Annotated in this window: 67 protein-coding genes and 1 tRNA gene; 44 read left to right on the plus strand and 24 right to left on the minus strand. The window is 63.6% G+C overall.

Features of this window, described 5'->3' with window-relative positions; all coding sequences use genetic code 11:
* The first annotated feature begins 145 nt into the window (after positions 1-145).
* Genes QM659_RS08565 through QM659_RS08575 form a run of 3 tightly spaced genes read left to right on the plus strand, consistent with a single transcriptional unit; the run spans position 146 to position 1706 of the window.
* Positions 146-874, plus strand: a complete 729-nt coding sequence (locus tag QM659_RS08565) for a hypothetical protein (protein ID WP_415188098.1) — start codon at positions 146-148, stop codon at positions 872-874.
* Complete coding sequence (locus tag QM659_RS08570) at positions 871-1341, plus strand: helix-turn-helix domain-containing protein (RefSeq protein ID WP_415188099.1); 471 nt, start codon at positions 871-873, stop codon at positions 1339-1341. Before QM659_RS08565 ends, QM659_RS08570 begins: the two co-directional genes overlap by 4 nt.
* A complete protein-coding gene (locus QM659_RS08575; RefSeq protein ID WP_415188100.1) occupies positions 1338-1706 on the plus strand; it encodes a hypothetical protein in 369 nt (122 codons plus the stop codon). The genes QM659_RS08570 and QM659_RS08575 overlap by 4 nt, the downstream gene beginning before the upstream one ends.
* A 34-nt stretch (positions 1707-1740) precedes the next feature.
* Here QM659_RS08575 and QM659_RS08580 read toward each other — a convergent pair.
* The 4 genes from QM659_RS08580 to QM659_RS08595 form a co-directional block, all read right to left on the minus strand.
* A tRNA-Arg gene (locus QM659_RS08580) sits at positions 1741-1817 on the minus strand.
* Between the two features lie 156 nt (positions 1818-1973).
* Positions 1974-3626, minus strand: coding sequence for an L-aspartate oxidase (locus tag QM659_RS08585; protein WP_415188101.1), 1653 nt, complete (start codon positions 3624-3626; stop codon positions 1974-1976).
* Between the two features lie 89 nt (positions 3627-3715).
* Positions 3716-4816 carry a quinolinate synthase NadA gene (gene nadA / locus QM659_RS08590; protein WP_415188102.1) on the minus strand — a complete coding sequence of 367 codons (1101 nt, stop codon included), beginning with the start codon at positions 4814-4816 and terminating at the stop codon, positions 3716-3718.
* Positions 4817-5238: 422 nt separating this feature from the next.
* Positions 5239-5508 (minus strand): hypothetical protein, encoded by a 270-nt coding sequence (locus tag QM659_RS08595; RefSeq protein ID WP_127076750.1) that lies wholly within the window; start codon positions 5506-5508, stop codon positions 5239-5241.
* Between the two features lie 541 nt (positions 5509-6049).
* On the opposite strand from QM659_RS08595, the gene QM659_RS08600 reads away from it, so the two are divergent.
* The gene (locus tag QM659_RS08600; RefSeq protein WP_415188103.1) at positions 6050-6514 is read left to right on the plus strand and encodes a hypothetical protein; all 465 of its coding nucleotides are present in this window, start codon (positions 6050-6052) and stop codon (positions 6512-6514) included.
* A 433-nt stretch (positions 6515-6947) separates the two neighbouring features.
* On the plus strand, positions 6948-7325 hold the full coding sequence (locus tag QM659_RS08605) for a hypothetical protein (RefSeq protein ID WP_415188104.1): 378 nt from the start codon (positions 6948-6950) through the stop codon (positions 7323-7325).
* A 282-nt stretch (positions 7326-7607) separates the two neighbouring features.
* Here QM659_RS08605 and QM659_RS08610 read toward each other — a convergent pair whose 3' ends face one another.
* A complete protein-coding gene (locus QM659_RS08610; RefSeq protein ID WP_415188105.1) occupies positions 7608-7964 on the minus strand; it encodes a hypothetical protein in 357 nt (118 codons plus the stop codon).
* 437 nt (positions 7965-8401) lie between these two features.
* Here QM659_RS08610 and QM659_RS08615 point away from each other — a divergent pair, with 437 nt between their 5' ends.
* The gene (locus tag QM659_RS08615) at positions 8402-9223 is read left to right on the plus strand and encodes a HesA/MoeB/ThiF family protein (protein WP_415188106.1); all 822 of its coding nucleotides are present in this window, start codon (positions 8402-8404) and stop codon (positions 9221-9223) included.
* Between the two features lie 179 nt (positions 9224-9402).
* On the plus strand, positions 9403-10608 hold the full coding sequence (locus QM659_RS08620; protein ID WP_415188107.1) for a lytic murein transglycosylase: 1206 nt from the start codon (positions 9403-9405) through the stop codon (positions 10606-10608).
* 464 nt (positions 10609-11072) lie between these two features.
* Here the strand turns inward: QM659_RS08620 and secA are convergent, their stop codons facing one another.
* From secA to QM659_RS08645, 5 genes are all read right to left on the minus strand, one after another.
* Positions 11073-13925 carry a preprotein translocase subunit SecA gene (gene secA / locus QM659_RS08625; protein ID WP_303487449.1) on the minus strand — a complete coding sequence of 951 codons (2853 nt, stop codon included), beginning with the start codon at positions 13923-13925 and terminating at the stop codon, positions 11073-11075.
* Between the two features lie 260 nt (positions 13926-14185).
* Positions 14186-14809: a LysE family translocator gene (locus QM659_RS08630; protein WP_415188108.1), complete on the minus strand. Its 624-nt coding sequence runs from the start codon at positions 14807-14809 to the stop codon at positions 14186-14188.
* Positions 14810-15021: 212 nt separating this feature from the next.
* Positions 15022-15459, minus strand: coding sequence for a (deoxy)nucleoside triphosphate pyrophosphohydrolase (locus QM659_RS08635; protein ID WP_415188109.1), 438 nt, complete (start codon positions 15457-15459; stop codon positions 15022-15024).
* Positions 15440-16690: a bifunctional glutamate N-acetyltransferase/amino-acid acetyltransferase ArgJ gene (gene argJ / locus QM659_RS08640; RefSeq protein WP_415188110.1), complete on the minus strand. Its 1251-nt coding sequence runs from the start codon at positions 16688-16690 to the stop codon at positions 15440-15442. The genes QM659_RS08635 and argJ overlap by 20 nt, the downstream gene beginning before the upstream one ends.
* A 24-nt stretch (positions 16691-16714) precedes the next feature.
* Positions 16715-17536: a peptidylprolyl isomerase gene (locus QM659_RS08645; RefSeq protein ID WP_303487458.1), complete on the minus strand. Its 822-nt coding sequence runs from the start codon at positions 17534-17536 to the stop codon at positions 16715-16717.
* A gap of 331 nt (positions 17537-17867) precedes the next feature.
* On the opposite strand from QM659_RS08645, the gene QM659_RS08650 reads away from it, so the two are divergent.
* Positions 17868-20072 (plus strand): catalase, encoded by a 2205-nt coding sequence (locus tag QM659_RS08650; RefSeq protein ID WP_415188111.1) that lies wholly within the window; start codon positions 17868-17870, stop codon positions 20070-20072.
* A gap of 47 nt (positions 20073-20119) precedes the next feature.
* On the opposite strand, the gene QM659_RS08655 is transcribed toward QM659_RS08650, so the two are convergent.
* A complete protein-coding gene (locus QM659_RS08655) occupies positions 20120-21055 on the minus strand; it encodes an alpha/beta fold hydrolase (protein ID WP_164729897.1) in 936 nt (311 codons plus the stop codon).
* Between the two features lie 277 nt (positions 21056-21332).
* Between QM659_RS08655 and bcsS the strand changes: the two genes are divergently transcribed.
* Positions 21333-22130: a cellulose biosynthesis protein BcsS gene (gene bcsS, locus QM659_RS08660; RefSeq protein WP_415188112.1), complete on the plus strand. Its 798-nt coding sequence runs from the start codon at positions 21333-21335 to the stop codon at positions 22128-22130.
* Between the two features lie 172 nt (positions 22131-22302).
* Here the strand turns inward: bcsS and QM659_RS08665 are convergent, their stop codons facing one another.
* Positions 22303-23982, minus strand: a complete 1680-nt coding sequence (locus QM659_RS08665; RefSeq protein WP_415188113.1) for a hypothetical protein — start codon at positions 23980-23982, stop codon at positions 22303-22305.
* Between the two features lie 189 nt (positions 23983-24171).
* On the opposite strand from QM659_RS08665, the gene QM659_RS08670 reads away from it, so the two are divergent.
* From QM659_RS08670 to QM659_RS08725, 12 genes are all read left to right on the plus strand, one after another.
* Positions 24172-26127: an acetoacetate--CoA ligase gene (locus QM659_RS08670; RefSeq protein ID WP_415188114.1), complete on the plus strand. Its 1956-nt coding sequence runs from the start codon at positions 24172-24174 to the stop codon at positions 26125-26127.
* A gap of 684 nt (positions 26128-26811) precedes the next feature.
* Complete coding sequence (locus QM659_RS08675) at positions 26812-27264, plus strand: division/cell wall cluster transcriptional repressor MraZ (RefSeq protein WP_127076765.1); 453 nt, start codon at positions 26812-26814, stop codon at positions 27262-27264.
* On the plus strand, positions 27264-28286 hold the full coding sequence (gene rsmH, locus QM659_RS08680; RefSeq protein WP_415188115.1) for a 16S rRNA (cytosine(1402)-N(4))-methyltransferase RsmH: 1023 nt from the start codon (positions 27264-27266) through the stop codon (positions 28284-28286). Before QM659_RS08675 ends, rsmH begins: the two co-directional genes overlap by 1 nt.
* A gap of 116 nt (positions 28287-28402) precedes the next feature.
* Positions 28403-29323: an alpha/beta hydrolase gene (locus tag QM659_RS08685; RefSeq protein WP_415188144.1), complete on the plus strand. Its 921-nt coding sequence runs from the start codon at positions 28403-28405 to the stop codon at positions 29321-29323.
* A 50-nt stretch (positions 29324-29373) separates the two neighbouring features.
* Entirely contained in the window at positions 29374-31773 is a 2400-nt protein-coding gene (locus QM659_RS08690) for a TIM-barrel domain-containing protein (protein ID WP_415188116.1), read from the plus strand.
* Positions 31774-31867: 94 nt separating this feature from the next.
* Positions 31868-32938, plus strand: a complete 1071-nt coding sequence (locus QM659_RS08695; RefSeq protein WP_415188117.1) for a sensor histidine kinase — start codon at positions 31868-31870, stop codon at positions 32936-32938.
* A gap of 63 nt (positions 32939-33001) precedes the next feature.
* A complete protein-coding gene (gene rquA, locus QM659_RS08700) occupies positions 33002-33853 on the plus strand; it encodes a rhodoquinone biosynthesis methyltransferase RquA (RefSeq protein ID WP_415188118.1) in 852 nt (283 codons plus the stop codon).
* A gap of 121 nt (positions 33854-33974) precedes the next feature.
* A complete protein-coding gene (gene mutS / locus QM659_RS08705; protein ID WP_415188119.1) occupies positions 33975-36806 on the plus strand; it encodes a DNA mismatch repair protein MutS in 2832 nt (943 codons plus the stop codon).
* A gap of 104 nt (positions 36807-36910) precedes the next feature.
* Positions 36911-38047 (plus strand): cupin domain-containing protein, encoded by a 1137-nt coding sequence (locus tag QM659_RS08710; protein WP_415188120.1) that lies wholly within the window; start codon positions 36911-36913, stop codon positions 38045-38047.
* A 127-nt stretch (positions 38048-38174) separates the two neighbouring features.
* The gene (locus QM659_RS08715; RefSeq protein WP_415188121.1) at positions 38175-39098 is read left to right on the plus strand and encodes an AEC family transporter; all 924 of its coding nucleotides are present in this window, start codon (positions 38175-38177) and stop codon (positions 39096-39098) included.
* 215 nt (positions 39099-39313) lie between these two features.
* Positions 39314-41398 (plus strand): carbon starvation CstA family protein, encoded by a 2085-nt coding sequence (locus QM659_RS08720; protein ID WP_415188122.1) that lies wholly within the window; start codon positions 39314-39316, stop codon positions 41396-41398.
* A gap of 20 nt (positions 41399-41418) precedes the next feature.
* Complete coding sequence (locus tag QM659_RS08725) at positions 41419-41613, plus strand: YbdD/YjiX family protein (protein ID WP_127076775.1); 195 nt, start codon at positions 41419-41421, stop codon at positions 41611-41613.
* Positions 41614-41645: 32 nt separating this feature from the next.
* Here QM659_RS08725 and QM659_RS08730 read toward each other — a convergent pair whose 3' ends face one another.
* Positions 41646-42554, minus strand: a complete 909-nt coding sequence (locus QM659_RS08730; RefSeq protein WP_415188123.1) for a DMT family transporter — start codon at positions 42552-42554, stop codon at positions 41646-41648.
* A 126-nt stretch (positions 42555-42680) separates the two neighbouring features.
* Between QM659_RS08730 and QM659_RS08735 the strand changes: the two genes are divergently transcribed.
* Positions 42681-43970, plus strand: a complete 1290-nt coding sequence (locus tag QM659_RS08735; RefSeq protein ID WP_127076777.1) for an adenylosuccinate synthase — start codon at positions 42681-42683, stop codon at positions 43968-43970.
* Between the two features lie 3 nt (positions 43971-43973).
* On the opposite strand, the gene QM659_RS08740 is transcribed toward QM659_RS08735, so the two are convergent.
* Together QM659_RS08740 and QM659_RS08745 are read right to left on the minus strand one after the other, a co-directional pair.
* Positions 43974-45092: a M20 family metallopeptidase gene (locus tag QM659_RS08740; protein WP_415188124.1), complete on the minus strand. Its 1119-nt coding sequence runs from the start codon at positions 45090-45092 to the stop codon at positions 43974-43976.
* Positions 45093-45235: 143 nt separating this feature from the next.
* The gene (locus QM659_RS08745; RefSeq protein WP_303487495.1) at positions 45236-46174 is read right to left on the minus strand and encodes a glycine--tRNA ligase subunit alpha; all 939 of its coding nucleotides are present in this window, start codon (positions 46172-46174) and stop codon (positions 45236-45238) included.
* Positions 46175-46380: 206 nt separating this feature from the next.
* Between QM659_RS08745 and QM659_RS08750 the strand changes: the two genes are divergently transcribed.
* The 6 genes from QM659_RS08750 (at position 46381) to sdhA (ending at position 51338) form a co-directional block, all read left to right on the plus strand.
* Positions 46381-46941: a CDP-alcohol phosphatidyltransferase family protein gene (locus QM659_RS08750; protein ID WP_415188125.1), complete on the plus strand. Its 561-nt coding sequence runs from the start codon at positions 46381-46383 to the stop codon at positions 46939-46941.
* A complete protein-coding gene (gene moaD / locus QM659_RS08755) occupies positions 46932-47189 on the plus strand; it encodes a molybdopterin converting factor subunit 1 (protein ID WP_415188126.1) in 258 nt (85 codons plus the stop codon). Before QM659_RS08750 ends, moaD begins: the two co-directional genes overlap by 10 nt.
* Positions 47190-47225: 36 nt before the next feature.
* Positions 47226-48275, plus strand: coding sequence for a MaoC family dehydratase (locus tag QM659_RS08760; RefSeq protein WP_415188127.1), 1050 nt, complete (start codon positions 47226-47228; stop codon positions 48273-48275).
* 384 nt (positions 48276-48659) lie between these two features.
* Positions 48660-49109 (plus strand): succinate dehydrogenase, cytochrome b556 subunit, encoded by a 450-nt coding sequence (sdhC, locus tag QM659_RS08765; RefSeq protein WP_245433970.1) that lies wholly within the window; start codon positions 48660-48662, stop codon positions 49107-49109.
* A complete protein-coding gene (gene sdhD / locus QM659_RS08770; protein WP_127076784.1) occupies positions 49109-49501 on the plus strand; it encodes a succinate dehydrogenase, hydrophobic membrane anchor protein in 393 nt (130 codons plus the stop codon). Before sdhC ends, sdhD begins: the two co-directional genes overlap by 1 nt.
* Before the next feature lie 4 nt (positions 49502-49505).
* Positions 49506-51338: a succinate dehydrogenase flavoprotein subunit gene (gene sdhA, locus QM659_RS08775; RefSeq protein ID WP_303487503.1), complete on the plus strand. Its 1833-nt coding sequence runs from the start codon at positions 49506-49508 to the stop codon at positions 51336-51338.
* A 100-nt stretch (positions 51339-51438) separates the two neighbouring features.
* On the opposite strand, the gene QM659_RS08780 is transcribed toward sdhA, so the two are convergent.
* Positions 51439-51987: a hypothetical protein gene (locus tag QM659_RS08780; protein WP_415188128.1), complete on the minus strand. Its 549-nt coding sequence runs from the start codon at positions 51985-51987 to the stop codon at positions 51439-51441.
* Between the two features lie 414 nt (positions 51988-52401).
* On the opposite strand from QM659_RS08780, the gene QM659_RS08785 reads away from it, so the two are divergent.
* Both QM659_RS08785 and QM659_RS08790 read left to right on the plus strand, forming a co-directional pair.
* On the plus strand, positions 52402-53490 hold the full coding sequence (locus QM659_RS08785; RefSeq protein ID WP_415188129.1) for an efflux RND transporter periplasmic adaptor subunit: 1089 nt from the start codon (positions 52402-52404) through the stop codon (positions 53488-53490).
* On the plus strand, positions 53487-56651 hold the full coding sequence (locus QM659_RS08790; RefSeq protein WP_415188130.1) for a multidrug efflux RND transporter permease subunit: 3165 nt from the start codon (positions 53487-53489) through the stop codon (positions 56649-56651). Before QM659_RS08785 ends, QM659_RS08790 begins: the two co-directional genes overlap by 4 nt.
* Before the next feature lie 131 nt (positions 56652-56782).
* Here QM659_RS08790 and QM659_RS08795 read toward each other — a convergent pair whose 3' ends face one another.
* Positions 56783-57265 (minus strand): Dps family protein, encoded by a 483-nt coding sequence (locus QM659_RS08795; protein WP_127076789.1) that lies wholly within the window; start codon positions 57263-57265, stop codon positions 56783-56785.
* A gap of 316 nt (positions 57266-57581) precedes the next feature.
* Complete coding sequence (locus tag QM659_RS08800) at positions 57582-58040, minus strand: NUDIX domain-containing protein (RefSeq protein WP_415188131.1); 459 nt, start codon at positions 58038-58040, stop codon at positions 57582-57584.
* Positions 58041-58322: 282 nt separating this feature from the next.
* On the opposite strand from QM659_RS08800, the gene QM659_RS08805 reads away from it, so the two are divergent.
* The 4 genes from QM659_RS08805 to QM659_RS08820 all read left to right on the plus strand — a co-directional run bounded on the left by QM659_RS08805 (position 58323) and on the right by QM659_RS08820 (position 61217).
* Complete coding sequence (locus QM659_RS08805; RefSeq protein ID WP_415188132.1) at positions 58323-59531, plus strand: MFS transporter; 1209 nt, start codon at positions 58323-58325, stop codon at positions 59529-59531.
* A gap of 8 nt (positions 59532-59539) precedes the next feature.
* Positions 59540-59671, plus strand: a complete 132-nt coding sequence (locus tag QM659_RS08810) for a hypothetical protein (RefSeq protein WP_303487516.1) — start codon at positions 59540-59542, stop codon at positions 59669-59671.
* Between the two features lie 107 nt (positions 59672-59778).
* On the plus strand, positions 59779-60393 hold the full coding sequence (locus QM659_RS08815) for a TIGR04282 family arsenosugar biosynthesis glycosyltransferase (RefSeq protein WP_415188133.1): 615 nt from the start codon (positions 59779-59781) through the stop codon (positions 60391-60393).
* Positions 60394-60623: 230 nt separating this feature from the next.
* Entirely contained in the window at positions 60624-61217 is a 594-nt protein-coding gene (locus QM659_RS08820; RefSeq protein ID WP_303487520.1) for a hypothetical protein, read from the plus strand.
* 168 nt (positions 61218-61385) lie between these two features.
* Here QM659_RS08820 and QM659_RS08825 read toward each other — a convergent pair whose 3' ends face one another.
* Positions 61386-62057, minus strand: a complete 672-nt coding sequence (locus QM659_RS08825; RefSeq protein WP_415188134.1) for a TIGR04283 family arsenosugar biosynthesis glycosyltransferase — start codon at positions 62055-62057, stop codon at positions 61386-61388.
* A gap of 85 nt (positions 62058-62142) precedes the next feature.
* Here QM659_RS08825 and QM659_RS08830 point away from each other — a divergent pair, with 85 nt between their 5' ends.
* The 4 genes from QM659_RS08830 to QM659_RS08845 all read left to right on the plus strand — a co-directional run bounded on the left by QM659_RS08830 (position 62143) and on the right by QM659_RS08845 (position 66621).
* On the plus strand, positions 62143-63240 hold the full coding sequence (locus tag QM659_RS08830; RefSeq protein ID WP_415188135.1) for a PA0069 family radical SAM protein: 1098 nt from the start codon (positions 62143-62145) through the stop codon (positions 63238-63240).
* A 17-nt stretch (positions 63241-63257) separates the two neighbouring features.
* The gene (locus QM659_RS08835) at positions 63258-63977 is read left to right on the plus strand and encodes a ribonuclease HII (protein WP_415188136.1); all 720 of its coding nucleotides are present in this window, start codon (positions 63258-63260) and stop codon (positions 63975-63977) included.
* Positions 63978-64180: 203 nt separating this feature from the next.
* The gene (locus QM659_RS08840) at positions 64181-66010 is read left to right on the plus strand and encodes a hypothetical protein (protein WP_415188137.1); all 1830 of its coding nucleotides are present in this window, start codon (positions 64181-64183) and stop codon (positions 66008-66010) included.
* Positions 66011-66264: 254 nt separating this feature from the next.
* On the plus strand, positions 66265-66621 hold the full coding sequence (locus tag QM659_RS08845; protein WP_415188138.1) for a YbjQ family protein: 357 nt from the start codon (positions 66265-66267) through the stop codon (positions 66619-66621).
* Between the two features lie 232 nt (positions 66622-66853).
* Here the strand turns inward: QM659_RS08845 and QM659_RS08850 are convergent, their stop codons facing one another.
* Together QM659_RS08850 and bcp are read right to left on the minus strand one after the other, a co-directional pair.
* Complete coding sequence (locus QM659_RS08850) at positions 66854-67225, minus strand: bactofilin family protein (RefSeq protein WP_081449544.1); 372 nt, start codon at positions 67223-67225, stop codon at positions 66854-66856.
* Positions 67226-67700: 475 nt separating this feature from the next.
* Complete coding sequence (gene bcp / locus QM659_RS08855) at positions 67701-68174, minus strand: thioredoxin-dependent thiol peroxidase (RefSeq protein WP_303487531.1); 474 nt, start codon at positions 68172-68174, stop codon at positions 67701-67703.
* Positions 68175-68582: 408 nt separating this feature from the next.
* Between bcp and QM659_RS08860 the strand changes: the two genes are divergently transcribed.
* Positions 68583-72116 carry an AsmA-like C-terminal region-containing protein gene (locus QM659_RS08860; protein WP_415188145.1) on the plus strand — a complete coding sequence of 1178 codons (3534 nt, stop codon included), beginning with the start codon at positions 68583-68585 and terminating at the stop codon, positions 72114-72116.
* Positions 72117-72321: 205 nt separating this feature from the next.
* Here QM659_RS08860 and tyrS read toward each other — a convergent pair whose 3' ends face one another.
* The gene (gene tyrS, locus QM659_RS08865; protein WP_415188139.1) at positions 72322-73584 is read right to left on the minus strand and encodes a tyrosine--tRNA ligase; all 1263 of its coding nucleotides are present in this window, start codon (positions 73582-73584) and stop codon (positions 72322-72324) included.
* 130 nt (positions 73585-73714) lie between these two features.
* Here tyrS and QM659_RS08870 point away from each other — a divergent pair, with 130 nt between their 5' ends.
* Complete coding sequence (locus QM659_RS08870) at positions 73715-74839, plus strand: anhydro-N-acetylmuramic acid kinase (protein ID WP_415188140.1); 1125 nt, start codon at positions 73715-73717, stop codon at positions 74837-74839.
* 104 nt (positions 74840-74943) lie between these two features.
* On the opposite strand, the gene QM659_RS08875 is transcribed toward QM659_RS08870, so the two are convergent.
* Entirely contained in the window at positions 74944-76320 is a 1377-nt protein-coding gene (locus QM659_RS08875) for a DUF1254 domain-containing protein (protein WP_415188141.1), read from the minus strand.
* 269 nt (positions 76321-76589) lie between these two features.
* Between QM659_RS08875 and rbfA the strand changes: the two genes are divergently transcribed.
* From rbfA to rpsO, 3 genes are read left to right on the plus strand one after another with little or no spacing between them, the layout of a single operon-like run.
* Positions 76590-76976: a 30S ribosome-binding factor RbfA gene (gene rbfA / locus QM659_RS08880; protein ID WP_127076804.1), complete on the plus strand. Its 387-nt coding sequence runs from the start codon at positions 76590-76592 to the stop codon at positions 76974-76976.
* 24 nt (positions 76977-77000) lie between these two features.
* Positions 77001-77927, plus strand: a complete 927-nt coding sequence (gene truB / locus QM659_RS08885; RefSeq protein WP_127076805.1) for a tRNA pseudouridine(55) synthase TruB — start codon at positions 77001-77003, stop codon at positions 77925-77927.
* Between the two features lie 36 nt (positions 77928-77963).
* The gene (rpsO, locus tag QM659_RS08890; protein ID WP_127076806.1) at positions 77964-78233 is read left to right on the plus strand and encodes a 30S ribosomal protein S15; all 270 of its coding nucleotides are present in this window, start codon (positions 77964-77966) and stop codon (positions 78231-78233) included.
* A gap of 79 nt (positions 78234-78312) precedes the next feature.
* Here rpsO and QM659_RS08895 read toward each other — a convergent pair whose 3' ends face one another.
* Complete coding sequence (locus QM659_RS08895; protein WP_415188142.1) at positions 78313-79089, minus strand: carbonic anhydrase; 777 nt, start codon at positions 79087-79089, stop codon at positions 78313-78315.
* A gap of 229 nt (positions 79090-79318) precedes the next feature.
* Between QM659_RS08895 and pnp the strand changes: the two genes are divergently transcribed.
* The coding region (pnp, locus tag QM659_RS08900; RefSeq protein ID WP_415188143.1) for a polyribonucleotide nucleotidyltransferase at positions 79319-81183 on the plus strand (1865 nt) is incomplete at its 3' end.

Below are 81183 nucleotides of genomic sequence, written 5' to 3' on the forward strand. Positions count from 1 at the left end.
TCGTGCCGGTCGCTCACGGCGGCCCGAACCATCTCTCGAACTGCTTCCTCGCCCACAGACGCTGCAACGCCGCAGCCGGCACCTTGTCGGCGGCCGAGAAGGTTCGGCTGCGCGATGCGATGCGGAAAGAGCGGAGGGTCAGCGCATGATCGACAGCACCGCACTTCGCGTCCTTGTCGCCTGCGAATTCACTGGGACGGTGAGGCGCGCGTTTGCGCGCCGCGGCTTCGATGCCTGGAGCGTCGACCTACTGCCGAGCGAGGATCGCTCAAACCACCACATCGTCGGCGACGCGCGCGATTACCTCAATGAAGGATGGGGATTGCTTATAGTCGCGCACCCGCCTTGCACGCGCCTTTGCAACAGCGGAGTTCGGTGGCTTAGCGAGCCGCCCTCCAAGTTGAACAAATGGGATTACCCGGCTGAAACCATAGCCGCCTATGCAGCGTGGAATCGCGAGCAGCGGCTCGCCTTCATGTGGCAGGAATTGCGCGATGGCGCCGAGCTATTCTCGGATTTCTGGACCGCTCCCATTGAAAGGGTCGCGGTTGAAAATCCGGTTATGAACCCGCACGCTAAGGGGCTGATCCGCGATTACCGGCAGTTCGCTCAATCGGTCCAGCCGTGGCAATTCGGAACCGATCCAGCCGGACCGGACAATGTGAAGAAGCGAACATGTCTATGGCTGCGCGGTCTGCCGACGCTCAAACCGACCGGGACGCTAGATGGCCGAACGGCGCGGGCTGACATCCACAAGGCAAGCCCCGGCCCTGATAGAAGGAAAAGGCGTTCGCGCTTCTATCCTGGGCTAGCCGACGCGATGGCGGATCAATGGGGCGGCTACGCTCTTGCCGAGTTGCGGAGGGCAGCATGACGGCCCCCGCAACCACCGAAATCAGTCTTACCAACCAGCGCCCGGCCATCGCGGCCTTGTTTGAGGCGCGTCGCCGGATAGGCATCCGAAACGACGAGCTTCGGGCGCGGTCGGGCGTTGCGATCAACTCCGCTCAATATTGGCTGGCGGGCAGGTCTGCCCCCACCATGGGAAACCTCGTCGCCTTCGCCCGCGTGTTAGGCTTCGAGGTGGTTCTTCGCCGCGAGCGCGCACCCGCTTGCGAGATGGCCTTCAACGAGCAGTCGGACGTGATGGCGATGCTTCTCGCTGAACGCAAGCGCCTCGGCATGAGCTTCCTGGACCTCGAGGCGCGCAGCGGGATCAGCGTCAACGCCATGTTCGCGTGGCGGGCGGGTGCGAGCCCTCAGCTTGCCAACCTGGTCGCCTTCGCCGGCGCGCTCGGCTTCGAGGTCGTGCTCCGTCCGATTTCGGAGGCGGCCCGATGATCCGCTATGCCTTCAGGGGATTTCCCGCCAAGGGCGAGGACGGTCGCAACGGCCTCTTCGACGGAATCGCCCGCCTCCAGCGCACAGGCCCCGACTACCGGGGCGAACGCTGGACCTGCACCGAAATCATCAGCGCAAAGCGACAACGCGACGGGGCTTCTATCGCGACCGATTTCGAGATCGAGATCGCAAAGTGGCTCGCGTCGAAGGCAGCCATAGCGCGGGACATCGAAGACACCCTGGCAGCACAAGAGAAGGCCCGCCCAGCTGGCCGGCACGATGCGAAACCGTGCAAAACCTGTCACTCTCTCCCCGCTGATGTGTGTATGCGGGAGTGTACACCGGAGCAAAATGCAGATTTTTGAGGAGGTTTTTAAGGCTGTAAGTTATTGATTTTATTGGCGTCCCCGACAGGATTCGAACCTGTGACCCCCAGATTAGGAATCTGGTGCTCTATCCTGCTGAGCTACGGGGACCGCAGGCTCATTAGAGCGCGGTTCGCTGAAAGGTCAATAGTCTTCGGGTGAGGCGGGCGAAGCCGTCTCGCGTTCCCCTGCAATATCTGGGACGCGGGCCCTTGAGCTTGAACCCGTCGCCGCTGGCGAACCGAAACCTTCGCCACGCAAAATCGCCTACCCGGCCAGATCCGCGGCCCTGACGCGGACTCCGCTTGCATCCACGGCATCGAAAGGCGTCTTGCCCGTCACGCGCGCGGCAATCCCCACCGCGTCGGAAAGCGTCATAAAAGTGTGTCGGCCTTTCTCGTTCGCCGAAGGAAAGTCGAGCCGGCAGTGCGCACCGCGGCTTTCCCTGCGCTCATGTGCGGCGGCGGCTATCAGGATCGCCGCAGTCGTCATGTTCGCAAGCGCCGGCGATGCGGGAATGCGTGAGATGTCCACCAGGGACGAGAGCGCCGTCTTCAGCGTTTCAGCGGTGCGTTCGACGCCGACATGCGCGGCCATCGCCTCGCGAAGGCGCTTCAGAAGGCGTGCTTCCTCGGCGGGCGCGACGACCGGAACGGCGATGGTTTCCGGCGCTTCGATCTCGCCCATGGCAGGCCAGTGCGGCGCATCCGCAGCGATATCGGCAGCGACGCGGGCGGCAAACACCACCGCTTCGAGAAGCGAATTCGACGCGAGCCTGTTCGCGCCGTGAAGCCCGGTACAAGCAACCTCTCCGCAAGCCCATAGCCCGGTGAGCGACGTGCGGCCACGCATGTCGGTTGAGACACCGCCCATGTGATAATGCGCTGCGGGCGCGATGGGGATCGGCTGTTTCGCGGGGTCGATGCCAGCTTCCGTGCACACGTCGTAGGCGGTCGGGAAATTGTGGGCGAGGTCGAGCGCACGCACATCAAGGAAAGCGCCGCGTCCGGCGGCGATTTCGCGATGTACGCCGCGCGCCACCACATCGCGGGGCGCAAGCTCGCCGCGCGGATCGATGGCCGGCATGAAACGCTCGCCGTCGCGGTTCACGAGGCGGCCGCCGTCGCCGCGAATGGCCTCGGATGCAAGCGGCGCGGGATCGCGGCTCACGTCGAATGCGGTCGGGTGAAACTGCACGAATTCGGGATCGGCGATGATGGCACCCGCCCGCGCCGCCATCGCAAGGCCGCCGCCCCGCGCTTCCGCCGGGTTGGTGGTGACACGGAAAAGGTGGCCGATGCCGCCGGTTGCGAGCACGACCGCGCGGCCGGCGAGAAACGAGGCGCGTCCGTGGCCGCCGCTTCGGGTGGCGTAAAGCCCGACGACGCGGCCGTCGCGCTTGACGAGTTCCACCGCTTCGACATTTTCGAGCACCGAGATCGACGGCGTCTTGGCAACTGTCGCGATCAGCGCGGCCATCACAGCCTTGCCGGCGCGGTCGCCATCGACGCGCACGATGCGGCGCGCGCTGTGGGCGGCCTCCTGCGAAAGGCGGAGCTTGCCGTCAAGCTCGCGGTCGAAGGGAACGCCATAGGAGAGAAGGTCGCGGATGCGATCGCCCGCTTCGCTCGTGACGACACGAGCCACCTCGGGATCGGTCAGACCAGCCCCGGCCGCGATGGTATCGGCCGCGTGTGCGTCCGCATGGTCGCCCGCGCCAATGGCCGCGGCGATGCCGCCCTGAGCCCAGGCCGAGGACGAACCCTCGCCAAGCGGCTTGGGCGTCAGCACCGTCACGGGAAGCGGCGCAAGCCGGAGCGCCGTGAACAGTCCTGCGAGGCCGCCTCCGACAACAAGAACACGATCAGGCCCCGTCCGCCGCCGGAAAGGCAGCAGATCATTCGCGCGAGTATGGTTCATTTCGGGATGCTCCCCACCTGACAAGTCGGCGCATCCTCACCGACGAGGTTGCCGAGGGCGCCAACGGCAGGGACCGTCGGCGCTCCGAGCTAAAGCGGCAGCTTCACCATGCGTTCGACCGCCGCTCTCGCACGGTCCGCAACTGCCGGATCGACGGTCACCTCTACCTTCTCGTGCAGCAGGCTGTCGAGAATCTTCGGCAGCGAAATGCGCTTCATGTGCGGGCACAGATTGCACGGCCGGGTAAATTCGGTCTTCGGCGCGGCATAGGCGACGTTGTCAGCCATCGAGCATTCGGTGACGAGCACGACGCGCTTCGGCTGGCGGTCCGTCACCCATTTGATCATGCCGGCGGTCGAGCCTGTGTAGTCGGCCTCCGCGATGACGTCCGGCGGGCATTCCGGGTGCGCGATGATCTTCACGCCCGGTTCCGCCTCGCGATAGCCGCGAAGCTCCGCGCCCGTGAAGCGCTCGTGCACCTCGCACGCGCCCTTCCAAGAGATGATCTCGACCTTCGTCTGCGTCGCGACGTAGCGAGCGAGGTACTGATCGGGAATCAGGAGCACGCGCGGGGCGCCGAGGCTTTCCACCACCTTCACCGCGTTCGCCGAGGTGCAGCAGATATCGCATTCGGCCTTCACCGCAGCGCTCGTGTTGACATAGGTGACGACCGGCACGCCCGGATAGGCAGCGCGAAGCGCGCGCACGTCCTCCGGCGTGATCGAGGACGCAAGCGAGCAGCCCGCCTTCGGATCGGGAATAAGCACCTTCTTTTCCGGGCACATCAGCTTCGATGTTTCGGCCATGAAGTGCACGCCGCACTGAACGATGATGTCGGCGTCGGTTTTCGCGGCTTCCTTCGCAAGCTGGAGGCTGTCGCCGAGGATGTCGCCCACGCCATGGAAGATTTCCGGCGTCATGTAGTTGTGAGCGAGAACGACGGCGTTCTTTTCGCGCTTCAGGTCGCGGATCGCCTTGATGTAGGGCGCGTGCGCGGCCCATTCGAAGGCCGGAATCACGCGTTCCACCTTGGCATAAACGGGCTTCAGTTCGCGGATCGCTTCGCGGACGAAGGCGGCGTCGAAATGATGGCGCGCGGGTTCGATGTCGACGTCCGCGTCGAGAGCGCAAACCGGGTCAGCGCCCCTATGCCGACGGAACGGCTCCACGCCGCTATCGAGAAATACCATGCCGAAAGTCCTCCACCCCACGTCCCGTCGCCGGGAGTAATGCTCCGTTTGAGCATAAGGAGGACAGGCAAAAAATTAACCCCCTCAGGTTTCTCGCCCAAGCCGATCACTCGACTCGACCTTATGCTCACTCGGACTATAAGATAAGGGGGGCGTTACGGCTTGCCAATCACTTTTTTGCGCACGAGCGCCGCAATTGCGGCCAAATGGCGTCAAAGCCTGCAAAGACGCTCGGCTTTGCGGCTCCGAATGCGGTGGTTTGACGCGAGCGAGCGCGAAAATAGCCGGGAAGATCCCGGCTATTTGCCGTCGATAATGGCGGATTGCGTTAGAACTTCACCTGATCGGGTGAACCCGCCTTTGAACTTCAAGAAGAGACCGTTTTTCCGATCGATGGCGATCCAGTCAGATCGGAACGGGTTCTAGAAGAAGAGGAAGCCGGCGCCGAACAATCCGCCGTTGCCGCCACAGCCACAGCCGCACCCACAGGGGTTCACGACCCTGACGTACGTCGTGGTCGTCGTGCAGCAGCTGGTAGTCGTGACAACGCGCTTCTTGTAGCAGCCAACCTTCACGATGGCGCTTGAAGCGGAGGCGTCGACGCCAGTGGTGGCAAGCGGGAGTGCAGAGGCACCGCTCGAAGCGAGAGTCGCGGCCGAAAGGGCGGCGATAGCAATGACGAGTTTTTTCATCTTATCCTCTACGGGATTACACGCACACGCAGCATCTAGGCTGCACATCATCCTATGACTTAGCGAATAACGGTTCCATTAAGCCGGATATTTCATTCGCGATTGCCTGTTTAATATATAATTTTTCTCACCTTGCTTCGTCGATAGCATCACATTCCAACAATTGCGAAACATGAGGAACGATAATTACCGCGTGTAAACGACGATTGTGACAATGGCTTCCCCCATAAGCTTACCTGAGGGGATTCGAGCTCAAGATATTTCCCGCTGCCCGGAAGGGCTCCGCGCGAGCAAAACGGGAACGGACCGATGCTCCGTGGTTTCGCCCGGCAGTCGTCCATGCGGCAACAAGAGGAGCGGGTTCGTCATGCGTATCAGAGGATCGATTATCACCGGTGTCGTTTTCGGTTTGGCAGCATTGGCCGCGCCGGCGGCATCAGTGTCTGCGCCAAGCTTGGGCGCCTCGGTCACGACACCACCCGTTGGCGTTGCGGACGCGGCTACCCTCGTCAGAGGCGGCGGCTTCGGCGGAGGCCCTGGCATGGCAGGCGGAGGCTTCCGCGGTGGTGGCGGGGGCGGCTTCGGCGGAGGCCCCGGCATGGGAGGCGGAGGCTTCCGCGGCGGAGGCGGGGGCTTCGGCGGAGGCCCCGGGTTTCGTGGAGGCGGAACGGGCGGCGGACCGGGTATCGCTGGCCCGCGATATGGAGGACCGGGACCGGCGGCCCGCAACCCCGGATTTGCGGGGCCGCGTTACGGCGCCCCTCCCCGCTTCGGATCGAAGGGCGCCATCGGTGGCGGTCCGCGTTGGGCCGATCCCGGTCCTCGCTATAGCCGTAATTACGGGAGGGGCGGCGGATATTGGCGGGGCGGCCGTTGGTATTGGTACGGTGCGCCGCTGGTCGGGCTCGGCATCTACGGCTATGGCAGCAGTTGCTACAACAACTGCCTCGCGGCGGGTTACGGACCGGCCTATTGCTCGACCTATTCGTCCGACTTCTGTTACTGATTTTGGACACCCTTGTTCTTCGGCGGGCTTGCGAAGAACTTCCCTCGACCGTGATCCGACAGATCTGAAGGAAAGGCTGCCGCACCGGCAGCTTTTTTTTTCGAGCGCACTGCAATTGCGGCGAGTTACAATTTTTGACGAAATTCTTTATAAGCTCTGCCATCGGCGATTATACTCTATCGTTCAGTAAGCCTGACGGCCATGCCGTTCGTGCGTCTGACGTCGCGCTTTTTGCCCGATGTCTGGGGCGCGGGGCATCTCCGGGACGGAAGAGGGACTTAAATGACCTTGAGAAGAACTGTTATCGCGGCGTTCGCTGCAGTTGGTCTGTGCGCGGGCGGCGCGGTTGCCTCCCCCATCGAAGGGGGCGCGCAAGCAGCGATCGCGAAAAGCGGAGCGAGCACGTTCACCTTGATCGGTGGACATCGCGGACATGGAGGAGGCGGGGGAGGCTTCGGCGGTGGCGGCGGATTTCGCGGCGGCCATTTCGGCGGAGGAGGAGGATTTCGCGGCGGACATTTCGGGGGTGGATTTCGTCCGCACGGCGGTCAACCGCCCGCGTTCAGGATCGCGCCGTCACATAGGCCATCAGGCGGATATCCCGGCTCTTTCAAGCCTCACAGACAGCACAATTTCTCCGGCATACCGCACAACAAGCCTTACCCCGGATTCCGCCCCCCTCTCGGGAAGCGGTATTATGGCGGGAAACCACCGTTTGCGGGCGGCAAGCATCCGCCTCACGCGGGAAATTGGCATCACCGTCGCCGGTATTGGCGCAACGGGCGCTGGTACTGGTACGGCGCACCCCTGATCGGGTATGGCGCCTACAGCGCCTATGACAGCTGCTACTGGAGCTGCATCAACGACGGTTACGGCCCGGCCTATTGCACGAACTACGCCACGAATTATTGCGATTGATGCCGAATTGAAGAGGGCCGCCATCGGTCGCCTTCACGCTGCTGACAAGGCTCCCGCCTCGGCGGGAGCCTTGTGATTCAGCGGGTCATCATCAACAAGCACTGCGCGGAAACGGTCGAGCGCCTCTTCGCCGACGCCAGGCAACCGATCCAGCGACCGACAAAGTCCGTTTTCCTCAATACTGACGCTCGAACGCGCGCAGATAGCCGGTGTTGAAGCGCGCAAGAATGTTGTCCTGAACGCTCGCGTCCGGATCCCAACGATAGCGGAACGGCAGATCCTCATCGTACGGATACTGGCTGTAATGATATCTGCCGAAGCAGCCGCCTTGCGCGCAGGGGCTGACGCGATAGCAGTTATAGGCGCACCAGTTCGAGAACAGGTCGCCGCGTCCGTGATGACGCCCGGTGTCCGACACGCGGATCGTCTGAGTGGCCGCGGCGGTCGGGGGGGTATCGAACGCTGGGAACGATTGGGCCTTGGCGGCGACAAACATCGAAGCAGCGACGCAAAACAAGATTGACGCTCTCATGGCTTTCGATCCTGGTTGACGGTATGGCTTGGCAGTATGATCTGCAAAAGTGGACGCCCCATTTACGTGGGACCGCGCTCCGGCAACCTAAGGTTAGGCGTCGAGGCGGCTGCCCGCCGAAGCGGGCGGGGAAGCATGCGCTTGGGGTAACATCACGCTCATGCCGAACCGGAAGAAGCGCCCGGCGCCTTCTCGCCCTGGCTTTACCGCCAGCGCAACGCCGTCGAGCCGCACCGTGGCAAAAACGACAAGCGGCGACAGTTTTCTCGCCTCAGTCAAGCTTGCGTCAGTCCGGATCTGGCTGCGAAGTTACGAATCGGTGACCCAGAATCATGGTGTTGCCGGTGGTCCTTTTGATCCCGACATGTGCTCGCAAGCAAACGGGTGCAAATGTCGGCATCGGACCACTCGATAAGGGCTTCCACCGGGCAAGGATCATGACCACGCTCTCACGCGAAGAAATCGATCGCTACAAGCGCCACCTGCTTGTCAAGGATATCGGTGGCCAAGGTCAGCAACGCCTCAAGGCTGCGCGCGTGCTGGTCGTCGGAGCGGGCGGTCTCGGCTCACCGCTCCTGATGTATCTCGCGGCGGCGGGTGTCGGCACGCTCGGCATCATCGACGACGACCGCGTTTCGCTCGACAATCTTCAACGGCAGGTCGCCTATCGCACCGAGGACGTCGGCAAGCCCAAGGTTGAGCGCGCCGCATCGCTTTTGCGTTCGCTCAACCCGCATGTCGAGGTCGAGGCCATGCCGTTTCGCCTCACCTCTGAAAACGCGCTTTCGGTTGTCTCGCGTTACGACATCGTGGCGGATGGCTCTGACAATTTCGCGACGCGCTATCTGGTGAACGACGCCTGTTATTTCGCGCGAAAGCCGCTCGTCTTCGCCGCACTCGGCCAAATGGAAGGGTATCTCTCGACCTTCCGCGCCTTCGAGACGGACGAGAGGGGGACGCCGCGCCCGAGCTATCGCGACCTCTTCCCCGAGCCGCCCGCACCGGGCGAAATACCGACTTGCGAGGAAGCGGGCGTGCTTGGCCCCGTGGCGGGCGTGATCGGCACCTTGCAGGCCGTGGAGGTGGCGAAGGTGATCCTCGGCCTCGAAGGCACGCTTGTGGGCAGGCTCCTCATCTATGACGCGCTCGCGTGCAGATTCCAAACCATCGCGTTGAAATGGGACGCGCATAATCCGCTGACCGGGCTCCGTCCAACCATCCGCGACCTGTCGGTTCACGCCGCCGGCGCTTCCGGTTAGGCGCGTGATCGCCTTTGTTTTGCCTCACTTTCGGACGGGATTCGCGCCATCACCCTTTCGGGCCGTCCGCCGTCTTCCCGCAAGGTCCGATGTTTATAGAACGGGTGACATTGCGGGTGGCGGCCTGAAAAGCACCGTTTCGGCCCATTTTCCGACCATGCTCGACTGGAGACTTTGCGATGAGACGCCTTTTATCCCGAACGATGATTGCGAGCCTCCTCGTCGCGGCGGGCGCGAGCAGCGCTTCGGCGGCTTCGTGCTCCACGTCGAGCGCGGGGTTCGACCGCTGGTTGTCGCAGTTCAAGGCAGAGGCGCGAAGCCAGGGCATTTCCCCGCGCGCGCTCTCGGCTCTCGATGGCGTGACCTTCGACCAGAGCGTCATCAACAAGGATCGCGGCCAGAGCGTGTTTTCGCAAACCTTCCTCGAATTTTCCGACCGGATGGCCGCGAAATACAGGATCGATAAGGCGCGCCAGCTCATCGGTGGCAAGTACAAGCGGGAGTTCGAGCGGGCGGAACGTGAGTTCGGCGTGCCAGGTGCGGTCATCAGCGCGTTCTGGGCGCTCGAAACCGATTTCGGCGCAAACAACGGAAACATGGAAACGGTGCGTTCGCTGGCAACGCTCGCTTATGACTGCCGTCGGCCCGAAAAGTTCCGCGAAGAGCTGATCGACGTGCTGAAGATCATCGACCGCGGAGACCTTACCCCGAGCGAAATGCGCGGGCCATGGGCGGGCGAGCTTGGCCAGACGCAGTTCGTTCCCTCGGTCTATCTCAAATACGGCATCGATTACGACGGCGACGGCCACTCGGACCTCATCCGCAGCGCGCCGGACGTGATCGGCTCCTCGGCGAACTATCTCAAGGCGCTCGGCTGGCGGCGCGGCGAGCCGTGGCTCAAGGAAGTGCGCGTGCCGGAAAGCATGGACTGGAGCCAGGCGGATCTCACCATCAAGCATCCGCTCAGCGAGTGGCAGCGCATGGGTGTGCAGCTTGCGGACGGCGAGCGCGTCTCCGGCGACCGCCCCGCTTCGTTGCTGCTCCCGATGGGACGCAACGGGCCTGCCTTCCTCGCCTTCGACAATTTCAAGGTATTCCTCGAATGGAACCAGTCGCTCATCTACTCGACGACGGTGGCCTATCTCGCGACCCGCATCGATGGCGCGCCGCCGGTATCGCGTGGGCGCGGCGTGGCGCCGTTCGGCTATGAGCAGACGAAGGAGTTGCAGACCCTGCTTCGCGCCAAGGGCTATGACGTCGGCGAAGTGGACGGCAAGCTCGGCCTTCTCACGCGCGCAAGCATCAAGAAGGTGCAGCAGAAGTTCGGCCTGCCCGCCGACTCGTACCCCAGTCCCGAGTTGGTTTCCCGGCTGCGCGGACGATAAAGACGGGTCTCACGGGCCGATGCCTATCAAGGCCGTTTTCGACAGGGGTCGAGGCGTCGAACACCGGATCGAACAGCTTCAGCCCCAAAACCATCGATAGGCGCGGTTGACCTCGATCTCGCGCACGAACCGGCACGGCGAATAGATAGCCGATGAATAGGCCTTGAACATTCAAGACCGGGTCGGGCGCGAGCCTCCAATCATCGGCGCATTGAAGCCCCCCTGATCGCGAACGAAGCGAGAAGGCGCCGCCACTTCGATCTTCCTCAAAAGCGGTCCTTCGGGACAAGCCTGTCGATACGCGCCATCTCAAGGCACGGCCTGTCGAGAAATCGGTTTTTCGGCGTGCCCCGCCGAATCACAAAGCTCCCGCCGAGGCGAGAGCTTTGTCAGCCGTCGAGCCGGGCACGCCCGGCTTTGCTATACCAATGACGGCGCCCACGGAGCGACGCCGTGCCGCCCGGCTACTCGGCAGCGGTGGCGGCAATCGCACCATGGCAATGCTTGTACTTCTTGCCCGATCCGCATGGGCAGAGCGCGTTGCGCGCCACCTTGCCCCAGGTCGCCGGGTTATTCGGATCGAGTGCAGGTGCCTTTCCGCCACCGCGAGGGGCCGACGCTTTTGCCGCCGCAGGCGCTGACGGCTTAGCCCCCTGCTTCGCGGCCGCGCGGCGTTCCTGCCTCGACTGCGGCGCGGCTTCGGCTTCGCTCTCGGATATGTCTTCGCCCGTGATCGGATCGGCGCGGAACATCTGAAGCTCGGGAAGCTCGTTCTGCGCATAGTCTTCCGGCTGCGCGAGCTGAACGTGCATGAGTTGGCCGGTCACATCGCGACGAAGGCGCGACAGCATGCTTTCGAAGATCTGGAAGGCTTCGCCCTTGTACTCGTGAAGCGGATCGCGCTGAGCGTAGCCGCGCAGGCCGACAGCCTGACGCAGATGCTCAAGGCTGACGATATGCTCGCGCCAGAGATGATCGAGCGTCTGCAAAAGGATCGCCTTCTCGATCTGCCGCATGGTCTCGGGGCCGACCTCCGACGCCTTGCGCGCAGCAGCCGCATCGGCCTTCGCGAGAAGCCGCTCCTCGATCTCCTGTTCCGCAATGCCTTCCTCGGCGGCCCACTCTTCGACCGGCACATCGATGCCGAAGACCGCGTTGAATTCCTCGCGCAGGCCTTTCACGTCCCACTGCTCGACGAAAGCCTTCGCCGGGATGTGCGTCGTCACGAGATCCTGAACGACTTCGCGGCGCATGTCGGCCACGGTCTCTTCGACCGTGTCTTCCTGCATCAGGTCGATGCGCTGCTCGAACACCACCTTGCGCTGGTCGTTCATCACGTCGTCGTATTTCAGAACGTTCTTGCGCATGTCGAAGTTGCGCGCTTCGACCTTCTGCTGCGCCTTTTCCAGCGCGCGGTTGATCCACGGATGCGCGATAGCTTCGTCTTCCTTGATGCCGAGCTTCCGCAGCATGAAATCCATGCGGTCAGTGCCGAAGATGCGCATCAGGTCGTCTTCGAGCGAGAGATAGAACCGCGAGGCGCCGGGATCGCCCTGGCGGCCCGAACGGCCGCGAAGCTGATTGTCGATGCGGCGGCTTTCATGGCGCTCGGTTCCGAGCACATAGAGGCCGCCGGCGGCGAGCGCCTGCTCTTTCTTCGTCTCGATGTCGGCGGCGATCCTGTCGCGCTCCACCTTGATTTCTTCCGGCGTCGGCTCGACCCCGGCCGCGCGCTTCTCCGCGATCCAGGCGGCGATCTGCATGTCGGCGTTGCCGCCGAGCTGGATATCCGTACCGCGGCCCGCCATGTTGGTCGCGATGGTCACCGCCCCCGGCATGCCCGCCTGCGCGATGATGAAAGCTTCCTGTTCGTGGTAACGGGCGTTCAACACCTGATGCGGCACGCCGAGCGGCTTCAGCATCTCGGACAGCGTTTCCGACTTCTCGATGGAGGTGGTGCCGACGAGGATCGGCTGACCGCGCTTCGCGCAGTCCTGGATCAACCGGATGATGGCGCGATATTTCTCCGCAGCGGTGCGGTACACTTCGTCGTCCGAATCGATGCGGCGCATGGCGCGGTTGGTCGGGATCTCGATCGTCTCCAGACCGTAGATGTCTAAAAACTCCGCCGCTTCCGTGATGGCTGTGCCGGTCATGCCCGCCAGCTTTTCATAGAGGCGGAAGTAATTCTGGAAGGTGATCGAGGCGAGCGTCTGGTTTTCCGGCTGGACGTCCACGCCTTCCTTGGCTTCGAGCGCCTGATGCAGACCTTCCGAATAGCGGCGGCCTTCCATCATGCGGCCCGTGAACTCGTCCACGATAACGACCTGCCCCTTGCGGACGATATAATCGCGGTCCTTGAGGAACAACTTGTGCGCCTTCAGCGCCTGGTTGACGTGATGGACGATCGTCACGTTCTCGGCGTCGTAGAAGGTGGAGTCCGGCTCGATGAAGCCGGCTTCCTGCAGAAGCTCCTCGATGCGCTGGTTGCCCTCTTCACTGAAGGTCACCGTGCGCTGCTTCTCGTCGAGTTCGTAATGCTCCTTGCCGAGCTTCGGAATGATCTTGTCGATGCTGATGTAAAGGTCCGACTTGTCCTCGATCGCGCCGGAAATGATGAGCGGCGTGCGCGCCTCGTCGATCAGGATCGAGTCCACTTCGTCGACGATGGCGAAGGCGTGCCCCTGAAGCTCCGGCGGACGGCCGCCGAACTGCACCATCTCGTCGATGGAGTACTTCATGTTGTCGCGGAGGTAATCGAAGCCGAACTCGTTGTTCGTGCCGTAGGTGATGTCGCAGGCATAGGCCGCGCGGCGTTCGGCATCGTCAAGCTCGTGGGTGATACAACCGACGGTCAGGCCGAGGAAGCGGTAGATCTGCCCCATCCAGTCGGAGTCGCGTTTGGCGAGATAATCGTTAACCGTGACGACATGCACGCCGCGTCCCGGCAGCGCGTTGAGATAGGCCGCGAGCGTGGCAACGAGCGTCTTGCCTTCGCCGGTCTTCATCTCGGCGATCTTGCCTGAGTGAAGCACCATGCCGCCGATGAGCTGAACGTCGAAGTGCCGCTGGCCGAGCGTGCGCTTTGCAGCTTCCCTCACCGTGGCGAAGGCTTCGGGCAGGAGCTTGTCGAGGTCTTCGCCGTTCGCGAGCCGCTCGCGGAATTCCACGGTTTTCGCGCGCAGTTCGTCATCCGAAAGCGCCTGGAACTTCGGTTCCAGCGCATTGACCGGCGCGACCCTCGATTGAAAACTCTTCAGGCGCCTGTCGTTGGAACTGCCGAAGATCTTGGTTGCGAGCGCTCCAAGAGAAACCATGTTGCCGAGCCTCACTGCCTCGCCAGGAAAATGCAGTCCGGAGATCAAGGACTGCTGCCAGAGCGCCTTTGCTTTTTGGCGGTAGCTTTCTTACGGGCTGTTTGCGAAATTGACCGGGAGAAGTGGCCCTTCTCCTCATGGCACGAGAAATAAGCAGACGCAGGCGTGCTGTCAACGCGCCGCGACGGCCTGTCCAAGGGTTGCGAGCGCGGTTCGCTTTGCCGTCAAGCCCGCCCCAGGCCCCACCGCGCCGATCCCGTTCAGGATGCGGGGCGCCGGGCGAAGGCGAGCGCGACGCCGAAGGCCACCATCATCGACCCGCTCACGCGGTTGATCCATCGCGACGCGCGTCCTCCCTGCGCGAGGCGCCCGATGCGCGAACCGAGCAGGGCATAGATCGCAATCGCCGGAACTTCGAGGATCAGGAAGACCACGCCGACGAAGAGGAAGCTTCGCCAATAATCGCTCTGGTCCACAAACTGCGGCAGGAAAGCCGTGAAGATGAGCATGGCCTTCGGATTGGTTGCCGCGACGAGAAATTCCTGCCTAAGGAAGCTGCCGGGAACTTGCGCCCTGCCGTTTGGCTCGGTGAGCGTGTCGAAACCCTTGGCGATGATGAGCCGCGCGCCGATCCAGACGAGATAGGCCGCACCGAGGAGCTTCACCGCCGTAAATGCCGCCTCCGACGCCATCAGGAGCGCGCCCATGCCAGCAGCCGTGATCGCGATCATGACGGCGAAGGCGACGAGCCTGCCCGGCGCGGCGGCGATCGCGGGCATCACGCCGTGGCGCGCGCCGATGGTGAGCGAAAGGAGGTTGTTCGGCCCGAACGCCATGTTGAGCGCGAAGCAGGCCGGGAGGAAAATGGCAAACGAAGTCGACATTGGAAATCCAGCGAGAGGGCGCGCCAAACGGAGCGTGCCTGTTAATCGGGCAACCTAAACCCGCCGCCAGGCATGCTCAAGACCGGTCTGCGCCACCGTCCCGTGGTTTTGTTTTTCGTGATCCTTGTCGCAAGCCAGCGGCCGATTTTTGCGGAAGGCGCGGCTTCGCCGTGGCCGTCGCCCGAAATCGCCGCCTCAAGCCTGCGCTTGGCCTAGAGCCAGTCCTGAAGGATGGGCACGAGCGGCAGGTCGGCGGCGGGCATGGGATAATCGCGCAGCTTGTCGCGCCGCACCCATGCGAGCGTCTGCCCTTCGAGCGGGCGAACCATGCCGTTCCAGTTCCGGCAGATATAGAGCGGCATGAGAAGATGGAACGTCTCGTAAGAGTGGCTCGCGAAGGTGAGCGGCGCGAGGCAGCGCTGCGGCACCTCGATGCCGAGTTCTTCCTTCAACTCGCGGATGAGCGCCGCCTCGGGAAGCTCTCCCGGCTCGATCTTGCCGCCGGGGAACTCCCAAAGCCCGCCCATCGGCTTGTGCGCTGGGCGCTGCGCGAGCAGCACGCGGTTGTCGGCGTCGATCAGCGCCACGGCCACGCACGTCACAAGCTTGAGCCCCGGCGCGGGGGCGGCGTCAGCTCCGGTAGTCGGCATTGATGCGGATGTAGTCATAGGTGAGGTCCGAAGCCCATACGGTTGCGCGCCCCTGCCCGCCGGCGCCGCAATCGACGCGGATCTCGATTTCGCCGCGCTTCATATAGGCCGAACCCTGCTCCTCTTTGTAATCGGGGTCGCGCAAGCCTTCCTTCGCCACCTGAATGTCGCCGAACCAGATCGACAGCCGGTCGCGGTCCGCCGCTTCGCCCGAACGGCCTACGGCGGCGACGATGCGGCCCCAGTTCGCGTCCTCGCCCGCAACCGCCGTCTTCACGAGCGGCGAATTGCCGATGGTCATGGCGATGCGATGCGCTGCCTCGTCGCTCTCGGCACCTTCGACGTGGATGGTCATCAGCTTGGAAATGCCCTCGCCATCCTTGACAACCTGAATGGCAAGATCGTGAAGGAGCGAGAGAAGCGCCGCCGAAAACGCCGCCGCTTCCGGGTCGTCCGGCCCCGCGATCTTCGGCGCGCCCTTGGCCGCCGCCTCACCCGTCGCGAAGATGAGAAGCGTGTCGCTTGTCGACGTGTCGCCGTCGACCGTCACGGCGTTGAACGTCGTCTTCACGTGGCGGCGCAGAAGCTCTGTCAGCACGTGGCCTTCGACGGCCGCATCGGTGACGATAAAGGACAGCATCGTCGCCATGTCGGGCTGAATCATGCCCGAGCCCTTGGCAATGCCGTTGAGCGTGACCGGCACATTGTCGACGAAGGCGCGGCGCGTGGCCACCTTCGGATAGGTGTCGGTGGTCATGATCGCGCGCGCGGCGTCGTGCCAGAGGTCTTCCTTCGCCTCGCCCGCCATCTTCGAAAGCACGTGGCTGAACTTCGTGGCGTCGAGCGGCTCGCCGATGACGCCCGTGGAGGCAATGAACACGCGCTCCGCCTCGAAGCCGCCTGCCTCGCCCGCGAACGCCGCCGTGGCTTCCACCGCATCGCGGCCGCGCTGCCCCGTGAACGCATTCGCGTTGCCGGAATTGACGACGAGAGCGCGGGCGCTTGCATGCTGAAGCTGCTCGCGGCACCAGTCGACCGCCGCCGAAGACGTCTTCGACCGCGTCAGCACACCGCCCACCTGCGTCCCTTCCGGGAACAGCATGAGCAACACGTCGGTGCGGTTCGCATATTTGATGCCCGCCTCCGCGACCGCGATCTTCACGCCCGCGATCGGCGGCAGGGGCACGAGTTCGCCGGGCGCGAACGGCGAAACCTTTGTGATACTCGCCATGAACCCGGCTCCTTTCGTTGGCTGCTACTTCTGCTGCGTCGGCGTTTCGATCGCGGCGGCCTTGGCGTCTTCGTCGATGGCCTTCTTCAGCTCCGGATCGACGATTTCCACCTTAGCGGATGAACGCAGTTTCTGCACTGTTTCGCGAAGCTGGTTCTGAACGAGCGAGGCGACGATCTGGTCCTTCACCTCGTCGAAGCTCGGCACGGGCCGGTTCCGCTTGTCCTCGACCTTGATCACGTGCCAGCCGAACTCGGACTGCACGGGCTCGGAAATCTGGCCGGGCTGAAGCGAGAACGCGGCGTCCTCGAACACCTTCACCATCTGGCCCTTGGAGAAATAACCGAGGTCGCCCCCGGTGTTCGCGCTGGGGCCATCGGCGCTTTTCTTGGCCAGTTCGTTGAAGTCCGCGCCGCCCTTGAGCTGCTTCACGAGATCTTCCGCTTCCTCCTTCGTCTTCACGAGGATGTGGCGAGCACGCACTTCGGGCTCGGGCTTCAGCTTGGCGATCTGCTCGTCGTAGGCGGCCTTGGCTTGCGCATCCGTGATCGCATCGCGGACCTTCTTCTCATAGAAGGTGTCGCGCAGCGCACGCAGCTTGTAATAAGCCGCCCGCTCCTCGAAATCCTTGGCGGCGTCGAGCTTGTCCTTCGTCGCCTCGTTGGCGAAAAGATGCGCCTCGACGAGATATTCGACCAGCACGCGACGGCGGCTTTCCGCCGGAAGCCCGGCGATTTCCGCCCCGACCTCGGCTTCCGCGAAGGCGATCTCGGCTTCCGTGATGTCCGTTCCGTTGACACGCGCGACCGGAGCCGCCTGCGCCATCTGCGCGCCGAATGCCAGCATCGCCGCACTCAGTAAAATCCTTGCATTCACGATGGAAACTCCTCGCCCTTAGGGAAACGTCGAACCGTTGTCTTTGCAGCGACTTATATTTTTCGCCGCTTTTAAGACCCGTCGCTCTCGATGGGAAGCACGATCTTGCGGTTATTAAGGCGTTTCAATCTTCCTGCAAGTCCGCCACCCCTCGTGCATCGCGCCTTAAACAGGCTAAGCCTACGGCGGAACAAGCTTTTTCCGGAATGGTTCTGCTTTCTGACTATCAGCACGGCTCCGCGCGACAAGCCATCCGAGATTTCCGACGCGCTTCCGATGCCCTTTCAGGAGGCACCGCCCAATGGCGAAGACGAAAACCAACGGCGATTACACGAGCATAGCCTACGGGCAGGAAAAGGTCCTGCGGGGCGAGGGAGGCGAAACCCATCAGGTTGCGGGCGGCGACGTACCCGTGCTGACGACGCAACAAGGCGTGCCCGTCGCGGACGACCAGAACTCGCTGAAGATCGGCGCGCGCGGCCCGACGGCGCTCGAAGATTTCCACTTCCGCGAAAAGATTTTTCATTTCGACCATGAGCGCATCCCGGAACGGGTGGTGCACGCGCGAGGTTACGGCGCCCACGGCTATTTCGAGACGACGGCTTCGCTCGCGGACGTGACGCGCGCCGACATCTTCCAGCGCGTCGGCGAAAAGACGCCCGCCTTCGTGCGCTTTTCCACCGTCGCGGGCGCGAAAGGCTCGTTCGACCTCGCCCGCGACGTGCGCGGCTTCGCGGTGAAGCTCTACACAAAGGAAGGCAACTGGGACATCGTCGGCAACAATATCCCGGTCTTCTTCATTCAGGACGCAATCAAGTTCCCCGACTTCGTGCATTCGGTGAAGGAAGCGCCGGACCGCGCCTTTCCGCAGGCGGCCTCCGCACATGACAATTTCTGGGACTTCATCTCGCTGAGCCCTGAAAGCATGCACATGATCATGTGGGTGATGAGCGATCGCGCAATCCCGCGTTCCTTCCGCTTCATGGAAGGCTTCGGCGTTCACACCTTCCGCTTCGTGAACGCGGAGGGCAAATCGACCTTCGTGAAGTTTCACTGGAAGCCGAAGCTTGGGCTGCAATCCGTGGTCTGGAACGAGGCCGTCAAGATCAACGGCGCCGATCCGGACTTCCACCGCCGCGACCTGTGGGACGCGATCGAGAGCGGCAACTTTCCCGAATGGGAACTCGGCGTGCAGCTTTTCGATGACGCTTTCGCCGACAAATTCGCCTTCGATGTGCTCGACGCAACGAAAATCATCCCGGAAGAGGAAGTGCCGATCCGCGTCGTGGGCCGTCTCGTGCTCGACCGCATGCCGGACAATTTCTTCGCGGAGACGGAGCAGGTTGCCTTCTGCACGCAGAACATCGTGCCGGGTGTGGACTTCACCAACGACCCGCTGCTTCAGGGCCGCAATTTCTCCTATCTCGATACGCAATTGAAGCGGCTCGGTTCGCCGAACTTCACTTTCCTGCCGATCAACGCGCCGAAATGCCCGTTTGCGACACTCCAGCAGGACGGCCACATGACGATGCGCAACCCGAGGGGCCGGGTGAATTACGAGCCGAACTCCTGGGGCGACGAGCAGGGCGGCCCACGCGAGTCGCCGGAAAAAGGCTTCAAGAGCTTTCCCGAAGAGGTGGCGGGACAGAAGCGCCGACTCCGCGCGGAGTCGTTCGCCGATCACTACAGTCAGGCGCGGCAGTTCTACATCAGCCAGACCGAGATCGAGAAACAGCACATCGCCGACGCGATCACGTTCGAACTGTCGAAGGTTGAGACGCCCGCAATCCGCAGCCGCGTCGTCTCGCACCTTCTCAACATCGACGACGAGCTTGCGAAAAAGGTGGCGACCGCGATCCGCCTGAAGGACTTGCCGAAAGCAGCCGACGCTGCCCGTCCCACGCGCACCGACCTGAAGGAGAGCCTCGCCCTGAGCATCGTGAAGAACGGCCCGAAGCGCTTCGAGGGACGCAAGCTCGGCATCCTCGTCACCGATGGCGTGGACGCGCATGCGCTCGCCGATCTGAAGAAGAGCTTCGCGGCGGAAAAGGCGCTCGTCGAGATCGTCGCGCCGGAGGTCGGAGGCGTAAGCGCCAGTGACGGCACATGGATCGAGGCGAAGCAGCGGCTCGACGGCGCGCCGTCGGTGCTTTACGACGCGGTCGCGATCCTCGCCTCTGCGGAAGGTGGCACGCAACTCGCGCATCACCCATCGGCGCGTGACTTCGTGGCGGACGCCTTCGCGCATCAGAAGTTCATCGGCTGGCACGGCAATGTCGCGCCGCTCTTTACGAAGGCGGGCATCGCCGACGAGCTTGACGGCGGCGTGGTGCAACTCAAGGGGCCGGACGATGCACGCGTGTTCGCCGAGCGCTGCGCGGGCTTGCGCTTCTGGCCGCGCGCCGAGAAGTTCAAGGCCGGTTCGAGCAAGCCCGCTGCCACGGGCACCGCGCCGAAGAAAAACGGCGGCAAAAAGAACGGGAACGGCGGAGGCAAACCGCAATAACGATAAAGAACGCGGCGGTGCCTCGCGGTGCTGAGCCGCTCTTCGAATCAGGGGTGCCGCGCGAGGAACGCCTCGATCGCGCGCGCTGTCTCCTCGGGCTTCTCTTCCTGGGGCATGTGCCCGCATTTCGAGAACATCACGAGTTCCGCAGTCGGAATATCGGCCTTCAGCCGCTGCCCGAAGACCGACGGCACGACCTTATCCTCATCGCACCACATCACGAGCGTAGGCACGCGGATCGTCTGATAGCTCAGCGCGATCTCATCGATGTTCGGCGGCATGATCTGCTCGACCGTTTTCACGAGCGCATGCTTGGCAGCCGGGGACCGAAGCGGGCTGGCATATTCTGTGATGGAGCGCTCCGTGATCTTTTCGTGGTCGTAATAGGCGAGCTTGAGCCCCTGCTCGGACTGCACCTCCGGGGGCACGAGCGCCATGCCGACTTCGGCCAGACCCGGCACCTGCAGCATCCTGAAAAAGATCGGCAGCGGCTGCTTGTAGGCTACGCTGTCGACGAGCACGATATTCCTGATGCGCGAGCGAAGCGCGCCCTTCGCACGAAGCGCGAGCGCCAGCGTCACGCCGCCTCCGAAAGAATGCCCGACGATCGTCAGGTCCTTCAGGTTCTCCTGCTCGATGAACGCCTGGATGACATCGGCCTGATCGAACACGGAATATTTGTCATCGAGCGGCTTGTCGGACGCGCCGAAGCCGCGCAGGTCCACCGCAATGACACGATGCTTGCGGGCCAGATCGGGCATCACGCCCTGCCACGTGTAGCTCGACGTGGCGAAGCCGTGCAGCAAAAGGATCGGCTTTCCGCGCCCGCTCTCGGTCACCGCGAGGCGCAAGGGGCCGCCTGGCGCGCGCACGGTCTTGTAGCTGACGGCCGCCGCCGTCCCCTGCTGCGCCACCATCACCGGCGCGCAGGCCGAAAGCGCCGCGCAGAGCACTAAGCCGAGCAGAAGAAACCTGCGTCGCATCGATCCCCGCTTGCCTTGTCCGAAAACGCTTCGGAAGAGGCATTGTCCATTGGAAAGCGCAGAAAAAAGGGAAATCGAGGCCATTTTCAGCCGCGCGGCGCTGGAAAACGGTCCCGGACGGTGATTTGCCTGCCAACGGGCGCGCTCGTCAAGACGGAAGCGGATGTGTGTCACCTTCGCACCTGGCGCAGGAATCATTAAATTATTTGTAAAAAATGAATCGTTTTTTCTGCTTTGCGGCAGTAGGGTCATGCGCGGGAAGCGTATGAGTTTCAATATGTTGGATGTTGTCTTGCGTTTCGCGCTGACGCTGGCGGGAGTTGCGGCGGCAGTCGTGTCGTGTGCTGCGGGCGAGGCCGCGCGCGGTCCCCGCTTCGAGACCTACGTTACCGTCGATTATGCGGGACGCTCGGCAGCGGTTGCGGATTCCACCGTCTGGAGCCTTTTCGGACCCATCGACCGGGAGGGGGTGCGCCTGAAGCTCGACGGCCTTGTCGGCGTCTCCGGCGAGACGGACGCCGGCGTGTTTTCCAACGAGTTTTATGCGCAGCGTCTCGGCTCGGGCGGAAGCTTGTCGGCGGGCTATCAGGCCAATCGCGGGCCGCTCTGGATCAAGGCTTATGCGGGCGTGGCCTACGCAACGAGGATGGACCGGCTGTTCGACGCCGGCCACGTCGCCTGGGACGTGGACAGGCTCGAACGCAACAGCCAATTCGGAATGATCGCCTCATTGGACGTATGGTGGCGCGTAGCGGACCGCATATGGACGTCCGCGAACGCATCCCATTCGCAGATCCGCAACACAACCTCGCTCTACGGGCGCGCCGCTTACGAAATTTACCGCGATGATGCGATCCGCCTGTCGCTCGGGGCGGAGGGCTCCTTTTCGAGCTATGCCGAGACTTTCAGCGAAGGCGATACGACGGGGAGGAACGAGACCTACGCCAAGGCGGGCGCGCTCCTCAATCTCAGGTATGGAGCAAACGACATCTCGCTTGCGGGCGGCGGAGTGTCGGCCAGCGAGGAAAAGGACTATCGCGCCTATGCAACCTTGAGCGTCGGCCGCAAGTTCTGATTTTCGGCGTAACGAGCGGAATATGTCGCGAAGCGCGGCCAGCACCTCAGGCAAGCAGCCGAGCGAAGCGCGGTTGTCATCATGGCATCGGCAGGAAATGACGGGCGGCATTCCGGGCTGGGACCACGGGCTCCGAACGCGCTTTCCCTGCGCGGATTCCCCTTCGGGGGCCTCAGTTGGAAAGGCTGTCCTGATGCGATGACAGGATCGGTGCCGCAGCGGTGCCCGAGAGCACGAGCTTCGACGAGAATGCGGACGCCAGACCGCCTTTCGAGACGGCGCCGCCAGCCGAAACGGGCGCTTCCTCGCGATGGGAAGACAGCGTGCCGCTCACAGCCGCATCGGGCAACGCGATCCTGAGCTTGCCCTCGATCTTCTGCCCGTCATGTTGCCCCTGGACATCGAGATCGACGGCCCCGCCTGTCAGCCTGCCGTCGATGCGTGCCGCTGCGAAAGGAAACCTCTGACGACCGGCCGCGAGGAGGTCCGCGCCCGTAACCGCCGCGTCGAGCGCGCGCCCCGCCACGCCGTCGAGCGATCCGCCGAGCGGGAACAGAAGCGCGAAGCTGCCCGATGCGGCGCCCGTTTCGGGCAGCGCGCCCTCGCCGCCGAGCGGCACGTTCAAGCCAAGACGCAGGGTGGCCGGTCCACGAACCGACAGCGGCAGTTGCAGCGCCGATGCAAGCGCGCCAGCGTCAAGCCGCTTCGCCGTGCCGGTCACCGACATCGCGCCCGGCCGCGCGGGGTCGATCTCCACGCGGGCGATTGCATTGCCGCCGAAAAGCGCCAACTCCGCCACGTCCACGGAAAGATGGCCGCTCCGCGCCGTCACAGCCAGTGCGACCGGGCCGGCTTCCAGGCCGCCGGCGCGCAGGCGATCGGCGGAGAGTCGTATGTCGAGGTCGACCGCGCGCCGTTCATTTGTTGCGGGGATAAAGACGCCGCCCGATGCCTCAGCCGGGTTGCTGCCCACCGCCCGCGCCGCCGTCCACATGGGCGTCACGTCCAGCGTATCGTAAGCGAGCGTGCCTTCGATCCGCGCCCGATTGTCCGAAACATAAAATGCGAGTGCCCCCCTCGCGGTTCGGTCGCCGAACGAAAAGGACGCCTCGTCGAGGGAGACCCGATCGCGCGACCATGTCAGATCGCCCTTAAGGGAAAAGGCGCTCGCGGTTTCCCAAGGCGTCAGCGCCGCGAGGAGATTGGCTGCGGGCGGGCACTCTCCTGTCGTCTTGAGCCTTAATTGGCCAGAGACGCTATCCCCGTTGCGCTCGCCCTTAAAGGCGAAGTCGAAACCGGGCTTGTACAGACCCAGCGCGAAAGATCCGGCTTCCGTCGGGTTCGGACGCTTCAACGCGATACGCTCGAAGCTGATCCGCCTGTAGGGACGAAAGTCGCGGTCGGCGACATAGAACACCGGATTGCGCAGTTCGATGTCCGGAAGACTGCTGCGGTCGACGAGGGTCAAGGCAAGCCTCGCCGCCGCGAATTCATCCGCCGCGCCGCCGCGTGACTGGCGTTTCAGGACGAATTGGGGCGATGACACGACGAACTTTCGATATTCGAGATCGCCGAGAAGGAGGGATCGCAAATTCACCAAGGCCGTGACGGTCTCGGCGCGACCGCGCAGCACCGGATCGAGCCCGGGCGCATCATGAAAGCGGACGCCGCTCGCCTCCAGGGAGAGCGAGGCAAAACTGGCGACACGAAGCTGGCCCGTCAGAGTGACCTTGCCGCCACTCCAGGCGGCGAGTGCCTTCACGAAGCTTTTACGCGCGATATCGCCGTCGAGAAACCGCGGAATCGATATTGCGAAAAGGATCAGCGCAACCGCAGCGCAGAGCCCGCACAACGCCAGACTCTTCAAAACATATCGAACTTTTTGCGCAATCTGATACATCTTGAAGCAGGTGAGGAAACCAATGAAGCTGACGTTTCATGCGCCACAGCGCACAGGCTTCACCCGCTCATCCAAACGGGTGAGCGTTAAGGTTTAAAAACACTTTGTGACGCTGGCGAGTCTTTGCATCGGAGACTGCACATGAAATTGCCGCCGCTTTGGTCCCCTTCGCAAAAGTCCGTGGAAAACTCGCGTCTGGCGCGTTTCATCGCGGAGGTGAACGAGGCGGATGGCCTCGATCTTCGCACCTACGCGGACATCCACGCTTACTCCGTGCGCGAGACGGAAGCCTTCTGGGCGCGAGCCTGGGACTTCATGGGGGTCGTCGGGGAGCGCGGCAACGGCCCGATTTTCGTGCAAGGCGACACATTCGAGACATCGCGCTTCTTCGAGGGCGCGCGGCTTAATTTCGCCGAAAACCTGCTCCGCAAGCATAGCGACACGCCCGCGCTGATCTTCCGGGGCGAGGACAAGGTCGCGCGCACCCTGTCGTGGGCCGAGCTTCACGCGGCGGTGTCGAGCGCGCAACAGGCCATGCGCGCCGCAGGCATCGGCGAAGGGGATCGCGTGGCGGCGCTGATCCCGAACATGCCGGAAGCCATCATCGCGCTGCTCGCCGCGTCCTCGCTCGGTGCGATCTGGTCGAGCGCCTCGCCCGATTTCGGGGTGCAGGGCGTGCTCGATCGCTTCGGGCAGATCGAGCCTAAGCTCTTCATCGCCTGCGACGGCTATTATTACGCGGGCAAGACGCTCTACACCGGGGACAAGGTGGCGGAGATCGTCGCCAAAATTCCGAGCATCGAACAGGCGTGGATCGTGCCCTATCTCGGCCGGACGGGCGACGTGGCGGCGGCGTGTCCGAAGGCGCGCGACTGGAACGAGGTGCTTGCCTCGCATCCCGCAACGGATGTCGAATTCACGCGGCTGCCCTTCTCGCACCCGCTCTACATCCTCTATTCCTCCGGCACGACCGGCACGCCGAAATGCATCGTGCATTCCGCGGGCGGCGTCCTCATGCAGCAGATGAAGGAGCATCAGCTTCACTGCGATCTGCGCGACGGCGACAAGCTCTTCTATTTCACCACCTGCGGCTGGATGATGTGGAACTGGCTCGTCGCGGGGCTCGCCACGGGCGCAACGCTCGTGCTCTATGACGGCTCGCCTTTCCATCCCGGCGGCAACGTGCTGTTCGACCTCGCGGACGAAGTCGGCATCGACATCTTTGGCACCTCGGCGAAATACATCGACTCGCTGAAGAAGGCGGGGCTTCGCCCGCGTGACACGCACAAGCTTTCGAGCGTGCGCGTGATCACCTCGACCGGCTCGCCGCTCGCGCCGGAAAGCTTCGACTACGTCTACGACGCCATAAAACCCGACGTGCATCTCGCCTCGATCTCGGGCGGGACGGATATCGGCGGCTGCTTTGTGCTCGGCAATCCGCTCTCGCCCGTCTGGCGCGGCGAAATCCAGGGGCCGGGCCTCGGCATGGCGGTCGATGTGTTCGACGACGAAGGGCGCCATCTCGATCATGGCAAGGGCGAACTCGTGTGCCTGAAGCCCTTCCCGTCGATCCCGGTCTATTTCTGGAACGACGCCGACGGCACGAAATACCACAACGCCTATTTCGACCGCTTCCCCGGCCTCTGGCACCATGGCGATTTCGCGGAATGGACCGAGAATGGCGGCATCGTCATTCATGGCCGTTCCGACGCCACGCTCAACCCCGGCGGCGTGCGCATCGGCACGGCGGAAATCTACCGGCAGGTGGAACAGCTTGAGGAGATCAAGGAAGCCATCGTCATCGGGCAGGATTGGGACAACGACGTGCGCGTCGTGCTGTTCGTGGTGCTGAACGCGGGCGCCGTGCTCGACGAAGGGTTGAAACAGAAGATCAAGGCGAAGATCCGCCACGGCGCGAGCCCGCGCCATGTGCCCGCCGTCATCGTGCAGGTGCCGGACATCCCGCGCACCAAGTCGGGCAAGATCACCGAAATCGCCGTGCGCGACATCGTGCATGGCCGCGCGGTCAAGAACACCGAAGCGCTCGCGAACCCCGACGCGCTGGACCATTATCGCGATATCGGGGATTTGCAGTAAGTGACGAGGCGCTCGCCCCGGCAGCCAACGCGAGGGTGAAAGCAGGGTTCGCGTGAAGAAACGAGTCTGATCGGCAGGCTTATGATGCTCCCTTGCCGTTTGCTATAAAAATATAGCTATATTTCAGTGACTTAGTCGACACTTTTATTGTGACCGTTGCGCCAGATCACTGCGCTCTGACGCGCATCGCGCCGCGCCAGCCGAGGCCCGCGCAGGGCGCACCCGCCATCAAGCCCACTCGCCAAACGCAAGCTCTGGTGCTCAAACGCCACCCCGCGCGCCACTCTTGCGTATCGCGCTCGCGGTTCACGTTTTCCTTACCTTTCTGCAACGCGCGATAGCCGTCTGTTGACGCCCACAATTACCCATGTTATCCCATAAATGCCCGTTCGGAAGGGGGCGATTCGGAGGGAGAGAAAACAGCTTTCGCCGGGCAAGGCCACAGCACGGCAAGGTTTCTCCCTCCGATCCATCCGCTTTCCGCACTGAATGGACGTTTACAGGATCATTTTTGAAATTTTACGTCGCAGACTGCCCGTTAAAGTCGATAGTTTGTGTCCCACTCTGGTTTTTTGTCGTCTGGGTATTTATGGGTAATAGCGGGTTTCGGTTAACGATTTGCCACGGCACAGGATGCGCGAGCCGTCGCAGTGTGCGTTTCGGACGGAGGCGTGGATTTGAGGGATGGATGAATTTGCTTCGCGCATCGACAGCAAGGTTGACCAACGCGGGCGCGTCGCTATTCCTGCGCCATTCCGCGCTATCCTTGCCCAGGAAGGCACGAGCGAAATTCACTGCTATCCGCATCTCGACTACGCTACGATCGAGGCTGGAGGCTCTCGGTTGGTCGAAGAAATCAAGGGAATTGTCGGGCGGCAGCCAACGGGCAGCGCCCTTCGCGAAGCGCTCGAACTCGTCTATTTCGGCGAGTGCGAAAAGCTCAAGATCGACCCGGACGGGCGAACCGTTCTGCCGAAGCGGCTGCGCGATCATGCCGGAATTACAGAGACGGCGGTTTTCGTCGGCCTTGGCAACAAGTTTCAGATCTGGGAACCAGAGGCTTACAGCAAGTTTCGTGAACGCGCGCGCGAACAGGCGCTTGCGCTTCGCAAAGAGCTCGGCGCGGGGAGCCGCTGATGAAGCGGCGCAGACGTGGGGGCAACAGGGATGTGGCGGATCGCGGGAGGCCGGTAGAGGGCCCGTCTCCCGACAGCGGACCGGTCCGTCACATTCCGGTGCTACTGAGGGAAGTGCTGGAAGCGTTGCATCCAGGGGTGGGGGAACGCTTCATTGACGGCACCTTTGGCGCGGGCGGCTATGCCCGCGCCATCCTTGAGGCCGCGCATTGCGACGTGCTCGGCCTCGACCGCGACCCGACCGCGATAGCGGCGGGTTGCGCTCTCGAAGCTGGCTTTGCGGGCCGGTTGAAACTCGCCGAAACGCCCTTTTCCGAGATGGAAGACGCTGCCCACGCCATCGGCTGGAAGAGCGTCGACGGCGTGGTGCTCGATCTCGGCGTCTCCTCCATGCAACTCGACGAGGCGGAGCGCGGCTTCTCCTTCATGCGCGACGGGCCGCTCGACATGCGCATGTCGGCGAGCGGCCTTTCCGCCGCCGATATCGTCAACACCTACGAGAAAGACGCCATCGCCGACATCCTTTATACGCTCGGCGAGGAGCGCCGCTCGCGGGCCATCGCAGCCGCCATCGTGAAGGATCGCGAGACGGCGCCCTTCGAGCGCACGGGTCAGCTCGCAGCGCTCATCGCGCGCGTGCTCGGTCACAAGCCGGGCGATCCGAAGCACCCGGCAACACGCAGCTTTCAGGCGCTGCGCCTTTATGTGAACGACGAACTCGGCGAGCTCACACGCGCGCTCGAAGCCGCCGAACGGCTGCTCAAACCCGGCGGGCGGCTCGTCGTGGTGAGCTTTCATTCCCTCGAAGATCGCATCGTGAAGCGCTTCCTCGCGGAGCGCTCGGGCAAGCGCGCCAAAGCATCGCGCTACATCCCTGACGCCGGGGACGTCAGCGCGCCGACCTTCGAGCTTCGCGACCGCCACGGCGTCGAGCCCTCCGAGGATGAAGTGGCCGCAAACCCCCGCGCGCGCTCGGCGCGCCTGCGCTGGGCCGTCCGCACCGCCGCACTGGCGCGAAGCTGAATGGCCGGGAACAACACGTTCCCGGCGGTCGCAGTTTGTGTCATATAGAAAGCACAAGGCGCCCCGCGTTACGCTTGGACGAAGGCTTGAACGAAGGCGAAAAGCGATTGGGGGGCATGGTGTTCAACCGCCGGACATTTCTTGCGACAGCGGCCGCAGCGCTTCTTACTGGAGGCCGCGCGCGTGGCGCTCTTCCCGACGCTATCATTCCGCTCTGGCCGGGCGAGCCTCCGGGCGGCGGCGGCCCGACCGGCCCGCTCGCCATGTCGCCGCGCGGATCAACGAGCGCAATCGCAGCACCGTCCGTTCAGGTGTTCGCGCCGCAGAGGCCGAACGGGTCAGCTATGATCGTCGCGCCGGGGGGCGGCTACAAGCGCATCTCTCTCCAGAACGAAGGCATTTCCCCGGCCCTTTGGCTCGCACAGCGGGGCATCACCACCTACGTGCTGAGCTATCGCCTGCCGCGCGAAGGCTGGCGCGCCGGTCGCCTCGCGCCGCTACAGGACGCGCAGCGCGCAATCTGCATTGTACGACGCGGCATCGGCGATTTCCGTCCGCAGCGCCTGGGTGTTCTCGGCTTCTCGGCCGGCGGTCATCTCATGGGGCTCGCCGCGATGCGCCACGACTTCGCGAGTTACCAGCCCGTCGACGGCGCGGACCGCGAGCCGGCGCGAACGGACGCAGCAGCGCTGATCTATCCGATCGTGACGCTGGAGCCTCCTTTCGACAGCACATCTTCGCGCGTCGAGATGATCGGGCAAAGCCCGCCTCTCCAACTCGCCGATGCCTGGTCTGTCGACACCTACGTCCGCGCCGGGTGCCCGCCGGTGTTTCTCGTCGATGCGAAGGACGACACCATCGCCAACCCGCAGCACTCGCGGATCCTCGCTGACGCATGTCGCAAGGCGGGCGTCCCGGTCGCCCTGCACGAGTTGCCCTCCGGCGGACACGGCTTCGGCATGGGCAAGTCAGGGACTCCGTCGCAGGCATGGCCAAACTGGTTCGAGGCATGGCTGCGGGAGGTCAACCTGCTGTGAGCCCCGGCTTTCGCCGCTGTTGAGCCATTTTCGCGTCCCAAGCTTGGCGCATGCGGGTGTTGACGGGTGGAACCCTTCTCTCGGCATCGGGAAACCGGGCCGAGATGGAACTTGAGCGCGGCTATCGGCTCACACTTTCCTTCCATGGAGCGAGGACGGCGCGGCTTCTGGTGACGCGGCCTCGCGGCCTTCGCTCGCCTCGGACATGGTCGCTCTCGCCCGAGCTTTCGAGCGACGACGCCATCGATGGCCGCGACCGGCTCGACGCGACGGGGCTTGACGTGGAGCCGATCCGCACAGCCGATGAGACACCCCGCACGATCGTCATCGAGACGGCGCTGATACACGCCGAAATCCGCCGCGCGCCGCTTGGCCTGACGTGGTCCTTCCGCGAGCGCGAAGACGAACCGTCCCGCGTGGCGCTCACGGATCGCCAGACGCAAGCCTATCTGTTCGACGAGCGAGGCAACCGCTTCGCGCATTTTCTCGCCAGCGATCCGGCGGCGGGCTATTACGGCTTCGGCGAAAAGACCGGCGACGCCAACAAGCGCGGCCGCCGCCTCCGTATGCGCACCACCGACGCGATGGGTTACGACGCGGAGACGTCGGACCCTCTCTACAAACACATCCCGTTCTTCCTGGTGTTGCACCCCGATGCGAGCGCACCGGCCGCCGGACTTTTCTATGACAATCTCAGCCATGCCGCCTTCGACATGGGGCAGGAAATCGACGCCTATCATGGCCCGTTCACGAGCTTCGAGGCCGAAGACGGCGACCTCGATCTGTGGCTGTTTTTCGGGAGCTCGGCGCGCGACATCACGCCCGCTTTCACTGCGCTGACAGGGCGCACCGCGATGCCGCCGCGCTGGTCGCTCTCCTATTCCGGCTCCACGATGCACTACACGGAAGCGCCGGATGCCGAGCGGCAACTCACGGGATTCCTCGCGCAGATCCACGAACACGCCCTGCCCTGCGGCTCGTTCCATCTCTCGTCCGGCTATACAAAGCGCGGCGAAGGGCGCTACGTCTTCTCATGGGACAGAACGCGCTTTCCCGACCCGGCGCGTGTCGCCGCCGCTTTCAACGCGAGCGGCGTCAGGCTCATCGCCAACGTGAAGCCCGCAATGCTGATGGATCATCCGCGTTTCGCCGATGTCGAGCGCTTCGGCGGTTTCGTTCGCGAGGCGGAGAGCGAGCGCCCCCATGCCGCGCAGTTCTGGTCTGGTAAAGCCGCTTATCTCGACTTCACCAATCCCGAGACGAGCGCCTGGTGGACGGCGCAGGTCAAGGAACAGCTTCTCAGCCACGGCATCGCGGCGACGTGGAACGACAACAATGAATTCGAGATATGGGACGGCGAGACGCGCGCGGACATGAACTGGCGCGGCGGCAAGATGGCCTGCCTGCGCCCCGTGCAGACGAACCTGATGCTTCGCGCGTCGGAGCGCGCGCAACGCGAACACGCGCCCCGCAAGCGCCCTTTCCTTGTGTCGCGATCGGGCGGCCCCGGCCTTCAGCGCTATGCGCAGACATGGACGGGCGACAACGCCACCTCGTGGAAAACGCTGCGCTATAACCTTCGCATGGGGCACGGGCTCAGCCTGTCGGGCCTCTATAATTTCGGCCACGACGTCGGCGGCTTCGCAGGCCCGAAGCCGGAACCGGAATTGTTCATGCGGTGGATCGAACAGGGCGTGTTCTGGCCGAGGTTCAGCATTCACTCGTGGAACGACGATGGCAGCGTCAACGAGCCATGGATGTACCCCGAGCTTCTGCCGCTCGTTCGCGAGGCGTTCGAGCTTCGTGAGCGGCTTGTCCCGCTGCTGTATACGCTACTCTGGCGTGCGCATGCATATCACGAGCCGATCCTGAGGCCGCTTTTCTACGATTTCCCCGACGAAGCTGAAGCTTATGTCGAACACGACGCTTTCATGCTAGGCGCGGGTTTGCTCGTGGCGCCCGTCGTGGAGGCGGGCGCGCGCGAACGGCGTGTCTGGCTGCCCGAGATATCGGGCGGCTGGCATGCGCTTCACGGCGGCGCGCATTTTGCGCCGGGCTGGCACACAGTGGACGCGCCGCTCGGCCGCGCACCCGCCTTCGTTCGCGCCGGAGCCGTGCTGTCGCTCGGCCCGTCGCCCTCCTGGCAAAGCGGCCCTCTGACCCTTCGCTTCTTTCCCGGCGGCGACGGCAAGCTGTCCCTTCCGGTCTTCGACGATGACGGCGAAAGCGTCTTCGATCCCACATCGCCGCCCTGCATCCTCACTATCCTGCGCGAGTGGCAGGCAAACCGCTGCTCGCTGCAAATCGAACGAGAGGGCAGCCGCCCGCCGCGTTGGCCTCATCTTTGCTTTGAGGATGAAACAGGCCAGTCCATCGCGATCCATGTTAACGGCAACGAAGATGTTCAGCAGTTGCAAACGTCGGAATTACCGTTTAAAGCGCCTGTGTGAGGGACGAACCCGCACCCTTTTTCTAACAGCTTGACCTGAACATTGGCGCGTTGTTCTGACGTGTTCCGCTAACGAGGGAGAACATTCGCGCATCATGCCGGATACGGACAAAACGCAGGTGGAAGAACTCCTCGACATGCCCGATCTTGCGGAAGCGCTTCATGACGATCGCTTCCAGCAATTCCTCGACAAGATGCCGATCGCGCTTCTCGTCGGCGCGACGGACGGGGACGAGCGCATCATTTATGCGAACCCCGCTTTCGAAAAGATCGCCGGGGTTCCGCTCTCTGCCGTGACCGGAAAAACCTGGGACGTGCTCGCCGAAGTTTCGGAAAACGGCGAACGCGACCTTTTGGCCGCCATCATGAACGAAAGCGCCGACCACGTCGGCGTTTTTGGCATTGCCCGGCCCGACGGGGAGACGGCGAAGGCCGATGTCTATTCGGCCGTCATCGTGGGCGACGATGGCGAGCCCGCGTTCCGGCTCGTCGCGCTGATCGACGTCACCGCCTATATCGCGGACGACAATCCCGAAATCGATTTCGGCAAATCGCTCGGCGACCAGGAACTTGCGCTGCTTGAACTTCAGCACCGCGTGAAAAACAACCTTCAGCTCATCACGGCGCTGATAAGGCTGGAGGCGCGCCACTGGCCCGAAGGGAAGGAACCGCTGAACCGGCTCGCCGGGCGTATCGAAGCGCTCGCCATCCTCTACAGCTTCCTGAACGCGAAGCCCGAAGGCGACGAGGTTGATCTCGGCGCGTACATCAGCCAGCTTGCAAGCGCTGTCATGCGCTCTCACGCGATCGAAGGCGTGCGCCTCGAACTCAAGGTCGATGTCTTTCCTGTTTCGGTCAACGTCGCGATGCCGGTCGGCCTTGTCGTTAACGAACTCCTGACCAACGCGCTGAAACACGCCTTCAAGGGCCGCGAAAGCGGCTCGATCACAATCGAATGTCTCGGCGGCGACGATGGCGGCCGCGTGGTGGTGGCCGACGACGGCGTGGGCCTTCCGCCCGAAACCAAATGGCCGGAAAAGGGCAACCTTGGCGCTCTCATCGTGCAGACGCTGAAGGAAAACGCGAAAGCGACGCTCGAACTCGAAACCTCTTCCGACGCGGGTACGCGCGTGACGCTGACGCTTCCTCCCGCTGTACGACTTTAGTTGCGGCATTTTCGACACTATGCGACACCTTCGCGAGGCGTTCACTTGCAGGAAACCCTACCGGTGTCTAAATTTTGGGCGATGCCAATCACCTCGACAACGAGCGCGGAAGCGCAAGCCATAACCTCGCGCGCTGTATCCGGCAGTGGGGTTTTTCACCCGAAAAATCAGGGCTTTGAGGTGGAGGGCGCTTACACTCCCCCGGCCTACCTGCAAAAGTACTACTGGTGGACCTATGTCCATCCGGCGGCAGTCCGCATATTTGAGCGGCAGTGGCTGATCGACCTCATCCTGTGGGGCAACTACCAGTCCCTGCGCGAGGCGGCGCTTGACGAATTCGGCGCGAAGCTTCCCGGCGCGACGCTTCAGATCGCCTGCGTCTATGGCGACCTTTCGGCGCGGATCGCGGAGCGCGCGAAGGCGGGCGACGGCACGCTCGACGTGGTGGACGCGCTTCCGGTGCAGTTGAAAAACCTCCGCGCGAAGCTGCCGGAGGATGCGCCTGTAAGCCTCACAGCCTCAAGCTCAGCCAGCCTCCCCTTCGCGGATGCAAGCTTCGACCGCGTGCTTCTGTTCTTCCTCCTGCACGAGATGCCGCGCGACGTGCGCGAGGCGACGCTCGCCCATGCGCTGCGCGTGCTGAAGCCCGGCGGCAAGCTCGTGATCGTGGATTACGCGAAGCCGCGCCTCTGGCATCCCGCGCGCTGGATCTGGTATCCGGTGATCGGCCGGCTCGAACCCTTCGCGAAGGAGCTTTGGAGCAGCGATCTGCGCATCTTCATGCCTAAGGCGTGGCGCAACGCGAAAATGCAGCGGTCATCTTATTTCGGGGGCCTCTATCAGAAGGTCGTTCTGGTGAAGGACGCGGCCCTCGCCCCTTCGCCAGCCATGCTCGACGAGGTCACAGCCGAATAACCGCAACCGAAATCGCGGCGAGAGGGCCGAGCGGGGATAACTCCGCGCGCGGGGTTTCTGCGGCTTGCCTCTTCGGTAAGCTTGCGGCTCGCGTGCGTGAGTCGCGGCGGCAGGGGCGGGAATGTCATCCATCAGGCAAAAAGGCGTTGCGAAAGCGAACCCCGGCGGCAACGCCGAGGAGCCCCGCGCGCGCACTGAGCAGGCGCGCCGGCGACCGGAAGCGCGCACTGCGACCGACACTGAAATGCGCACGCCCGACACCGTTTCCCCGGAAACGCGCGCCACGCCGATGATGGCGCAATATCTCGACGTCAAGGCGAAGAACCCGGATTTCCTGCTGTTCTATCGCATGGGCGACTTCTTCGAGCTGTTCTTCGACGATGCGGTGAAGGCCGCGAGCGCGCTCGGCATCCAGCTTACGAAGCGCGGCAAGCATGCCGGCGAGGACATTCCCATGTGCGGCGTGCCCGTCGCGCGCGCGGACGACTACATGCAGAAGCTCATCCTCAAGGGCTTCCGCGTGGCCGTGGCCGAGCAGCTCGAAGACCCGGAGCTTGCGAAGAAGCGCGGGCCGAAGGCCGTCGTGCGCCGCGACGTGGTGCGGCTTGTCACGCCCGGCACACTCACAGAGGACGCGTTGCTTGTCTCGGGCCGCAACAACTTCCTCGTAGCGCTCGCAAAGGCGGGCAAGGGCGCGGCCGCGCGCTACCACATCGCAGCTCTCGACATCTCGACGGGCGAATTCCTTCTGTCCGAGGCTTCCGCGCCGGACCTCGGCGGAGAACTGTTGCGCCTGCGTCCGGCCGAAATTCTCATCGCGGAAGACGAGCTTGGCGACGAAGCTTCGAAGGCCGCCGCCGAGGTTTCGGGGGCCGCGCTGTCGCCGCTGTCGCGGGCCTGCTTCGGTCGCGCCAAGGGCGAGCGAGCGCTGAGGGAAGCGTTCGAGGTGGCCGCACTCGACGGGCTCGGCGATTTCACGGATGGCGACCTCACCGCCATTGGCGCGCTCCTGCATTATGTTAACCTCACCCAGATGGGCGAACGCCCTGCCCTTCGCCCGCCGCGGAGAGACGAACCCGCCCGCCTCATGGCCATCGACGCGGCGACGCGCGCGAGCCTCGAACTCGTGCGCCCGAAGAACGAAGGCGCGCCGACGGTTTTCTCAGCCATCGACCGCACCGTGACGGCGGCGGGCGCGCGCGAACTCATGAGCCGCCTCGTCTCGCCCTCGGCCGACGCGAGCCTCGTCAACGAACGGCTCGACGCGGTGGCGGCGCTGATCGAGGACTGGGCCTTGCGCGAGCGCATCCGCCATATTCTCAAGACCGCGCCGGACATGAGCCGCGCGCTGTCGCGGCTGAAGCTCAAACGCGGCGGTCCGCGCGATCTCGGCGCGATCCGCGACGGTCTGCGCGCGGGCAGCGAAGTGGCCGCCCTGCTCGCGGCGTCTCCGGCACAGCCCGCGCATCTGAAGGAAGCGACGGCCGCGCTTGCCGCGTTCACAGGCGATGAGCTGGGGGGAAGGCTGGCCCGGGAGCTCGACCGCGCCCTCGTCAGCGTCGTGCCCCTCCTGACCAGGGACAGCGGCTATATCGCGGCCGGGTTCGACGCCGCGCTCGACGAGCTTCGCGAGCTTGCATCGAGCAGCAAGATCGTGCTCGCGAAGCTGCAAGCCGACTATGCCGCCCGGACCGGCGTCAAGACGCTGAAGATCCAGTATAACAACGTCTTCGGCTATTTCATCGAGGTGAGCCCCGGTCAGGCTTCCGCGCTCATGAGCGAGCCGCATTCCGCCTTGTTCCGGCACAAGCAGACGCTGGCAAGCGCCGTTCGCTTCACCACAGACGAACTCGCGGCGCTGGAAAGCCGCATCCTCACCGCGCAGGGCGACGCTCTGGCGCGCGAGCAGACGCTTTTCGCCGAGCTTTCCGATGCCGTGCTCGAACAGGAAGACGCCATTGCTTGCGCGGCGCAGGCGCTCGCCTGCCTCGACTGCGTCGGCGGCCTCGCCGAGATCGCGCAGGCGCAGAATTATGTGCGGCCACGTGTCGACACATCCCGCGCGTTCCTCGTCGAAGGCGGGCGTCATCCGGCGGTGGAACAGGCGCTTGTCCGCGAAGGCGGCGCGTTCATCGGCAATGACTGCCGCCTCGATGGGGCGGGCGAGCGCGCGCCGGGCTTCCTCGTCGTCACCGGCCCGAACATGGCCGGCAAATCCACCTATCTCCGCCAGAACGCGCTGATTGCCGTGCTCGCGCAGATGGGCTCCTATGTGCCCGCGACCTCGGCGCATATCGGCGTGGCGGATCGGCTCTTTGCGCGTATCGGCGCGGCGGACGACCTCGCGCGCGGGCGCTCGACGTTCATGGTCGAGATGACGGAGACCGCCGCGATACTCAACCGTGCAACCGAGCGGAGCCTCGTCATCCTAGACGAGATCGGGCGCGGCACGGCCACCTTCGACGGCCTTTCCATCGCCTGGGCCGTGCTCGAACATCTCCACGACGAAACGCGATGCCGGGGCCTCGTCGCGACGCACTATCACGAGCTGACACGGCTTGCCGACGACCTGCCGCGCGCGGGAAACGTCCGCATGGCGGTCACGGAATGGAAGGATACCATCGTTTTCCTGCACGCCGTGGAGTCCGGCCCGGCGAACCGCTCCTATGGCGTTCAGGCCGCGAAGCTTGCGGGCGTGCCGAAGCAGGTGGTGACACGCGCAAAGCAGATCCTCGCGCAACTCGAAGCGGGCGCGGGGCCGCACGGACCGCTGACACTGCCCACCGACATGCCGCTGTTTTCCGCTCCCGCCGCGCATCACGCGGCAGACGCGCAGCATCCCGTGCTTGAGCGCCTTGGCGCGCTCGACGTGGACAGTCTTTCTCCGCGGGAAGCTCTCGACCTTCTCTACGCGCTCAAGAAAGATCTCCAAGTGACGGATGCGACTGGTTAAGACGTCCTTTACCTGCGTTTACCTTTCGCGACCTGTTCCATAACGCGCGCTTTTATCCTGAAAATTACAATGTCCGCAACAGGCACCGATTCAGGAGAGCAAGCATGGATACCATTTCGACTCCGCAACCCATCAGAGGGGATAAGGGCGCAACCGATCCCGGTCCGCGCAACGTCGAACTGGACCTGCAAAATCCGGATATCTTCACGCCGCCGGAGACCGACCACGGCTCGCTTCCCAACCTCAAATTCTCGTTCTCGCTCGCGCATAACAGGCTCGAAGACGGCGGCTGGGCGCGCGAGATCACGGTGCGCGAGCTTCCCGTGGCGAAGTCGATGGCGGGCGTCAACATGCGGCTCGGGCCGGGGGTCGTGCGCGAGCTTCACTGGCACAAGGAAGCCGAATGGTCCTACATCACCGAAGGCAAGGCGCGCCTGACCGTCGTTGACGCCCAAAACAGCGTCTTCATCGACGACCTCTCGCCGGGCGACATGTGGCTCGTTCCCGCCGGTATCCCCCACTCGATCCAGGGCCTCGAAGAAGGCACGGAATTTCTGCTCGTCTTCGACGACGGCGCTTTCTCCGAAAACGAGACGCTTCTCGTCACCGAACTCCTTGCTCACACGCCGCGAAGCGTCATCGCGAAGAATTTCGGCGTCGGCGAGGAGCATTTCGCGAACATACCAAAATCCGAGAAGTACATCTTCCGCCTGCCGGTGCCCGCCCCGCTCGACGTCGTCCGCGCGCAGCTTCCCGACAGACCGCCGAAACGGCCCTACACCTATCACGCCTCGAACCTGAAGCCGGATCGCTTCCCCGGCGGCACGATCAAGACGATCGATGCGAGCATCTTTCCGGAAACGACGCTGTCGGCGCACGTCATCGAACTTGAGCCGGGCGGGCTCCGCGAGATCCATTGGCACACGGACGCCGACGAGTGGACCTATTACCTTTCGGGCCTGGCCCGCGTGACCGTGTTCGATGCGACCGACAAGGCCCGCACCTTCAACTATGGCGCGGGCGATGTCGGCTTCGTGCCGCGCACCATGGCGCACTATGTGGAGAACATCGGCAACACGCCGGTGCGGTTCGTCAACGTGTTCAACAGCCCGCACGACAGCGACATCTCGCTCAACCAGTGGCTGGCGCTGACGCCGCCGGACCTCGTCCGCGGCCATCTCAATGTCGACGACACGTTCATCAAAGCGCTCCGGCGCGAGCCGAGCCCCATCACCCGCTGACAAGCCTCATGGGCGGCGCGCTCGGCGCCGCTCTCCCTTTCTTCTGCCTCTGACATTTTCATCGCGCTCGAAGCAGCAGGCCGTCGCCTTCTGCGGAAGCGCTGAGTCGCGTGCTGGAGCGCCATTCATGTTTACCGAAATCTTTCAAGACGTTGCATCGATCTTCTTTGTTCTGTTCCTCGGCTACTGGGGCGGAAGAAGCCTCGCCTTCACGCCAGAGCAGACGGCGGGCTTCGGCAAGCTCGTGCTGAACTACGCGCTGCCAGCGACCCTTTTCGCCTCCATCGTCAAATCGACTCGCGACACGCTGCTGTCCGACCTGTCACTGCTTTACGCGAGCCTGATCGTGCTTCTCGGTTGGACGGCGATCTCCTTCGTCGTGGCGAAGGGCGTTTTCAAGCATGACCGGGGCGCGGGCGCGATCGCGAGCCTCAGCGCCAGTGCGCCGACTGTCGGCTTTCTCGGTATCGCGGTGCTCGCTCCGATCTTCGGGGCCGCTTCGGCCTTGAGCGTTGCGATCATGTCGCTCGTCGTCAACGTGCTTCAGGTTCCTTTCGGCATCTTCTGCGTCGCGCCCTCGGGCACGAAGCCCGCCGATGCGCTGGTCAAGGCCATCAAGCAGCCGGTGGTGCTCGCGCCGCTCCTCGCCGTGGTGCTCGTGCTGGTCGGGCTTCGCGTGCCGTCCGAAGCACAGCCGATGCTTGAACTTATCGGCCACGCAACATCGGGGGTGTCCTGCTTCGCGGCGGGGCTGACGCTCGCGCAACACAAGTTTCATTTCAATGTCGAGGTTGGCTGGAACACGCTCGTCAAGCTCGTGCTCATGCCCGCCACGATGCTCGGTGTCGGCCTCTGGTTCGGCATGTCCGGCGACAAGCTCCGCGAAGTCGTTCTGCTTGCCGCGCTGCCGTCCGCGATGAGCGGCGTCATTATTGCCATTCGCTTCCAGACCTACATGCAGGCTGCGGCTTCCACCCTCGTGATGACCTCGATCCTGTTCGCCGCCGCCGCGCCGATCTGGATGTATGTCACGGCTCGACTCGCGGGTTGACCGAGCTTCTCCCCCGCATCCGTTACGCGCCGTCGGATCTTGCTTCCGGGCATTTTCCACCGATCACGAAATTTTAGATCGCTGGAAACGCGCCTCGGATGCACAGTCGTCCGACTTTATCCTTTCTTGCGCAATGATGCGGCCGTTTGTCATATTCGCAAGAGCGGCAAAAGGGCAAAAGGAACCGCCTAATGATGCGGCACCGGGAGGAAAAAATGAGCACCGAAGCTGGCGCTTCCTTATCGATCAGACAGATCTTGTTGTGGCTTCTGGTGGCGATCGTCGGGGCGGGCTCGCTCGGCGTCGTGGCGCTTTCGCGCGGCGAACCCATCAGCGCCGCCTGGCTCGTGGTCGCCGCGCTCTGCGTTTATCTCATCGCCTATCGCTTCTACGCGCTGTTCATCGCGCGTCGTGTGCTTCGCGTCGATCCGAACCGGCCGACGCCCGCCTGGCGGCACAATGACGGCCTCGATTATGTGCCGACGAACCGCTACGTGCTGTTCGGCCATCACTTCGCGGCCATCGCGGGCGCGGGTCCCCTCGTCGGCCCCGTGCTCGCCGCCCAGATGGGCTACCTCCCCGGCACGCTATGGATCCTCGTAGGCGTCGTGTTCGCAGGCGCCGTGCAGGACATGATCATCCTGTTCTTCTCGACACGCCGCGACGGGCGCTCGCTCGGCGACATGGTGCGCTCGGAGATGGGGCCGGTCGCTGGCGGCATCGCGCTTATCGGCGTGCTGCTGATCATGATCATCCTGCTGGCCGTGCTGGCGCTCGTGGTGGTGAAGGCGCTTGTCGGCTCGCCCTGGGGCACGTTCACGGTGTTCGCCACGATACCGATCGCACTCTTCATGGGCGTTTATTCGCGGTTCCTGCGGGTCGGTCGCATCGGCGAAATGTCCCTCATCGGCATCGCGCTTCTGCTCGCGGCGCTCATGTATGGCAAGGTCGTCGCGGAAGATCCGGCGCTCGCGCATTACTTCACCCTCTCCGGCGAGCAACTGGCGCTCTGCATCATCGGCTACGGCTTCGTTGCGTCCGTTCTGCCGGTGTGGCTGCTGCTCGCGCCGCGCGACTACCTCTCCACCTTCCTCAAGATCGGCACAATGGGATTGCTCGCCATCGGCATCCTGATCGTGCGGCCCAATCTCGAAATGCCCGCCGTCACGCAATTTGTCGACGGCACGGGCCCCGTCTGGGCTGGCAGCCTCTTCCCGTTCCTGTTCATCACCATCGCCTGCGGCGCGGTGTCGGGCTTTCACTCCCTGATCTCATCCGGCACGACGCCGAAGATGATCGAGAACGAAAGCCAGATCCGCTTCATCGGCTACGGCGCGATGCTGGCTGAATCCTTCGTGGCCATCATGGCGATGATTGCCGCTACGGTCCTGCATCCCGGCGTGTATTTCGCCATGAACAGCCCCGCCGCGCTGATCGGCACCGACGCTGTGAGCGCCGCGCAGGTGATTTCGAACTGGGGCTTCGTCGTCACGCCCGATCACCTGACGCAGCTCGCCAAGGATGTCGGCGAAAACACGCTTCTGTCGCGCACGGGCGGCGCGCCGACGCTCGCCGTCGGCATGGCGCAGATCCTCGCCGGCTTCCTCGGCGGCCAGACCATGATGGGCATCTGGTATCACTTCGCGATCCTGTTCGAGGCCCTGTTCATCCTGACGACGGTGGATGCCGGTACGCGCGTCGCCCGTTTCATGATCCAGGACAGCATCGGCAGCGTCGTTCCGCGCTTCAAGAACACGGAAAGCTGGGCGAACAACGTCATCGGCTCCGCGCTCGCGGTTTCGGCCTGGGGATACTTCCTCTATCAGGGCGTGGTCGACCCGATGGGCGGCATCAACACGCTGTGGCCGCTGTTCGGCATCTCGAACCAGATGCTCGCCGCCATCGCGCTGATCCTGTGCACCGTCGTCCTGTTCAAGATGAAGCGCGAGCGTTACGCGTGGGTCACGCTGATCCCGACGACATGGCTGCTCGTCTGCACCATGACGGCGGGCCTCCAGAAGCTGTTCCACCCCGACCCGAAGATCGGCTTCCTCGCGCAGGCGGCCCGCTTCGAGACCGCGCTCGCGGAAGGCAAGATCCTCGCGCCTGCGAAGTCGGTCGGGCAGATGAACCAGATCATCTTCAACAACTACGTGGACGCGGTCATGTCGGGCCTGTTCGTGCTCGTCGTCGCATCGATGGTGGTCTTCGGTGTCGTCGCCATGTGGCGCGCGCTCGGCTCGCCGAAGCCGACCGCCATCGAGATCGGCGGTGGTCCGCTGCCGAGAGCGGCCGAGTAACGGGAGACAGGAAGTACGTCATGCAGCAGAAAGCCGGTTTCTGGAAAATGGCGGCCCAGACCGCCCGTCTCATGGTCGGCATCCCCGACTACGAGACCTATCTCGAACATCGGCGCGCCCGCCACCCGGGCGAGCCCGTCATGTCGTGGGAGGAGTTTTTCAAGGAACGGCAGGACGCCCGCTACAAGGGCAAGGGCCGCTTCCGCTGCTGCTGACGTGAAGTCGGCATCCAACCATTGAGAGGCCGTCACGCCTTTACGGCGACGGCCTCCCGCTTTTTCCGGGTGCCGAGCAACACGCCTGCCACGATGAGCGCGAAGCCCGCCGCGTGGAACAGGTGAAGCTGTTCGCCGAGCGCGAGAGTCGCCAGCAGCGCTCCTAACACCGGCACGAGGAACAGGAAAAGGCCCGTGTTCGCCGGGCCCATGAGTTCGACCGAGCGGTTATAAAAGACGTAGGCCAGAATGCTCGGAAAAATCGACACGTAGATGATGGCCGCCACCGCCGCTTCGTCCCAAACGGGCCGATAGCCCGCGCTCCATTCCCAAGCCATGAGAGGTGCATTGCCGACCGCCGCCACGGCGTAGGTTACGAAATTGAAGCTCTGCCAGCTGATGCTCGGCCGCAATCTCACGCAGGCCGTGTAGATCGCCCAGGACAGCATCGACGAAATGATGAACACGTCGCCGGGGTTGAAGCGAAACGACGCGAGCGAGGCGAGGTCGCCTTTCGCGATGACGATGAGCACGCCCGCGAAGCCCGACGCCAGCCCCACGATCTGCAACCGCCCGATGCGGTCGCCGAACAGCGCCCATGCGGAAAGCGCAATGAACATCGGCCCAGCCGCGTTGAGCACGAGCCCGTTGAGCGCCTCCGTCGAGGTCAGGCCGATATAGGACAGCGTGTTGTAGGCCCCCGCCCCGATCGCGCCCAGAAACAGAAGAATGGCCCAGTGCTCGCGGATCGCGGCACCATCGCGCTTGAGATGTGCCCACGCAAATGGCAGAAAGATCAGCGTCGCCAGCGTCCAGCGCAAACAGGCCAGCGTGATCGGCGGAACATGCCCCGCGATTGCGCGCCCGAGAACGAAGTTTCCCGCCCAGAAGATCGTAGTCAGCGTCATGAGAAGACGCGGCCGGTCGAAGAATGGCGTCAAGGCAAGTTCCTTCAGGTAGGGATCTGGACGAGCGACGATTTGGTTTCAAGCCCATGCGCGCCCGGCATGGCAATGTCTTGTGGCATGGGCTAGATTGGGCGCTTTGGAAGACATCCGGGGAACGAGATGGCAAATGTGGTCGTGGTCGGCTCGCAATGGGGCGACGAAGGTAAAGGCAAAATCGTCGATTGGCTATCCGAACGCGCGGACATCGTGGTGCGTTTTCAGGGCGGCCACAATGCCGGACATACGCTCGTCATCGACGACAAGACCTACAAGCTTTCGCTTCTGCCCTCCGGCGTCGTTCGCGGCAAGCTTTCTGTGATCGGCAATGGCGTCGTCGTCGATCCGTGGGCGCTGGAGCATGAAATAGCAGAGGTTGCGAAGCTCGGCGTTAACGTAACACGCGACAATCTCCGCATCGCGGAAAATGCAACGCTGATCCTTCCTCTCCACCGCGAGCTTGACGCGCTGCGCGAGAACGCGGCGGGCGCGGGTGCCATCGGCACGACGAAACGCGGCATCGGCCCCGCCTACGAGGACAAGGTCGGCCGCCGCGCGATCCACGCCGTCGACCTGCTCGACCTCAAGACTCTGCCCGCCAAGATCGACCGTGCGCTCGTGCATCACAACGCGCTGAGGCGCGGCCTTGGCCAGCCCGAGATCGACCGCGACGCGCTCCTTGCCGAACTCGTCGCCATCGCGCCCAAGATCGCACCCTATGTCGAGCCGGTCTGGCAGCTTCTCGACCGCTACAAGCGCGAAGGCAAGCGTATCCTGTTCGAGGGCGCGCAAGGCTCGCTGCTCGACGTCGATCACGGCACCTACCCTTACGTGACATCGTCCAACACGGTCGCGTCCAACGCGGCCACGGGGTCGGGGCTCGGCGCAAGCTCCATCAATTATGTGCTCGGCATCACGAAGGCCTACACGACGCGCGTCGGTCAGGGACCGTTCCCCACCGAACTCACCTGCGAGGCGGGTCAGCGGCTCGGCGAACGCGGCCACGAATTCGGCACCGTCACCGGGCGCGCGCGCCGCTGCGGCTGGTTCGACGCCACGCTCGTCCGCCAGACGATCAAGGTTTCCGGCATGAACGGCATCGCGCTGACGAAGCTCGACGTGCTCGATGGCTTCGACGAGATCAAGGTGGCTGTCGGTTATCGGCTCGGCCACGCCGAGATCGACCGTCTGCCGGCATCGCAGGAAGCGCAGGCGAGCGTGCAGCCGATTTATGAGGTCATGCCGGGCTGGCAGGAATCGACGCAAGGGGCGCGCTCATGGGCGGATCTGCCCGCGCAGGCCATCAAATATGTGAAGCGGCTGGAGGAACTGATCGAGGCGCCGGTGGCGCTTTTGTCGACGAGCCCCGAGCGCGCTGACACCATCCTCGTCCACGATCCCTTCCAGGATTGAAATCTATAGCCCGCACCAGCGCACGATGAGGTCGGTGTAGATCGCCTCGGCCTCCTCGATGCGCTGGACGGAGCACCATTCGTCGGTCTGGTGCGCCTGCTCCGGCTCACCGGGGCCGAGGATCACCACGGGCGGATTGCCCATGCCGGGCTTCAGCGCACCCGCATCGGTGAAATAGGGCGCGCCGCCGAATGTCGGTTCGGCGCCCGTCACCTCTCCCACCACATGAATGACGTCCGCCATCCACGGGTCGTTCGGGTCGGTCCATACCGGGTCAGCCGTGCTCGTGACGTGGAAGGACACGCACCCGCCTGCCGCGCGCGTGAAGCGCTCCACAAGCTCCTTGCGATCGAGGCCGGGCACGATGCGCACGTCGACGCCGATCCGCGCCTCGTCCGGCACCGAGTTCACGTTCATGCCGCCCTTGAGCCAGCCGACATTCGCGGTCGGGCGTCCGAGCACGGGGTGCGCGTCGCCCGAGAAGTCGAACTTTTCAAGCGCCAGGGCCGCGCGCGCCGCCTTGTAGACCGCGTTGACGCCCTGCTCAGGCATGGAGCCGTGCGCGGTCACGCCCTTCGCCACGCCTTCGAGCCAGAACACGCCCTTGTGCCCGGCAAGCGGGCGATTGGCCGTCGGCTCGCCGATGACGATCGCTCCGGCGGGCGGCAGAAGCCCGTGCTTCTTCATGTGGTTCGAGCCTTCGCAGCCGCGCTCCTCCCCCGCCGTGATGACGAGCACGAGGCCGGGCGTGCCTTCGAGACGCGGCGCGAGCTTCACCGCCGCCGCGACGAAAGCCGCGACGCCGCCTTTCATGTCGCTCGACCCGCGTCCATGGACACGGCCAAACGCCAGTTCGCCGCCGAACGGCTCGACCGTCCACGGCGCGGCACCCAGCGGCACGACATCGGTATGGCCGGAAAAGCAGATCGGGCGCTTCTCGGACGTGCCGCCGATGACGGCGATGAGGTTCTCGCGGTTCTCGCCGATGCACGGATGTTTGATCGAGAAGCCGGCCGCGTCGAGGATGCCGCCGAGATAGCGCGCGCACGGGGCTTCGTTACCCGGCGGGTTGACGGTGTCGAAGCGGATCAACTCTTGCGTGAGATGGATGGCGGAAATCATGCGGCTGCGCGCTCTTCTTGGCGGAAACGCACTACGCTACCGCATGTCGCCTTGCGCGGGAATAGCGGAAGCGGTTGCGCCGCTCATGCCGACCTGTGATCGCTCAATCTATCCATCTGCTTTGACGCCGCTATAACGCGAGCCTAAGCCGCGCCGCCGGCTTCCGTCTTGAGCCACGCCGCGCAGCACGCCTTCGCGAGGTCGCGCACGCGTAGGATATAGCTCTGCCGCTCGGTCACCGAGATCACGCCGCGCGCGTCGAGCAGGTTGAAGATGTGGCTCGCCTTGATGCACTGGTCGTAGGCGGGCAGAACCTGCAAATGGCGCGCGCCCTCTTCCTTCGGCTCGCCCGCCGCGAGCAGCGCCTTGCATTCCTTCTCGGCGTCGCGGAAGCGCTGGAGCAGGATCGCGGTGTCGGCGAACTCGAAATTGTGCCGCGAATATTCCTGCTCGGCCTGACGGAACACATCGCCGTAGAGCACGCGCTTGTCGTCGTCGCGGCCGTTGTAGTTCAGCTTGTAGACGCTATCGACATTCTGGATGTACATCGCGAGACGTTCGAGGCCGTAGGTGAGTTCGCCCGCCACGGGATCGCAGTCGAAGCCGCCCACCTGCTGGAAATAGGTGAACTGCGACACTTCCATGCCGTCGCACCACACTTCCCAGCCGAGCCCCCACGCGCCGAGCGTCGGGCTTTCCCAGTCGTCCTCGACGAAGCGGATGTCGTGCACGCGCGGGTCGATGCCGAGGCGGACGAGGCTTTCGAGGTAAAGCTCCTGAATGTTCTCGGGCGACGGCTTCAGGATCACCTGAAACTGGTAATAATGCTGGAGCCGGTTCGGGTTCTCTCCATAGCGCCCGTCCTTCGGCCGCCGCGACGGCTGAACGAAAGCCGCATGCCACGGCTTCGGCCCCAGCGCGCGCAGCGTCGTCGCCGGGTGGAACGTGCCCGCGCCCACTTCCATGTCGTAGGGCTGAAGAATGACGCAGCCCTGCTCCGCCCAGTAATGCTGGAGCGTGAGGATCAGATCCTGAAAGGAATGCGCGGGATCGAGCGTCGTCGTGGGCTTCACGTGTTTCATGGGGCTGAACCGATGGATGCGATTTGCGCGCACGGTAGCCGCGTTTTGGCGTCGGAACAACGCGTTTAGCGTTAGAAAACGCACTGCGAGCTTTGCAATAAACGTTTTTTGCGTTTTGAATGGATCCTCTCCGCATAGCGCAGCCGGTAGTCCAGTTTGCATTTGCCAACGCAGAGCTTATGTCAGCGGCGATGCAGCATATTACAATGCATATCGCGCCTGCGCTCACGCTCGCGAACCTCATCACGACGTCGCGCATCGCTGCCGCCGTGTTGCTCGCCCTTGCGGCGGTGAGCGGATGGCCAACGACGCTTGTCGCCGCGCTCGTCGCCTATGCCGCCGCTTCCGATGCGCTCGACGGCATGGCGGCGCGGGCACGCGGCGAGGTCACGGCCTTCGGCGCAATGTTCGACCAGTTCGCCGACAAGATCTTCATCGCGACCGCGCTCGCCCTCCTCATCGCGAACGGCGCGATCTCGGGCGCCGACGTGCTGGCCGCGCTTGCGATCCTCGCCCGCGAGGGCGCCGTTCTCGCCCTTCGCCATGAGGCACGGCGCAACGGCATGGCCGCTCCGGTGAGCGCGCTGGCCAAGGTCAAGACCGCCTCTCAATATCTCGCGGTGTTTCTCATTTTTGCCGCCGCCATCGAACCGCCGTCGCTTGTTCTCCTCGAAGCCGGCCTCGCCGCGCTGTGGATCGCGGCGGGTTTGAGCCTCTTCACCGCCGCCACGTATCGTCTTCGCATGCGGGAGCGCAAATGGACGTGACGATCAAATATTTCGCCTGGATGCGCGAGCGCGTCGGCGTGCCGGAAGAACGCGTCGCGCTGCCCGCGCATGTGGCGACTGTCGCGGACGTCGTCGCCTGGCTCGCGACGCGCGGCGAAAATTACGCCGCCGCCTTCGCGAAGCCGCACCTCGTCCGCGCCGCCGTCGATCAAATTCACGCCTCGCATGAGACTACTGTCTTAGGCGCGCGGGAAATCGCGTTCTTCCCACCCGTAACCGGTGGATGATATGACGTGCCCCAGCATCTTCGGACGGGGAAAACCATGAGCAAGGCACGTCAGGGCAACTATTTCGAGGATTTCAGGCTTGGGCAGGTGATAGCGCACGCCACGCCGCGCACGGTCACGGCGGGCGACGTCGCGCTCTACACCGCGCTTTACGGCCCGCGCTTCGCGGTGCAGTCGTCGGATGCCTTCGCGAAGGCCATCGGTTATCCGGCCGCACCCATCGACGACCTGCTCGTGTTCCACATCGTTTTCGGCAAGACGGTGCCGGATATCTCGCTGAACGCGGTGGCGAACCTCGGCTACGCGGAACTGCGCTTCCTGAAGCCGGTGTTCCCCGGCGACACGCTGTCGTCCACATCCGAGGTGATCGGCCTCAAGGAAAATTCCAACAAGCAGTCCGGCGTCGTTTACGTCCGCACCACGGGGCGCAACCAGTCAGGCGCGCCCGTGCTGGAATATGTTCGCTGGGTGATGGTGAAGAAGCGAGACGAAGCCGCGGAGGCGCCCGCGCCGCACGTGCCGAGCCTCAAGGCCGCCGTCGATCCGTCGGAACTCGGCGGTGCGCTTCCGCCACTCACGCTGGAAGGCTACGACACGAAGCTTTCCGGCAACGCGGCGCGCTGGGGAGATTACGAAATCGGCGAGAAGATCGATCACCTCGACGCCATGACGCTCGAAGAGGCCGAGCACCAGCTTGCGACGCGGCTCTACCAGAACACGGCGAAGGTGCACTTCAACCTGCACGAACAGGCCCAAGGCCGCTTCAAGCGCCGGCTCATCTATGGCGGCCACATCATCTCGCTCGCTCGGGCGCTTTCGTTCAACGGTCTTGAGAACGCGTTCCACGTCGCCGCGATCAATGCGGGGCGGCACGTCTCTCCGGCATTTGCGGGCGACACCGTCTATGCGTGGAGCGAGGTGCTCGACAAGCAGCCGCTGCCGGGGCGCGACGATGCGGGCGCGCTCAGGCTGCGCCTCATCGCGGCGAAGGACAAGCCCTGCGCCAGCTTCCCATACAAGGCTGGGGAGCAATACGACGCGTCCGTGCTGCTCGATCTCGACTACTGGGCCGCGCTCCCGCGCTGAGTCCGCAGCGGGTCCGGCGGCGCGAAACGGCTCGTCAAGGATGCCCGCCAGGCTGCGACCCGTCGCCGCCATGGCTGGCATACGCTTAGCGTGAACGTGACAGCGCAGCCCGCAAACCTTTGCTGCGCTTGCGGTTGAGCGCGATCACAAGACGGCGAGACGGCGGGAGCGCGGCAAATTGGATTTCCATTTCGCTGCCAGAGCCTGTATGGAAGTTGCAAATTCTTGGACTGGTTCTAGAACCTCGTCCGGATCACAGTCCCGCCCGGATCTTGTCGCCGAAAGCCTTAGCGGTTCCGCGCCGCCGTTTGTTGCTGCCCGTCGGCCTGAGCGATATAGTCCGGGGCGTTAAGAAAAACTGCATCGAGGGTTAAGAAGGATTGCATGATGGCGGAAGCCAAGCCTATCGCGGACACACGGCCGCTGGCGCCGAAACCGATGTCTCCCCATCTTTCGATCTACCGTTTCAAGATCAACATGATCCTTTCGATCATGCATCGCGTGACGGGGATCACGAACTATTTTGGCAGCCTCATCCTCGCGGTCTGGATCGCGTCGGCGGCGACAAGCGAACAGGCCTTCAATACGGTCAGTTCTTACCTCGCGACACCGCTCGGTCTCGTCATCCTCATCGGCTTCACCTGGTCCGTGATGCACCACATGCTCGGCGGCATCCGTCACTTCATCTGGGATGTGGGCTGGGGTTTCACCAAGCCCGCCGTCAAGTTCCTGTCCTGGGCGACGCTGTTCGGCTCGCTCACGCTGACGGCGATCATCTGGGGTTACGCACTTTCGCACTGGGGCCACGCCCTTTCGCTTGGGGGGGCCCGCTGATGCCTTCGACGACCTACAGAACGGAACTCAAGAAAGTCCGCGGCCTCGGCTCTGCCATCGGCGGCCCAGGCACGGACCACTTCTGGGCGCAGCGGCTCACGGCTGTCTCGAACCTCTTCGTGGTGGCGTTCCTCGTCTATACCGGGCTCACGCTCGCGGGCGCGCCGATTGGGGAAGTGAAGGCGTTCTTCGGCCACCCCTTCAACGCGATCGCGTCGATCCTCGTGGTGATCTCGACCGCCATCCATATGCGCCTCGGCATGCAGGTTCCGGTGGAGGAATACATGCCCCACGGCCTCAAGGTTCCGTTTCTCTTCCTGAACACCTTCTTCGTGATCGTGATCGCCGTCGTCGGCGTGCTGTCGATCCTGAAGCTTTTCCTTGGAAATTAGTCTCATGGCGGATGCAAAACTGAACGGCGTCGCCGCTCCCACGGTGAACGGGCGCGCGTACAAGATTCACGATCACACCTTCGACGTGGTCGTGGTCGGCGCTGGCGGCGCGGGCCTTCGCGCGACACTCGGCTGTGCACAGGCGGGCCTCAAGACGGCCTGCGTGACGAAGGTTTTCCCCACGCGCTCGCATACCGTTGCGGCCCAGGGCGGCATCGCGGCCGCGCTCGGCAACATGGGTCCGGACGACTGGCGCTGGCACATGTACGACACCGTGAAGGGGTCGGACTGGCTCGGCGATCAGGACGCAATCGAATATCTCTGCCGCAACGCGCCCGCCGCCGTGTACGAGCTTGAACATTACGGCATGCCCTTCAGCCGCACCGAGGCGGGCAAGATCTACCAGCGTCCGTTCGGCGGCATGACCACCGAATTCGGCGAAGGCCCGCCGGCACAGCGCACCTGCGCCGCCGCCGACCGCACCGGCCACGCCATGCTGCACACGCTCTACGGCCAGTCGCTTCGCTATTCGGCCGACTTCTTCGTGGAGCACTTCGCGCTCGACCTCATCATGGACGACGGCATCTGCCGGGGCGTGATGTCGCTCTCGCTCGAAGACGGCTCGATCCACCGCATTCGCGCGAAGAAGACGATCATCGCAACGGGCGGTTATGGCCGCACCTATTTCTCGGCCACGTCCGCGCATACCTGCACGGGCGACGGCAACGCCATGGTGCTGCGCGCGGGGCTTCCGCTGCAGGACATGGAGTTCGTGCAGTTCCACCCGACCGGCATCTACGGCGCGGGCGTGCTCATCACCGAGGGCGCACGCGGCGAGGGCGGCTACCTCACCAACTCGCAAGGCGAGCGCTTCATGGAGCGCTACGCGCCGCATGCGAAGGATCTGGCCAGCCGCGACGTGGTTTCGCGCTCGATGACCATCGAGATCCGCGAGGGGCGCGGCGTCGGCCCGAACAAGGACCACATCTATCTCCACCTCGACCATCTCGACCCGAAGATCCTCGCCGAGCGTCTGCCCGGTATCACCGAGAGCGCGCAGATCTTCGCGGGCGTGGACCTTCGCCGGCAGCCGATCCCGGTTATCCCGACCGTCCACTACAACATGGGCGGCATCCCGACGAACCACTTCGGCGAAGCGATCAACCCGCGCGCGGGCGACCCGGATGCGACGATCCCCGGCCTGATGGCCATCGGCGAAGCATCCTGCGCGAGCGTGCACGGCGCGAACCGCCTCGGCTCAAACTCGCTGATCGATCTCGTGGTGTTCGGCCGCGCTGCGGCGCTGCGCTGCGCCGAGACCATCGAGAAAGGTCAGCATCCGAACCTCGCGGCGAACGCAGGCGAGGAAGCCATCGCCCGCCTCGACCGCTTCCGCCACGCCAACGGCTCGACGCCCACCGCCGTGCTTCGCGGCAAGATGCAGCGCATCATGCAGAACAATTGCGCGGTGTTCCGGCAGGCGGACGTGCTCGAAGAGGGCGTGCGGCTCATCAAGGAGGTGTGGGATGGCATCGAGGACGTTCGCGTCACCGACCGCTCGCTCGTCTGGAACACGGACCTCACCGAGACGCTCGAATTCAACAACATGATCGGCCTGGCGCTTGCCACGGTGACGGGCGCGCGTGACCGGCAGGAAAGTCGCGGCGCGCATGCCCGCGAGGACTTCCCGAACCGGGACGATCAGAACTGGATGAAGCACACGCTCGCCTATGGCGACGACGAGAAGCGCACGGTGACGCTCGACTATCGCCCGGTGCATACGCACACGCTGACAAACGACGTGCAGTACATCCAGCCGAAGGCACGCGTTTACTGAACGCATTCGTCGGCTCAAGGCTTTCGCAAAGAAATCATGGCCGGGGCTTTTCCCCGGCCATTTTCGTTCCTGCGCTCGCTCCGGCGGCGTTCGCAATGACCTACGCGCGCCCGAACCAGAAGCCCGCAGCCGCCAGACACGCCAGGGCCGCTACGTTTACGTAATAGGTGACCGAAACCGCAAACCATGCCGGGCGGCCGAACTGCTTTTTTGCGAGCAACCAGAGCGCGACAGGCAGCGTCAGCAGCGGCAGAAGCGTCGGCGCGAACACCACAGCGCCCAGCGCGCAAAGTACCGTTGGTATCGCATCGTCGATAAGAGCGTCGTAGCGCGTTAAGACCGCGTCCGCCGGATAAGTGCCGTCTTCATTCGGCGCGATGGCCTTGCGCGCCTGCCCAATGAAGAACAGGAAAAAGAACACCCCCGAAATCGCGGCGGCATCGACGACCCAGCCGGGCGGCTTTGACGAGAACACCGCCGCCCCGAAGCCCACGAACGGCTCTGTCGCCGCCCGCCACGCCTTCAGGATCGGCATGGAAAGCTCGCCGAACGCAAGCCCGAACGTGCTCTCCAGGATCGACAGGACCGCCAGGCTTTCCACCAGCAAGGCGGCGCAGAACACGGCGTCGGCCGCGATTGCCCTCAGCATTTCGATCGCTTCCCCTTCGACCGCCCATGATTAAAAGACGGTAAGACTTGCCCGTTATCCTTACCGCTCTCTTTGAGCGCGAGGATTTCTCCTGCATACTCCGGACTGTCGAAAACGGAAATCCGGCTGTTGCAGAATACGATGGCGCCACGATTCCTTTTCGGCTTCGCGCCGACGAGATATCCTTTGTCACATGCGCAGGGTTTCATGCGCGCGAGTGTCAAACCGGTAGGGGTCGGAATGGCAAGCTTCGCCGCCGAAGCATCGCCATGAACGGCGGTTACGTCGTGCGGGCCCCAAACGCCGGCGCCATGGCGCTGGCGGTCAGCAGGACAAACCCAGGCGGGGATTTTGATGTTTCGTAAAGTGTTAGCGGGCCTTGTGCTTTTCGCCGTCGCAGCAGCGGTGGCGCTTATGGCCGAACCTTCGCCGAACCGTGCCCCTCAGGCCGCGCCCGCGCCGGCCGCCATCGCCGTCGCGACCGTGCCCGCGCGGATGCGCGACGTGCCGGTGCTCCTTTCCGGCATCGGCGCAGTCGAGGCGTTTCAGATCGTGCAGATACGCTCCCGCGTGGATGGAACGCTCGACAGGGTGAATTTCACCGAAGGCCAGCTCGTCAAGAAGGGCGACGTCCTCGCGATCATCGATCCGCGCCTCTACCGCGCCGCGCTCGACTCCGCCAGAGCGAAGCTCTCGCAGGACAAGGCGCAACTCGCATCCGACGAGAAAGACTTGAGCCGCAGCGTCCAGCTTTCGACGCAGCGCTTTGCCTCGCAGCAGACGGTGGACCAGCTTACCGCGAAAGTCGATATCGGCCGCGCGCTCGTGCAGGCCGATGAAGCCGCCATCCGCACCGCCGAAACCAACCTCAGCTACACGACGATTACCGCCCCCTTTGACGGCAGGATCGGCATTTCCTCGGTTCACGCCGGAAACATCGTCCGCGCGAACGACCAGACCTTCATCGCCGAACTCACGCAGGTCGATCCGATCTCCCTCGTCTTTACCCTGCCCGAAGCGAGGCTCCCCCTCGTCCGCGAGGCGCAGAAGGCCGGGCCGGTTTCGGTTATCGCTCTCGATCACGATGCGAAAGAGCCGGTGGCGAGGGGCAAGCTGAGCGTCATCGACAACAAGGTCGACCAGACCACCGGAACGATCCGCCTCAAGGCGACGTTCGACAACAGGAACGATGCGCTGTGGCCGGGCCAATATGCGCCCGTGCTCGTCGAGGCGGGGGTGCGAAGGAATGCGGTGACGGTGCCTACCGCTGCCGTCCAGCGCGGACCGAACGGCCTTTATGTGTGGATCGCAACCCCTGAGCGGCGTGCGCAGATGGTCGCCGTCGAAACCGGGCCGAGCCATGACGATGAAACGGTGATCGCGAAGGGCGCAACCGAAGGCGATCTCGTGATCGTCTCAAACCACTACCGCTTGCGCCCCGGCATCGAGATCGAGCCCAAGGCGAAGCCCGTGGCTGCCACCGACGCCGCGGGCCGCACATGAGCCTTTCAACGCCCTTCATTCTTCGCCCCGTCGCCACCACTCTCATGATGGCGGCCATTGTGCTTTCGGGAGTGGCAGCCTTCTTCTACCTGCCGGTTGCGCCGCTGCCGCAGGTCGACTTCCCGACGATCCAGGTTTCGGCGCAGCTTCCGGGCGCGTCCGCGCAAACCATGGCTTCCTCGGTCGCGACCCCGCTCGAACAGCAGTTCGGCCAGATCGCGGGCGTGACGCAACTCACCTCCACGAGCACGCTCGGCAATACGCAGATCAACATTCAGTTCGAACTGGACCGCAACATCGACGCGGCGGCCCAGGACGTGCAGGCCGCGATCACGGCCGCCGGGCGAAAGCTGCCCACCTCGCTCAGTTCGCCGCCGAGCTACCGCAAGTTCAATCCTGCCGATCCGCCGATCATCATCCTGTCGGTGACGGCGGACACGCTCCCAATAACCGAAGTCAGCGATCAGGCTGAAAACATCCTCGCCCAGCAGATCTCGCAAATCCGGGGCGTGGCCAATGTGAATATCGGCGGACAGCAGAAGCCGTCCGTGCGCGTGCAGGTCGACCCGGAGCGGCTGGCATCGCGCGGCCTGACCCTCGAAGACGTGCGCGCCATGCTCGGCACGATTACCGCCGATGCCGCCAAGGGCACCGTTCAGGGCGTGGAGCAAAGCTTCACCATCGCGGCGAACGATCAGATCGTGAAGCCCGAGGATTACGAAAAGGTCATCCTCGCCTATCGCAACGGCGCGCCGATCCGCGTCGCCGATGTGGGCCGCGCCGTGGCGGGGCCGGAGAATACGCTTTCGGGCGCATGGGCGAACGGCAACCGCGCGGTGCTGCTCGTCGTCTTCAAGCAGCCGGGCGCCAATGTCATCGAGACGGTCGACGCGATCAAGGCGGCGCTGCCGAAATTCGCAAGCGTGATCCCGGCTGGCGTCAAGGTCGACATCATGAACGACCGGACGGAAACAATCCGCGCGTCGGTGCACGAGGTCGAGTTCACGCTCGTGCTCACCATCGGGCTCGTGGTGCTGGTCGTTCTCCTGTTCCTGCGCAACGTCCGTGCCACGCTGATCGCGAGCGCCATTGTCCCGATCTCGCTCATCGGCACGTTCGCCGTCATGTATGTCGCGGGCTTCAGTCTCGACAATCTGTCGCTCATGGCGCTCGTCATCGCGGTCGGCTTCGTGGTGGATGACGCCATCGTGGTCGTCGAAAACATCGTCCGCCATGTCGAGGACGGCGAGCCGCCCTTCCGCGCGGCGCTGAAAGGCGCGAGCGAGATCGGCTTTACCGTGATGTCGATCAGCCTTTCGCTTGTCGCGGTGTTCATCCCGCTCCTGCTCATGGGCGGAATCATCGGGCGGCTGATGCATGAATTCGCGATGACCGTCACGGTCACCATCGCGGTTTCGGTCGTGGTCGCGCTGACGCTCACGCCCATGTTGTGCTCGCGCTTCCTGACGCCGCACGCCGAGGAACGGCCGGGTTTCCTCTCCCGCGCGGTCGGCAGCTTTTTGGAAACGCTTCAGGCGGGCTATGCGCGCACCCTCGACGTGGCGCTGCGCTTCCGGCTGTTTACGCTCATGGTGTTTTTCGCAACCCTTGGACTGACGGTTTATCTTTTCATTGTCATTCCCAAGGGCTTCTTCCCCGTGCAGGATACCGGCTCCATCGGGGCCATCACGGACGCGCCGCAGGACATCTCCTTCGACGAGATGGTGCGGCGTCAGCGGGCGCTGGCCGATATCATCGCCGAAGATCCCGACATAGCGACCGTGGCCTCCTACCTCGGATCGTCTCCCGGAGCCACGCTGAATTCCGGGCGTATCTTCATCCGGCTCAAGCCTTGGGGCGAACGCAAGGGTACCGCGCTCGATATCGTCAACCGTCTGCGCCCGAGGCTCGCCGAAGTACAGGGCGCGGCGGCATTTCTGTCACCCGCGCAGGACATCACCGTCGGCGCGCGGACGTCGCGCGCGCTCTACCAGTACACGCTTCAGGACGCGAGCCTCGAAGAACTGAACGAGTGGACGCCCCGGATCGTCGAGAAGCTCAAGACGGTGCCCGCGCTCGCCGACGTTTCGACGGATCTTCTGATCAACGCACCGCAGCTTTCAGTGAGGATAGACCGCGACCGCGCCTCGCTTTACGGCATCACGCCCCAACATATCGACGCAACGCTCAACAGCGCGCTCGGTCAGCGCCAGGTGGTTCAATACTACACGCAGCTTTCCACCTACAATGTGGTGCTCGAAATCCTGCCGGAGCTTCAGGCGCAGCCGGACGTATTGAACCGCATCTATGTGCGCTCGCCGAATACGGGGCAGATGCTGCCTCTGTCTACGCTCGTCACCTTCGACACGGATAAAACCGGCTACCTGTCCATCACTCACCAGAGCCAGTTTCCGTCCGCTACCGTGTTCTTCAACCTGAAGCCCGGCGTTGCGCTGGGCGAAGCTGTCACGGCGGTGAACGCGGCAATGGCGGAGATCGGCGCGCCAACGACGCTGGTCGGCAGCTTCCAGGGCAACGCGCAGGCCTTCCAGGATTCGCTGCGCACCACGCCGATCCTGATCGTGGCCGCGCTCGTCACCGTCTACATCATCCTCGGCATGCTCTACGAGAGCTTCATTCATCCGCTCACGATCCTGTCGACGCTGCCGTCGGCGGGGGTCGGAGCGCTGCTCATGCTGATGGCGTTCGGCTTCGACCTCTCGGTGATCGGCATCATCGGCATCATCCTGCTGATCGGCATCGTGAAGAAGAACGGCATCATGATGGTCGACTTCGCCATCACGGCGGAGCGGCAACGCGGGCTGTCGGCCGAGGCATCGATCCGCGAGGCGGCGCTGCTCCGCTTCCGCCCGATCCTGATGACGACGGCGGCGGCGCTGCTGGGCGGCGTGCCGCTGATGCTCGGAACGGGCTCCGGCTCGGAGCTGCGCCAGCCGCTCGGCTACGCCATGGTGGGCGGCCTCGCGCTGAGCCAGATCCTCACGCTTTACACGACGCCGGTGATTTATCTTTATCTCGACAAGCTGCAAAGTCGGCTTACGCGCGGGACGAAAGCGGCTCATGAGGCCACGCAGGAGGAGGCGCTTGAGCCCGAACTGGCCGACGCGCTCCCCGAGCCGTCGAGGAAGGCCGCGGAGTGACGCCCTCCCGTAATCGCTTCATTGCGATTTATCTCAAAACCCGGAGAGGACGCGTTTCCGGCCCGCCGATAATGCGGCCGATGAAATTCGGAGCGTGACGACCGGCCACGCTCCGAAGCATCGATCCGCGATCAGTCTTCCAGCAGCGAACGCAGCATCCACGCGGTCTTTTCGTGGACGTCGAGGCGCTGAGTCAGGAGGTCGGCGGTCGGCTGGTCGTTCGCCTCTTCGAGAAGCGGGAACAGATCGCGCGCGGTGCGGGCCGTCGCCTCCTGCGCGTCGACGAGATGGCGCACCATCTCCATCGCCTTCGGCACGCCCGTCACTTCCTTGATGGAGGTCAGCTTGCCGAACTCTGCATAGGTGCCGGGCGCCGGGAAGCCGAGCGCGCGGATGCGCTCCGCGATGAGGTCGAGCGCGTTCCACTGCTCGGTATATTGCTGCATGAACATCACGTGGAGCGTGTTGAACATCGGCCCGGTCACGTTCCAGTGGAAATTGTGCGTCATGAGGTAGAGGCTGTAGCTGTCCGCGAGAAGGTGCGACAACCCGTTTGCAATCTTCTCGCGCTGTTCTTCGGGGATACCGATGTTGATCTGAGGCGCGCGTTTCATATGCTGTCCTTTCGAGTGAACGAGATCAAAAAGGCGATTGCCCGCACCGGCTCATGCCGCAAAGCCGGGTTCGGGAAATCCACTCTCTGGAGCCGGACCCGATCAATGGATCGGCCTCGTCGGCGAACCCTCCGCTTTCCCAGCGAAGACGGCTTCACAGATGGGTCGACCGACCGGAACAGACCCAGGGCGAATATAATGCTCGCCGTCGCGCTTTGTGAGACATCGCGGTTCGTTTGCCAACGGAAACTTGGCCGCAAGGCAGTCAGGGGGCAAAGCGGCGCGCGGCGGATTCAAAAGCGCGCGGCTTGCGGCTTCACCACTTCGCGTCAATCTGTGCGCCGTCGAAGATTTCGGCAAGCCGCCGCCTGACGGGTTCTACCGTTCCTTGCGGAAGTTCGTCTCGCGCGAAGAACCGGCTTTCCACGATTTCGCGGTTCGGCTTCGGCACGTGCGGCCGCTCCCACTCCGGGACGATAAAAACCGCCACGTGATCGTTAGGCATGGTGGAAAAATTTGCGAACAGCCCATGCAGCCGCACGGGGCCCTTGAGGATGACGCCCGCCTCCTCGAACAACTCGCGCGTGAGCGCCGTCTCGGCGGTTTCACGCCACTCGATGCCGCCGCCGGGGAAGTGCCATCCCGGGCGATAGCCGTGGCGCACGAGAAGCACGCGGCCATCGCCGTCGGTCACGACTCCTTGCGCGCCGAGCGTTGCACCGCGCCTGTAGCGCCAGTACGTGGCAATGACGCGTATTGCTAATTTACCGGGCATGGCGTGCGGACTGATGGTTGAGCTTGACCGGACCATGCGGCGCGCCGCCGCGCATTGCAAGCGCCGTATCGGCAAGCGCCGTATCGGGATGAGCGTCGCCGGCTTTATCGTGTGTCGGTCAAGTCTCGCGCGCGAAATCGCTCGTCCACACACCGCGCGCCGCGCATCACACCCCGATGATTTGCTTTGCGCGGCGCGTGAGATACAAGTGTTGCTCGACTTACGACGGATCGAGCCAGCGCCTGCCCCCGGACAGCGGCGCGACCGATCCGGGAGATCCTCATGCGCCGCCTCCCCACCGTCAGCCTGCTCATCGCCTGCGCGGCCATCATGCTGGCCATCAACATGGGCATCAGGCAAACCTTCGGCCTCTACATGAAGCCGATCAGCCAGGATCTCGACCTGGACAGGCAGGTGTTTTCGTTCGCGATGGCGCTCATGAACCTCGTCTGGGGCGTGGCGGGGCCGTTTGCGGGCGCGGCGGCGGACAAGTTCGGCTCGCTGCGCGTGGTGCTCGGCGGCACCGCGTTCTACGCGGGTGGCCTCGCGTTGATGGCGACGGCCTCCAGCGGCACCCAACTTGCGCTTGCGGGAAGTCTCGTCGGCATCGGCATCGCGGGCACGGGCTTTTCAGCCGTGTTCGGTGCCGTCGCACGCGCGGCATCGCCCGAGCGGCGCGCCTCGGCGCTCGGTCTCGTGACGATGGGCAGCGCCATCGGCCAGTTCATGGCTTTGCCTTACGCGCATGTGATCCTCGAAGCGACGGACTGGTCGGCCACGCTCTGGATCATGGCGATCACCGCAGCGCTGATCGCTCCGCTCGGCTTTGCGCTGACGAGCGGCGACAGCAGTCCGCATCCCAGCGCGCATTCCGATCAACGTGTCGGCGCGGCGCTGTCGGAGGCGCTTCGCTATCCAAGCTTCCTGCTGCTGACGGCGGGTTTCTTCGTCTGCGGCTTTCACCTCGCGGGCGTCGGCGTACACCTGCCGGCCTTCCTCGCGGACAAGGGCTTCGGGCCGAGCCTCGGAGCGCTGGCCCTCACCATCATCGGCGCCGCGAACATTCTGGGCACATGGGCATTCGGCCGCATCGGCGACATCGCGCCGAAGCACCTGACGCTTGCGGCGCTGTATTTCGCCCGCGCGCTGATCTTCCTGGCCCTCATCTACCTGCCGCTGACCGAAACGGCGGTGCTGATCTACGCCTTCCTGATCGGCCTCCTCTGGCTCGGCACGATCCCGCTCACGAGCGGCCTCATCGTGACGTTTTTCGGCCCGCGCTGGCTGTCCATGCTATACGGCGTCGTGTTTTTCTCGCATCAGGTCGGCAGCTTCATGGGGGCGTGGCTCGGCGGCTGGTTTTATGATACCACCCATTCCTACGATCTTTTGTGGTGGTCGTCGGTCGCCGTCGGGATGCTCGCGGCGCTTTTGCATCTGCCCATACGCGAGGGGCCCTCGCCGAGGCTCGCCGCCGCGCCCGCAGAGTGATGGATGACATGCCGCAGGCCTTGAAATGGAGTTTCATCGCAGCCGTCGCACTCCTTGTCGCGGGAGCGGCATGGATCATGATCGAGCGCGGACCTGCGCTTCTCCTCGATCTCGGCGGCGCGATCGCTGGCTGCTTCTGACAAGCGCCGTAACGGCAACCGGCGTGACGCACATCCGAAAAGCGCGCGGGCGCATCGAGATCCGCACACGAAAACGCACCGAAGCAGGGCGGCCGTTGGTTGTCATCATGACCAGGGCGCCGATCTGCGGCGCGGTCAAAACGCGGCTTGCGCGTGAAATCGGGCCGGTGGCGGCGTCCGCGCTCACGCGCGCCCTGACGGCGAGGCTCCTTCGCGAGCTTGCGCGCGACGCGCGCTTTCGCTGCATGCTGGCGGTCTCGCCTCCAACCGCCACAATGGCGCGTTTTCCGGCGTGGCGCGCGGGCGGGCGCATTCAGCGAATGGCGCAAGTGCGCGGTGATCTCGGCGCGCGGATGCAGGGCTTGCTCGACCGCTGCGAAAAGGGGCCGGTCGTCGTCATCGGCACCGACATTCCGGGCATCGCGCGCGAAATCATCGCGGACGCCTTGCGCCTTTTGCGCCGCGCGGACGCTGTTTTCGGCCCGGCGGAAGATGGAGGTTACTGGCTCGTCGGGCTCAGGCGCCGTCCGAAAATCCTCAAGCCCTTCGCAAATGTCCGCTGGTCGTCGGAACACGCGCTTGCCGATACGCTCGCCAACCTTGAGGGGCGCCGCGTCGCCTTTGCGAAAACGCTGTTCGATATCGATACAGGAGCCGACTACCGGCGCTACCGCCAGCTTGAGAGCGCCGGAACCCGCATCATATTTGCGAAAAATTTATAGAAAATTTGCTATAAGAATGTGGCTTGCGTTCCATGCAAGCAAACCCTCTCGCAGCTGTGCCCGCCCGACACTGGCAAGGGTTGCGAATTCCGGCCGGCCAGGCTGTGCGCCTTGCCGGTCGGGACCGACGAGACCGGGAGGCTCCGAGCAGCGGACCTCCACGCGCACGATCCAGACTTGCCGCATAGACGCGGCAGGCCCGAACAGACCGGCAGAACAGGCGGAACACAGTGGCCGACGACGCAAAGCCCGAGGGTGCCGGAGCACCGAAACCGGAAGCGGGAGCGCCCGCAAATCCTCCGCCCGGCTATATCTTTACGCTCATGCCGGTGCCACCCTCTCCTCCTCAGCCCGATAAGGCAAAGGCCAAGGAAGAGGAAGCAAAACCCTCGCCACCGAAAGACGAAGCGATGGTTCCGCCTCGCCTGCTTTACCTTATCCTGGTCCCGATCGCGCTCTGGGACGTCTACACCACCTATCTCGGCGTTTCGTATTTCTTCGACCTGCCGACGAACCCGGACATCAATCCCGGCCAGTTCGTCTTCGGACTCGTGGTCACGCTGATCGTTTTTCTCTTCGTGGTTACGACGCAGTTCATCCACTCGCTGCCCGCGCATGGCGGCCCGATCCTGATCCTCAAAGGAGCGTGGGCGACTGCCGTGGCCATCGACCTTTACACCGCATGGGACGGGACGCGGCGTATCGTGTTCTACGGCGAGGAAGACGCCGCCAAGGGCGTCGGCGTCGCCATCGTCGCGGCGCTGATCGTGACATCGACGATTTTCCTGTCGCAGCTTCTGCTCGGGAGAAAAGCCAAGGCCTGAGGCGCGCATCTCTTTATGCCGACTTGTCCGGCCCCGTTCTGCCGCGTCGTCTCGACGGCCTTCGCAGTGGCCGAAGCTTCAGAGATCGCCGCAAACGGATGCTGCACGACGCGGTCTCCGCGTCATCGGTCCCGATCTCGCGCAGGCTGATCCAAATTGCGCGCTGATCTACCCGTATCGTTCCACCAGCTTCTCCGGCGGCACGCCGCGCAGGTAGAGCGACAGACACCATAAATTTCGCGCCGACCGCCGGATATAGCCCTGCTCGCGAAACCTCTCGGCGCTCGTGACCGCGTTCGTCTTCAGCATGGCAAGCCGCGTGCGGCCGAGCTTGCGGACGATTTCGACGTCCTCCATCAGCGGGATCGGTGCGAAACCGCCAACCTCGTCGTACAAGTCGCGCGAGATGAGAAGTCCCTGATCGCCGTAAGGGAGCCGGAACAGCGCGCAGCGCACCGCGACGAGGCGCTCCAGAAGACGCGGATTGAAGCCCTCGTCCGCGAGCCGGAATCTGAAGGCCGCCGCGCCCTTTCCCCGCTTCATGAAAGCGAGCGCCTCGTTCGTCCACCCCGCGTCCAGCGCCGTGTCGGCGTGGAGAAAAAGAAGCCATGGCTTGCGCGCCGCATTCGCGCCCGCTCTCAATTGCTGGCCGCGCCCGCGTTCGGCCACAATGAGGCGCGCGCCCGCTTCCTCCGCGATCTGCCGCGTTGCATCGGTGGAGCCGCCGTCACTGACGATCACCTCGCTGACGATGCCCTCGACGGCCGCGTCGAAGATCGAGAGAAAGGTCGCCGGGAGCGTGCGCCCCGCGTTCAGCGTTGGAATGACAACCGAGATCATGGCCGTTTTGTTAACCGATCGCGAGCGCTGTGGAAAGCGAAAAATGTTCTTTATTTGTTCCTCGTTGCGCGCTAGGGTTCAAAGCATGGTCTGGAAGGAAGCGAGATGCGCGACCGGGGAAGAACATGTCGCCGCCGAGCGCAGGCGCGGGCGCGGAGCGGTCTCCAACGCAACCGGGCGTTTCGAGCCCGAGCGGCGCGAGGCGCTGGACGACGGCTGGGATTGTCTCGACGATCTGCCGCATTTCAAGACGGAGGTGCGGGAGGAGCGCGTCAAGACCATCATCGCGCGGAACACTTCGCCCGATATCGGTTTCGATCGCTCGATAAATCCTTATCGAGGCTGCGAACATGGCTGCATTTATTGTTATGCGCGACCGTCCCATGCCTATTGGGGCTGGTCGGCTGGCCTCGATTTCGAAACGAAGCTCGTCGCGAAGGTGAATGCCGCCGAGGCTCTGGAAGCAGAACTCGCCCGGCCCGGTTACGAGCCCGCCACCATCATGATCGGGGCCAATACCGACGCCTATCAGCCCGTGGAACGCGAGCGGAAAATTACACGCGCGGTGCTGGAGGTTCTGGAGCGCAGTTCGCATCCGGTCGCGCTCGTGACCAAGTCGGCGCTCGTCCTTCGCGACATCGACATCCTCGCCCGTCTTGCGAAGCGCGCTCTGGTGCGTGTCGCCATTTCCATCACCACGCTCGACCATCGCCTCGCGCGCCGGATGGAGCCGCGCGCCTCGACGCCCCACCGGCGCCTGGAAGCAATCCGCAAACTCGCGGCGGAGAAAATCCCCGTGGCCGTCATGGCCGCGCCCTTGATCCCCGCCCTCACAGACCACGAACTCGAATCCATCCTGAAGGTGGCGGCGGAAGCCGGCGCTTCGGACGCAGGCTACGTGCTCCTTCGCCTGCCGCTCGAAGTAAGCCCTCTGTTTCAGGAGTGGCTGCGTTCCGAGTTTCCCCATCGCGCCGACCGCGTCATGTCCCTCGTCCGCCAGACGCGCGAGGGCAAGGATTACGTTTCGCGCTTCGGCGAGCGGCACAGTGGAACGGGCCACTACGCGGAACAGATCGCCACGCGGTTTCAGATTGCAACGCGCCGCCTCGATCTTCGCAAACGCGACCTGAGTTTACGCCGCGACCTGTTTCGGCGGCCGGGCGCTCAGCTCAGCCTTTTCTGACGGAGGACAAAGGCGTCATGGAAAGCGCAGCGACGGCAAAAAACGTGCGTATCGCGGTCTGGACGCTTGATTGCGCAAGCGTGGCAGTTCATGAACAGCCAATGCCGCCTCGCTCGACACAAAAGCCCACGCGCCGCCCGGATCTCGCTCTCCAGCGAAAATATGGAGGGCTCGTCGCCGGTGTCGATGAAGCAGGTCGCGGACCATGGGCCGGTCCTGTCGTCGCCGCCGCCGTGATCTTTCACGGCAAGCCTCCGGCGGGCATCAACGACTCGAAGAAGCTCGTTCCCGCGGAGCGCGAAGCGCTGTTTGCGAAGATTTTCGCTGCGGCGCATGTGGGAATCGGCATCGCGCCGGTCGAACTGATCGACGATATCAACATCTACCACGCCACCCATCGCGCCATGTGCGACGCAATTGAAGCGCTGGCGATAGCACCGGGCGCGGCACTCATCGACGGCAATCGCTGCCCGAAGCTCGACATTCCCGTCGAGGCGCTCGTCTCGGGCGATGCGCTCTCGATCTCCATAGCGGCTGCTTCGATCATCGCCAAGGTGACGCGAGACCGGATGATGACGGAACTCGCCTGCGCATTCCCGCCCTACCGCTGGGAGCGCAACAAGGGTTATGGCACCGCGGATCACGCATCGGCGCTCAAGGAGCATGGCGTTACGCCGCATCACAGAAAAAGCTTCCGCCCGGTATGGGAGCGTTTGATGATGGAGGCCGCCGCCTGAGGCTCGATGAAGCTGGCTTTTTGACCGAAAATCGGCTGGAGCGCGCTTCCGAGGTCATCGAACGCGATTGCGCCGACAGACAGGTTTCCAAGCTTCGACGCGCTTTTCATTCTGACTGTAATCGTTATGTTACCGTCTGGCTCTCTCCCGACACAAGGTGTACGGCATGGCGTGCGTGATCGTTTCTCTCGTCCGGGGTTTTCATGCGTAAACTCATCGCCTGGACCATGATTTGCGCCTTGGCGCTGGGGCTGCCGATCCCCGCGTTGCCGGTCGCTTTCGCGCAGACCCCGCGTATCGTCACAATCGACGAGTGCCGCAACCTCACCGACACCGAAGTGCGCGACCGTATCCGCGAACTCGCCACCACCAGCCTCAAGACGGAATTGACGGCGATCGATTACATGACGCTCGTCAATCAGTACTGGGCCAAGGCGGATGTCAACGCGCGTATAGACCGCGAGATCGACGCCGCCGTCGAGGCGGTCCGCGCCGACTCGAGCTGGGCCGACCGCGCGTATTCCACGATCAGCCAGTCCCGCGCCACGCTTTACGCAACAGCCGTCGCCGAGCGCGCCTACACCTCGCAAGCCTTCCGCGACGCGATCAACGAACTGGCGACGGGGGTGGCGAAAGAAGCCGCGTCGCGCATCGAGAAAGCGACGTCGCGAATCTCGAACCCGATCATCGCCTGTGTGCAGACCGCGCTTCAGTCGCGCTATGGGGGCGCTGTCGCGCAGGTCTTCGCACAGGAGAGCCAGCGCAATCTCGACGCCGCCGCCGCCGATCAATCGCCCGCGAAGATCGAGACGGGAGACCTCGTCGCGACGAACGCCGGCTCGATTTCCGGTCTCGTGCTCATCGTGACACGGCGCGTGATCGGAAAAATCGTGCAAAGCGTCGGCACGCGCGTCGCAGGAATGGTGGCGAGCCGGATCGTGTCTTCGGTCGCGGGGCTGGCGGGTCTCGCGCTCATCGCGAAGGATATTTACGACGCGGGCGACGGGGTATTTCCGATCATCGCGGAACGCATGAAGTCCGACGAAACGAAACTTCTCATCAAGGAAGAAATCGGCAAGTCGATCCAGACCGACATCGGCCAGCAGGTGGAAGTCATCGCCGACGAGACGGCGGAGCGCATCTATACTGTTTGGCTCGATTTCCGACAGCAGTACAATCGCCTGCTCGCGCTCAGCGAAAAATCGCCCGCGTTCGCCGATTTCCTCAAGAACAGGCGGCTCGACCAGATCGGACGCCTCGGCCAGATCGTCGACATCGTAAGCGGAACCGAAGGCGGCGAAGCAGCCGTGCTGGCGCGGGTAGCCAACGGTTCGCTCAATCGCGCCTTGCTCGACCTCTCCGATGCGGCGCTTGTGATCGCGGAAGAGCAGAAATCCATCGACAAGGCGCTGCGCTGGACACAGGTCGCCGGGCGCGAACTTCCGCGCGTGGTTGAACTCGGCGTCTATCGCTGGCTGCCGGTCGAGGGACTGACCACCGAGACACTCCAGAAGATTCTCGCGATCAACGACCGTATCGCCGTCGGGCGCATCGCCAATCTGTCGCCCGAGGCCCGCGATTTCATCCTGAGCCTCCCCGGCGATCAGGTGCGGGAATTCGCCCGCCGTCTCAACGACCGACAACTTGCGGCTTTCGCGGATTATGAGCGCAACTTGGAACCATCCGCCGCGAAGCGGCTCCTGCGAGCCGTCACCGACGATCCATCCGTCATGCGCGACCTCACCGCCGAGGGGATTCGCGAGGGGATTCTCGGAAGCCGCGACCAGCTTGCGGCGCTGGAAATGATGCTGCAGGAGGCGCCCAGCCTTTTCGGATATGGACGCATCCTCAAGGACGCAGCCCTCGTCAGCGGCGGCAACGTCGCATTTCGCGTGTTCTGGGAGCGCTACTGGCTTGCGGTGCTCGTCGGTTTCTTCCTCATTCTTGTCGTGCTGTCCTGGTTGCGCCGTTTGCTCTTCGGGCGTCCGCAGCAGATCGTAATCCGGGAGCAGGGAAAGTCGCGCACGCGCTGATGATTTCGAACGAATGTCGCGATGCTAGGATCTGGGCGTGCCGATTTATCCGGTGTGGCGACGCCTGTCAGGCTTGGAGCTTCTTCGCACTGCGTCGCGCTCACCAACAGCAGGGCGCTTTCGCATTCAGATCCGCCTGCACCAAGTCGGAGCCGATTTAGCGCAGAAGATCTGAACGACAACCGAGACTCGGAGCGTCGTGCCGCGCCCGATTTACTGCACGATGCTTAGAGCCGAGCACGCAGGGGGACCACATGCAGATTTATACGGTTGAAACTCTTGCCGGGGAACGCGTCAAGGAAGGCGAACTGCTGCACGCGAGCATCGTCCTCGCCGCGAACCTGTTGCGCGACGCGCGCGAGGCCGTCACCAACGCAGTAGGCGGCAAAATGCTTCGGTACGAGCGGCTGCTCGACCGCGCAACCACGGACGCGTTGGAGCTTCTCAAAGAGAAAGCCGCGGCGAAAGGGTATGACGGGGTGCTCGCCGTGCGCATCTCGAACCCGTTCATGGTTCAGGGCAGCGCCGCTGTTACCGCCTATGGAACCGGGTTCACCTTCGTTTCGAGGGGCGACACGGAGACCGGCATCCCCAGGCCCGAAGCCCAATAAAGCAGTCCGGGGAAAACGGAAACCGGTTTTCCTTCCAGAATTGCGTCAAGTCGAAGAGGTGTTGCGAGACGCCGATTCCCGGAAAGGTCGTCGACGGAGGCCAAGGCTGTCGCGTTTCGGAGAAAGCGAAAACGCTCAAGCGTCGAACCGTCAAGCTGCCGGCCATCAATTGCCAAAGGGCGCGGGGGACTAGCCCACGCGCCAGAAATCGCCAGAGAAAATAACGGGCCGATTACTCGGCGGCTTGCGAAGACGGCGAATTCATGCCTTCGAGGCGCGGAGCCGTCGCAATCGGATCTTCCGAGCGGCGCGACTTGCCTTCGAAGAACGCACCCTGCTCGATGGCGAGCGACTTGTGGAAAACATCGCCCTCGACGTGGCTCGAAGCCTGCAGCGTCACGCGGTTGCCGCGCACGGAGCCCATGACGCGACCGCGCACGATCACATCTTCCGCCACGATGCCGCCGGTAATTTGCGCCTTTTCGCCGACGATCAGCGACGAGCAATGAACGTCGCCCTGAATCTGGCCATCGACCTGAACCTCGCCACGCGAGAGCACATTGCCCGTGACGGTCAGATCTTCTCCGATGATGGATGGTGCCATGCGGTCTGGTCCCCTGAAGATCGGCGGCTTGGGTGCATAAACGGGCTGACCGGCGGAAACCTGGGGAGCCGGGCTTCCGAGCGGAGCCAATCCCTGCACGGGTTGACCGCCAATAGCTTTGCTCGTTGTTTTCGTTATCGGCTTTTGCGAATCGAAATTGCTCATATCGGTCTCTGGCTTTTTACTGAACATCAACGCGACTCCGAGGCGATGCGCGGCGGACGCTTAACCTTTTAGAGCGGCATCTTCGCCATTTCAACGCCGATCGTGGCTTCGGTGCACACGGCACCGACTTCGCGGCAAAATCGTGCCTTTTCGGGCGCTCATGCTCTGCCGCGCAGATTTGGTCCACAGTGTTGCATGTTCTCAATCAGACCCCTGCCTTTCAGGCGCGCGCCTGGTTGACTGGCCGCTTTTAACTTGCAAATCGAATAAATTACCCGGCGCTGTCGATACAGTTTTTGCAGCGTGCCTGTTAATGCTTGCCCGCAGCTTCCCGCACGGCATCCAGCACAGCCTCGGCGTGCCCCGGCACCTTGACCTTTCCCCAGCTTTTCAGAATTTTCCCGTCCGGGCCGATCAGAAATGTGGCACGTTCGACGCCCATATACGCACGCCCGTACATTTTCTTCTCGACCCATACGCCGAAAGCCTCGATCGCAGCCTTGTCCGGATCCGACAGAAGCGTGACGCGAAGCCCTTGCTTGTCGCGAAAATTCGCATGGCTTTTTACGCTATCGGGCGAGATGCCTATAATCTCCGCGCCCGCGGCGGCGAACGCATCCTTCAGGTCGGAGAAGCTCCGCGCCTCGGTTGTGCAGCCGCTCGTATTATCCTTCGGGTAGAAATAGACAATCTTGAAGGGAGTCTTCAGGCCGCTCAGCGTGACGGTCTTGCCTTCGGCATCGGGCAGCGCGAAATCGGGAGCCAAATCACCATTCTCAAGCATGGGTGGGCCTTCCTTTCGTCTCTTTTTCCGGTCTATAGAGGCGAATTGCCAGAAAGAAAAGTCCCGCCGCAACGTCGGCATTCGTCGGACACGCCGGGATCAGGCACGGTACGCGCGAGGCAAGGCTCGCGTTCTACGCTAACGGGGGAGAAGCGGGCATGCGTGCGGCTGAGGCCTTTCGCATGATCCAGTCGAAGCGCGATGGATGACCGTTTTTCATCGAAAAGCCCGCACCGAGAACTGGTTCCCGAAAGGCATGGCCGCAATTTGGCGAAACCTTCTCCTTCCAAAGCACAGGTCCAGCTTTCTCGTCTCTCGAAAAGCGGAAAGGTGCTCGCCGATGCCATACCGGGCCACGTCAAAACAGCCTCACGGCATTCCTTCCGTGTGGGATGGCGCTTGTCCGCCGTGCTCGCGGTTGTGTTTTCTCTCGCGGTCGGCGCGCTCTACGCGAGGCTTCTGACGGGGCCGATCTCGTTCGCCTTTCTCGTTCCCTCCGTGCAGGATAGGCTCAATGCGCAGTTCGACGGCTACTCGCTGCGTGTAGGCGGCGCAATCCTGCGGCTGTCTTCAAGCTGGGGTCTCGAATTCCGCCTCGCCGATGTCAGCGTCGTCGATGAGAACAATCAGGAAATAGCCAAGGCTCCCCTCGCCTCGGTCGATCTGAGTGAAACTTCGCTTTTCAAGCTCGCGCTGGCGCCGTCCAAGATCAAGCTGCTAGGCCCCAAGATCCTGATTTTCAACGTGCCCGGCAAAGGTCTGACGCTGACGCCCGAGCCGACGACCCCCGCCCCGAGCCAGGGCTGGGGCGCTAGTCAAGCCGGCCTCGGCGATGCATGGCAAACCGCCGAAGCGGCGCCGCAATCACCGGAGGTTGCCGGCGTGCATCAGCTTGCCCGGCAGGGATTGCATCTCAATGAGCCTGCCGCGCTCGGCTTCGATCCGGCGCCCATTCTTCGCCGCCTGTTTGCCGCCATCGGAAAGCGAGGAGCCGCCTCTCAGGCGTTGAAAAGCATCGGCCTTCAGGACGCGGTGGTGTATTTCGCCAATGAAAACAACGTATCGACGTGGCGGGTTGCGGATTTCCAACTCAACCTCGACGAACGCGGCGGCAAAAGTATCGTTGGAGGCCGGCTGACGCTCGAACGAAACAGCGCGGTGTGGCACGCGTCGTTTACCGCCGAAAATCGCCCGACCGAGAAACTTTACAGGGTGACGGCCTCTGTTCAGGACGTGGTGCCGAAGACAATCTGGGATAGCTGGCCGTCCATCGATGCGTTGAAGCTCGTCGAGCTTCCCGTCAGCGGGGAAGCCCATTTCGACATCGGATATGATGGAAGGCTCACAGGCGGCGATGCCGAAATCCGGCTCGGTGCGGGTCGTTTCTTCGCGCCGTTCGACCAGAAACATCCGGCCGTCGTCGATGGAGGCACCTTGCGCGTGTCCTACGACAAGGCAACCCAGGCGATCGTCGTCCGCCCGATGGAACTGCGCTGGGAGGAAAGCCTGCTCACCCTCTCAGGTCGTGTCGCACGAGAAACCGATCCGGCAACGGGTAAGTCCCTTTGGCGCGCCGGTTTCGACGGCCGGGGCACGCAGCTTTCCGCCCCGCAATACGCGGTGGCTCCGGTCGCGCTCGATGTATTCCGGATCGAAGGCGCGTATGACGAGGAAACGGACTCGGTCGCGCTGGACCGCTTTGAACTCGGCAGCCGCTCGTCGCGTCTGGCGTTTTCGGGGCAGGCATCGCGCGTCAGATCAGGCGGCGCGATATCGCTTGTAGGCGACATATCGCCGATGCCCTTCTCCTTCCTGAAAGCTATCTGGCCTGTTTTCGTCGCGAACGGCGCACGCGAGTGGGCTGGCACAAATCTACCCGTCGCGCAGGTCACGGGCGGCACCGTCGCCGTGAACCTGTCGGCCGACCAGATCGCCGCGCTCGACGACGGCGGGGACATCCCGGAAAGCGCTGTTTCAATGCGCATGGGGCTGTCCGGCGCCAAAATATATCATGTGAAGGGGCTGCCCCCCATCGAAACCCAGGATTCGCAACTGCGCATTCTGGGCCGCCGGTTCGTCTACGATATTCCGGGCGAAGCGCGCATCGAACTGCCGAGCGGCAAAATCGTCGCGTTCACGGACGGCCAGCTCCTCATCGACGATCTGCGTCCGGAGTTTCCCGACGCCGACATCCGCTTCAAGGGCGGCGGCGAGGTCGCGGCTGTGCTCGAACTCCTCGACCAGCCGCCGCTCGGCTACGTCAAGGCCGTCGGGTTCAAGCCATCGCTCGTGAACGGTCAGATGCACGCCTCGTTCGAGGTGAAATTCCCGCTCCTGATGAATCTCAAATTCGAACAGATGTCCATCACCGGGAAAAGCCGCGTCTCGGACATCCGCTCGGGTGCGATTCCGGGCGGTGTGTCCTTGAACGGCGGCAATGTCAATTTCGACATCTCGGAAAAGGCCATCGGCGCCAACGGCGACATCCGCGTGAATGGCGTGCCCGTCACGCTCGTCTGGCAGCGCATCTTCGACGCCCCGCCGGAGAAACAGCCGACGCTGCGCCTTGCATCCATCCTCAACGAGAAGGCCCGCGACGAGCTTGGCCTGAACGTCAATCACATGGTGAAGGGCGATCTTCCGGTGGCACTCGCCATCGCGATGCAGCGGGACGGGCCGCCGAGGATCATGATGGAGGCGAACCTAACCAACGCCGACCTGTTTCTCACGGCCATCGGCTGGCGCAAGCCGCCCGGCCAGAAGGCGACCCTCGCCTGCGATGTCGTCCGGCGCAATGACAACTCGATGCTGTTCGACAATTTCTCGATGACCGGCGACGGCATCGCCATCAACGGGCGCGCCGTCATGAACGACAAGCACCGGCTCGCATCGTTCAGCTTCCCCGAATTTTCCACCAACGCGCTCACCCATCTTTCCATCGCGGGCGAACTCACATCCCAGAATATCCTGAAGGTGCAGGCCAAGGGCGCATCGTTCGACGGGCGGCAATTCTTCAAGACGCTGCTCAGCGCCGGCAAGATCGCCGACAAGGAGCCGGCGCCGCTGAAGGACGAGCCGGGCCTCGACCTCAACGTCGAAATCGAGACCGTGTTCGGCTATTACGACACCAGCATCAAATCGGTCATCGTCGACGCGAAGCGCCGGGGTGGAAAATTCACCTATATCGAGGCGGCGGGCAGGATCAACGGCGAGTCGCCGGTCGCGGTGCATGTGGACCAGCGAGCCCGCGATGCTCGAATTCTGTCTTCGGATGCCACAGACGCCGGTTCCGCGTTCAGACTCGTCGGCTTCTACGGCGCGATGCGCGGCGGCACGATGAGCCTCCGCATGAACCTCGACGGCAGCGGCGGCGCGGACAAGAGCGGCACGCTCGAAGTGCGCCGCTTCGCCGTGGTCGGCGACCAGGTGGTGGGACGCGTGGTTTCGCAGGCCGAAAAGGAGGGCGCGCGCTACAAGCCGGACGCGAGGCAGCAGCATGCTTACGCAGGCGACGCCTTTCAGTTCGACCGTATGGTGGTGCCCTTCTCCATCGCGCAGAGCCAGTTCCAGCTCCACGACGCGGCCATCAACGGCCCTATGATCGGGGCGACAATCCGCGGACGCATCGACTTCGCGCGCGAAACGCTCGCGCTATCGGGCACCTACGTTCCGCTCTACGGCTTCAACGCGGTGCTCGGCGTCGTGCCGGTGCTCGGCGACCTCCTCAAGGGACGAGAGAACGAGGGCGTTTTCGGCATCACGTTCGCGGTGCAGGGGCGGACGTCGAACCCGGACGTGATCGTGAACCCGGTGTCGGTGCTCGCGCCCGGCTTCCTGCGCCAGATCTTCGAGTTTGAAAACGCGCCCGCGCAACAACCACAGCAGCCCCAGCAGGCGCCCCAGGCCCAGACGCAGGACCGCCCGGCCGCGAAGGTGCGGTAGGCATTCGGCGACACCGAGGATCGCGCATTATTTGCGCGGCGTAACGCGTGTTGATGAAACGCCAAAAGCTGTTTTCAGCGTAACGAGTACCCCGCGACCGCGTCTCACCGCTCCGGGTTTTGCTCAAGACACGTGAGCCAGGCGCCGCGCTCCTTGAAGCGCAGCCATTCGGACGCCGGCGAGAACAGCGGACCGCCGAGGCTGCCTACAGCGCGGGTTTCAGCAGCACGTGGCGCTTCTTGCCGAGCGACAGCTTGATGACGCCATCTCCATCGAGATCGGCAAGCGAAAGGCTCGCGCGGTCGTCCGTCACGGCGGCATCGTTCACCTTCAGCGCGCCGCCCTTGATCTGCCGCCGCGCCTCGCTGGTGGACGCTACGAGCCCGGCCTTCACCGCAGCGTTGAGGATGCCGACGCCGTCGGAGAGTTCGCCGCGCGGAATTTCCACCGTCGGAAGCCCCTCCGCCGCAGCGCCTTCCTCGAATGCGCGCCGCGCCGTGTCGGCGGCCGCCTCCGCCGCCTCGCGACCGTGGAGCAGCGCCGTCACCTCGGTTGCGAGGATCTTTTTCGCCTCGTTGATTTCCGCGCCTTGCAGCGCCTCAAGCCGCGCGATCTCATCGAGCGGCATTTCGGTGAACAGCTTCAGGAAGCGGCCCACATCGCCGTCTTCGGTGTTCCGCCAGTATTGCCAGTACTCGTAGGGGCTCAGCAGATCGGCGTTGAGCCAGACCGCGCCACCGGCCGACTTGCCCATCTTGGCGCCCGACGACGTGGTAAGAAGCGGCGTCGTCAGCGCGAACAGCTCGCGCCCGTCCACGCGGCGACCAAGCTCCATGCCGTTGACGATGTTGCCCCACTGATCCGACCCGCCCATCTGAAGCTCGCAGCCGTAGCGGCGCGACAATTCGAGGAAGTCGTAAGCCTGCAGCAGCATGTAGTTGAATTCGAGGAACGTCAGCGGCTGCTCGCGGTCGAGCCGTAGCTTCACCGAATCGAAGGTGAGCATTCGGTTGATGGTGAAGTGCCGCCCATAGTCGCGCAGAAACTCGATGTAGCGCAAGCTGGAGAGCCACTCGTCGTTGTCGGCCATGATGGCGTCGGCGGGGCCGTCGCCGAAGGTGAGGAAGCGCTCGTAAACGGTCTTGAGGCTCGCCTTGTTGAAGTCGATGTCGGCCTGCGAGAGGATCTTGCGCTGCTCGTCCTTGCCGGACGGATCACCGACCTTGGTCGTTCCGCCGCCAAGCAGCACGATGGGGCGATGGCCCCTCTTCTGCAGAATACGCAGCATCATGATCGAGATGAGATGGCCGACATGAAGGCTCGGCGCGGTGCAGTCGAAGCCGATATAGGCCGTGATGCGTCCTTCCGCTGCGCGCTTCCTCAGCCCCTCCTCGTCGGAAACCTGATGAAGATAGCCGCGCTCCTTCAGGATCTCTACGAAGTCCGTATGGGTTGCTGATGCGGCCATGGTCTCCTCCTTCGCGCCCGGCCCGCCTCGACAGGCGCTTTTCAGGCGTGCTACCAAGCGAGAACCATGTAAGGCATTCGCATTTGGCGTCAACATTCGCATTGAGCGTGGAAGAGCGGGGCGGTGGGAAATGAAGGCGATCGGGCTCATGAGCGGCACCTCGCTCGACGGCGTCGATGTCGCGCTGATCGAAACGGACGGCGAGACCATCGAGGCTTTCGGACCGGGCAAGGACTTTTCCTACGACACGGTGGAAGGCCAGCTTCTGCGCGAAGCACTCGCCTCGGCGGTCGGGATCGCCGACCGGAACGACCGCAGCGGCGTGCTGTCCGTCGCCGATACCATGGTCACGCAGAAGCATATCGCCTGCGTGAAGGCGTTCGCATCCCTTCGCGGGCTGAACCTCGGCGAGATCGACGTCATCGGCTTCCACGGCCAGACCGTGGTGCACAAGCCCGAAAAGGGCCTGACGATCCAGATTGGCGACGGCCGCGGCATGGCCGAATCGCTCGGCATTCCGGTGGTTTACGATTTTCGCGCGGCTGACGTCGAACAGGGCGGCCAGGGCGCGCCGTTCGTGCCGATCTATCACCGCGCGCTCGCACTCAGGGCGGGGCTGCCGCTACCCGCCGTCTTCGTGAACATCGGCGGCATATCCAACATCAGCTATATTCCCGAAGGCGGCGAAGAGGACATGGTCGCCTTCGACGCGGGGCCGGGAAACTGCCTCATCGACGACTGGACGCTCCGCCATACCGGCAAGCCCTATGACGAGGATGCGAAACTCGCTCTGTCTGGAAGGGTAAACGGCGACGTGCTGCAAAGGCTGCTGCAAGACCCGTTTCTCACGAAGCCGGTGCCGAAATCGCTCGACCGGCTTTCCTTCAAGCTCACAAAGGTTGAGGGGCTTTCGCCCGCCGACGGCGCGGCTACGCTTACGGCGTTCACGGTCGCCTGCATTGCCGCCTCGCAGCATTTCCTTCCCGAGCGCGCGAAGACCTGGATCATCTGCGGCGGCGGTGCGCATAACCCTTACATCATGGCGGGGCTGCGCCGGGTGCTGGGCGCAGGCGATCCGCCGCCCCTCGTGCAGACCGCCGACCAGGCCGGGTTCAGCACGAACTTCATGGAAGCGCAGGCCTTCGCCTTTCTCGCCGTGCGCCGCCTGAGGGGCCTCCCCGCGAGTTTTCCGAAGACGACAGGCGCGAGCGGGCCCGTCGTGGGCGGCGTTGTGGCCGACCCCACGCAGCGTTGAAATGATGAACAGCCGATCCGCTCAGGAAGGGCGCCGATCGCCCTTCCCTCTCGTTCGATGCCAGACTGTTCCGCCTCCGCCGGCCTGAACCGGGGACGGTCGCTTTACACAAGTTGCAGCGCGGGCACGAGATAAGCCCCGGACAGCAACGCGGGCGCCGGCAGGTAGCCGCGCAGGAACAGCGAGAACGGTCCCGTTTCCGGTGCGGGCAACCAGTTGGCGAGCTTCGACGGATCGCTCGGCTTGTCGCGCGAGATCCAGATGTCGAGCGAGCCGTCCGCGCCTTTGACGAGGCCCTTGGTGCGGTCGCCGATGGAATAGCGATCGATCGGGTTCTTGAAGAAGAAGAACTGGTTGTCTGGCGTCGCTTCGTAGATGCTGAGCGACCAGAAGGCCCCGACCGGCGGAAGCTGCCCAGCCGGAAAGCGCAGCAGCAGCGATTTGCCGGGTGCGAGTTCGGCTTGCTCCGGCGTCAGGCGCGGCTGAAGATAGATCGCCTCGCGCGGGGGCAACGCGGCAAGCCCCGCAACCGCCACCTGCGCCCGATAAAGATAGGCTTCGTGGTAATCTCCGAGGTCGTAGCGCGGATAGCGCCAACCCTGCGCGATGCGGCCTATATCCCGCGTGTTCGTAAGTTCGACGGAAGCGGCGAAGATGCCGGACTTGATTTCATCGACCTGAGCTTGCGAGAAGCGTCCCGGATCGAACCCGCCTTTCGGAGAAAGGCCGAGCGGGGCGATGGTTCGCAGGATGGCGTCGTCCGTCGCAGGCGGTGCATTGTCGCTCAGCAACGCCTGCACGGCTGAGAAATACTCGTTCCACTCCGCATTCCGTGTGACCGCGGGCGCTGTGCTGCCCGTAGCCGCCGGAGCGTCGAGACTGAAGCCGTCCTGCACGGCGTGCGCAGCGGCGAGATCGTCCGGGCCATCCACAAGCAGGCGAACGAGCAGCCACACCCAGCGCGTAGGCGCACGGATAGCGCGCGGATCGTCCGTTGCCGCTTCCGGCCCGACAATCGTGAAGGTACCGCTGTCGCGCCCGGTCGACTGCGTGCCGAGGATGGCGAAATTGTTGGTATAGAAGTCCAGCAGAGCAACTGAAACGTAGCGGCTTCCCGTCTGCGGGATCGTCAGTCTGGCCGGACCGTTCTTGAGATCGAGCCACGCGACCGAATAAAGCGTGTCGTTGTTCGGGGTGGTGATGAAACGGTCGTTATAGTCGCTCAGAACACGCTTGTGCGTCAGCGTGTTGACCGGCGATTTCGACAGCGCGCGGGCGCGTGCACGGGCGCTTTCGATGAGCGGCAGACCGTAGATGAACGCATTTTTCGAAGCCTCTGCGAGCGCCGTCCCGGCCTTCGCTTCACCGCGCGCGACGCCGGAGCCCGCCGCGGCAAGGGCGGGCGCGACGAGCGCGGCCGCTGCCAGCCCCAGGAGGTGACGCCTGTTAACCGCGAATGGCCCTGAATTCTCTATTGTCATTGCGCCCTCTGAACTTCTTCATCCCCACCAGTCGGAAAGGGTGCCCGTCGCCTGGCCGGGCGACCCTCGACTTGAAATATCATTTTATTTATAGAACTGGTCAACCTTACATATAGAATTATTTTTCGCCGTTTTTACCGAATCGTCCACGCAATCCGCGTCGCGAAAGACCGGCGTTCCGCGCGGAGTCGAAAAGGAGGCATCCTGCGTGCCGCGGCTTGTTTCCCGCCGAAACTCCGCTAACTTCCATGGTTTCGGAGACGCTCATCATGAAACCGACACACGATTCGAAAGGCCCGTCGCAGCGCCAGCTCCGCGCGGGCGAACTGCTGCGCCATGCGCTGGCCGAAATTTTCCGGCTCGAAGACATCGAGGATGCGGAGCTTCAGGGCCAGATCATCACCGTCGCCGAGGTGCGCGTAAGCCCCGACCTCAAGCACGCCACCGTTTTCACAAGCGCGCTGGGCGGCAAGCCAGGCGATGTCATCGCCAAGGCGCTCAATCGTCATGCGCGTTTTTTGCGTGGCGAGCTTGCAAGGCGCATCGAGTTGAAATATGTCCCGGAGCTTGTATTTCGGGCCGATCACGCACTCGATGCGGCGGAGCGCATCGACGAACTGCTGCGCTCTCCTGACGTCGCCCGCGATCTCAAATAAAACTTCAAGAGAAGCGACAAAGCGATGGCGCGCCGCAACAAGGGCAACGAAATCAATGGCTGGCTTATTCTCGACAAGCCGCAGGGGCTGACATCCAATCAGGCGCTCTCGCGCCTCAAACGCCTGTTCCACCCGAAGAAGGTCGGCCATGCCGGCACGCTCGATCCACTGGCGACCGGTGTGCTGCCCATCGCGTTCGGCGAAGCGACAAAGACGGTTGCCCATGTGGTCGATTGCGAGAAGTCCTACGACTTCACCATCCGCTGGGGCATCGAGACCGACACCGACGACGCCGAGGGCAAGCCTGTCCGCACGAGCGACGCGCGTCCGACCGTCGAGCAGGTGCAGGCCGCGCTCCCGCAATTCATCGGCGACATCATGCAGACGCCGCCGTGCTATTCCGCGATTAAGGTCGACGGCGAACGCGCCTACGACCTCGCGCGCGACGGCGAAGTGGTCGAGTTGCAGCCGCGACAGATCTCCGTCTATGAGCTTGAAATCGAGGAGACGGTTTCGCCGGACCTCACGCGCCTTTACTGCGACTGCGGCAAGGGCACCTATGTGCGCTCCATCGCGCGCGATCTTGGCCGCGCGCTCGGCTGCTTCGGCCACATCGCGGCGCTTCGGCGCACGAGCGTCGGGCCATTCCATGAAGAGAATGCGATTTCGCTGGAAACGCTCGAAAACCTGAGCAATAGTGCGGATGGCTTCGGTGCTCTTCTGGGCACGATCGCTCCTGTCGAGACGGCGCTGGACGGCATCCCGGCGCTCGCCGTGAACGGAGACGATGCGGCCAGGCTGAAGCGGGGGCAGTCCATCCTCATAAGAGGGGCGACCGCACCAATCCTGAAAGGCCCGATCTTTGCGACCTCTCGCGGGGTTCTTATCGCCATTGGCGAGGTGGAACGCGGCGAAATGCATCCGATCCGGGTTTTCAACATCCCCGCATAAGCCTTTTCAGGCACACAAAAACAACGGAGATAACCGATGTCGATTACCGCAGAGCGCAAATCCGCGCTGATCACCGAATACGCCACGAAGCCGGGCGACACCGGTTCGCCGGAAGTGCAGATCGCCGTTCTTTCCGAGCGGATTTCGAACCTCACCGAGCACTTCAAGACCCACAAGAAGGATAACCACTCGCGCCGCGGGCTTCTGAAGCTCGTCAGCCAGCGCCGCCGGTTGCTCGACTATGTGAAGGGCAAGGACGAAGCGCGTTATCGCGACATCATCGGCCGCCTCGGCATCCGCCGCTAGGCGCTCTTCACGCCGAACGCTGAACTAGAATGCCGGAGCGGCCCGCCGTTCCGGCATTTTTCGTTTGAGGAAGGGCCGCTTAAGTCGCTTCGATGAAAAGCTTGCGCCCGTTCAAAGGCTGAACCGGCCGCGCGTTGTTCGGAAACAGAGCCGCAAAGCGGGCAATCTGTTCAGCAGAGGCTGAAATCGGCTGTTTCAGTACCGCCCATTGCACGATTTCGGAACAGGGCGGCGTCGTGAGCGAGCCGGAATAGCGAAAAGCGGCAAACTCTCTCGGCAGAAGCGCCGTTGGATCGAAAGGCTCATTCGACGTCGCTTCGCCCACCCCAGACGGCATGATGGCGAAAATCCGCTCAAGGGCCGGGTTCGCGTCGCCGGCAGCGATCAACACGCCCAGCACCGCCAGCCCGCCGCCGGGTTCGACAGCCTGATGCACGAAGTGGCATTCCAGATCGAACGGCTTGCCCTCGATTGTATGTTCGCTCAGATGGTGGAAATGAAACTGGGCGAGAGAATAAACGGCGCCATCGACCTGGATGGTGCCGCCGCCCGCGCCTGCTACCTCGATCGTGTGCCCGTTGTTCGAAACCTTGAGCGGGACAGGCTTCCATGTCACTTGCGGATGCGGCAGCGCCTCCGCGACGGCATGCGAAAGATCGACGGGAGATTGGCCCTTGCCGATCGAGCACGCACCGTATTCCGGCGAGAGGCGCCCCCAGTCGGCTGGCCCGCCATGACCTTCGTAGGTCCAGTGAGGAGCGGCCTCGGAAGCGAAGGCCGAATGAGACGCAAGCCCTCCGCAGGCCCCGCAAAGACAGGCGGCTCCCGCCCGCAAAAGGAAAGAACGGCGATCCATGTTTCCTCCGATAAGCTTCTGATTTCGCGGAGGGTCAGGTCGGCGTCTTTTCCGGTCAACGAACGTTTCCGTGAGCCGAAAGCCCCGCGCAACCGGAAGCGATGCACATTTCTCCGCTAGGAGCCGGGCCAAATCTGCGGTAAGTGTGGCCTCGCGCAGAAACAAATGACGCAAATGAATATGAGCCGGGGGAAGGGCCTCCGGCTTGAGCTGTTGGAAAAGAATAAAGATGTTCGATATCTTCCGCGAAGAAGTGGAATGGGGCGGCCGCAAGCTGACGCTCGAAACGGGGCGCATTGCACGGCAGGCCGATGGCGCGGTGCTCGCGCATTATGGCGAGACGAGCGTGCTCGCAACCGTGGTCGGCGAAAAGGACGCGGACCCTTCGAAGGATTTCTTCCCCCTCACCGTCAACTATCAGGAAAAGGCCTACGCGGCCGGCAAGATTCCCGGCGGCTATTTCAAGCGCGAAGGCCGCCCGACCGAGCGCGAGACGCTCGTTTCCCGCCTCATCGACCGCCCGATCCGTCCGCTTTTCGCGAACGGCTTCAAGAACGAGACGCAGGTCATCGTCACCGTGCTCAGCCATGACATGGAGAACGATCCCGATATCCTCGCCATGGTCGCCGCTTCGGCCGCGCTGACGATTTCCGGCCTCCCCTTCCTCGGCCCGATCGGCGCTTCCCGCGTCGGCTATTCGAAGGGCGAGTATATCCTCAACCCGACCTCCGACCAGATCAAGGCGAGCGACCTCGACCTCGTCGTCGCCGGCACGAGCGACGCCGTGCTGATGGTCGAATCCGAAGCCAAGGAACTCTCCGAAGAAATCATGCTCGGCGCGGTGGTCTTCGGTCAGCAGGGCTATAAGCCGGTCATCGACGCCATCATTGGCCTCGCCGAACAGGCCGCGAAAGACCCGTGGACGGTGCCCGACGCGAAGAACGAGTTCGAGTCGAAAGTGAAGAAGCTCGTCGAGAAGGACCTGAAGAAGGCCTTCCAGATCGCGGCGAAGCAGGAACGTCAGACCAAGGTCGCCGAAGCGAAGGCAAAGGCCATCGCCGAACTCGTGACCGAGGAAACGACCGCCGCCGAAAAGAACAAGATCGCCGAAGCCTTCAAGGAAATCGAGAAGCACGTCGTTCGCTCGAACATCCTGAAGACCGGCAAGCGCATCGACGGCCGCGACCTCAGGACCGTCCGTCCGATCCTGAGCCAAGTCGGCGTGATCCCGCGCACCCACGGCTCGGCGCTGTTCACGCGCGGCGAGACGCAGGCGCTCGTCGTCGCCACGCTCGGCACCGGCGAGGACGAGCAGTGGATCGACTCGCTGGAAGGCACCTACAAGGAATCCTTCCTGCTGCATTACAACTTCCCGCCCTATTCGGTCGGCGAGACGGGCCGCATGGGTTCGCCCGGCCGCCGCGAAATCGGCCACGGCAAGCTCGCCTGGCGCGCGGTGCACCCGATGATGCCGGAAAGCGACAAGTTCCCCTACACGGTGCGCGTCGTGTCCGAGATCACCGAGTCGAACGGCTCGTCTTCCATGGCGAGCGTGTGCGGCGCGTCGCTGTCGCTGATGGACGCGGGCGTGCCGATCAAGGCGCCGGTCGCGGGCATCGCGATGGGCCTCATCAAGGAAGCCGACGGCGTGGCCGTTCTCTCCGACATCATCGGCGATGAAGACCACCTCGGCGACATGGACTTCAAGGTGGCCGGTTCCGCGAATGGCGTGACCGCGCTCCAGATGGACATCAAGATCACGGGCATCACGACCGAGATCATGAAGACCGCGCTGGAGCAGGCCAATGAAGGCCGTCTGCACATCCTCGGGGAGATGGCGAAGGCGCTCGGCAGCGCTCGCGGCGAGCTTGGCGAATTCGCCCCGCGCATCGAGACGATCACCATCCCGACCGACAAGATCCGCGAAGTGATCGGTTCGGGCGGCTCGGTCATCCGCTCCATCGTGGAAGAATCCGGCGCGAAGATCGACATCTCCGACGACGGCACGGTGAAGATCGCAGCCGCGAACCTCAGCTCGATTCAGGACGCGATCAACCGCATCAAGTCCATCGCGTCCGAGCCGGAAGTCGGCGC

This window comes from Rhodomicrobium sp. (assembly GCF_047605405.1).
Taxonomy (GTDB): domain Bacteria; phylum Pseudomonadota; class Alphaproteobacteria; order Rhizobiales; family Rhodomicrobiaceae; genus Rhodomicrobium; species Rhodomicrobium lacus.

Excerpts from the sequence above, each read along its gene's own strand:
- QM659_RS08565 (WP_415188098.1), top strand. The coding sequence starts at position 146 with ATGATCGACAGCACCGCACTTCGCGTCCTTGTCGCCTGCGAATTCACT.
- QM659_RS08570 (WP_415188099.1), top strand. The coding sequence starts at position 871 with ATGACGGCCCCCGCAACCACCGAAATCAGTCTTACCAACCAGCGCCCG.
- QM659_RS08575 (WP_415188100.1), top strand. The coding sequence starts at position 1,338 with ATGATCCGCTATGCCTTCAGGGGATTTCCCGCCAAGGGCGAGGACGGT.
- QM659_RS08585 (WP_415188101.1), bottom strand. The coding sequence starts at position 3,626 with ATGAACCATACTCGCGCGAATGATCTGCTGCCTTTCCGGCGGCGGACG.
- nadA (WP_415188102.1), bottom strand. The coding sequence starts at position 4,816 with ATGGTATTTCTCGATAGCGGCGTGGAGCCGTTCCGTCGGCATAGGGGC.
- QM659_RS08595 (WP_127076750.1), bottom strand. The coding sequence starts at position 5,508 with ATGAAAAAACTCGTCATTGCTATCGCCGCCCTTTCGGCCGCGACTCTC.
- QM659_RS08600 (WP_415188103.1), top strand. The coding sequence starts at position 6,050 with ATGGCAGGCGGAGGCTTCCGCGGTGGTGGCGGGGGCGGCTTCGGCGGA.
- QM659_RS08605 (WP_415188104.1), top strand. The coding sequence starts at position 6,948 with ATGGAGGAGGCGGGGGAGGCTTCGGCGGTGGCGGCGGATTTCGCGGCG.
- QM659_RS08610 (WP_415188105.1), bottom strand. The coding sequence starts at position 7,964 with ATGAGAGCGTCAATCTTGTTTTGCGTCGCTGCTTCGATGTTTGTCGCC.
- QM659_RS08615 (WP_415188106.1), top strand. The coding sequence starts at position 8,402 with ATGACCACGCTCTCACGCGAAGAAATCGATCGCTACAAGCGCCACCTG.
- QM659_RS08620 (WP_415188107.1), top strand. The coding sequence starts at position 9,403 with ATGAGACGCCTTTTATCCCGAACGATGATTGCGAGCCTCCTCGTCGCG.
- secA (WP_303487449.1), bottom strand. The coding sequence starts at position 13,925 with ATGGTTTCTCTTGGAGCGCTCGCAACCAAGATCTTCGGCAGTTCCAAC.
- QM659_RS08630 (WP_415188108.1), bottom strand. The coding sequence starts at position 14,809 with ATGTCGACTTCGTTTGCCATTTTCCTCCCGGCCTGCTTCGCGCTCAAC.
- QM659_RS08635 (WP_415188109.1), bottom strand. The coding sequence starts at position 15,459 with ATGCCGACTACCGGAGCTGACGCCGCCCCCGCGCCGGGGCTCAAGCTT.
- argJ (WP_415188110.1), bottom strand. The coding sequence starts at position 16,690 with ATGGCGAGTATCACAAAGGTTTCGCCGTTCGCGCCCGGCGAACTCGTG.
- QM659_RS08645 (WP_303487458.1), bottom strand. The coding sequence starts at position 17,536 with ATGCTGGCATTCGGCGCGCAGATGGCGCAGGCGGCTCCGGTCGCGCGT.
- QM659_RS08650 (WP_415188111.1), top strand. The coding sequence starts at position 17,868 with ATGGCGAAGACGAAAACCAACGGCGATTACACGAGCATAGCCTACGGG.
- QM659_RS08655 (WP_164729897.1), bottom strand. The coding sequence starts at position 21,055 with ATGCGACGCAGGTTTCTTCTGCTCGGCTTAGTGCTCTGCGCGGCGCTT.
- bcsS (WP_415188112.1), top strand. The coding sequence starts at position 21,333 with ATGTTGGATGTTGTCTTGCGTTTCGCGCTGACGCTGGCGGGAGTTGCG.
- QM659_RS08670 (WP_415188114.1), top strand. The coding sequence starts at position 24,172 with ATGAAATTGCCGCCGCTTTGGTCCCCTTCGCAAAAGTCCGTGGAAAAC.
- QM659_RS08675 (WP_127076765.1), top strand. The coding sequence starts at position 26,812 with ATGGATGAATTTGCTTCGCGCATCGACAGCAAGGTTGACCAACGCGGG.
- rsmH (WP_415188115.1), top strand. The coding sequence starts at position 27,264 with ATGAAGCGGCGCAGACGTGGGGGCAACAGGGATGTGGCGGATCGCGGG.
- QM659_RS08685 (WP_415188144.1), top strand. The coding sequence starts at position 28,403 with ATGGTGTTCAACCGCCGGACATTTCTTGCGACAGCGGCCGCAGCGCTT.
- QM659_RS08690 (WP_415188116.1), top strand. The coding sequence starts at position 29,374 with ATGCGGGTGTTGACGGGTGGAACCCTTCTCTCGGCATCGGGAAACCGG.
- QM659_RS08695 (WP_415188117.1), top strand. The coding sequence starts at position 31,868 with ATGCCGGATACGGACAAAACGCAGGTGGAAGAACTCCTCGACATGCCC.
- mutS (WP_415188119.1), top strand. The coding sequence starts at position 33,975 with ATGTCATCCATCAGGCAAAAAGGCGTTGCGAAAGCGAACCCCGGCGGC.
- QM659_RS08710 (WP_415188120.1), top strand. The coding sequence starts at position 36,911 with ATGGATACCATTTCGACTCCGCAACCCATCAGAGGGGATAAGGGCGCA.
- QM659_RS08715 (WP_415188121.1), top strand. The coding sequence starts at position 38,175 with ATGTTTACCGAAATCTTTCAAGACGTTGCATCGATCTTCTTTGTTCTG.
- QM659_RS08720 (WP_415188122.1), top strand. The coding sequence starts at position 39,314 with ATGAGCACCGAAGCTGGCGCTTCCTTATCGATCAGACAGATCTTGTTG.
- QM659_RS08725 (WP_127076775.1), top strand. The coding sequence starts at position 41,419 with ATGCAGCAGAAAGCCGGTTTCTGGAAAATGGCGGCCCAGACCGCCCGT.
- QM659_RS08735 (WP_127076777.1), top strand. The coding sequence starts at position 42,681 with ATGGCAAATGTGGTCGTGGTCGGCTCGCAATGGGGCGACGAAGGTAAA.
- QM659_RS08740 (WP_415188124.1), bottom strand. The coding sequence starts at position 45,092 with ATGATTTCCGCCATCCATCTCACGCAAGAGTTGATCCGCTTCGACACC.
- QM659_RS08745 (WP_303487495.1), bottom strand. The coding sequence starts at position 46,174 with ATGAAACACGTGAAGCCCACGACGACGCTCGATCCCGCGCATTCCTTT.
- QM659_RS08750 (WP_415188125.1), top strand. The coding sequence starts at position 46,381 with ATGCATATCGCGCCTGCGCTCACGCTCGCGAACCTCATCACGACGTCG.
- moaD (WP_415188126.1), top strand. The coding sequence starts at position 46,932 with ATGGACGTGACGATCAAATATTTCGCCTGGATGCGCGAGCGCGTCGGC.
- QM659_RS08760 (WP_415188127.1), top strand. The coding sequence starts at position 47,226 with ATGAGCAAGGCACGTCAGGGCAACTATTTCGAGGATTTCAGGCTTGGG.
- sdhC (WP_245433970.1), top strand. The coding sequence starts at position 48,660 with ATGATGGCGGAAGCCAAGCCTATCGCGGACACACGGCCGCTGGCGCCG.
- sdhD (WP_127076784.1), top strand. The coding sequence starts at position 49,109 with ATGCCTTCGACGACCTACAGAACGGAACTCAAGAAAGTCCGCGGCCTC.
- sdhA (WP_303487503.1), top strand. The coding sequence starts at position 49,506 with ATGGCGGATGCAAAACTGAACGGCGTCGCCGCTCCCACGGTGAACGGG.
- QM659_RS08780 (WP_415188128.1), bottom strand. The coding sequence starts at position 51,987 with ATGCTGAGGGCAATCGCGGCCGACGCCGTGTTCTGCGCCGCCTTGCTG.
- QM659_RS08785 (WP_415188129.1), top strand. The coding sequence starts at position 52,402 with ATGGCCGAACCTTCGCCGAACCGTGCCCCTCAGGCCGCGCCCGCGCCG.
- QM659_RS08790 (WP_415188130.1), top strand. The coding sequence starts at position 53,487 with ATGAGCCTTTCAACGCCCTTCATTCTTCGCCCCGTCGCCACCACTCTC.
- QM659_RS08795 (WP_127076789.1), bottom strand. The coding sequence starts at position 57,265 with ATGAAACGCGCGCCTCAGATCAACATCGGTATCCCCGAAGAACAGCGC.
- QM659_RS08800 (WP_415188131.1), bottom strand. The coding sequence starts at position 58,040 with ATGCCCGGTAAATTAGCAATACGCGTCATTGCCACGTACTGGCGCTAC.
- QM659_RS08805 (WP_415188132.1), top strand. The coding sequence starts at position 58,323 with ATGCGCCGCCTCCCCACCGTCAGCCTGCTCATCGCCTGCGCGGCCATC.
- QM659_RS08810 (WP_303487516.1), top strand. The coding sequence starts at position 59,540 with ATGCCGCAGGCCTTGAAATGGAGTTTCATCGCAGCCGTCGCACTCCTT.
- QM659_RS08815 (WP_415188133.1), top strand. The coding sequence starts at position 59,779 with ATGACCAGGGCGCCGATCTGCGGCGCGGTCAAAACGCGGCTTGCGCGT.
- QM659_RS08825 (WP_415188134.1), bottom strand. The coding sequence starts at position 62,057 with ATGATCTCGGTTGTCATTCCAACGCTGAACGCGGGGCGCACGCTCCCG.
- QM659_RS08830 (WP_415188135.1), top strand. The coding sequence starts at position 62,143 with ATGGTCTGGAAGGAAGCGAGATGCGCGACCGGGGAAGAACATGTCGCC.
- QM659_RS08835 (WP_415188136.1), top strand. The coding sequence starts at position 63,258 with ATGGAAAGCGCAGCGACGGCAAAAAACGTGCGTATCGCGGTCTGGACG.
- QM659_RS08840 (WP_415188137.1), top strand. The coding sequence starts at position 64,181 with ATGCGTAAACTCATCGCCTGGACCATGATTTGCGCCTTGGCGCTGGGG.
- QM659_RS08845 (WP_415188138.1), top strand. The coding sequence starts at position 66,265 with ATGCAGATTTATACGGTTGAAACTCTTGCCGGGGAACGCGTCAAGGAA.
- QM659_RS08850 (WP_081449544.1), bottom strand. The coding sequence starts at position 67,225 with ATGGCACCATCCATCATCGGAGAAGATCTGACCGTCACGGGCAATGTG.
- bcp (WP_303487531.1), bottom strand. The coding sequence starts at position 68,174 with ATGCTTGAGAATGGTGATTTGGCTCCCGATTTCGCGCTGCCCGATGCC.
- tyrS (WP_415188139.1), bottom strand. The coding sequence starts at position 73,584 with ATGGCCGCATCAGCAACCCATACGGACTTCGTAGAGATCCTGAAGGAG.
- QM659_RS08870 (WP_415188140.1), top strand. The coding sequence starts at position 73,715 with ATGAAGGCGATCGGGCTCATGAGCGGCACCTCGCTCGACGGCGTCGAT.
- QM659_RS08875 (WP_415188141.1), bottom strand. The coding sequence starts at position 76,320 with ATGACAATAGAGAATTCAGGGCCATTCGCGGTTAACAGGCGTCACCTC.
- rbfA (WP_127076804.1), top strand. The coding sequence starts at position 76,590 with ATGAAACCGACACACGATTCGAAAGGCCCGTCGCAGCGCCAGCTCCGC.
- truB (WP_127076805.1), top strand. The coding sequence starts at position 77,001 with ATGGCGCGCCGCAACAAGGGCAACGAAATCAATGGCTGGCTTATTCTC.
- rpsO (WP_127076806.1), top strand. The coding sequence starts at position 77,964 with ATGTCGATTACCGCAGAGCGCAAATCCGCGCTGATCACCGAATACGCC.
- QM659_RS08895 (WP_415188142.1), bottom strand. The coding sequence starts at position 79,089 with ATGGATCGCCGTTCTTTCCTTTTGCGGGCGGGAGCCGCCTGTCTTTGC.